Below are 115343 nucleotides of genomic sequence, written 5' to 3'. Positions count from 1 at the left end.
GTGAATATCTCACCGTGACTTGGGGTGGCCGGGTGCGGGAAAGGCTGGCCATCTCATCCGAATCTTCCAGCAAGGGTCTCCTCAACATGGCCGACAAGGTTAGCGCTTCCGACATCCTGAAACGCATCGAGAATGAGGAGATCGAGTGGGTCGATCTTCGATTTACCGACCCCAAGGGCAAGTGGCAGCACCTGACCATGGCCGCCGGCGCGATCGACGAGGACATGCTCGAGGACGGCTTCATGTTCGACGGCTCGTCGATCCATGGCTGGAAGGCGATCAACGAGAGCGACATGATCCTCAAGCCGGACCTCGGGGCGGTCTATGTCGATCCGTTCAGCGCGACCCCGATGATGATCGTCTGCTGCAACGTGGTCGAGCCGGCGACCGGCGAGCTCTACGCCCGCGACCCGCGCTCGTGCGCGACACGCGCCGAAGCCTATCTCAAGGAAAGCGGCGTCGCCGACACCGTCTACGTCGGCCCGGAAGCCGAATTCTTCATGTTCGACGACGTCCGCTTCGGCGACGATTATAACGGCAGCTACTACCACCTCGACGACATCGAGCTGCCGACCAACACCGGCCGCGAATATGAGGGCGGCAACCAGGCCCACCGGCCGCGCGCCAAGGGCGGCTATTTCCCCGTCGCCCCGGTCGACAGCGCCGTCGACATCCGCGCCGAGATGGTCTCGACCATGCTCGAGATGGGCCTGCCCTGCGACAAGCACCACCACGAGGTTGCCGCCGCGCAGCACGAGCTTGGCCTGACCTACGGCACGCTCGTCCAGACCGCTGACCGGATGCAGGTCTATAAGTACGTCGTCCACCAGGTCGCGCACGCCTACGGCAAGACCGCGACATTCATGCCCAAGCCGATCGCTCAAGATAATGGCTCGGGCATGCATACCCACTTCTCGCTGTGGAGCGGCGGCAAGCCGCTGTTCGCGGGCAATGGCTATGCCGGCCTCAGCGAGACCGCGCTCTACTTCATCGGTGGCGTCATCAAGCACGCCCGTGCGCTCAACGCCTTCACCAATCCGACGACCAACAGCTACAAGCGGCTGGTGCCGGGCTTCGAGGCGCCGGTGCTGCTGGCTTATTCGAGCCGCAACCGCTCCGCCTCATGCCGCATCCCCTACGGCACCGGCGAGAAGTCGAAGCGGGTCGAGTTCCGCTTCCCCGACGCCATGGCCAATCCTTATCTCGCTTATGCCGCGATCCTGATGGCCGGCCTCGACGGCGTCCAGAACCGGATCCACCCGGGCGAGGCAATGGACAAGAACCTCTATGACCTGCCTCCAGCCGAGCTGGTCGCGGTGCCGACCGTCTGCGGGAGCTTGCGCGAAGCGCTGACCAGCCTCGCCGCCGACAAGGACTTCCTCCTCAAGGGCGACGTCTTCTCGGCCGACCAGATCGACGCCTACATCGAGCTGAAGTGGGAAGAGGTCATGCGCTGGGAAACGACCCCCAGCCCGGTCGAATTCGACATGTACTACAGCTGGTAAGCACCAGCCGTTCGCACCGTCACCCCGCCTCGGATTCCTCGCCGGGGATCGGGGTGGCGGTGTCGAGCGCCTCGCGGACATAGAGGCGCTTGATCAGCACGTAAGCGACGACGGTCAGCGGCGCCGCGAACACGATTCCCAGGGGCCCGAACAGCCCGCCGAACGCCAGCAGCGAGAACAGCAGCACCGCGCCGGGAAGCTCGACCGCCCAGGACTGGATCATCGGCTGCAGCGCATAGCCCTCGATGTGCTGGATCGCCACGTAGAGCAGCAGCGTCCACAGCGCCATCTGCGGGTCGATCGCCAGCGCGATTAGGATCGCGGGCGCGGCCGCGATGATCGGCCCGGCAAAGGGAATGAACTCGAGCAGGCCGGCGAGGAGGCCAAGCGCGAAGGCCGAGGGGACGCCCAAGAGCCACAGGCCAAGCCCCGTCAGCACGCCGATGATCAGCATCGCGAGCAGCTGCGCCTTGAGCCACAACCGCAGCGCGCGCCCGCTGTCCTCCATCGCCTCGCCCGCAAGCGCGCGGCTCGCGGGGGGCACGAGCTTCAGCAATCCCGTGCCGTAGAAGGAGGGGCTGGCGGCGATGAAGATGCCGCCGACGACAATCAGCAAGGTGTCGGCAAGGCCATTGCCAAGCGACATGGCGAACTTGCCGAGATTGGCGGTGAGGTCGCCGAAGACGCCGCCGCCCCCGCTCGCGCCGGGCTTGGGCAGCGAGACGCCGAGGCCGGCCAGTCGCTCCTGGAGCGAGGTCCAGGCCTTGGGCACCGCATCGCGCAGCGTCTCGGCCTGCGAGACCAGCTGCGCGCCGAACAGGAACCCGCCCGCGACTACGATCCCGATCACGGTCAGCACCGCAAGTGCGAGCGCAATCCCCTGCGGAAGCCCGAGCTTCTGGAACTGCCCGGCAAGCGAACGGAACAATGCCGCGATGACCACCGCGCCGAACACCATCAGCAGCACGTCGCGCAGCATCCACAGCAAGGCGGTGAGCGCGATCAGACCGATGACGATCAGGGTGCGGCGAATGAAAGGACCGTCGTCGCGGGCCTGGTCGGGACTGTTCATGACGGAGGAACAACGGTCGGCAGCCGCTGTTCCCCCGATGCTTCGATCAGGCCGTCCCCGGCTCGTTCATCTTGCGCCCCTGCTCGGCGAGCGTGCTCTCGGGAAGGACCCCGGAGGCGAGCACCTGCGCCTTGTTCATGAGGCCGTGGACGACCGCATGCTCGCCCTTCTTCATCGCCTCCCAGCCGGTCTTGGCGACATCGGCGGGGTCGGCCTTCTTCGACGCGCCGACCTTGGTGTCCTCCATGTCGGCGCGGGCGAAAAATTCGGTCTCGGTCGCGCCGGGCTTGAGGCAGGTGACCGTCACGCCCGTGTCCTTGAGCTCGTTGCCGAGCGCGGCGGCGAAGCTGTCCACGAACGCCTTGGAGGCGTGATATACCGCCTGGAAGGCCGCCGGCACATGCCCCGCGATCGACCCGGTGATGAGGATCCTGCCCTCGCCGCGCGCCGCCATCTTCTTCGCGATGGGCTGCAGCAGCAGCAACGTGCCGGTGATGTTGGTGTCGATCACGTGCCGCCACTCGGTGACGCTCTGTTCGAGGAAGCCGTGGCCGAGGCCGTGCCCGGCGTTCGCCACCAGCACGTCGACCTCGCGGTCACCGATCTGCGCAAGGAGCTGCTTCACCCCCTGCTCGGTCGCCAGGTCGGCCTCGATCGAATCCACTTCGCCGTCGAGCCCCGCGCCCGCGTCCACCATCGGCGTGTCCGAGGCGACGATGAGATCGTAGCCGTCGGCCGACGCCAACCGCGCGATTTCGAGGCCGATCCCCGACGATGCGCCGGTGATCACTGCAAGTTTGTTCGCCATATCAAATACTCCTGGCTCAAACCGGCTCGACGGCACGAGCCGCCGATGCCTTGGACGCGGCCTTTTCGAGACCCGGCTTCAGGATGATCTTGGTGTAGGCATCCTGCTCGTCGTGCCAGTGCCGATACATTTCCGGCCCGCGCTCGAGCGATTCGCGGTGCGAGATCATGAAGGTCGTATCGAGCTCTTCGTTGCCGATCATCTCGAGCAGCTTCTTGGTATATTTCTGGACGTGGGTCTGGCCGGACTTCACCGTCAGCCCCTTCTCCATCAGCTGGCCGAGCGGAAACTTGTCCGCGAAGCCGCCATAGACGCCCGGGATCGAGACACGCCCGCCCTTGCGGCAGGCGATGATTGCCTGGCGCAGCGCATGCGGGCGCTCGGTGCCGAGGAACAGATGCGCCTTGGCGGTGTCGGCGAGGTTGTCGATCGCCAGCCCATGGCTCTCCATTCCGACGCAATCGATCACCGCGTCGGGACCGATCCCGCCGGTCATCTCCTTCAGCGCCTCGAGCACCTCGACCTCGCGATAGTCGAGAATGTCGGCGCCCATATTCTTGGCGAGCGCCAGGCGCGAGGGATAATGGTCGATCGCGATCACGCGGTGCGCGCCGAGCTTGAACGCGCTCTGGATCGCGAACAGCCCGACCGGGCCGCAGCCCCAGACCGCGACCGTGTCACCGTCCTCGATGTCGGCATTCTCAGCCGCCTGCCAGCCGGTCGGCAGGATGTCGGACAGGAACAGCACCTTGTCGTCCTCAAGCCCGTCGGGAATGACGATCGGGCCGACGTCGCTGAACGGCACGCGCAGAAATTCGGCCTGGCCCCCGGCGTAGCCGCCGGTGAGATGCGCATAACCGAAGGCCGCGCCCATGGCGTGACCCATCAAAGTTTCGGACGCGTCGCTGGTCTCGGCCGGATTGCTGTTGTCGCAGGCGCTATACTGCATCTTGCTGCAGAAGAAGCACTGGCCGCAACTGATGGTGAAGGGGACCACCACGCGCTGCCCCTTCTTGAGCGTGCTCTTGGGGCCGACCTCGACGACCTCGCCCATGTTCTCGTGGCCGAGGATGTCGCCCGCGCGCATGCCGGGGATGTAGCCGTCGTAGAGGTGGAGGTCCGAGCCGCAGATGGCGGTCGAGGTGATCTTGATGATGCAATCGCGCGGATTGACGATCTCGGGGTCGGGAACGCTGTCGACGCGGACGTCGTGGCGCCCATGCCAGGTCACTGCACGCATGGGGGTATCTCCTAGATCCGGGCTTCGGTGGGGCTCTCGCCCTTGCGGGCCGAGGGCGAAGCGTTGACCGGCACTTCGCCGGTTTCCATCAGTTGCTTGAAGCGCTTGAGGTCGCGGCGGGCCTGCACGTTGGGCTCGCGCTGCATGACCTTCGCGACGAGGCGCCCGAGGGTACCAGCAGGCGGGGTGTATCGGATCAGCAGCCGGACATAGGTCCCGCGGCCCGGCGGCGCGTCGGCGAATTCGACGCGGCCCTCGGTCTCGATCTGGCTTTCGGGCTCGCTGACCCAGGCGATCGTCTTGCCGGGGACCTCCTCGGTGATCCGGGTGAGAAGCTTGACCGCCGCGCCGCCCGGCGCCTCGATCGTCCATTCGGAGCGCTTGTCGTCGAGCTTCCGCACGGTCCGGACATTGTCCATGAACTCGGGAAAGCGCTCGAACGCGCGCCACACGGCGTAAAGCTCGGCGGCGGGCTTGCCGACGGTCACCGTCTGCCCGACGAGCGCGCGGCCCTGTTCCTGGTTCTGCGCATTCCTGAGCGCGCGCCCGCGAAGCACGTGATCGGGCGCATCGCTGATCTTCGGCCCGGTCCACTCCTCGTCCTCGTTTCGCGCCTTGGCGAAGAGGAAGGCGGCCGCTCCCGCGGTGGCGAGCCCCAGCCCGACCCCGATCAGGGTCGCGTTGCTGGTGCCTTTTCGGTCGGCGTCGCGAACGGCGCGCTTGTTGCGACGCGTGACCTCCTTGGCCACCTCGTCATGCTTGTCGGTGTCGTGGGCCACTATGTCCTCCTGTCCCGCGCGGCCAACGGGCGGGTCGGAGGGGCGTTCCTGTTGTTACGCCTCCAGCGCGGGCCAGCCTTCGAGGATGGCGACGAAGCGGCTCAGCCAGGCGTTGGTCTGATGTCCGTCGATGACGCGATGGTCGATGGTCAGCGTGACGTAGGCCATCGGCCGGATGGCGATGACGTCGCTCCCGTCCGCATCGAGCACGACCACGCGCTTCTGCAGCTTGCCGATGCCGAGGATCGCTGCCTGGCCGGCGTGGAGGATGATCGGCGCGGCGAGGAGCGAACCCGAGACGCCGTGGTTCGAGATGGTGAAGGTCCCACCCGCGACGTCGGCGCGCTCGAGCTTGCCCGCCCGCGCCTTGGCGGTGAGCGCATCGAGGCGCTGCCCGATCTCCTCGAGGCTGAGGCCGCCGCAATCGCGGACCACGGGCACCACCAGCCCCTTGTCGCCCAATGCGGTGCCGACGCCGATATCGACGCTCTGGCCGAGCACGATCCGGTCCTCGGCCCACTTGCCGTTGACCGCCGGCGCGACCGCCATCGCCTCGGCCGCGGCCTTGAGGAAATAAGCGGTGTAGCTGAGCTTGGTGCCGCGCGCGGCGAGCGCCTTCTTGTGCGCGGTGATCGCGGTGAAGTCGGCTTCGAACAGCGCGGTGACATGCGGCGCGTCCGTGACGGCCTTGACCATGTTCTCGGCAATCGCCCGGCGCATCCGGTCGTGCGGGATGTCGGCCCAATTGGCCTCGGCCACGCGCGGCTGGGCGATCGACTTGGCCCCGGCATCGACATGGCTGACCGTCGCACCCGCGACCGCTCGATCGACGTCCTCGCGGGTGATCCGCCCGTTGCGCCCGGTCCCCGTGAGGCGGGCGGGGTCGATGTCGTGCTGCATGAGCGCACGGCGAACCGAGGGGGAAAGCCGGGCCTCGATGTTGCTTCCAGGCTCGTTCTTGCTGGGTGAAGTCGAAGCACGCTCGGTCGACGGCTCTTTGACCACGCCATCCGCGCTCCGTTCAGCACCAACGGGAGCGGAGAAATTCGCCTCCGCATCGATCCGCCCGAGCAATGCCCCCGGCATCGCCTCGGCATCGGTGTCGAGCAGGATTTCCGCCAGCACGCCGGCCGCCGGCGCGGGGACTTCCTGCGTCACCTTGTCGGTCTCGAGTTCGACCAGCGGATCGTTGAGCGCGACCATGTCGCCCGGCTGCTTGAGCCAGGCACGGACGACGGCCTTGGTGCCTTCCTGTTCGTCGGGAACGCGAACGTCGATCATCGCTTGGCCTTGCTCCCGATGCTGTTGATCGCCGCCATCATCGCCCCGAAGGCGAGCAGGCCGACGAGTTCCATCGTGCTCAGGCCAAGCACCGCGCCAACTGCACAGGCGACGAAGGTGAGGGCGAGGGTCGCCGCGGCGGCGTGACGGCGGAACAGGTCGATCACCTCAGAACCCCACCAGCCGGTCGATCTCGGCCCTGATCCGCGCGACGCTCGGCACCGCGGCCTCGAGCAACGCCGGGTGATGCGGCGAGGGAATGTCGGGCATGGTCACGCGCGCGACCGGCGCGTCGAGGTCGAGGAAGGCCTCGTCCGCGACCACCGCGGCAATCTCGGCGCCGAAACCTGCGGTGCGGAGGTCCTCGTGGACGATGAGGCATCGCCGGGTGCGCGACACGCTCTTCAGCACCATTTCGCGGTCCCACGGCTGGAGGGTTCGCAGGTCGATGACGTCGGCGCTGACGCCCTCGGCCGCCGCCTCGCAGCGCGGCACCATCGCGCCCCAGGTGACGATCGTGATCTTGTCGCCTTCGCGGGTCTTCTTCGCCCGGCCGAACGGCAGGACATAGCCCTCACCCGGCCACGGCCGCCGCGCCCAGCTGTCGTCGAGCATGGCGCGATGCTCGAAGAAGAGCACCGGGTCGTGGCTTCGCAGCGCCATGCGAAGCAGCCCGACCGCATCCTCGGCATTGCTCGGCACCGCGACCTTCCAGCCGGGATTGTGGACGAACTGCACCTCGTTGGTCTGGCTGTGCCAGGGATCGCCGCACTTGAAGAAGCCTCCGGGCACCCGCAGCACCATCGGCGGGGCGAAGCGGTTGGCGGTCCGCCAGCGCATCGTGCCCGCGTCGTTGATTTGCTCGGTCGCCGGCTCGGCATATTTACGGAACTGGATTTCGGGAACTGGCAGCAACCCGGCGAGCGCCATGCCGACCGCGCGCCCGACGATGCCTTCCTCGTTCAAGCTCGTGTCGAAGACGCGGCCGTGGCCGTACTTCTCCTGCAGGCCGAGCGTCACCGCATGAACGCCGCCCTTGGGCCCGACGTCCTCGCCGAAGACGGCCATCTTCGGATTGGCCTCGAGCTCCTGGTCGAGCACGCGGCGGATGGCGGTCACCATGTTGATCCGCTGGCCCTCGGGACGCGGCTCCTCGTGCGTGCCCTCGAGGCTCAGCCCGGCGCGGCCACCGACCTCGGCATGCGTGCCCGAGAAGAAGACATCGTTCGCCACATCCTCGACCGGGAGCACCGGGCGCGCCTCGGCCTCGGCACGGGCCTGGCCGACGTCCCAAGCGACCGACTGCGCGAGTTCGCCCCAGCGCTGCTCGCCGATCTGCAGCGCCGCGCAATGCGCCTTCAGCTTGGGCAGCGGATCGCGGGCCCATTCGGCGGCGATCTCGCTTTCGCTCTTGTAGGTCTGCGTGTCCTGGTAGCTGTGGCCTTCGAGCCGCGGCACGGTCAGCCGCAGCAGCGCCGGCCCCTGCCCGCTCCGAACATGCGTCACCGCCGAATCGACCAGGCGAGCGGCCTCGACCGGATCGGTGCCGTCGCCGTTGAAGATCGTCAGGCCCTTGAAGGAGCCGAGGTTGGCGGCGATGTCCTGCCCAGGCGTCTGGTAGGTCGACGGCACCGAAATGCCGTAGCCATTGTCCTCGACGTAGAAGAGCAAGGGTAGCTTCTGCGTCGTCGCGATCGTCAGCGCCGACCAGAAGCCCCCGGTCGCGCAGCTCGCGTCGCCGCCGAGCACCAGCGCGATGTTGCCGCGGGCTTCTTCCTTCAGCACCTCGGCCTTGTACTTGATCGCCTGCGCCCAGCCGGCCGCAGGCGTATATTGCGCCCCGACCCCGCCGCACATCGGCAAGGCATGGGCGCCGCCCGGATTGGGATAATTGAACACGACGCCGATATCGCGTCCGCCCGAATAGCCGCCCGAGCGCCCCATGCCGCTCCCGAGCGCGTCGGCGAGTGGCACACCCAGCGCCAGCAGCAGCGGGCGCGAACGGTAATAGCCGCAGGCCGCGTCGCCGTCCTTGAGGTGCAGTCCGAGCAGCACCTGCGCCATGTCATGCCCGCGCGCGCTAAACTGGTAGAGGACCTGCTTGGCCGGAACGAGTTCCTCTTCCTCCAGCCGGTCGAGCTCGCGGCTGGTCAGGACCAGCCGGGCAACTTCTTCCCAGTCGGTCGCGACCGTAAAGTCAGGGTCCTTTTCAGCCATTCATCGCCTCGACGATCGCCGCGCAGAAGCGATCGAGGCCGTTGTCGGCGATGCCGACGAGGTTCGCGCGAGCATTGTCGGTCATGTAGATGGAATGGTCGCTGCGCAGCTTCTTCACCTGCTCGACCGACAGCGGGAGCATCGAGAACATGCCCTGCTGTTCGGCGATATAGGCGAGGCGCGGATCGGCACCGGCGATCTTCTCGCGCACCATGCGGATCCGGCCGTGCATGGCCTCGAGCTCCGCGTGCCATTCAGCGCGAAGGTCGGGCTCGTCGAGCACGATCCGGACGCAGGCCGCGCCATGGTCGGGCGGCATCGACCAGGCTTCGCGCGCGATCTGGAGGATGTGGGTGAGCGAGAAGCGCGCGAGGTCGGCGCTTGGCGCTTTCACGAACAGGCAGCCGACGCGATCGCGATAGACAGCGAAATTCTTGTCGCAGCTTTGCGTGATCAGCACTTCGTCGCAGGCTTCGAGCATCAGCTCGACCCCGAAGCGGTCGGCCTCGAGCCCGCGCCCGAAGCCTTGGTAGGCGAAGTCGATGAGCGGGATGAGCCCGCGCTCGCTCACGACCCGCACGACCTCGCGCCACTGGTCCTCGCTGAGGTCCGCGCCGGTCGGATTGTGGCAGCAGGCATGGAGCAGCGCGACATCGCCCGGCCGCGCCCCCTCAAGCGCCGCGATCATCGCGCCGAAGTCGATCGCCCTCGCGACCGGATCATAGTGCCGATATTCGGCGATCTCGAGCCGCGCGCCGCGCGTCATCGGCGGGTGGTTGAGCCAGGTCGGCGTCCCCATGAAGACGCGCGCCTCGGGATTGGCGGCGGCGATCAGCCGAAGCGCGAGGAACAGCGCCCCGCAACCGCCCGGCGTCTGCAGGCCAACGATCCGGTCGTCATCCGCATGGGCGCCCAGCACGATCGGGCGAAGCAGGTCGGCGAAGCGCTTGTCGCCGACGCCGCCGAGATAGGACTTGGTCTCCTGGGACGCGTGCAGGCCTTCCTCGGCCTTGCGCACCGCCGCCATGATCGGGGTCCGCCCCTCGCCGTCTCGATACACGCCCACCCCGACGTCGATCTTGTCGGGCCGGGTGTCGGCATTGGCCATGGCGATCAGCGCCAGCAGCGAATCGCTGACGAGTGGGGGCAGATCGGCAAGGCCGCGGCGCTTGGCTTCGGTCAGCATGGGGATGCGACTAGCGCGTTCAGGCGTCGTAATCCACCGCCACGCCTTCGCCCTTGGGCACGGACTGGCAGGTGAGCACGTAGCCGGCCGCAATCTCCTCGTCGGAGAGGCCGTAGCGCGCCGCCATCGACACTTCGCCGGCGGTCACCCGCGCCCGGCAGGTCGCGCAGACGCCCGCCTTGCAGGCGAAGGGCGCGGGCAGCCCCGAGGCGCGGGCGCTGTCGAGGATGTTGGTCCCGTCGAACGCGATCCGACGCGTGCGCCCGTCGATGGTCACGCTCATCTGCTGACCAGACGCGGCCTGCTGGAGTTCGGCCATTTCGGCGGCGAGCGCGGCGCTCGGGCGGCCGGCCGTGAAGCGCTCGATGTGGACTCGCTCGGGCGCGGCGCCCGCGGCCAGCAGCGCGGCTTCGGCCGCGTCCATCATCGGGCCGGGGCCGCAGATGAAGAAAGCGTCGACCGCGGCCACGTCGGGCACGAAGGCGTCGATCACCTCCGCGCAGGTCTCGCGGTCGAGCATGCCGTTCAGCAACTCGACGTCGCCGTCCTCGTCGCTCAGCAGGTGGAACAGCTCGAACCGGCCGAGATAGCGGTCCTTCAGCTCCGCCAGCGCATCGAGGAAGATGACGCTCGACGCGTCGCGATTGCCGTAAAAGAGCGTGAAGCGGCTGTCCGGCTCTTCGAGGAGCGCAGTGCGCGCGAGGCTCATGATCGGCGTGATCCCCGACCCGCCGGCAAAGGCGACGTAACGGCGACTGGCCGCGGCATCGAAGTGCGTGGTGAAGCTGCCGTGCGGCGGCATGACGTCGAGCCGGTCGCCGGCCTTCAGTTCACGCGCCACCCAGTTGGAGAAAGCGCCGCCCGCGATCTGCTTCACCGTCACCTTAAGCGCCTCGTCGGCGGGCGCGGTGCAGAGCGAATAATTGCGCCGCACCTCTTCGCCATTGATCTCGGCCCGAAGCGTCAGGTGCTGGCCGGCGCGATAGCGGAACACGGGCCCGAGTTCGGGCGGCACGTGGAAGCGGATCGAGCGCGCCTCGGCGGTCTCCTCGACGATCTCAGCGACCTCGAGGGCATGGAAATGCTTTTCCGACATTATTGAACCATCTCGTTCGTGCTGAGCGAAGTCGAAGCACCGTGGCGCAAGCGCCCTTCGACTTCGCTCAGGACGAACGAAACCGTAGCCTTCACCACTTCGCGTCCGGGTATGTGCGCGGCAGATATTGCATGATCGCGAGCAGGTGCCCGAGATGCTCGCTGTGGTGCCCGCGCCGCCCGCCAAGGATGGCCCGGCTGTCCGCCGGGACGGGCAAGGTCGCCTCGGTCAGCACGGCGGCGATGGCCGAGCGATAGTCGGCCTCGAAGCCGCGCGGATCGACCGCGATTCCGGCCGCAATTCCCAATTCCAGCTCCTCGTCGACCTCGAACAATTCGGGCACGAAGCGCCAGCACCAATCGAGCGCGTCGATGGTGCGTGCGCGGCTTTCCTCGGTGCCGTCGCCGAGCCGGATCACCCAGTCGGCGGCCAGCTCGCGGTGATAGGCGAGTTCCTTGACGCCCTTGGCCGCGATTCCCGCGATCGCCGCGTCGCGGCTCGCCGTCAGCCGCTCGAACAGCATGTGCTGGAAGGTCGCGAACAGGAGATGCCGGACCATGGTGCGCGCAAAGTCGCCATTGGGCTGCTCGACCAGCAGGCAATTGCGGAAGTCGAGCACGTCGCGCTTGAACGCCAGCGTGTCGGCGTCGCCCGCTTGCGCCAGGAACAGGGTCGCCTGGCCGACGAGGTCGAGCGCCATGTTGGCGAGGCTGAGATCGACCTCGACCGACGGGGCGTGCCCGGTCCACTCGCTGAGGCGCTGGCCGAGGATCAGCGCATCGTCGCCGAGCCGCAGGCAATAGCCCGCACGGATCGGATCGTGCGCATCGGACGGCGCGTCGAAGGCACCGGTGGGAACGAGGCGGGCAGCGACGGCCTCGTCCTCGGGACGGATCGGCGGAAGGCTCGGCATCAGATGTGCTTCACCTCGTCGGGGATCTCGTAGAAGGTCGGGTGGCGATAAACCTTGTCAGCCGCCGGTTCGAACAGTTCGCCGGCCTGCGCGGGATCGCTGGCGACGATGTCGCTCGACTTCACTACCCACAGGCTGACGCCTTCCTGGCGACGGGTGTAGGTGTCGCGGGCGTGGCGCAGCGCCATTTCGGCGTCAGGCGCGTGCACGCTTCCGAAGTGACGGTGCGCGAGCCCGCCCTTGGTGCGAACGAAAACTTCCCAAAGCGGCCAGTCCGACATGCATTCCTCCGTCGCGTGGGGCCTTCGCCGTGACGACGGATTACGTCAAGCCGCGGCCTTGGCGGCCCGCTTTTTCGCCTCGTGCGCCTGCGCCGCCTCGCGGACCCAGGCATTCTTCTCCCACGCCTCGCGGCGCGCGGTGATCCGCTCCCTCGCGACCGGGCCCTCGCCCTTCACGACCGCATAGAATTCGGCCCAGTCGATCGAGCCGAAGTCGTAGCCGCCCTTGTCCTCGTTCCACTTGAGGTCGGCGTCGGGAACGGTGAGACCGATGAACTCGGCCTGCGGCACGGTGATGTCGACGAACTTCTGGCGGAGCTCGTCATTGGTCTCGCGCTTGATCCGCCAGCGCATCGACTGCGCGGTGTTGGGCGAATTGTCGTCGGGCGGACCGAACATCATCAGGCTCGGCCACCACCAGCGGTTGAAGGCGTCCTGCATCATCCGCTTCTGCTCGGGCGTGCCGCGCATCAGCTCCATGCAGATCTCATAGCCCTGGCGCTGGTGGAAACTTTCTTCCTTGCACACCCGGACCATCGCGCGGGCATAGGGGCCGTAGCTGGTGCGCTGGAGCGGCACCTGGTTCATGATCGCCGCGCCGTCGACCAGCCAGCCAATCGCGCCGATGTCGGCCCAGGTCAGCGTCGGATAGTTGAAGATCGTCGAATACTTGGCCTTCCCCGAGTGGAGCGCCTCGATCATCTCCTCGCGGCTCGTGCCCAGCGTCTCGGCGGCGCAATAGAGGTAGAGGCCGTGCCCCGCCTCGTCTTGCACCTTGGCGAGGAGGATCGCCTTCCGCCGAAGCGAGGGTGCACGCGTGATCCAGTTGCCCTCGGGCAGCATGCCGACGATCTCGCTGTGCGCATGCTGGCTGATCTGCCGGGTCAGCGTCTTGCGATAGGCTTCGGGCATCCAGTCCTTGGGCTCGATGAACTCGTCCGCCGCGACCCGCGCCTCGAAGGCGGCGAGAAGCTCGGGGTCTTCGCGGGGGCCGATCGGCTGCACGGTGGCGCCGGGCTTGGAGAGATCGGTCGTGTACATGGACCCCAGATAGCGATTGCAAGGCCTTGGTTCCAGACGGTCCTTTCGCCTAGAGCGCGCCGGTGCCCCTCCCCCGCGCCCGTGTCGTCACCCTCAATGCCGCGCTCGGTCCGCTCGACTATCGCGTGCCCGATGGCATGGCGGTCGAGCCGGGCAGCGTGGTGGTCGCGCCGCTGGGACCCCGCCAGCTGATCGGAGTCGCGTGGGAGGCCGAGCGGCTGCCGAGCGAGGAAGTCGGCGACAATCGCCTGCGCCCGCTCGCCGGCCTCCTCGACGTCCGTCCGATCCCCGCCGCGCTCCGCCGGCTGTGCGAGTGGACGGCGGATTATTATCTCGCGCCGCTCGCATCGGTGCTGCGGATGGTGCTGCCGAGTTCCTCGGCACTCGAGGGCGCGCGCCAACTGACCGAATATCGCCCGACCGGTGCGATCCCCGCCCGCCTCACCCCGCAGCGCTCCCAGGCGCTCGAGCGGATCGAAGGCCGGCAGGGCACGATCCGCGAGCTTGCCGACCATGCTGGGGTCAGCGACACCGTGCTTCGCGGGCTGGTCAACGCCGGCGCGCTCGAGCGGGTGCAGGTCGAAGCAGACCAGCCCCTTCCCCTCCCTGATCCCGACTTCGCCCCGCCGACCTTGAGCCCCGGCCAGGCCGAGGCCGCCGCCAGCCTGACCGCCGCGATCGGCGGCGGGTTCGATCCGGTGCTGCTCGACGGCATCACCGGTTCGGGCAAGACAGAAGTCTATTTCGAGGCGGTGGCGGAAGCGCTGCGGCAGGACCGGCAGGTGCTGGTCCTCCTCCCCGAGATCGCGCTTACCGAACCCTTCCTCAAGCGCTTCGCCGCCCGTTTCGGCTGCGCGCCGGTCGCCTGGCACTCGGACCTCCGCTCCTCGCAGCGCCGACGTGCCTGGCGGGGCATTGCCAGCGGCGAGGCGAAGGTGGTGGTAGGCGCCCGCTCGGCGCTGTTCCTCCCCTATGCCGACCTCGGGCTGATCGTCGTCGACGAGGCGCACGAGCCGAGCTTCAAGCAGGAGGAAGGCGTCCAGTATCACGCCCGCGACGTCGCGGTGATGCGCGCCAAGTTCGAGGAGATCCCGGTGATCCTCTCCTCGGCGACGCCCGCGATCGAGACCCGCCACATGGTCGAGAGCGGCCGTTACCGCGAGCTCCTCCTGCGTGAGCGCCATGCCGGTGCCGAGCTGCCCGCGCTCGCCGCGCTGAACCTCACTGCCGACCCGCCGCCGCGCGGCCGCTGGCTCGCACCGCAGCTCGTCGCCGAGCTCGAAGCCAACCTCGCGGCGGGCGAGCAGAGCCTCCTGTTCCTCAACCGTCGCGGCTTCGCCCCGCTGACCTTGTGCCGGACCTGCGGGCACCGCTTCCAGTGCCCCAATTGCACCGCCTGGATGGTCGAGCACCGCCTGATGCGCCGCCTCGCCTGCCACCATTGCGGCCACGTCATGCCCCCGCCCGAGGCCTGCCCCGACTGCGGCGACAAGGACAGCCTCGTCGCCTGCGGCCCCGGGGTCGAGCGAATCGCCGACGAGGTGCAGGCGCTGTTCCCCGACGCGCGCACCGCGGTGGTCACCTCCGACACCATCTGGTCGCCCGCCCGCGCCGCCGACTTCGTCGCGCAGATGGAAGCGGGCGAGATCGACATCGTGGTCGGGACCCAGCTCGTCACCAAGGGCTATCACTTCCCCAACCTGACCCTCGTCGGTGTGGTCGATGCCGACCTTGGGCTGTCGGGCGGGGACCTTCGCGCCGCCGAGCGGACCTTCCAGCAGATCCAGCAGGTCGCCGGCCGCGCCGGTCGCGGCGACAAGCCCGGCCGCGTCTTCGTCCAGACCCACCAGCCCGATGCGCCGGTCATCGCCGCCCTCACCAGCGGCGACACCGAGGCCTTTGTCGCGGCCGAGACCGAGGCCCGCCAGGAGGCCGGCATGCCCCCTTTCGGCCGGCTCGCCGCGATCGTCGTCAGCGCGGAGGAGCGCGAGGAGGCCGAGAGCGTCGCCAGGCGAATCGGTCGCCACGCGCCGCAGGTCGACGGGATGGAAGTCTATGGCCCCGCCCCCGCCCCGCTCGCCATGCTGCGCGGTCGCCACCGCTACCGCCTGCTCGTCCACGCCCGGCGAAGCCTCGACGTCCAGCAGGTGTTGCGCGAGTGGCTCGGTGCGGTCGAATGGTCGGCCAAGGTGCGCGTGGCAGTTGACGTGGACCCCTATTCTTTCCTTTAACTTGCGGGAGTTGCTTAGGGGGTAATGAAATGAAGAGCCTGCGCCGTGCGTTCCTGGGTCTGCTCATGCTGGGCGGAGCCGCCGCCCCCGCCGTCGCCGGCTGGAGCGAGGCACGGACCAAGCATTTCATCATCTACTCCGAACAGCGCCCCGACGACCTCAAGGCCTATGCCGAGCGGCTCGAGCGCTTCGACGCGATCGTCCGCTTCATGCGCAAGATGGACGATCCCGCGCTGACCGACGGTGGCAAGGTCACCATCTACGTCCTGCCCAACGTCGCCGCGGTCCAGCGCCTCTACGGCCAGGTCGGCAGCGGCGTCCTCGGCTTCTACATCCCGCGCGCGTCGGGCTCGGTCGCCTTCTTCGCGAGCAAGGGCACCGACAGCGAGCGCGATCCCACCCGGATCACCCCCGAGCATGTCTTCCAGCACGAATATATGCACCACCTGATGCTGAGCGACTGGAAGAGCGGAATCTCGCCGTGGCTGGTCGAAGGCATGGCGGAATTCTTCGGCACCACCGAAATCGATCGCACCGGCGCGGCGAAGATCGGCGCCCCGCCGCAGACCCGGGCCTATGGCGTCCGGCAGGACATCGGTTTCAACGTCGAGCAACTGCTGTCGAGCAAGCCCGCCTCCAATGCCGAGGAACGCGAGTCGGTCTACGGCAAGGGCTGGGTGCTCACCCACATGATGGCCTTCGACAAGAGCCGCACGGGCCAGCTCGACAAATATCTGCGCGGGCTCGAGCGCGGCGAGAAGCCGGTCGAGGCGGCAAAGGCGGCGTTCGGCGACCTCAAGGTGCTCGACAAGGACCTCGACAAATATGCGGTCGGCAAGTTCCGCGGCATGACCGTGTCGCCCGGGCCCCAGCCGGCGGTGACGATTCGCCCGCTGAGCCCCGGCGACTCCGCGGTGATGAACCTGCGCATCCGCTCCGAGCGGGGCGTCGACGAGAAGGGCGCGCTCGACATCGCCAATGACGCGCGCCGCGCGGCTGCCAGCGTCGCGCCCTCGCCCTTCGTCTACGGCGTCCTGGCCGAGAGCGAGTATGACGCCAAGAACTACGCCGCCGCGATCGCCGCGACCGACAAGGCGCTCGCGATCGATCCCGCAAATGTCCAGGCGATGACCTACAAGGCGCGGGCGATGATGGCGCAGGCCAAGGCCGACAAGTCGAAGGCCGACTGGGCCGAGATCCGCCGCCTCCTCATCCGCGCCAACCGCGCCGACACCGAAAATGCCGAGCCCCTGTGGCTCTACTACCAGACCTTCGGGAAGGCGGGTGAAACCCCGCCCAAGAGCGCCGTCGACGGCCTGATCTACGCGCTGGCGCTGGCCCCGCAGGACCGGGCCCTGCGCCTCGACACCGTCCGCCAGCTGCTGGTGAGCGACCGGCCCGAGGAGGCCGGGGCGCTGTTCGGCGTGATGGTCAACGATCCCCACCTGCCGATCGCGCAGCAGACCGTGCTCACCAGCGTCCTCGCCAAGATCAAGTCGGGCGACAGCAAGGGCGCGCTGGCGATGATGGACGAGGAACGTGCCAAGGCCGAGAAGAAGGCCGCCGCCAAGGGCTAGGCCCTGGCGGCCGATGCCTCAGGGGATCGGCCGTCCGTCGACGTTCCCCGGGGGCGAGTAGCGGCAGACGAAATAGGTCCAGCTGCGGTTCGAACGCATCGCGCAGCCGACCCGCTGCGAGCGGCTCGAAATGATCTGCGTGTAATGGCCGACATCGGCCCAGTTGCGGGTGGTGGTGACGTTGGGGAAGATCCCCGGCCGGAACCACCGCCGCTCGTCGATCCACGACCCGACCATCGCCGCCAGCGGATAGGCCCCGCGGCTCCCCATCCAGAGGTTCTCGCCCTGCCCCGGCCGCCAGCTGCGCGGCGAATGGCCCCAGCGATTGGTCCGGGCGAGCTCGGCCGCCCAGCGGTCGGCGCTGGCGGCGAGCCCGAGGTCCCACGCCATCGGCGGCACGCGCCAGGCCGCCCGCTCGCGATTTTGCATGGCAAGCGCCTCGCGTTCCCAGGATTGGGCAGCGGCGGGCGAAGCGACGAGGGCGAGTAGCGGGAGAAAACGGCGAAGCATCTGGCCCTATTTTGCCAGTCCGTCCCTCCCCGCTACTCCCGTTTACGGCCGTTAACGCCGAGGCGATGGGCTTTGGCCGGTCTTTCGCGCTCGAGCGGCGTTATTAACTGCGACCCATGACGATCCTCGTTCCCGTCCTCGGTGACCAGCTCACCCACGATCTCGCCTCGCTTCGCGGCTGCGACAAGGCCGACACGGTGGTGCTGATGATGGAGGTCCTCGAGGAAGCCACCTACGTCCGCCACCACAAGGCGAAGATCGTCCTCATCTTCTCGGCGATGCGCCACTTCGCCGACGAGCTTCGCGCCGACGGCTGGACGGTCGATTATGTGGCGCTTGGCGCCCCCGACAACAGCGGCAGCTTCAGCGGTGAGGTCGAAGGCGCGGTCGCGCGCCACCGCGCCAGCGCCATCCGGATCGTCGAGGCCGGAGAATATCGCGTCCAGCAGGCGATTGCCTCTTGGCAGGACAGGCTCGGCCTGCCGGTCGAGATCCTCGGCGACGACCGCTTCATCTGCCCCCTCCCCGACTTCTTCGCCTGGGCCGCCGCCCGCCGCGAACTGGTGATGGAGAATTTCTATCGCCTCCAGCGCAAGCGCACCGGCCTGCTGATGGAAGCCGACGGCAATCCGACGGGCGGGCAGTGGAACTATGACAAGGAAAATCGCGCCGCCCCGCCCAAAGGGCGGCCGATGCGCGAACCGACGCGCTTTCCGCCCGACGCCATCACCAGCGAGGTCATCGCGCTGGTCGAGGACCGTTTCGGCCATCATTTCGGGACGCTCGACCGCTTCGCGCTGCCGGTCACGCGGGCCGAGGCGCAGGCGCTCCTCGCCGATTTCGTCGAGGAACGACTGCCACGCTTCGGCACCTACCAGGACGCGATGCTCGAGGGCGCCGACTTCCTCTATCATTCGCGCCTCTCGACCAGCCTCAACATCGGGCTGCTGACCGCGATCGAGGTATGCGAGGCGGTCGAAGCGGCGTTCCGGCGCGGCACCGTCCCGCTCAATGCCGCCGAGGGCTTCATCCGCCAGATGATCGGCTGGCGCGAATATGTGCGCGGCATGTACTGGCTCGAGATGCCCGAGCTCGACCGGGCGAACTTCTTCGCCAACACAAGGCCGCTGCCCGAATTCTACTGGACCGGCGAGACGAAGATGGCCTGCTGCGCCGATTCCGTCCGCAACACCCGCGACAATGCCTATGCCCACCACATCCAGCGGCTGATGGTGCTGGGCAATTTCGCCATGCTCGCCGGGATCGACCCGGCCCAGGTCGCCGACTGGTACCTCGTGGTCTACGCCGACGCCTACGAATGGGTCGAGCATCCCAACGTGCTCGGCATGAGCCAGTTCGCCGACGGCGGGCGGCTGGGGACCAAGCCCTATGCGGGCTCGGGCGCCTACATCAACCGGATGAGCAACTACTGCAAAGGCTGCGCCTACGACGTGAAGAAACGCGTCGGCGAGGATGCCTGCCCGTTTAACGCGCTCTACTGGGACTTCATCGACCGCAACGACAGGAAGCTGCGCGGCAACCGCCGCATGTGGCAGCCCTATGCGACCTGGGACCGGTTCGGCGAGGACACCAAGGCCGAGGTCCGCGCACAGGCCAAGCGCTTCCTCGATTCGCTCGAGCCCGCGGCCCCCGGCTGGGCGCGCGAGGTCTAGAGCAGCGCGCCCGGCGCGACCGCGCGCTCGGCCTCGAGCAGCGCCTTCTTGCGCTCGAGCCCGCCCGCATAGCCGCCGAGCGTGCCGTTGGCCGCGATGACCCGGTGGCACGGCACGATGATCGCGACCGGATTCTTGCCGTTGGCCCCGCCGACCGCCCGCGTCGCCTTCGGGTCGCCGAGCGCGCGGGCGATGTCGAGATAGGAACGCGTCTCGCCGGGCGGGATCTTGCGCAGCTCGGCCCACACCCGCTGCTGGAAAGCGGTGCCGGGCACATCGACGGGTAACCGCTCGGCCAGCGCCGGATCCTCGATCGCGGCGAGGGCGGCGGTGATCAGCGGCGCGTCTGGATCCTCGACCAGCTCGGCCCGCGGATAGTCCGCCTGGAGTCGCTCGGGGGACGAATCGAAGCCGATGTGGCACAGGCCGCGCTCGGTCGCGGCGACGAGCAAGGCTCCGAAGCGGGTGGCGGCCTTTGCATAACGGATGATCATGCCTTCTCCCTTGCGGCGGATCGCGGCGGGACGCACGCCGAGCGCGCCGGCCTCGGCGTAGAAGCGGCTCGGCGCCGAATAGCCGGCCGCGTAGATTGCTTCGGTCACGCTGGCCCCGGCCCCGAGGCTTACCTTTGCCCGCTCCAGCCGCAGCGCCCGCCCGAAGGCGGCCGGCGACAGGCCGAGTGTCCGGGTGAAGATTCGCTGGAGGTGGCTCGGCGAATAGCCGGTGCGTTTCCCGAGCAGGGCGAGCGGGAGCGGCCCGCCCGCTTCCTCGATCATCACCCGGGCAGCGCCGACCGCCGCCTCGTCGGGCGCGACATGGTCGGGCAGGCAGCGCTTGCAGGCCCGCAGCCCCGCGTCCCGCGCACCCGCGCCATCGGCAAAGAAGCGGACATTCTCGCGCTTCGGGTGCCGCGCCGGGCAGGACGGGCGGCAATAGATGCCGGTGGAAAGCACGCCCACGACGAACCGGCCGTCGTGCCGCCGGTCGCGCGCCTCGAACGCCGCCCACGCCTCCGCCGCATCGACGGGCTGATTGTTCGAAGCGCGTTCCACCGCCGCTGAAGTTAGGGCGTCACATCGGGGTCGGGCAAGGTCGCGGGCGTGGGTCATGCCCTGCTTCTGCCAGCCCCCCGCCGTCCGCGCGTCCCGAAGCTTGCGGTCAAAGCTTCACCTCGCCGCCCCGAACCCACCGCGATAGAAAGCGCGCCGTGAGCATCAGCATCCACACCGGCGAGCTTGGCCGGCCCGACGTCGCGGCCCTTCTCGCGCTCCACGTCGCGGCGATGCAGGCGCAGTCCCCCGCCGACGCCTGCCACGTCCTCCCCGGCGCCGCCCTCGCCCACCCGAGCATCACCTTCTACGCAGCCCGGCGCGACGGCATGTTGCTCGGGGTCGGGGCCTTGAAGGCGCTCGGAAACGACGAGGGCGAGGTCAAGTCGATGCGCACGGCGCCCGAGGCCGTCCGCCAGGGCGCCGCCCGCGTCCTTCTCAAAACCATAGTCGGCGAAGCCCGGTCGCGCGGCTATAAAACCCTCCGGCTCGAGACCGGCCGCTCGCCCGAGTTCGACGCCGCCAACGCCCTCTACGACCGCGCGGGCTTTCGCGAGTGCGGGCCCTTCGGCGACTATCCCGAAAGCCCCTTCACCCGCTTCATGACGCTCGGGCTCTAGCGCGCGGCGAGCCGGATCCTCGTGGCGCTGCCGAGGCTCGCAATCTGCTGGTCGGCGCTCCTGAAGACCTGGTCGCGGCACAGGCTGACCTCGTCGTGCTGCGCCGTCTCGCGCGCCGCATAGGATCCGCACAGCTCCTCGGCGGCCAAGCCGATGCGGCGCATCAATTGCTTGTGCCCGGCACTGCTCAAGTCCTGCGCGGTGACGGTGATCACGATCTCGTTGGCATCCTGTGGTGCCGGGCTGGCGACGGCGACCGAGGCGCTGGCGGTGGTGAGAGCGGCGATGGCGACGAGCTTGAGCATGCGGTGTCTCCCGTTGGCGATCGCAGGCCGGAAGACCCGGCGGCGATGGGAGATTTCTGCGCCTGCGCCGCCAGACCGGCGAGGACGAGGAACCGATCTGCGCCCGATATAAACCTGATGAAAGCCCGATCAGGCCCGATAGTCGGGCCGCTGCCCGGTCGCGCGCCAGTAGGCGTCGAGCCCGGTGGCGGCGGTCAGGCCGGCAAAGCGGGGATGGCTGCGCAACGGCCGGGTGGCCGGCTCGAACAGGAAAGCGGTACGGCGACGGCGATTGTCGAAATGGCCCTGCTCGCTCGTGAAACGCTGGCTGCTGACCGCGAAGCCCTTGCCCGCGAGCAGCGCCTCGGCGAGGTCGAAGGCCTGGTCGACCCGGCCCACGGCGGCAAGGAACAGGGCGCCATTCTCGGCAAAGCCCGTGCCCTTGGGCGCGGCGGCGATCGTCTCGGCGATCGCCCGCTCGCGATGATCGGCGGGGCTCGACAGCCCGAGGATCTGGCTCCGGACGAGCGCGAAATTCCAGTCGGGTACGCCGACCGGGCGCAAGTCCTGGTCGTCGAGCATCGCCAGCGCCCGGTCGAAGCGCCGGGTGAACATCAGGATCTTCAACTGCGTGAAATAGGCCGGGACGTTCTTCGGCCAGCGCTCGCGGACCTCGTCGATCATCGCATCGGCCTCGACCACCCGCCCCGCCTTGAACAGGTCGTAGGCGAGCGCCGCGCCGTTGATCGAATCGAGCCCGGGGTCCGCCGCCTGCAAGCGCTTGAAACTGGCCAGCGCGGCCTGCCCGCGTCCGACCTGGTCGAGGAAGAAGGTCGCGATCCGGAGCAGCGACGGCGACGCCGGATGGCGCCCGAGCGCGGCGGTCAGGCGGCGGTCGATGTCGGCGAGCGGATGGTCGGGCCGGGCGAAATCGAGCGCGATCCCCGCGGCCAGCGCATCGGCGTTGTCGGGATCGATGGAAAGCGCCCGCGCCGTCGCGGCCCGGGCCTGGCGGACCACCTCGGCATATTCTCCCGGCGCGCCGGTTCGGGCGTGCTGCGCATAGGCCACCGCGAGGAGACCCCAGGGCTCGGCATGATCGGGGGCGATCGCCGCCGCCTCGCGAAACGCCACTTCGGCGGCCGCGAAGCTCTCGACATTGCCAAGCCGCCACAATTCATAGCCTTCGCTGAGCTTGGCGGCCGCGGCGGGCGGCAGCGAATCGCCCCGCCATCCGCGCCAAGCGACCCCGCTCGCGGCGACGAGCGCCAGCGCCCCTGCCCCGGCGAACAGCGTGCGCCGGCTAATCGGCGGGGCCACCTGCGCTGGGCGAGCCGAAGCCAGGGCCGATGGCTCGCCATGTGGCACCATCCGGTAGCCGACCCTGGTCACCGTCTCGATCCGGAAGTGCCCGCCCACCTTCTCGGCATCGTGGCGGAGGCGGCTGATGACGCGGTGGATGGCATCCTCGCCGACGATCCGCCCCGACCAGCAGCGCGCGAGGAGATCGTCGCGGCTGACGACATGTCCGTCGGCCTCGTGCAGCGCGACCAGCACCTGCATCACCCGCGGCTCGGTCACCACGACGCCCTCGGCGGCGACCAGTTCGCAGGTCTCGGGCCGCACCTCGAGCGCGCCGATCCCGAAAGCGGGCTGATGGGCCAGCACGATCGGCGGGAGGGCTCGGATGACCGCATCCATGGCTTTGCCTATAGCCTGTTCTTGCATCGCTTCCGACCCCCTGCTAGTGGCGCGCCAACTCGGCAGGGGCGAGCGCTCGAAAGGTCGCTTTTCGCCCCGCTTTGCATATCTTTGACGGAGCTTTGGGCGCGTGGAGACTTCCGGCGGCATTCGGGCCAGCTTAGCGGGACGTTATGCGTCTGCGCTGTTCGATCTTGCCCGCGACGAGCGCAAGATCGACGCAGTGTCGACCAGCCTCGCGGGCCTCAAGCAGGCGATGGGCGAATCGGCCGACCTTCGGGCGCTGGTCAGCTCGCCGATGGTGACCCGCGCCGAGGCCGGCAAGGCGCTGGCCGCGACCGCGGGTTCGATGAACCTCGATCCGGTCACCATCAACTTCCTCGGCGTGCTCGCCAAGAACGGTCGCCTTCGCCAGCTCGGCGAGGTGATTCGCCTGTTCGAGCAGCTGGCGGCCGAGCATCGCGGCGAAACCACTGCCGAGGTGATCAGCGCCCGTCCGCTCGACGACGACCAGATCGCGGCCCTGAAGGCGCAGCTCGGGACCCGCGTCGGCCGCGACATCCGGATCGATGCCCGGGTCGATCCCACCATCCTCGGAGGCCTCGTCGTCCGGCTTGGAAGCCAGATGATCGACGCCTCGATTCGCACCAAACTCAACTCCCTCGCCACGGCGATGAAAGGCTAAAGGCTGAACCATGGACATCCGCGCCGCTGAAATTTCCCGCGTCATCCGCGACCAGATCGCGAACTTCGCCGCCGACGCGGAAGTCTCCGAGGTCGGTCAGGTGCTGTCGGTCGGCGACGGCATCGCCCGCATCCACGGGCTGGACAACGTCCAGGCCGGCGAGATGGTCGAGTTCGACAACGGCACCAAGGGCATGGCCCTCAACCTCGAGGCCGACAACGTTGGTGTCGTGATCTTCGGGTCGGACTCGGAGATCCGCGAAGGTTCGACCGCCAAGCGCACCGGCACCATCGTCGACGTCCCCGTCGGCAAGGGCCTGCTGGGCCGCGTCGTCGACGCGCTCGGCAACCCGATCGACGGCAAGGGCCCGATCGTCGCCGAGAAGCGCAGCCGCGTCGAAGTGAAGGCGCCGGGCATCATCCCGCGCAAGTCGGTCAACGAGCCGGTGCAGACCGGTTTGAAGGCGCTCGACGCGCTCGTCCCCGTCGGTCGCGGCCAGCGCGAGCTGATCATCGGCGACCGCCAGACCGGCAAGACCGCGATCGCGCTCGACACCTTCATCAACCAGAAGGCCGCCAACGCCGGCGACGACGAATCGCAGAAGCTCTACTGCATCTACGTCGCGGTCGGTCAGAAGCGTTCGACCGTCGCGCAGATCGTCCGCGCGCTCGAAGAGAATGGCGCGATGGAATATTCCATCGTCGTCGCCGCGACCGCTTCGGAGCCGGCCCCGCTGCAGTTCCTCGCGCCCTACACCGGCTGCGCGATGGGCGAATATTTCCGCGACAACGGCATGCACGCCGTGATCGTCTATGACGACCTCTCGAAGCAGGCCGTCGCCTACCGCCAGATGTCGCTCCTGCTGCGCCGTCCGCCGGGCCGCGAAGCCTATCCGGGTGACGTCTTCTATCTCCACAGCCGGCTGCTCGAGCGCGCCGCCAAGATGAACGACGCCAATGGCGGCGGATCACTGACCGCGCTTCCGGTCATCGAAACCCAGGCGGGCGACGTGTCGGCCTACATTCCGACCAACGTCATCTCGATCACCGACGGCCAGATCTTCCTCGAGACCGACCTGTTCTACCAGGGCATCCGTCCGGCCATCAACGTCGGCCTCTCGGTCAGCCGCGTCGGCTCGGCCGCGCAGACCAAGGCGATGAAGAAGGTCGCCGGCTCGATCAAGCTTGAGCTCGCCCAGTATCGCGAGATGGCGGCGTTCGCGCAGTTCGGTTCGGACCTCGACGCCTCGACCCAGAAGCTGCTGGCCCGCGGTGCGCGCCTGACCGAGCTGCTGAAGCAGCCGCAGTACCAGCCGATGCCGGTCGAAGAGCAGGTCGTGTCGATCTACGCCGGTACCCAGGGCTTCATCGACAACGTGCCGACCTCGGACGTGACCCGCTACGAGGCCGCACTGCTGAGCTACATGCGGTCGGACAAGCCGGAGATCCTGGCCAAGATCCGCGACACCAAGGCGCTCGACGACCAGACCGCGGCCTCGCTCAAGGACGCGCTGGCCGAGTTCGGCAAGCAGTTCGCCTAAGGGCGTCACCCCGGGCCTGGCCCGGGGTCCACCTGCCCTCGCGGCAAGTGGAACAAAGGAAGATGGATCCCGGATCGGGTCCGGGATGACGGATAGGACGGAATGGCAAGTCTCAAGGCCCTCAAGATCCGCATCGGCTCGGTGAAGTCGACGCAGAAGATCACCAAGGCGATGAAGATGGTCGCCGCGGCCAAGCTGCGCCGCGCGCAGACCAATGCCGAGAACGGGCGCCCCTATTCGCAGCGCCTGTCCGAGGTCGTCGCGAGCCTTGCGAGCCGGATCACCGTCGGCCCGCAGTCGCCGAAGCTGATCGCCGGCACCGGCAGCGACCAGCGCCACCTGATCGTGGTCGCCTCGTCCGACCGCGGCCTTGCCGGCGCGTTCAACACCAACATCGTCCGCGCCGTCCGCCGCGAGGCCGATGCGCTGATCGCCCAGGGCAAGGACGTCCGTTTCTACATCGTCGGCCGCAAGAGCCGTCCGGTCATCACCCGCTTCTTCGGTGCCGAGCGCATCGCGGGCCAGTATGACACGGGCGAGATGAAGGCGCCGACCTACGCCGACGCGCAGGCGATCGCCGCTGAGATCACCCGCCGCTTCGAAGCGGGCGAGTTCGACGTCGCGCACCTCGCTTACTCGAACTTCAAGTCGGTCCTCTCGCAGGAGCCGACGGTCGACCAGATCATCCCGGTCAAGCCGCAGGCCGCCAACGACACCGCCACGACCTCGCTCGCCGCGGTCGAATATGAGCCCGACGAGGAGGACATCCTCGCCGCGCTCCTGCCGCGCAACGTCGCGATCCAGATCTACCGCGCGATGCTCGAGAATCAGGCCGGTTTCTACGGCAGCCAGATGACCGCGATGGACAATGCCACGCGCAACGCCGGCGACATGATCAAGAAGCTCGGCATCATCTACAACCGCCAGCGCCAGGCGGCGATCACGACCGAACTGGTCGAGATCATCTCCGGCGCCGAAGCGCTCTAACGAACACGACAAGGCAAGGAAGACAGCCATGGCCACCGCCGCCGACACCATCAGCGCCCCGCAGGGCACCACGTCCAACCTCACCGGCCGCGTCGCGCAGGTGATCGGCGCCGTCGTCGACGTCGCGTTCGAAGGCGAGCTTCCGGCGATCCTGTCGGCGCTCGAGACCGACAACAACGGCAACCGCCTCGTCCTCGAGGTCGCCCAGCACCTCGGCGAGAACATCGTCCGCACCATCGCGATGGACGCGACCGAGGGCCTGACCCGCGGCCAGGTCGTCAACGCGACCGGCTCGCAGATCCGCGTCCCCGTCGGTCCCAAGACCCTCGGCCGCATCATGAACGTCATCGGCGAGCCGATCGACGAGCGCGGCCCGATCGGCAGCGACCTCACCGCCCCGATCCACGCCGAGGCTCCGCTGTTCGTCGACCAGTCGACCGAAGCGGCGATCCTCGTCACCGGCATCAAGGTCATCGACCTCCTCGCCCCCTACGCCAAGGGCGGCAAGATCGGCCTGTTCGGCGGCGCGGGCGTCGGCAAGACCGTGCTCATCCAGGAGCTGATCAACAACATCGCCAAGGGCCACGGCGGCGTCTCGGTGTTCGCCGGCGTCGGCGAGCGCACCCGCGAGGGTAACGACCTCTATCACGAGTTCCTCGAGGCCGGCGTCATCGCCAGCGACGCCGAGGGCAACCCGGTGAGCGAGGGCTCGAAGGTCGCGCTCGTGTTCGGCCAGATGAACGAGCCGCCGGGAGCCCGCGCCCGCGTCGCCCTCTCGGGTCTCACCCAGGCCGAATATTTCCGCGACGTCGAAGGCCAGGACGTGCTGTTCTTCGTCGACAACATCTTCCGCTTCACCCAGGCGGGTTCGGAAGTGTCGGCGCTGCTCGGCCGTATTCCTTCGGCCGTGGGCTACCAGCCGACCCTGTCGACCGACATGGGCGCGCTGCAGGAGCGCATCACCTCGACCAACAAGGGCTCGATCACCTCGGTGCAGGCGATCTACGTCCCCGCGGACGATCTTACCGATCCGGCCCCGGCCACCTCGTTCGCCCACTTGGACGCCACCACCACGCTGTCGCGCGCCATCTCGGAGCTCGGCATCTACCCGGCGGTCGACCCGCTCGACTCGGTCAGCCGCGTGCTGACCCCGGCCGTCGTCGGCCAGGAGCATTACGAGACCGCCCGCGCCGTCCAGGAAGTGCTGCAGAAGTACAAGAGCCTGCAGGACATCATCGCCATTCTCGGCATGGACGAGCTGTCGGAAGAGGATAAGCTCACCGTCAGCCGCGCCCGCAAGATCCAGCGCTTCCTCAGCCAGCCGTTCCACGTCGCCGAAGTGTTCACCGGCATCCCGGGCAAGTTCGTCCAGGTCGAGGACACCGTCCGCTCGTTCAAGGCGGTGGTGAACGGCGAATATGACCACCTGCCGGAAGCCGCCTTCTACATGGTCGGCGGGATCGAGGAAGCCGTTGCCAAGGCCGAGAAGATGGCGGCGGACGCCTAAATGGCCGGCCTGCACTTCACCCTCGTCACGCCCGAGAAGCAGGTCATGTCGGACGACGTCCACATGGTCGTCGTCCCGGGCGTCGAAGGCGAGTTCGGGGTCATGGAGGGTCACGCGCCCTTCATGACCACGCTCCGCGACGGCGCGCTTAGCGTCTATCGCACCGCGGGCGGCACGCCCGAGCAGATCCGCGTTTCGGGCGGGTTCGCCGAGGTCGGCGATGCCGGCCTGACGGTGCTGGCCGAAAGCGCCGAGGCCTAATCTCGATCAGGCACGGCGCTTCGTTTCGGGTCCAGTTGTGACATGGAAGCGCCACATCGCCCGCCTACCGCATTGACTTGAAACTTCGGGCAGGCGACAGCCTTGGCTTCCCGGGGTGGGGAGCCAGTACGTGTTACAACTCGTGAAAACGCTGCCGGTCGAGGCAGTTAACTATCCGTTGGAACTGAGCATCGTCGTTCCGACCTTCAACGAGGTCGGGAATGTCGGCGAACTCGTCGAGCGGATCGATCGCGTCCTCGACGGCATCGAATGGGAGGTCGTCTTTGTCGACGACCATTCGACCGACGGCACGTGGCAGCGACTAACGGAGATGGCGCAGGGCGATCGCCGGATCCGCCTCATCCACCGCATCGGCCGCCGCGGTCTCGCCTCGGCCGTGGTCGAAGGCGCGCTCTCGACCAGCAGCCCGGTCATCGTCGTTATGGACGCCGACCTCCAGCACGACGAGACCCGCCTCCCCCCGCTCTTCGCCGCCATCGCCCACCATGGCCATGATCTCGCCGTCGGCAGCCGCTATTGCGCGGGCGGCTCGACCGGCCAGTGGGACGAGAAGCGCGTCGGCATCAGCCGTTTCGCCACCCGCGTCGCCGCCCCGATCATGAAGACCCCGCTGAGCGATCCCATGAGCGGCTTCTTCGCCGTCCGCCGCGACGTGCTGCTCGACGCCGCCCCCAACCTCTCGACGATCGGCTATAAGATCCTCCTCGACCTCGTCGCCAGCGCGCCCCGCCGCCTCGACGTCGCCGAAGTCCCCTACGAGTTCCGCGACCGCACCTGCGGCGAGAGCAAGCTCGATGCCGCGGTCGCGCTCGAATATGGCGAACTGCTGCTCGACAAGCTGATCGGCCGCTACGTGCCCGTGAAGCTCCTGATGTTCGGCGCGATCGGGGCGCTCGGTGTCCTCGTCCACCTCGCCGTCCTCGGCGGGTTGCTCCACGGCCTTTCCCTCCCCTTCGCCTGGGCGCAGGGCGGCGCGGTCGTCACCGCCATGACCTTCAATTATGCGCTCAACAACCGCCTCACCTATCGCGACCGCCAGCGGCGCGGGGCGGCGTGGCTCACGGGCCTGTTGAGCTTCTACCTCGTCTGCGCGCTCGGCGCGGTCGGCAACGTCGGCGTCGGGAGCCTCGTCTTCCAGAGCATGCATCATTGGTGGCTCGCGGGAATTGCGGGCGCGGTGGTGGGCTCGGTCTGGAATTACGTCGCCAGCGCCTGGTTCACCTGGAGCCGGCGCTAGCCACGGCCTGAGATAATGACCCTGACCCTTGGCGAGCGGCGCTGGTCGCCCGCGCTCGTCCTGCTCGTCCTCGCCATCGTCGCCCTTGCCAGCCGAAGCGCGGCCTTCGGCGACCCGGTCAACCACGTCGACGACGAATTCTATCTCCTCGTCGGCAAGGTCATGCTCCAGGGCGGCTGGCCTTATGTCGACATCTGGGATCGCAAGCCCGTCGGCCTGTTCGCCATCTATGCCGCCATCGCGGGCGTGTCGGGCGCTTATGCCGTGCAAGGCGTCCAGCTCGTCGCCGGCCTGTGCGCGCTCGCCACCGCCTATGTCGTCCAGCGCATCGGGCGGCGCTTGTCGAGCGACTGGGGCGGCCTCCTCGCAGGCGTCGCCTATCTCGTCTGCCTGCCCATGTTCGGCGGCCAGACCGGCCAGTCGCCGATCTTCTACAACCTCCTGATCGCCGGCGCAGCGCTCCTGTTCGTCCAGTCGCTCGAGACCGGGGAGCAGCGCGCCGTCACCCGCCGCGCCCTGCTCGCGATGCTGTGGTGCGGGCTGGCGATGACGGTGAAGCAGATCAGCTTCATCGAGGGCGGCTTCATCGGCGCCGCGTTCCTCTGGCGCTTCCACCGGCTTGGCCTCGGCCTCCCCGCCATCGCCTGGCGCGCCGCCGCGATGATCCTCCTCGCGCTCGCCCCCACCCTCGCCTGCCTGCTCGTCTACGTCGCCGCGGGCCATGGCGAGGCCTTTGTCTTCGCCAACTTCATTTCGATCTTCCGCAAGCATCCCGTCGGCGGCCTCGCGCTCGAGCGCGGTCTTGTCGTCCTCGTCCGCGCGCTTCTCCCCGTCCTCCTGATCGCGTTGTGGGGGCTGTGGGTCCGCCGCCGCGCACAAGGCTGGACCGACCTCAACCTCTTCATCGCCGGATGGATCGCCGCGGCGGTCGCGGGCTATCTCTTCGTCCCCTATTTCTTCGACCATTACGCGCTGCCGCTGATGGTCCCGCTCAGCATTTCGGCCGCGACCCTCTACGCCCGCCCGCGCGGCTGGTGGATCGCCGCCGCCATCGCGCTCCTCTCGACCGCGACCGGCGGCATGGTCGCCTTCGAGAAGCACGCCAAGCGCATCGAGGCGGCACGCGCGCTCACCGCCGTCATCGACCGCGAGCTGCGCGGCGGCTGCCTCTACCTCGTCTCGGGCCGCCCCTATTTCTACGATGCGACCCCGACCTGCCGGATGAGCCGCTTCGTCTTCCCCGACCATTTGAACGACAACGCCGAACGCGACGGCATCGGGATCGACCAGCTGACCGAGGTCCGCCGCATCTTCGCGAACGAGCCGACCGTGGTCGTCACCGACGTGAACGAAGACTGGCGCCGCACGCCGTCGGTCAAGGCCTTCGTCGACGGCGAACTCGCCCGTCACTATCGCCCGGTCTTCAAATTGCCCGGCCGGACCCCGCGCAACCTCGTCAGCCTGGTCATCTGGTCGCGCGTGGACGAAGCCGGAAAAACCGCCCCCGCCCGTTAAGAAGCGCAGCGGCAATTAGCTTTTTAGAAAAGTTTGCGTGGCATCAACCAACGTCAACATCCTCAACACGATGAAGGTTGGCAGCGGCATGAGTGCATTCGGGAAGCGCGGCGGGGGACGACCCAGCTTCGGTGTCGCCCGCCCGATGAAGGGCGGTCCGTCCGGTGCGGGCGGGGACCAGTTCCCGCCGCTCGAGGACGAAGCGATCGTCGCCGAACCGGCATCCGAGCCTTCGGGTGCCCCGGTCGGCGCGATGGATCGCCTCAACAACCGCATGAACGCGAGCGCCGAATCCGGTTCGTCGCGGGTCGAGGGCTTCGAGGCCAGCGTCCATCGGATCAAGGAACAGGTCCTCCCCCGCCTCCTCGAACGTGTCGATCCCGAGGCGGCCGCGACGCTCGGGAAGGACGAGCTCGCCGAGGAATTCCGTCCGATCATCTCGGAGGTGCTCACCGAGCTCAAGATCAATCTCAACCGGCGCGAACAGTTCGCGCTGGAAAAGGTGCTGGTCGACGAGCTTCTCGGCCTCGGGCCGCTCGAGGAGCTGCTCGCCGACCCCGCAGTCAGCGACATCATGGTCAACGGCCCCGACCAGACCTTCATCGAAAAGAAGGGCAAGCTCCAGCTCGCCCAGATCCAGTTCCGCGACGAGGAGCATCTTTTCCAAATCGCCCAGCGGATCGTGAACAAGGTCGGCCGCCGCGTCGACCAGACCACCCCGCTCGCCGACGCCCGCCTCCAGGACGGCAGCCGCGTCAACGTCATCATCCCGCCCCTGAGCCTCAAGGGCACCGCCATCTCCATCCGTAAGTTCTCGGAGAAGCCGATCACGCTCGACATGATGCGTGGCTTCGGCTCGATGAGCGAGAAGATGGCGACCTGCCTCAAGATCGCGGGCGCGGCGCGGATGAACATCGTCATCTCGGGCGGTACCGGCTCGGGCAAGACGACGATGCTCAACGCCCTGTCGAAGATGATCGACCCGGGCGAGCGCGTCATCACCATCGAGGACGCGGCCGAACTCCGCCTCCAGCAGCCGCACTGGCTCCCGCTCGAAACCCGCCCGCCCAACCTCGAGGGGCAAGGCGCGATCACCATTCGCGACCTCGTCATCAACGCGCTGCGTATGCGTCCCGACCGCATCATCCTCGGCGAAATCCGTGGCCAGGAGTGTTTCGACCTTCTGGCCGCGATGAACACGGGTCACGACGGCTCGATGGCGACGCTCCACTCCAACTCCCCGCGCGAATGCCTCGCGCGTATGGAGAACATGGTGATGATGGGCGACATCAAGATCCCGAAGGAGGCGATCAGTCGCCAGATCGCGGACTCGGTCGACCTCATCGTCCAGGTGAAGCGCCTCCGCGACGGCTCGCGCCGCACTACCAACATCACCGAGGTGATCGGGATGGAGGGCGAGGTCATCGTCACGCAGGAACTGTTCAAGTTCGAATATCTGGACGAGACCGCCGACGGCAAGATCATCGGCGAATATCGCGCCATGGGCCTGCGCCCCTACACGCTCGACAAGGCCAAGCAGTACGGCTTCGACCAGCCGTATCTGGAGGCCTGCCTCTGAAACCTTCGACCTCCCCTTTGCACCGCAATGGGGAGGGGGACCGTTCGCGAAGCGGATGGTGGAGGGTCCGCCAACGCACGCTCACGGGCAGCGCGCCCTTCAAACCCGGCACCCATTGCGGGCGGCATCGCCACCAATCATCCTCCCGCCATGCGGCTTCTCACATTTCTCCTGATCGTCCTCGGCTTCTACGCCGCCGCCACTTTGCTGCTGTTTCTCGAGCAGCGCTCCTTCATCTATCCCGCGCCCCGTGCACGCGAGGATATCGAGCGGCTTCTCCCCGGCCTTCAGCCGGTCGAACTCAGGACCAGCGACGGGCTCACGCTAGTCGCCGGCTACAAGCCAGCCCGCGCTGGCATGCCAACGATCGTCTTCTTCCACGGCAACGGCGACACCCTGCGCGGAGCGGTCGCGGCGACCGACCGCCTGGCCGAGGCCGGCTACGGCCTGCTGCTGCCCGAATATCGCGGCTATGGTGGCAATCCCGGATCTCCGAGCGAGGAGGGGCTTGTCCGCGACGGGCAAGCGGCGCTCGACTGGCTCGCCCGGGCGCAGGTTCCGGCGGCCCGCACCATCCTGGTCGGCAATTCGCTCGGGTCGGGGGTCGCGACCGACCTTGCCAGCACGCACACGGTCGCCGGCCTGATCCTGATCTCGGGCTTCTCCAGCCTGCCCGAGGTCGCTGCCGCGCATGTCCGCTTCTTTCCCGCCCGAATGCTGGTGCGCGACCGCTTCGACAATGCCGGCAAGCTCCCGCGGGTGCGCGCGCCCATCCTCCTCCTGCATGGCACCGAGGATCGCATGATCGACGCCAGCCACGGCCAGCGGCTCGCCGGCGCCAACTCCCGCGCCGCGCTGATGCTCGTTCCCGGCACCGGCCACGAACTCGCTTATCTCCCCCAATCGCAGTCGGCGATTCTCACCTGGCTGGCGAAGCACCACGGCGGCGCCTGAATTCTCGGCCGGGCGAAATTGCCAACCCACTGCGGACTATCGGCAGGCGCCCTACCCTGCCCGTTATGGGAGGCGCCACCGCACGATCAGCCATGCCCGGGCAGGGTCTCGCGACTCTCCTCGTCCTTGCGGTCGCCGTCTTTCTCTTCGGCATCGAGCATGTCGGTCGCTTCTGCCTCTTCCTGACTCCGGTCCTTGTCGCCGACCCATTGCGGTCGTTACCGTCCCGGCATAGCCGTCACGCCATGTTCGATGCGTTCTGGCACCTGCGCGGCTCGCTCCGATTGGCCGGCGCGGCCGCGGATGACGCAACACTCGACCGCATCCAGCATTTCCTTGAACGGCAGTGCAAGGCCGTCAGCGAGCGCAGCGCCCATCACGTGGCGTTCGACGATCCCCTCTGGCGCAATTTTGCAGAACCGAATTGGCTCGCGCTGGTCATCTTCGACCGAGGGACATTTTGGATCGAGCGGGATCGCGACGAACGCCGGCTGCGCTACCAACTTCGCAGCCTCCATGCCCTCATTTTCTGCCTGTTCGCAGCGGTCCTATGCTTTTTCTTCGGCCTTGCTGCGGGAAGCGCGACCGCCGGTCTGAACTACGCCGCTCTGGCCTTCGCATGGCTCTACGGCATGAACATCCTGACCGCCCTCGTCCGCGTTCCATCGGCCATCCGAAAGGCCCTGAAAGAAGGCTAGGCGGCCGCAAGCCTCCTGCCCTCGCCAAACTTTCGCTGCCTCACCTTGCAAAGTAGGATTTCGCCTGCTTGAGGTACCGCAGCGGTTCGCCGTCGGCTCTTTCCAGACTATATCCCATACCGCCGTGGGCATTGGCAGGGTCACGGAACGGGACCTTGTTCAGATTTGCGGAATGGTACAATTCCGCCAACCGTTCGGTCCTTTGTCTTGCCGGCAGACCCCCGCACCCTTGGACCTTCGTGACCCTCGCCTATTCGACCCGGGCCTTGCTGGCCGCCTCCACCGGCTTCACCAGCACGGTCTTCACGTTGACGAATTCGCGGATGCCGTAGCTCGCGCATTCGCGGCCGTAGCCCGAATGCTTGACCCCGCCGAAGGGCATGCGCGGATCCGAGCGGACGTTGTCATTGACGAAGCTCATCCCCGCTTCGAGCTCGTCGCGGGCGATGCGCCGCCCGCGGTCGGGGTCGCCGGTAAGGACGCCCGAGCCGAGCCCGAACTCGCTGGCATTGGCGATCCGGATGGCGTCGGCCTCGTCCTTGGCCTCGATGATCGCGGCGACGGGGCCGAACACCTCCTCGTCATGCGCCGGCTGACCTGCCTTGACGTCGGTCAGCACCGTCGCGGGATACCAGGCGCCGGGCTTGTCGGGCTTGGCGCCGCCGAGGAGGAGCTTCGCCCCGTTGGCGATGCTCTTCTCGACCTGCTCGGCGATCTCGTCGCGCGCCTCGATGCTCTGCATCGGTCCGAGCTTGGTCGCCTTGTCGGTCGGATCGCCCATCTCGAAGGCGCGCATCGCCTCGACCAGCGCGGTCTCGAACTGCGGCTTGATCGAGGCCACCACGATGAAGCGCTTGCCCGCGATGCAGCTCTGCCCGCCGTTCACCATCCGCGCGGCGGCGGCGACCTTGGCAGCGGCGGCGACATCAGCATCCTCGAGCACGAGATAGGCGTCCGAGCCGCCGAGTTCGAGTACACACTTCTTGAGCACCCCGCCCGCCGCGGCCGCGACGCTCTTGCCCGCAGCGACGCTGCCGGTCAGCGTGACGGCGGCGATGTGCTGGTCCTCGATCAGCCCGGCAATGTCCTTGCTCGGCAGGATGAGCGTGCGGAACAGGTCGTGGGGCACGCCGGCGTCATGGAGCAGCTCTTCGATGGCCAGCGCGCAGCCGGGGACGTTGCTTGCATGCTTGAGCAGCGCGCCATTGCCCGCCATCAGCGCCGGCGCGGCGAAGCGGATCACCTGCCAGAAGGGGAAGTTCCACGGCATCACCGCCAGGACGACGCCGACGGGATTGAAGGTGACGAAAGCCTCGGCCTTGCCGTCGAGGTCGACCGGCTCGTCGGCGAGATAACCCTCGGCATGGGCCGCGAACCAGTCGCAATGCGTGGCGCATTTCTCGACCTCGGCGCGGCCCTCGGTCAGGGTCTTGCCCATCTCGGCGGTCATCAGCGCAGCATAATCGTCGGCCCGCGCGCGGAGCAGCTCGCCGGCCTTGCGGATGACGGCGGCGCGCTCCTCGAAGCTCGTGCGGCGCCACTCGCGCTGCGCTTCGTGGGCCTTGCGCGCCGCCTCGCGGGCGACGGCGAGGTCATGGGCCTGATAGGACTTCCCCTTCTCGCCCGTGGCGGGATTGGTCGCCGTCACCATGCCCATGCGCTCGCCGTCTGCCATCGTCATTCCCTTGGTTTGAAGTTCGGAGGCCCTAACGCTCCATCCGGTAAATCAGCCCCAGCGACACGCCGGTCTCGAGCTGGCCCGGGGCGACGATGCCGTCACGTTCGGGAGCGACGGGCGGCGGCGGCGGCGGGGCCATCTGCGACTGGACTCGCGAGGCGGTGACGATGACGTCGGTGCCGCGATAGCTCGTCCCCTCCTCGACCGAGAGCAGCGACACACGGCTAAACCCTTGCGCGCGGGCATATTCGAGCGCTTCGGCAGCGCCACGCACCAGCGCACGCTTGCGGGCTTCGGCGCGCAGCGGGAGCGGGTCGGCGATCGAGAAATTGGGTCCGTAGACGCTGTCCGCGCCGGCGGTGGTCAGCGTGTCGAGGAGCGCAGTGAGCTTCGGGATGTCGCGCGTCTTGATCTGGATCGAGTTGCTCGCGACGTAGCCGTTGAAGACCTGCCGGCCGCGGCCCGTCGCGGGATCGTTGACGTAATTGTACTCGGGGCTGAGCTGGATGCCCTGCGTCTGGATGTCGCGCTCGCGGATGCCGGCGGCGCGGATGGTGGCGAGCAGTTTCTCGGTCTTGGCCTTGTTGGCGGCGGCCGCAGCGGTGGCGGTCTGGGCGCGGGCCTGCGTGCCGACGGTGATGCTCGCCTCGTCGGGCGGGGTGCGCAGGTTCTCGGAGATCTGGAGCTTGACCAGTGGCGTGGTCGCCATCTCGGCGATGGTCGACTGCGGCAGCACCTGCGCGGCGGCGATGGTGGGGAGGCTGAGCAGGGTCAGGGCAAAGAGCAGACGCATGGCGTTCCTTCCGAAGGAGACATTGATGCGCCAACGCCTAATCGCGAGAACCGTTCTCGCGGCTTAACGAATTTTGCGGGCGGCGTTCAGCCTGTGAATGAAAAGGACCCCGGAAGCGTCGCCGCCCCGGGGTCCCGATCATCGTCGCTGATGCCGCAGGCGGCTCAGTTGTCGTCTTCCTCGCCCGGACCGACCATCAGCGCGTCGCCAATCTCGTCCTTGCCGCGACGGATGGCGGCTTCGATCTTGGCCGTGATCTCGGGGTTTTCCTTGAGGTAGGTCTTCGAATTCTCGCGACCCTGGCCGATGCGGATCGAGTCGTAGCTGAACCAGGCGCCCGACTTCTCGACCACCCCGGCCTTGACGCCGAGGTCGAGGATCTCGCCGATCTTGCTGACGCCCTCGCCATACATGATGTCGAACTCGACCTGCTTGAACGGCGGCGCGACCTTGTTCTTGACGACCTTCACGCGGGTCGCGTTGCCAACGATCTCGTCGCGGTCCTTGATCTGCCCGGTGCGACGGATGTCGAGGCGCACGCTCGCGTAGAACTTGAGCGCGTTGCCGCCCGTCGTCGTTTCGGGATTGCCGTACATGACGCCGATCTTCATGCGCAGCTGGTTGATGAAGATCACCATGCAGCGCGAGCGGCTGATCGAGCCGGTGAGCTTGCGCAGCGACTGGCTCATCAGGCGGGCCTGGAGGCCGACGTGGCTGTCGCCCATTTCGCCCTCGATCTCGGCGCGGGGCACGAGCGCGGCGACCGAATCGACCACCAGAACGTCGATCGCGTTCGAGCGAACCAGCGTGTCGACGATCTCGAGCGCCTGCTCACCCGTGTCGGGCTGGCTGACGATCAGTTCGTCGATGTTGACGCCGAGCTTCTTGGCGTAGGCGGGGTCGAGCGCGTGTTCGGCATCGACAAAGGCCGCGGTGCCGCCGGTCTTCTGCGCCTCGGCGATGGTGTGGAGCGCAAGCGTGGTCTTGCCCGAGCTTTCCGGCCCGTAGATCTCGATCACGCGGCCGCGCGGCAGGCCGCCGACGCCCAGCGCAATGTCGAGCCCGAGGCTGCCGGTCGAGATCACCTCGACCTCCATCTTGGGCTTCTCGCCCAGCTTCATCGCCGAGCCCTTGCCGAACGCGCGATCGATCTGCGCCAATGCGGCGTCGAGCGCCTTCTGCCTGTCAACCGTCATTGAATCCCCGCCCATGGAAACGACTTTCAGCTGCATAGCCATGCCCTAGTCCCTCTTCGTCCGCTGGCGGCAAATGCCTCCGATGCGGACATATGTACACATTCTGTTCTCGTGGAACAAGGGGAGAACAGATGCGTCATCGAGGATGGGCACGACACGGGTTAGCCGAGCGCCGCCAGTCTAGCCTCCAGCCGCTGAAAGGCAATGCAAAAGGGCGGTTCAGCGGCCCAGTGCGGAAACAAGTTCGCGGACGAGCGGATGGGGGAAGCGCCGCTCGATCGTCACGGCGTAGAAGCGCGCGGCGATGCCGGGCATCCGCTCGGCCTCGACCAACGTGCCGGCGGCAATCTCATCCTTGACCACGATCGGCGGGAGGACGGCGAGGCCCACGTCCTCGCGCGCCAGGAGGCGGAGCATCGCCATGTCCTCGACTTCGGCGGCGATCTGCGGGCGGACGCCGATGCGATCCATCAGCGCGTCGAAATCACTGCGCACCTCGCTTTCGGCGGTGGGCAAGACGACCGGGCAGTGGGCGAGGAGCGCGGCGAGCCCCGCCCCCTCCCCGGCTCCCGCGAGCCGCGCCGGCGTGCCGAACAGGCTGACGGGCTGCTCGGTCACCCGGTGCGACACGAAGGGGTTGAGCGCGTCGCTCGACGGCGGGCGGTTGACGAGGACCACGTCGAGGCTGAGCGCTTCGAGCCCGCGAAGGAGCTCGGCCTGGCTGCCGGAGCGCAGGATGATCTCGACGTCGTCGCGGCCGAAGAGCGGGCGCAGGAACTCCATCTGGAAATTGCGCGACAGCGTAGCGAGCGCGCCAACCCGAAGCGCCTGTCGCACGGTTCCGCGCTGATCAAGGGTCGCGACAAGCTCGTCGCCGGCCGCGAAGATACTGTCGGCATGGTCGAGCGCGATCCGTCCGGCCTCGGTCAGGTGGAGCTGGCGGCCGCGCCGTTCGAACAAGGGATGGCCGAGCCGCTCCTCGAGCTTTCGGATCTGCACCGACAAGGCGGACTGGGTGACGTTCAATCGCTCGGCGGTACGGGTGAGATTTCCGTCATGCGCCACTGCCCAGAAGTAGCGCAGGTGATTGTAGTTGATCGCGGCCATCGTTCGTTTTTACCTAACGGTATCGCGAGAACAATGCATTTATCAGGATAAGGGTTGCGACGTAGCTGCGGGCAAGGACCAGCCGCCCGGAGACGCTCTTGCCGATCGAACTTCTTCCCCTCGCCGCCCCCACGCTCCTGGGCATCGCGGCGCTGCTGGCTGCCCTTCAGCCCGGCCGGCGCCCGCGACACGTGCCTGCACTTGCGGAAGTGGCAGCCTTCCTGGCGCTGCTCGCCGCCATCGGGACGTGTGCCCTGCTGGTTGCTGGCGGGCCGGTGACGAGCCCGCTTCTCGGCAGCGCGGGGATCGGCCTGTCGGCGCGGATCGATGCGGTGAGCGTGACGATGCTGCTGCTGGTGAGCTTCGTCGGCTGGATCGTGATCCGCTTCACCCGCACCTACCTCGACGGCGAGGCGCGGCAGGGCGCCTTCACCGGCTGGCTGTGCGCGGCGGTGGCGGCGGTGCTGTTGCTGGTCCAGGCCGGCAACCTCGTCCAGCTCGTCGCCGCCTGGATCGCAACCAGCATGTGCCTCCACCGCCTGCTCCTCTTCTACGCCGAGCGACCCGCGGCGCGGCGGGCGGCGCGCAAGAAGGCGTTGTTCTCGTCGATCGGCGGAGCAGCGATGCTGCTGGCGGTGGCGTTGATGATCGCAGGCACCGGAACGACCGACATTGCGACCGTCATTGCGGCGGCGCGCGGCGGAAGCCTGCTCGTCGGCGTCGCGCCGCTGCTCGCCCTGGCTGCCTTGCTCAAGTCGGCGCAATTCCCGACGCACGGATGGCTGACCGAGGTGATGGAGGCGCCGACCCCGGTATCGGCGCTGCTCCACGCCGGGGTCATCAATGCCGGGGGCTTTCTCCTCATCCGCTTCGCCGACGTGATGCTGGGCGCCCCCGGCACGCTGGCGGTGCTGGCGATCGTCGGCGGCTTCACTGCGATCTTCGGCGCGGCGGTCATGCTGACACAGCCAGCGGTCAAGACCTCTCTCGCTTGGTCGACCGTGGCGCAGATGGGCTTCATGATCCTGCAGTGCGGGCTCGCCCTCTTCCCGCTCGCACTGCTGCACATCGTCGCCCACTCGCTCTACAAGGCTCACGCCTTTCTCGCCTCGGGCAATGCGGTCGAGCAGGTCGCCGCGATCCGGCGGCCGGGGCCGGTGGCCGTGCCGAGCGGCGCGGCGGTCGGGCGGGCATTCCTCGCTGCTCTCGCCATCTATGCGGCGATCGGTGCCCTGTTCGGCCTGACGATCGGCATCGAGCACAAGAGCGCGCAGGCCTTCACGCTCGGCGCGATCCTGGTGTTCGGGGTCGCCTATCTCCTCGCGCAGGGGTTCGCGGACAAGGCGCCCGCACTCCTGACCCGGCGAACCGCGCTCTACTCGGCGGCGACCGCCTTCGCCTCTTTCGCGCTGCAGAGCGTGGCCGAATGGCTGACGCGCGGAACGCTTCCACCGCCGCCCCTTCCCGGGCCGCTCGAATGGACGTTGCTGGCGCTCGCCGTGCTGAGCTTCGGACTGGTGGGGGTCGCGCAGGCGCTGTTCCCCTTGTGGGCGATGCATCCCGCCGCCGCGGGTCTTCGCGTCCACCTCTCGAACGGGCTCTACGTCAATGCCGCGCTCGACCGCCTGCTCGGCGGCTGGCGACGGCCCCGCACCGCCGCCTGACGCCTCGAAGGACAAGCTTATGACCCAGCTCAGCCCCGCCACGATCCTCGCTGCCGCCGATGCGGCGATCCGCGCGATCCCGCCCTTGTGGCCCCTCGCTACCTCGGTCGCGGTGAACCCGTTCCTCGGTCAGGCGCACGAGTCGCTGCCGCTGGCCGCCGCGCGCTGGGGCAAGGCAAGCGGGGTCGCGGTGACCATGCCGCGCGCCTGGTTCGCGGAGCGGATCGCGAGCGGCGCGATCGAGGAGGCCGATCTGGTCGCCGCGCTCGAGGCGGCGCCGGTTGCCGGACGACCGACCCTCGCCGCGGTGAAGACTGCCCTCAAGACGCCGCGCGCGGCACCGCAGGCCGTTCCGACGGTCGCCGACCTCGCCGCGGGCGCATCGGGGATCGACTGGCCGGCGCTGGTCGCCGCGCGCTTCAGCCACTGGGCCGCGACCTATTTCGATGCGGGCCAGGCGCTGTGGCCGACCACGCCGGCCAAGGGCGCATTCGCCGCGTGGCGGCTGTATGCAAGCCATGACCTCACCCCCGAGATTGCCGGCCTGCGCGGCTTCGCCGCGCTCGTCGCCGACCTGCCCGAGGAGCGCGCGGAAGCGATGGCGTTCGCCGCGACCCGGCTCGGGCTGAGCGAGACCGCCCTGCCGGCGTACTTCCACCGCCTCCTCGTCGGAACGGCGGGCTGGGGACAAGTCGCGCGCTACCGGCTGTGGCAGGCCGAACTCGGCGGCAAGAGCGACCGCACGGGCACCGACCTCGTCGCCATCCTGCTCGCCTTCGAGCTCGCGCTTGCCGGCCAATATGGCGCGGAAATCGAGTCGCTGTGGGCGGCGACCGTGAAAGCCTGTGCCGAACCGCTGCGGCCGAGCGCGGACGACATCGTCGACTCGATCCTCCAGGAGGCCGCCGAACGGGCCGCGCAGCGTCGCCTTGCCGCCGTCTTCGCCGCCCCGGCCCGCGCCGCATCGGCGGGTAGGCCGACATTGCAGGCGGCCTTCTGCATCGACGTCCGTTCGGAAGTGTTCCGCCGCGCGCTCGAGGGCTGCGACCCCGGAATCCGGACGCTGGGCTTCGCAGGCTTTTTCGGAATCGCGACGGGCCATCGCCCGCTGGGATCGGACGTGACCGAGCACCGCCTTCCGGTGTTGCTCACTCCGGCCGTGCAGAGCGAAGCCGGGCACGGCAGCCCCGCCGACCGGATGCGGCGGATCGCCAGCCGCGCGCGCCGTGCCTGGGGGCGCTTCCGGCTCGCGGCAGTTTCGTCCTTCGCTTTCGTCGAGGCGGCGGGCCCGCTCTATGCCGCCAAACTGGTTCGCGACGGCCTCGGGATTGGCCGGCGGACGACGCCGAACGACCCCGTGCCGCGCTTCACCCCGGACCTTTCGCCCGAGGACCGGACCGGCATGGCCGCAATCATCCTCGGCGCCATGGGTCTGACGCGTGACTTCGCTCCGCTCGTGCTGCTCGCGGGTCACGGCGCCAATGTCGTCAATAATCCGCATGCGAGCGCACTGCATTGCGGGGCGTGCGGCGGCGCGTCGGGTGAGGTCAATGCGCGGCTCCTCGCGGGGCTTCTGAACGACCCCGCGGTGCGAATCGGCCTCGCGGCACGCGGAATCGCGGTTCCCGACGACACCCTGTTCCTCGGCGCGCTTCACGACACGACGACCGACGCGGTGACGCTCTATACCGACGACCATGTCTCGCCCGCTCATGCCGAGGCGATCGCGCAGGCCAGACGCTGGCTGGCGAGCGCGGGGATGGTCGCGGCGACCGAGCGGGCGGCCCGATTGCCTCGCGCCGTCACCGCCCTCGACGTCGCTGCCCGCGCGCGCAACTGGGCCGAGCTTCGGCCCGAATGGGCGCTGGCAGGCTGCCAAGCCTTTGTCGCCGCGCCGCGCGATCGCACGCGGGGCAAGGACCTCGCCGGCCGCGCCTTCCTCCACGATTACGACTGGCGCGCCGACGAGGGCTTCGCGACCCTCGAGCTCATCCTCACCGCGCCCGTCGTCGTCGCCAGCTGGATCAGCCTGCAATATTACGGATCGAGCGTCGCGCCCGACCTCTTCGGCGCGGGCAACAAGCTCCTCCACAATGTCACCGGCGGGATCGGGGTGGTCGAGGGCAATGGCGGGCTGCTCCGCTCGGGCCTGCCGCTGCAGAGCGTGACCGACGGCGAGCGGCTCATCCACGAACCGCTCCGCCTTTCGGTGCTGGTCGAAGCCCCGCGCGAGGCGATCGCGAACATTCTCGCCCGCCACCCGGGGGTCGCCGCGCTGTTCGACAACAAGTGGCTACATCTCATCGCGCTCGACGACCGCGGCCAGCTGGCGTGGCGCTACGTCGGCGAAGGCCAGTGGAAAGCCGTCGAGGGCGCTGTAATTCCCAAGGACGATCTGGTCGCCGCCTGACCCCTGTCGCTTGGCCGCGATCCGTGGCACAGTGCCACGCAATGTCGACGGTCCTCGATCCGCCCTCCGCCGAGCCGGCCGCCGAACCGGCGCCCGTCGCCGACGCCGATCACCCCATCGGCGGTGATCTCGTCAAGCGGCACCGGCTGTCGACCCGCCTGTGGCACTGGACCAATGCGGTGACGCTGCTCGTCATGCTGATGAGCGGGCTGATGATCTTCAACGCGCATCCCCGGCTCTATTGGGGGAGCTATGGCGCCAATCCCGACCGCGCCTGGCTCGAGGTCACCAGCACGACCACCAAGGGCTATCTCAGGGTCGGGCCGGTGCAGCTCGAGACGACCGGCGTCATGGGCTATTGGAAGGCGCCCGACGGATCGATTCAGCGGCGCGCCTTTCCGCACTGGGCGACCATCCCCTCGAGCTACAGCCTCGCCGATGCGCGCATCTGGCACCTCGCCTTCGCCTGGCTGCTGAGCCTCGGGCTGCTCGCCTACAGCATCGTCTCGCTGGTCAATCGGCACTTCCAGAAGGACCTGCGGATCCGTGCGGCCGAGATGGCGCCGCGCAACATCTGGCACGACATCAAGGAGCATGCCCGGCTGCGCTTCCCGACCGGCGAGGCGGCGCTGCGCTACAACATCCTTCAGAAGCTCGCCTACGCCTCGGTGCTGTTCTTCCTGCTGCCGCTCGTCATCCTGACCGGCATGACGATGAGCCCCGCGCTGGTGAGCGGGCTTTCCCCGCTGCTCGACCTGTTCGGCGGCCGGCAGTCGGCGCGCTCGCTGCACTTCCTCGCCGCCTTCGGGCTCGTCGCCTTCTTCCTCGTCCACATCGCGATGGTGGTGCTGGCGGGTCCCTACAATGAGGTGCGCTCGATGATCACCGGCCGTTTCCGGCTTCCCAGGGAAAGGGCCGAGCCGTGAGCGACACGATGTTCGACCGTCGCGGCCTGTTGCGCGGCCTGGCGCTGGGTGGCGGCGGGCTGACGCTCGCGGGCTGCGACAAGCTCAACAGCCAGCCGCAGTTCCGCCGCTTCCTCGAGGGCGCCGAGAAGCTGCATTATGGCGCGCAGCGGGTCGTCGGCGGCGAGAATGCGCTGGTGCGCGAATATAGCCGGCTCGACATGTCGCCGGTGTTCCGGGTGAACGGCAACAGCATGCCCGCCTCGCCCGCCTATCAGGCGCTGGCGGCGAATGCCTTTGCGGACTTCCGATTGGTGATCGACGGGCTGGTCGCCAAGCCGCTGCAACTCTCGCTCCGCCAGCTCGCCCAGGCCCCGCAGCGCTCGCAGATCACCATGCACAATTGCGTCGAGGGGTGGAGCGCGATCGGCGAATGGAAAGGGCCGCAGCTCGGCCCGCTGCTCCGCGCCGCGGGCCTGTCGAGCCGGGCAAAATATATCGTCTTTCACTGCGCCGACGACAGCGGCGGCAACCCTTATTATGAATCGATCGATCTGAACGACGCCTTTCATCCGCAGACGATCCTCGCCACGCACATGAACGGCGGCGTGCTCGGAATCCCGCACGGCGCGCCGGTGCGGCTGCGGGTCGAGCGGCAACTGGGTTACAAGCACGCCAAGTTCGTGATGCGGATCGAGGCGCGCGACCGGCTCGACAATCTCTATCTCGGCAAGGGCGGCTTCTGGGAAGATCGCGCCGATTACGCCTGGTACGCGGGGATCTGAGCTAAGCCCCGCCAGCGACGCAGGCGAGGATCTCGTCCGCTGCGCGTGCCGCCGCACCGGCGGTCGGCGAGAATGTCTCGGCCACCGCCATCTCCTGCGCGACGCGATAGTCGGCGTGGCGCGCCCGCGCCTGTTGGCACGCAGCAGCCGCATCGCCTGGCGAAACGACGTCGCCAAGGCGCCAGAAGGCGTAATCGGGGTCGTCCCGCCAATCGACCTGGTGCGCGTCGACGAACACGCAGGGGCGCAGGCCAAGCAGCAGGAATTCATAGACCTGGCTCGAGACGTCACCGAGATAGATGTCGGCGGCCGCGGTGTAGCTCATGTCGATGAGCTTTTCGGAACCCGTGTCGACGATCACCCGGCCGGGAATGGCGAGCGCTTGCCAGCGGGCACGCGTCGAAGCGTCGGCATCCTCGAACGCCCGGATGTGCGGCGCGAGGACGAGGTTGAACTCGGTCTGCTCGATGATCGCGCGGGCGATCGCCTCGGCCTGCCCGAGCGACGACAACCGGCCGAGAAAATGGGGATTGTAGAGGACGGTCGGGCGGTCGTTGGCGAAGAGCGGCGGCCGGCTCGCCGCCACCCGCAGAACATATTCGGCCTTGGGGTAGCCGGTGATCCGTAAGCGGTCGGGGCGCACGCCCGATTCCTCGAGCCGGCGCGCGGTCTTGTCGCCGGCAACGAGCAGCCGGTCGAAACGCTGGAAACGCGGCTCGAACGACACCGCCCGGTCGCCCGCGCCATGAGGGATACAGATGAACTTCGGGCTCGTGACGCCCATGCTACGGAGGCGCGACGAGGTGACTTCGGGCGTGACGATCGCGTCGAAGGCGCCGAGCTCGCGCCGATTGCGCCACAGCATCGGCTCCTTGCCGAGCGACGACTTGCCGAGCAGGCTCCCGAGCCCGTCGGCGAGCTTCGAGCGGCGCAATTCGCTGAAGCGGACCGTCGAGCCCGGGAGGTTACCGGCAATCTCCTCAGCGACCGCGCGGACGGTGGAATCGCCCGCGAACACCACGACCTCGACGCCGGGCCGTTGCGACAAGGCGCAGGCGACGGGCACGGTGTGATAGGCCTGGTGGCCGCCGCCGATCAGCGGAAAGGCGATGCGGACCGGGCCGCTCATCTTTTGGCGAAAGGAAGGAGGTCGGCCTTCATCAGGGGCAGGATGGCCGAGCGGTGGCGCCAGGCGCGGCCGCCAAAGCGCGCAACCGAGCCGACGTCGGCGCCGATCAGCCGCCGCGCCGCCTTGATGTAGACCCGGTCGATGCAGGCCGCGAAGGCCGCCTCGTCGAACAGGCGGCTCGCGCGATTGGCCTCCTTGAGACGGCGCAGCCACCCTTCCGCCCAGGCCAGCAGCTCGTCGCAGATCGCATTGTTGAACGAGCCGCCGAGGAGGACGTGGCGGCGAAGGTCCTCGGGCGAATGGTCGACGCCCATGGCATCGAGGAAGCGGGCGCTGATCCGCGACTGCATGGCGACGATCGGCTCGACGTTGCTGCGGATGGTCTGGCCGCCATGGACCCGTCGCTCGACCAGGAAACGCGGCAGGTTCGCAACCCGGTAATGCTCGGAAAAACGGGCGAACATGTCGACGTCCTCGCACACCGGGAAGGTGGGATCGTAGGGCACCGCCTTGATCGCGTCGGCGCGGCCGAAGACCGAGGATTGCTGGAAGGGCGAGCGGAACAGGAGCAGCGGCCTGATCTGCTCGTGCCGCTCGGGCTGGATCCGCCCGCCGGGCCGGCGCCGCCCGGTTTCGGTCACGGTCCGCGCCGCGCTTCCGACGAGGTCGATGTCGGGGTGACGCTCGAGGAACGTGCGCTGCACCGCCAGGCGATCGGGAAGGCAGACGTCGTCGCTGTCGAGCCACGCGATATATTCACCCCGAGCCTCGTCGAGCGCGAGGTTGCGACTGACCGGGATCCCGGCGTTGCGCGGCTGGACGACGAGCTTCAGCCGGGGGTCGTTGATTGCACGCACCACCTCGACCGTGCAGTCGGTCGATCCATCGTCCACCACGACGCATTCGAAGTCGCCAAAGCTCTGCCCGAGAACGCTTCGCACCGCCTGACCGACGAAACGCTCGCGGTTGTAGACGATGATCAGGACGGAAACTTGCGGAGACGACATCGACGACCGTTGAGAGAAATTTAGACGAGCGACTGCCCGCCTTTGGTTCCCGGATAGTGACAAACCGGCCCGGACGGGAGTGAAAAAGGGTTCATCTTCTCAATCCGTCGCACACGGCTTTTCGACCAGTGGCGGCAATCGGGGGGGAGCCATGTCGGGCAGCCGTCGTTAGGACGGCTACCGAATGTCAGGTTGCGGAAGAAAACAGATTTGATGACGACCAGGGCGCTTGGGCTGCCGGCCGCCAAATTCATCCTTCTTATCGCCAGTGGCGGGCTCATGCTCGGCACCTTGAGCGCGTGCAGCGACCAATCGAGCGCGCAGGAACGCGGCGGACCGGGTGGCGGTGCCGGCGGGCGACCGACACAGGTGGGCTTCATCACCGCGACGACCACCTCGGTCCCTCTGGTCTCCGAGCTCGGCGGCCGCGCGGTCGCCTACGAGACCAGCGAAGTGCGACCGCAGATCAGCGGCCTCATCCAGCGTCGCCTATTCACCGAAGGCTCCTACGTCCGGCAGGGCCAGCCGCTCTACCAGGTCGATCCGAGCCTCTACCGCGCCGCGGTCAACCAAGCCTCGGCCAATGTCGCCAGCGCCCGCGCCGCCGCGGAAGCCGCCCGCGCCAAGGCCAATCGCTACCGCCCGCTCGCGCAGATCGAGGCGGTCAGCCAGCAGGAATATACCGACGCCGCCGCGCAGGCCCGGCAGGCTACCGCCTCGGTCGCGCAGGGCAATGCCGCGCTCGAGACCGCGCGGATCAACCTGCGCTTCACCACGGTCAAGGCGCCGATCAGCGGGCGGATCGGTCGCTCGCTCTTCACTCAGGGCGCGCTGGTCAGCTCGAACCAGACCGACCCGCTGGCGGTGATCCAGCGCACCGATCCCATCTATGTCGATATCCAGCAGTCGGCCGCCGACCTGACCACGCTCCGCCGATCGCTGGCGAGCGGCGGGGTGACCCCCGGAAGCACGCAGGTCCGGCTCAAGCTCGATGACGGCAGCGACTATGGCTACACCGGCACCGTCCAGTTCTCCGAAGTGGTGGTGAACGAAAGCACCGGCACGGTAACGCTCCGCGCGAGCTTCCCCAATCCGCAGGGCACGCTTCTTCCGGGGTCGTTCGTGAAGGCCTTCTTCACCCAGGCGGTGACTCCCAATGCCATCCTCCTTCCGCAAAGCGCGGTCCAGCGCGACATCGGCGGTGACGCCTTCGTGTTCGTGGTCGGTCCGCAGAACCGGGCCGAACGACGCAAGGTGGTGGCCGAGCGGACCTATGGCACCGACTGGGTCATCACCGGCGGGATCAAGCCCGGCGACAAGGTGATCACGCAAGGTCTGGGAACGCTCAAGGACAAGGCGCCGATCAAGCCGGTGCCGGCCAGCGCGGCGCAGAAGATCGCGCCGCCGCCGCCGGGTCAGGCAGGTGCGGCCGGTGCTGGCGGTGGCGCGCGCAGCGGCGGCGGCGGGCGCTAGCACTTGTCGCAGCTCTTCATCCGGCGCCCCATCTTCGCCTGGGTGCTCGCGATCATCGTCATGCTCGCGGGCATCGGCGCGATCACCCAGCTTCCGGTCGAGCAATATCCCGACGTCGCCCCGCCGCAGGTCAATGTCCGGGCGACCTATCCTGGCGCCTCGGCCGAGACGGTCGAGAACAGCGTCACCCAGATTCTCGAACAGCAGCTGACCGGCATCGACGGATTGCTCTATTTCTCCTCGACATCGTCGTCGCGCGGCAGCGTCAGCATCTCGGCGGTGTTCGCCAAGGGCACCGACCCAGACACCGCGCAGGTCCAGGTGCAGAACCAAGTCCAGCAGGCGCTCACCCGCCTTCCGCAGCAGGTCCAGCAGCAGGGCGTCCGGGTCACCAAGTCGAACCCCGACTTCTTGCTGATCGTCGCGGTCTATGACGAGACCGACCAGCGCTCGAACATCGACGTGTCGGACTATTTGACCTCGAACATCCAGGATCCGCTCAGCCGGGTCGAGGGCGTGGGCGACGTCAACGTCTTCGGTTCCTCGCGCGCGATGCGCATCTGGCTCAATCCCCAGCGCCTCGCCGCGGTCGGCCTGATGCCGAGCGACGTCATCACCGCGATCCAGAACCAGAATACCGAGGTCGCGGCGGGCGAAGTCGGCGCGCTTCCCGCGCCGCAGGGCCAGCTCCTCAACGCCACCGTCACCGCCCAGTCGCGGCTGCGCACGCCCGAGCAGTTTGGCGACATCATCCTCAAGACCGATCCCTCTGGCGCCAGCGTCCGGGTCCGCGACGTCGCCCGGGTTGAGCTCGGCGCAGAAAGCTACAATTCGATTAGCCGGGTGAATGGCCATCCAGGCGCGGGCATGGCGATCAGCCTCGCCCCCGGCGCCGACGCGCTCAAGACCGCCGACCTCATCAAGGCGCGCGTCGCCGAGCTGCAGTCCGGTTTCCCCGAAGGTCTCAAGGTCGCCTACGCCAACGACACCACCGCCTTCATCCGCCTGTCGGTCGAGGAAGTGGTCAAAACGCTGCTCGAGGCGGTGGTCCTCGTCGTCATCGTCATGTTCGTCTTCCTGCAGAGCTGGCGCGCGACGCTGGTCCCCGCGATCGCGGTTCCGGTCGTGCTCCTCGGCACCTTCGCGGTCTTCTATCTCGCCGGCTTCTCGATCAACACGTTGACCCTGTTCGGGCTGGTCCTCGCCATCGGCCTCCTCGTCGACGACGCCATCGTCGTGGTCGAGAATGTCGAGCGGCTGATGGAGGAAAATCCGGGCATGAGCCCGCGCGAGGCGACCGAGATCTCGATGAAGGAAATTCAGGTCGCGCTGGTCGCGATCGCGGTGGTGCTCTCGGCGGTGTTCTTGCCCATGGCCTTCTTCGGCGGCTCGACCGGCGTCATCTACCAGCAGTTCGCGCTGACCATCATCAGCTGCATGGTCCTGTCGGTGCTGGTCGCGCTGATCCTTAGCCCGGCGATCACCGCAACCCTTCTCAAGGCCCGCAAAACGCCTGAAGAGGAAGCAGCCGGCCGACAGGATCGCAACGTCTTCGAACGCACCGCGCACCGCTTCCAGGACTGGTTCAACCGCACCTTCAGCCGTGGGATCGAGCGCTACGAGGGCGGCGTCGTCAAAGTGATCGCGCGCAAATGGCTGTTCCTCGCCATCTATGCGGTGATCTGCGTCATTCTCGTGGTCATGTTCCAGCGCTTGCCGACGAGCTTCCTCCCGACCGAGGATCAGGGCGCGGCGAGCATCCAGTTCCGCCTGCCCGCCGGCGCGACGCAGGAGCGGACGCTCCAGGTCCAGCGGCAGATCGAGCAATATCTCAATCAGTACGAGAAGAAGAACCTCGCCACCGTCTTCACGGTCGCGGGTGGTGGCGGTGGTGGCGGCGCGTCGGGGCAGAACACGGGCCAAGGCTTCATCAACTTCGCGCCATGGGACGAGCGCAAGGGCAGCGAGAACAGCGCCAAGGCGATCGTCGAGCGCGCGTCGGGCGCCTTCCGCGGCTTCCGTGACGCGCAGGTGTTCGCGCTGGTGCCCGGCGCAATCCGCGGCCTTGGCCAGACCAGCGGCTTCAACATGCAGCTCCAGAATTCGAGCGGGATGAGCCGCGAGCAATTCCAGGCCGCGCGTGACCGGCTGATCGCCGCCGCCTCCGAAGACCCCAAGCTCGCCTCGGTGCGCCTCAGCGACCTGCCCGACGTCGCCAACCTCAAGGTCGATGTCGATCCGCAGCGCGTCACCGCCTACGGCCTCAGCACCAATGACGTGAACAACACCCTCGCGACCGCCTGGGGCGGACGCTACGTCAACGACTTTATCGACAATGGCCGGGTGAAGCGCGTCTATGTTCAGGGCGACGCCCCCTACCGCGCCGACCCGGCCGACCTCGGGCAATGGTATGTGCGTGGGTCGGGCGGCGAGATGACCCCTTTCTCGGCCTTCGCCCGCACCGGGTGGAGCACCGGCCCGAGCAGCCTTTCGCGCTTCCAGGGCGTCCCCTCGTTCGAGCTTCAGGGCACCCCCGCGCCGGGCGTCAGCTCGGGCGAGGCGATGATGCGGATGGAGGAGCTCGCCAAGTCCGTCCCCGGGACCAGCGTCGCCTGGTCGGGCGCATCGTTCCAGGAGCGCCTGTCCTCGGGCCAGGCACCCCTCCTCTACGGGCTGTCGCTGCTGGTCGTCTTCCTCTGCCTCGCCGCGCTCTACGAGAGCTGGTCGATCCCCGTCGCGGTGCTGCTAGTGATCCCGCTCGGGCTTGTCGGCGCGGTTTTCGCGGTGACGCTGCGCGGGCTCGAAAACGACGTCTATCTCCAGATCGGCCTGCTTACGACCATGGGCCTCGCCGCCAAGAACGCCATCTTGATGATCGAATTCGCCGAACAGGCCGAACGCGCCGGCAAGCCAGTGATGGAAGCCGCTCTCGAAGCCGCGCGCATCCGCCTCCGCCCGATCCTGATGACGAGCTTCGCCTTCATCTTCGGCGTGCTGCCGCTCGCCATCTCGACCGGTGCCGGCGCCAACAGCCGCATCGCGATCGGCACCGCGGTCATCGGCGGGATGATCACCGCGACCTTGCTCGCGCTCTTCTACATTCCGCTGTTCTTCGTCCTTGTCCGCCGCGGCGCGAAGGAGGGCGTGACCTTCATCCGCGGGCGCTTCCGCCGCCGGCCCGCGGCACCGACCGGGGAGGCGACCGCGTGAAGAAGAGCATTTCCGCGCTGACGATGGTCGCGCTCCTCGCCGGCTGCACCTCGCTCGATCCGCAGCTCAATCGGCCGGCCGCCCCCGTCCCCGCCAGCTTCCCGATCGGCGATCCCTATCGTGCCGAGGCTCCGGCTCTCTCCGACTTCACCCACCGCGACGTGTTCCGCGACGTGCGGCTGCAGACGCTGATCGGGCAGGCGCTGCAGAACAATCGCGACCTGCGGATTGCCGCCGCCAACATCGCCGCCGCGCGGGCGCAAGTCGGCATCACGCGCGGGGCGCAGCTCCCGCAGCTCGACGCAGCCGCAGGGGTGGACGTCACGCCCCGCCGCAACGCGCAGGGCAACATCAACGGGGTGCGCGTCGGCGGATCGGCGAGCCTGCTTCCCTCCTTCGAGCTCGACCTGTTCGGCCGCCTCGCGTCGCTGACCCGCGCCGACCAGAACCGCCTCCTCGCCACCACGGCGGCCGAGCGCGGCGTCCGGATCGCGCTCATCGGCGACATTGCGGACGCCTGGCTGACCTATGCCGCCGACACGAGCCTCCTCCTCATCGCCGAGAACACCGTCCGGTCGGCCGAGCGGACCCGCGCGCTGACCGAAGCGCGGCTGAAGGGCGGCATCGCGCCGCGCACTGATCTCCTCCAGGCGCAGCAGATCCTCGAGACCGCGCGCGCCGACCTCGCGCAACAGAAGGCGCTCCGGGCGCAGGACGTCAATCTCCTGCAATTGCTGGTCGGCGCACCGATCGACCCCTCGCTGCTCCCCGCCAATCTCGAACAGGCTGCCGCAAGCGTCGCGGCGCTCCCGGTCGGGCTCGACAGCCGGGTCCTGCTGCGCCGCCCCGACATCATCCAGTCCGAATTCGAGCTTCGCGCCGCCAATGCCGAGATCGGCGCGGCCCGCGCCGCACTGTTCCCGAGCATTTCGCTGACCGGGCTCCTTGGCCTTGCCAGCAGCACGCTGACCGGCCTGTTCAGCGGCGGCGCCTTCACCTTCTCCGCCGCCGCCGACGCGCGCCAGTCGATCTTCTCGGGTGGCATCCGGCGCGCGACCGTGCGGCTGCGCGAAGCCCAGCGCGACGCGGCGGTGGCGAGCTACGAGCAGTCGATCCAGACCGCCTTCCGCGAGGTCGCCGACGCACTCGCCGACAAGGGCACCGTGGGCGAGCGGGTCGCGGCCAACCAGCGCAACGTCGCGGCGACGCTCCAGAACCTGACGCTTGTCCAGGCCCGCTACCGCGAGGGGATCGATCCTTTCCTCTCGACCCTCGACGCGCAGCGCTCGGCCTATGCCGCCGAGCGCAATCTCACCGCCGTCCGGCTTGCGCAGGCGCGTAACGCGGTCACGCTTTACCGGGTGCTCGGCGGAGACGGCCGCTAGGGTCCGACCGCTCCGTCTGGCGCGGGCTCGGGCCGGATGAATATCCGGAACAGCTCGGGATGCTCGGCCTTGATCCGCGCTTCGAGGCGGCCAATCAGCCCCTCGACCTCGGGAACGCGAAGCGAGTCCTCGATGTCGATGGCGACGCTGGCGATCACCTGGTCGGGCGACAATTGCGAAGTGGTGACGTCGATCACCTTGGCGACGCATTCCTCCTCGGCGGCGATGCGGCGGATCGACGCGCCGATCTCGGGCGAAGCGCGCTCGCCGATGAGCAGCGCCTTGCTCTCACGCGCGAGCAGCACCGCGACCACCGCCAGCAATATCCCGATGAGGATCGACCCGGCGCCATCGAGCCATGGTGTCTCGAGCCACAGCGACAGGCCCGTCGCGAGCGCCGCGACAACGATCCCGACCAGGGCCGCGCTATCCTCGAACAGCACCATGAAGGTGGTCGGGTCCTTGCTCGCCTTGAAGGTGCTCCAGATGCCGCGGCCCTTGCGGTCGACGTTGAACGCCTTCCAGCCGAACCACCACGAAATGCTTTCGAAGACGAAGGCGAGGCCGAGCACGGTGAAGTTGATCCACGCCCGTTCGATCGGCTCGGGACTGGCGATGTGGAGCATGCCTTCGTAAATCGACACGCCTGCGCCGAGTGCGAAGATCAGCAGCGCGACCACGAACGACCAGAAATATAGCTCGCGCCCATGGCCGAAGGGATGAAGGTCGTCGGGCGGCTTGGCCGCGCGATGTTGGCCGTAAAGCAGGAGCACCTCGTTGCCGGTGTCGACCAGCGAATGGACCGCCTCGCTCAGCATCGAGCTACTGCCGGTCATTGCCGCGGCGATGCCTTTCACGACCGCGATGGCGAGGTTCCCGATCAGGGCCGCGATGATCGCTGTTCTGGAACTATGCTCGGCCACCCCGCCACAACCCCGCTTCGATCGGATCGTTGCGTAGGCGGCACGCTTGCAGTCGCGCGGCTTCACCGCCAGCATCCGCGCATGACGCGCCTCCTCGCCGCCCCGCTCCTTCTCCTCCTCAGTAGCGCCGCCGCACCGGAGGAAGCGAACTGGCGATCGCAGGCATCGCGCGTGTCGATCGTCCGCGACGACTGGGGCATTGCCCATGTCCGGGGGCGGACCGACGCCGACGCGGTGTTCGGCATGATCTATGCGCAGGCCGAGGATGACTTTCCGCGGATCGAGGCCAATTATCTGACCGCGCTCGGCCGCACCGCCGAGGCCGAGGGCGAGAAGGCGATCTGGCGCGACCTCCGCGCCCGACTCTACGTCAGCGAGGACAGCCTCAAGGCGCGTTATGCCGAAAGCCCGCCATGGCTACGGCGCCTGATGGTAGCCTGGGCGGACGGTCTCAACTTCTACCTCGCCCGGCATCCCGAGGTCAGGCCGCGCGTCTTGACGCGCTTCGAGCCGTGGATGGCCTTGAGCTTCACCGAAGGCAGCATCGGCGGCGACATCGAGCGGATCGATCCGAGCAAGCTCGAGCAGTTCTATGGCAGCGCGGGCGATACCCCCGCGATGGCTGAGGCGCATGACGGCGAACCGCGCGGATCGAACGGCATCGCCATCGCACCCAGACTCACCGCCGACGGCAAGGCGCTGCTCCTCATCAACCCGCACACCAGCTTCTTCTTTCGCTCCGAGCAGCAGGTGACGAGCGACGAAGGGCTCAACGCCTATGGCGCCGCGACCTGGGGCCAGTTCTTCATCTACCAGGGTTTCAACCCGAAATTCGGCTGGATGCACACCACGAGCGGGGTCGACAGCGTCGACGAGTTTGCCTTCGACGTCCGGCAGGGGCCGCGTCCCAGTTACCGCTTCGGCAAGGAATGGCGACCGCTCGAGCAGCGCAATGTGACGCTTCGCTACCGAAGTGCCGACGGCACGCTGGCCAGCCGCACCTTCCGAATTTGGCACACGCACCGCGGTCCGGTCGTGCGCGCCGACAACGGCCGCTGGATCACCTTCGCGATGATGGACCGGCCCGTCGCCGCGCTCGAACAGAGCTTCCTGCGCACCAAGGCCAGTGACTTGCCCTCCTTCCTCGCGGTCGCGGAGCGCAAGGCCAACAGCTCGAACAACACGCTGCTGGCCACAGCCAAGGGCGAGATCGCGTTCCTCCTTCCGCAATTCGTCCCCCGCCGCGACGACCGCTTCAATTATTCAGGCGTGGTCGATGGCAGCGATCCGCGCACCGACTGGCGCGGAACGCATGCGCTCGCCGAGCTCCCGAGCACGCCCAATCCGGCGACTGGCTGGGTCCAGAACACCAATGCCTGGCCCTATCGTGCGGCCGGCAGCGCCAGCCCCGATGCGCGGCGCTTTCCGCGTTACATGGATCTCTACGGCGAAAATTATCGCGGGATCCACGCGCAGCAGCTGCTGACCGGCTCCAGAGGCTGGACACTCGAGGGCCTGCGCGCCGCCGCCTTTGACCGCAACCAGCCGGGCTTTGCCGAGCTGATGCCCCAACTCGTCCGAGCCTATGACGCGCTTCCCCGCGACGCCGCTCGCCGACGCGATCTCGCGGCGCAGATCGCGCTGCTTCGCGGCTGGGACCATCGCTGGAGCGCGGACAGCGTCGCGCAGTCGCTGGCGATGTTCTGGGGCGAGGCGATTCAGAAGAAAATGACGCCGCTCGCGAACGAATCGCGTAATCGCTTCTTCGCACGGTTAGGCTCCGGCACCACCGACGCGCAGAAGCTCGACGCGCTGGCCGAAGCGACCGCGCGCCTGACCCGCGACTTCGGACGCTGGCAGGTGCCGTGGGGCGAGATCAACCGCTTCCAGCGCATCTCGCCCGCGATCGACCATCCGTTCAGCGATGCATCGCCCAGCATCCCCCTGCCCTTCGCTTCGGGAATCTGGGGGTCGCTCGCTTCCGTCGGTTCGGGCCCCAAGCCCGGCACCAAACGCTGGTACGGGACGAGCGGCAACAGCTTCGTCGCGGCGGTCGAGTTCGGGCCACGCGTCCGCGCCGTCGCGGTCACCGCGGGCGGAGAAAGCGGCAATCCCGCCTCGCCGCACTTCACCGACCAGGCGCAGCGCTATGCGTCGGGGAACCTGCGGCCAGTCTACTTCTACCCCGACGACCTCGCCCGTCACACCGAGCGGCGCTACCGCCCGGGGGATTGAGCTATTCGCGGACGATCCGGCCGTCCTTGATCACCATCCGGACACGCCGTATCGCCCCGATGTCGGTGCTCGGATCGCCCTCGACCGCGACGAGGTCGGCGCGGAGGCCGGGCCTGATCGAGCCGCGATCGGCAAGCCCGAACGCCTTGGCATTGCCCGAGGTCGCGGCGGCGAGCACGTCGAGCGGGCGCATGCCATTCGCCACCATCAGCGCCATCTCGCGGGCATTGTCGCCATGGGCGTAGACGCCGACGTCGCCGCCCATGCAGATCGACACGCCTGACTTGAGCGCCAGCGCGAAAGCCTTCCGGCTGAGCGCGACCGAGGCCGGCGCCGGCTCAGTCCCGGTCCAGCCCCCGTAGCGCGCGACCGCGTCGGACGCCGCCAGCGTCGGGCAAAGCGTCATGCCGCGCGCCTTCATCGCGGCGAAGATTTCGGTGGTCCCGCCATAGCCATGCTCGATCGTGTCCGCTCCCGCCGCGATCGCCCGGCGCATGCCCTCGGGGGTCGAGGTGTGGATCGCGACCTGCCGCCCCGCGTCATGCGCGGCGTCCACCGCCGCCTTGAGCTCGGCCAGCGAGAAGGTCGGGCGGCTGTCCTCGCCCGCGCGCCAGCGATAGTCGCCGTAGAGTTTCACCACGTCCGCGCCGGCCGCAATCTGCGAGCGCACGGCCGTGACCACTTCGTCGACCCCGCTTGCTTCCTCCGCGCCCTGCGGCACCTCGACGCCCGGCTCGAAACCCTTGGGGCCATAAGCGCCGCGCGCGACGATCGCCTTGGTCGCGACGACGAGATGCGGGCCGGGCACGATCCCCGCGTCGATCGCCTGGCGGAGCCCGACGTCGGCATAGCCCGCGCCTTCGGTGCCAAGGTCGCGCTCGGTGGTGAAGCCCGCCTCGAGCGTCTGCCGGGCATGGACCACCGCGCGGGCGGTGCGCAGCGCCAGAGGCTCGTTCAGCACCTGCGAGTCCCATTTGGCTTCGTTGTAGGGGTGCAGGAACAGATGCCCGTGCCCCTCGATCATGCCGGGCATCAGGGTCGTTCCGGGAAGCTCGATCACGCGGCTTCCGGCAGGTGCGGACAGGGCCGGCCCGACCGCCTCGATCCGGCCGCCGCGTATCAGCACCTGCCAGCCGGCGTGCGGGGCGCCGGCGCCATCGAACACGCGGGCGGGCTTCAGCAGCAGGGCATCGGCAGTGGCGGCCTGCGGCTGCGCGGCCGCAATGGCGGCAAGGGCGATAAAGCTGATCGGCACGGCGAGGCTCTCCTTTGCGGGCAGCCAAGCCCAGAGCGCGCCACGACGCAAGACGAGCGAGCGGCCCGCCGGGAGGAATCGGCGGACCGCTGCTGTTTGCCTGCCCCCGGGGGAAGGGCCGGCAAGCTCACGGGGGGAGTGCGAGCTTAGTGGTTCCTCGAAGCGCGAGCGCTTCCTTCGGCCGAGCCGCTGGCGTTGCCCGAGGCCGACAGGCTGCCGGCGTTGCGGGCCGCGCCAAGCGCTCCGCCGAGCGCGCCCGAGGCCTGGCCTTGCGCCTGCCCTCGCGCTTCGGCGACTTGGCCGCGCATCGCGTCGACCTGGCCGCGCGCCGTCCCGGCCGCGCTCCCCGCGACCGAGCGGACCGCATCGGTGCCAAGCGCCTGGACGCCGAAGCCGGCGCTCTTCTCGCCCGAGGCGCTACCGGCGAGCGAGCCGGCGAGACCGCCCGACTGGCCACCGCCCGCGGCATTAAGCGCGCCTTCGGCGGCACCCGCGAGCGAGCCCGCGAGACCGACGTCACCGCTGGCCGAGCCGCTGCGCGTGTCGATCGAGCGGCTCGAGGTCACCGAGCCCGCGCCGCTAACGCTGCTGGTGACGCTGTTGGTGATCGACCCGGTGACGCCGCTCAGCGTCCCGTTCAGCGAGCCGGTACCGCCAAGCGCGCCGCCCAGGCTGCCGCCGAGCGAATTGCTGCCGTTGAGCGTGCCGTTGACGACGCCGCCGACCGAGCCGCCGAGATTGCCGAGCAGCTGGGCCGAAGCGGGCGCCGCCGCGGTACCGGCGAGGAGGGCGAGTGCGAGCGTGAAGCGAACCATGTGACAAACCTTTCGTGTCGTTTGCGAATTTCGTGCAGCCACGGGGAGCTTGCATCAGGAGAACGACACCGCTTCCAAGCTTCATCCCGGCGCGGCGATTTTATTTCGCTCCGACAACTTTCGGGTCGGTGCGGCAGGTCCGGCAGACGATCCCGCGCCCGACCTTGCCGCGCCCCTGCGCGACCTCGCGCTCCAACGCCTGCGCCGAGCCGGTCGCGGCCAGCCGCGCGGCGACCAGCGGTGTCGCGAAGCTCGTGCCCCGCACCTTGGCATAGCCCCGGCCGGGGAGCGCCGCCGCCATGTCCGCACCCGGCGCCGCAAAATCCAGCCGCGCCGCCCGGCCGGCTTCGGGCAAGGCCCGGTCGCGCGCGTCGACGGCCGTGACCGCCGTCACGGCGGGATAGGCCGCCGGATACTGGATCGGAGCGGCGGGGCCGTCGTTGCCGACCGCCGCAACCATCCGGATGCCGCGGGCGGCCAGGATCGCGACCGCGCGCTGGAGGAGGATGCTGCTCGGCCCGACCAGGCTGATGCTTATCGCATCGGGGTTCTTGGACGCCGCCCATGCAAGCGCCCGGACGATCGCGCTCGCGCTGCCCGCCGCAGGGCTGCCGCCATAGACGTCGGCGACATAGAGCGTCGCGCCGCCCGCCGCGCCGCGGAACTGCCCGTCCTGCCCGACGAGCAGCGAGGCCACCGCCGTGCCGTGCCCGGTCGGCTTGGCCGCGCCGGCAAAGCCCTGCTGCACGAGGCGGGCGCGGGCGAGACTGGGGTGCGCCGCCACCCCGCCATCGATCATCACGATGACCTTGCCTGCGGGCACCGGTGGCGGCGAGGCACCGGCCAAGACCGCGCCCGCGATCGGCAGCAGCGCGCCGCCGGCAGGCTCGTAGATCGGGTCGGCGTCGAGGGTCATTCCCGGTGCGGCCTTGGCCAATTGCTTGACGCCTTCCTTCACCGAAATCCCGCGCGGCAGGCGCAGGGTGACGCTCGTCAGCCCACCGAGATCCTCGCGCGCCTCGACCCGGTATCCGAGCCGCGCCGCACGGGCGAGGTCCTCGGCGTCGGGATCGATCGCAATCAGCACCCCGCGGCGGACGGGCGCCCCGCCCTGCCCCATCTCGAGGGTCTCGCGGTTGGTGCGGACCAGCTCGCCCAGTCGAAGCCGCCGCAATTCGGCGAGCGAGCTTTCGGCCAGCCCGCCGATCGCCGGGGCGACACCAAGCCGGTCGAGGCTGGGCGCGATCGCCGCCTGCTGCTCGCTTTGGCTGATCCCCGACAGGAGGTCGCCCACCACCGGCAGCCCGCGCGTCGCGCCCGGCAGCGGCAGCGACGGTACACCCACCGGAAGCGAGGGCAGCAATTGCGCCCGCGCGGCGGTGCCCGCGGCAAGCGCGGCGCCGGCCATGAGCAGGGCGGCAAGGGCGGATGAGCGTCTGGACATTCGAGGCTACCTTAATCAGTTCGGCGTCGCGGATGAAACGGCAGGCCAGCGTCGTTTCATCCCCCGATGGAGCAGAATGACAAAACGGGACGAATTTGCCGACGCGCTGGGTTCGATGCTGCCGCGGCTGCGGCGCTTCGCCTTTTCCCTCTCGCGCAATCCGGCGGACGCGGACGACCTTGCCGCGCAGGCGGTCGAGCGTGCGCTCAGAAGCCGCGACCAGTTCACGCCGGGGACGCGGCTCGATTCCTGGCTGTTCCGGATCACCCGCAACCTGTGGATCGACGAGGGCCGCAGTCGTCAGCGCAAGGCCGCCTGGGAAGCGCCGCCCGAAGCTGGCGAACAGGTCGGCTTCGACGGAGCGGCGGCGATCGAGCGTTCGGCCGAACTCGCCACCGTCATGAGCGCCATGAGCGCGCTTCCCGACGAACAGCGCGAAGTGGTCTCGCTGATCATGATCGAGGGTCTCGGCTATCGCGAGACGGCCGAATTGCTCGGCCTGCCGATCGGAACCGTTTCGAGCCGCCTCGTACGCGGCCGCACTGCCTTGCTCGCCTCGCTTGGCGGAGGAGCTGACCAATGACCGACGACCCCGATTTCTATGCCTGGCTCGATGGTGAGCTGGCCGAACCGCAGGCAAGCGCGATGGCCGCCAAGGTCGCCGCCGATCCCGACCTGTCGGCCTTCGCCGCCGAGCATCGCGCGCTCGGGCAGCGCCTTAGCGCCGCCTTCGCGCCCATCGTTGACGCGCCCGTTCCCGACGCGCTTCGCGCAGCCGCGACACCCTCGGCCGACGTCATCGACTTCGCCGCCGCCCGTGCGCGCAAGACGCGGCGCTGGACCGTCACCGGCCTCGCCATGGCGGCCAGCCTCGCGCTCGGCCTCACGCTGGGTGTCGCCATGCCGCGCGGCGGGAGCGGGAGCTTCGAGACCCGGGACGGCCGCCTCGCCGCCGCCGGGACGCTCGACCACGCGCTCGACACCCAGCTCGCCAGCGCGGGCGAGCAATCCGGCGTCCGCATCGGGCTCACCTTCAAGGACGAAAGCGGCCGCTATTGCCGATCCTTCTCCAGCGGGGCGCAGAGCGGCCTTGCCTGCCGCAAGGGCGGCGACTGGGCGATCGAAGGGCTGGTCGCGGGGCAGAGTGGCCGCGGCGATTATCGCATGGCGGCGGGCCCCGACCCCGCGCTCGGCGCGCTGATCGATGCTCGCATCGCCGGCGATCCGCTCGACCCCGCCGGTGAAGCCAGGCTCGTCGAGGGCGGTTGGAAGAACTGACGCCTTTGCCTTTTGACCGGGGCCCGACCACAACAAGGTTTGTATCCGGCAGAAGGGCGAAAACAGGGCATCATGGCAGGGCATATCGTTCATCCCCATCACGAAGCCGTGCCGCCGCGCGCGCTGCCCTGGTACCGGCATCTCTACCTGCAGGTTCTCGTTGCGATCGTTGCGGGCGTGCTGGTCGGCTATTTCTTCCCCGACACCGGCAAGGCGCTGAAGCCGCTCGGCGACGGCTTCATCAAGCTGGTGAAGATGATCATCGCTCCGGTTATCTTTCTGACCATCGTCACGGGGATCGCGGGGATGCGTGACCTCGGGCGGGTCGGGCGCGTGGTCGGCAAGGCCTTCGCCTATTTCCTGTTCTTCTCGACGCTGGCGCTGATCCTCGGCCTCATCGTCGGCAACGTGATCCAGCCCGGCGCCGGGCTCAACATCGATCCCGCCACCCTCGATAGCGCGCAGATCGGCACCTATGCCAAACAGGCGCACGAGAGCACGGTCACCGGCTTCCTGCTCGGCATCATTCCCGACACCGTCGTCTCGGCACTGACCTCGGGGAACATCCTCCAGACCTTGTTCGTCGCGGTGCTGTTCGGCATCGCGCTGGCGCTGGTCGGCCCGCGCGGCGATCGCCTGCTGAGCGCGCTCGAGGACCTGTCGCTCGCCTTCTTCAAGCTCGTCGCGATCCTGATGAAGGCGGCCCCGGTCGGTGCGTTCGGCGCCATGGCGTTCACCATCGGCGCCTACGGGATTGGCACCCTCGCCAACCTCGTCGGCCTCGTCGCGACATTCTACCTCACCTCCCTGCTCTTCGTTCTGCTGGTGCTCGGCGCCGTCGCGCGGCTGGCCGGTTTCTCGATTCTCAAGCTTATCGGTTACCTGAAGGGCGAGCTGCTGCTGGTGCTCGGCACCTCCTCGTCCGAAAGCGCGCTTCCTGCCCTCATGGAGAAGCTCGAACGCGCGGGCTGTCCCAAGTCGGTGGTCGGGCTGGTCGTCCCGACCGGCTATTCGTTCAATCTCGACGGCACCAACATCTACATGACGCTGGCCGCCCTGTTCATCGCGCAAGCGACCGGGGTCGACCTCAGCCTCGGCGACCAGTTGCTGCTGCTCGGCGTCGCGATGCTATCGTCGAAGGGCGCCGCCGGGGTGACTGGCGCGGGCTTCATCACGCTAGCCGCGACCCTTTCGATCGTGCCGTCGGTCCCGATCGCGGGCATGGCGCTGATCCTCGGCGTCGACCGCTTCATGTCCGAGTGCCGGAGCCTCACCAACTTCATCGGCAATGCGGTGGCGACGATCGTCATCGCGCGCTGGGAGGGCGGCTTCGACCGCGCCCACTTCGACGCCGCGATCGCGGGCGAGCTCCCAAGCGTCGAGGAACTTCCCGAGGGCGCGATCGCACCGTAAGCGGCCCTTCGCTCTCATGCCCAGCATCATCCCCATCGACGATCCCGACGACCCGCGTATCGACGCCTATCGCGACATTCGCGAGCGTGACCTCGTCGGTCGCGCGGGCTTGTTCATCGCCGAGGGCCGCGTGGTCCTCGAAAAGCTGGTCGGCTCGACCCGCTTCCGGCCCGTGTCCCTGCTGATCGCCGCCAAGCGGCTTGCGTCGCTCGACGGCCTCCTCGCCGAGCTTCCCGACGACGTGCCGGTCTTTGCCTGCGAGCAAGCGGTGTTCGACCGGATCGCGGGCTTTCCGGTCCACCGCGGCATCCTCGCCATCGCCCGACAAGTCGACAAGCCCACGCCCGACGCCTTGCTCGAAAGCGCCGAAGACGTGCTGTTCCTGTCGGCGATCGCCAATCACGACAACATGGGCGGCATCTTCCGCAACGCCGCCGCCTTCGGCATCGGGGCAGTGCTGCTCGATCCCGACTGCTGTGACCCGCTCTACCGCAAGGCGATCCGCGTTTCGGTCGGGGCGACCCTCCTGGTGCCTTTCGCGCGCCTCGACCGCGGCGAGGACGCGCTGGCGCTTTTCGAACGCCACGAGGTCGCGAGCGTGGCGCTGAGCCCCGCCGGCGACACCCTGCTCCATGGCTGGCGCCCGGCGGCGCGCAATGCCCTGCTGCTGGGTGCCGAAGGCCCCGGCCTGTCCCCGGCCCTCCTTGCACGCACCCGAAGCCTGCGGATCGCCATGGCCAACGGCTTCGATTCCCTGAACGTCGCGACCACGTCGGGGATCGTGCTTCATCATCTCTCCGCCTATCGGGTGTGACATCGCACTACCGAAACGGAGACGAGGATGACCGAGCCTGCCAAGGCATGGGACGCGGCGCAGGTGCGCAAGTGGCTCGAGAAGCGGCGCGAGTCTGCCAAGCTCGACCAGGCCGCCGCGGACCGGCGCGGTTACGAGGCCCGCGACGATTATGACAAGGCCGCCGCCGAGGACTGGGTTTGCCGCACCCTGCTGGTCGGTGACGACACGAACGAACAGGCAAGCCTCGCCAAGCGCCTCAAAGAACTGATCGCGCGCGACGACTATCCCGCGACCGGCATCAACGACGATGAGCGCTTCGAGCGGCACGTCCGTACCTATCTGCGAAAGGTCGCCAAGATGACCAAGGCAAATGAAGGCTTCGAGAAGATGCTGCGCTACCAGTGATGGCGCGGCACTGATCGACCGGCCATCCTGTTCCGCGCCCGGACTTCACCCTAAGGAAGGCGCCATGTCGCATCCCTCCACCGCCAAACCTTCCGCCATCGCTTCCCCGGGCAATGCGAGTGCGGTCTCCACGCGAATGCGCCTCAAGGCAATCGTCGGCGGCGCCACCGGCAATCTCGTCGAATGGTATGACTGGTACGCCTATGCGGCTTTCACGCTCTATTTCGCGCCGCACTTCTTCCCCTCGGCCGATCCGACCGCGCAATTGCTCGGCGCCGCGGCGGTGTTCGCGGTCGGCTTCTTCATGCGGCCGCTCGGCGCATGGATCATGGGAATCTATGCCGATCGCCGCGGGCGAAAGAGCGGGCTCGCGCTGTCGGTGACCTTGATGTGCGCGGGCTCGCTGATGATCGCGGTCTCACCCACCTACCAGCAGGCCGGGCTGGTCGCGCCCGCCGTACTGCTGGTCGCCCGGCTGCTGCAGGGCCTGTCGGTCGGCGGCGAATATGGCGCGAGCGCGACCTATCTGTCGGAGATGGCGGGCCGCAAGCGGCGCGGCTTCTTCTCTTCCTTCCAATATGTCACGCTGATCGGCGGCCAGCTCACCGCGATCGGCGTGCTTCTCGTGCTTCAGGCGACCATGTCGGAAGCCGCACTCGAAGACTGGGGCTGGCGCATCCCGTTCGCGATCGGCGCAGTGCTGGCGATCGTGGTGTTCTGGATCCGCCGCGGCCTCGCCGAGACCCAGAGCTTCACCAAAGCCCGCGCGACCGATGCCCCCGCCTCGAGCGCCCTCGCCCTCTTCCGGCACCACCCGCGCGAGGCGGTCACGGTGATGCTGCTCACCGCCGGGGGCACGCTCGCCTTCTACGCTTACTCGATTTACATGCAGAAATTCCTCGTCAACACCTCGGGGTTCGACCGCGAGACCGCCTCGCGCATCAACGGCGCAAGCCTGTTCCTCTTCATGCTGTTGCAACCACTGGCCGGCGCGCTGTCCGACCGGGTCGGCCGCAAGCCCCTGCTCATCGGTTTTGGCGTGGCGGGGGTCGTCGGCACCTATCCCCTGTTCGCGACGCTCGAGACGACGCGCGACCCGTGGATGGCCTTCGCGCTGGTCATGGTCGGGCTCGTGATCGTCACCGGCTACACAGCAATCAACGCCGTCGTGAAGGCCGAGCTCTTCCCCGCGCATATCCGCGCACTCGGCGTGGCACTGCCCTATGCGCTCGCCAACACGCTGTTCGGCGGCACCGCCGAATATGTTGCGCTGCGCTTTAAGGATGCGGGCTGGGAGCGCGGCTTCTACTGGTACGTGACCGCGGTGATCGCCGCCTCGCTCGTCGTCTATCTGCGGATGAAAGACACGCGCGACAGCAGTGCGATCGCCGAGGACTGAGCGCGCGCCGGAACGCGCGCGCCTGTCCAAGCGCTTCGCGCTTATCCCTGCCTTGCCGAGTGAAAGAGACCTGCCTTGTCTGACCGCCTGAAGGTAATGCTCCAGCACCTGCTGCCCAAGCAACGGCTCACCACCTTCGCGGGGCACGTCGCCGGCGGGCAGCACGGCGCTGCCACCACCCGCCTGATCCGATGGTTCGTCGGCAAATATCAGGTCGACATGAGCGAGGCCGAAAATCCCGACATCGCCAGCTATCGCAGCTTCAACGACTTCTTCACCCGGCCGCTGAAAGCCGGCGCACGCCCGCTCGCTGTGGCCGACTTCACCTGCCCGGTCGACGGCGCCATCAGCCAGTTCGGAGCGATCGACGACCACCACATCGTCCAGGCCAAGGGGCATCGCTTTACGACCACCGCGCTGGTCGGCGGCGACGCAGGGCTGGCGGCCGACTTCCGCCACGGCCACTTCGCCAACCTCTATCTGTCGCCGAAGGACTATCATCGCCTGCACATGCCGTGCGACGGCCGCCTCGTGCGGATGATCTACGTCCCCGGCACCCTCTTCTCGGTCAATCCCGTGACCGCTCGCGGCGTGCCCGGCCTGTTCGCGCGCAACGAACGCGTCGTCTGCGTCTTCGATTCCCCCGAGCACGGCCGCTTCGTCATGGTCCTCGTCGGCGCGACGATCGTCGGCAGCATGGCCACCGTCTGGCACGGCGTCGTCAATCCCAGGCGCACCGGCAAGGTCGCCGAATGGGACTATGCCGACCGCGACATTGTCCTTCGCCAGGGCGAGGAAATGGGCCGCTTCCTCCTCGGGTCGACGATCGTCATGCTGTTCCGAAAAGGGGCCATCGCCTTCAATCCCGACTGGGCACCCGAGCGCTCCGTCCGCCTTGGCGAGATGATGGGCAACCGCCCGGCCTGACCGTCGACGGCAGGCTCGAATCGGGCAAACCGGTCAATGCCACGGGCCTGCGCCAACTGCGCGCCGGATCGCCGGAGATTATCGCGACCCGTCGAAATCCTTGAGGAGCAAACGCCGGACCCAGCGCACATCGCTGACGCCAGAGCGTGGCATGCCGATGTCGTTGCGGCGGGCGCCGGGACCGTAGGAGCCGCGCTCGAAAAAGCGGGAATCCTGGGGGCGGAAGACGTCGGTCATCGTGCCGTCGCGCGCCGTGCCGTTCATCGTGGCCCAGCCATCGCGCGCGATGTGCGCGTCCATGTAGCAGTCGAGGAACGAGACCTGGCCCACGGCGCGCGGGTTGGCGTAGCGACCGTCGGCAAAGCGGGTCGTCGGGTGCCAAGGCCGGGCGAGGCCGACGACACCGTCGGGGACGCCGGCTTCGCGAGTCAGGCGTGAACGGCTGATGATGATCCCGACCGGATCGTCGAGCAGCGTCGAGGGCGCCGCGATGAAGGACTGGAAGGTCGAGCCGTCCGAGGGCGCCGAACGGACCCGCGAACGGATCTCCGAACGCTCGATCAGCAACTGGCCGTTGCCGAAGATGAAGTCGACGTTGCCCGCGATGAGGCTGTCGGTGATGTGCGCGCGCTTGCCGTTGGCGAACAGCGTGTCCTGGTAGCCCAAGAGGGCGCTACGCCGGATCGACACCCGATCGCTGTGGATGTCGAGCAGCAGCGCGACCGCCTGCGGATTGCCGACCTTGGCCGGGTCGCCGTTCGCAAGGCGATCGTTGGCGAGATAATTCCAGTCATTCTCGACCGTCAGTTCCGAAACGATCACATCCGGCGCGTCGATCGTGAGGGTCGCCGAACCAGGCGTTCCCCAGCCATCCCGGTGAAAGGCCTTGGATGTTTGCGCGACCGCGTCGAAGCGGATCCGGGTCCGCGCCTGTCCGCTGCCGACGAGGCGAAGCCGTGCCCGGCGGATCGTCACCTTTTCGCGATAGTCGCCCGGAGCCACCCTGACCGTCAGCCAGCTTCCGCTCGTGTCGCGAGCGGCGGCGTCGAGCGCGGCGCCGACGGTGCGGAAGCAGCGTCCGCCATCGCGGCAGTCGGGGCGCACCGTCAGCGACTGCGCAGCGGCGGGCGCCTCGCTCACGAGCCCAACGGCACAGGCCAGCAGCAACCAGAGCGAACGCGGCATCACTTCCTGCCTTTCCGGGCTTCGTCGGCGGCGACGGCGCGCAGGAAGCGGTCGATCCGCTCCACCGCGACGCCGAGATAGGGTTCGAACAGCCACAGGTCGTGCGGCGAGCGGGCGAAAGTGTAGCTGTCGGTTCGGATGCCCTTGGCCTTGAGCGCCGCGAGCACAGCCTCGCGGCCGGCGGTGAAGCGCGGGGCGCTGCTGGCGATGACGAGGGTCGGCGGGGAGGCAGCCCCGACATAGGTGGCGGCGCTCGCCTCGCGCCAGCGCTGCGGGACCTGCTCAAACGAACCGCCGAGCCACTGGGCGAAGGGTGACGCGGGACCGGCGGCATTCTCGAAGCCGAGCGCGAACGGCGTGGTCATGTCGAGCACGCCGTCGAGGTCAACCAGCGCGTTCGGCACCGCCTTGCCGGCACCGTACGCATCGGTTCCGCGATAGGCGAGGAGCGCCGCCATCTGCCCCCCCGACGAGGCACCGCCGATCGCGATGCGCGATGGCTTGAGGCCATAATGCTTCGCATTGCCCTGCGCCCAGGCCAGGGCATCGGCGACGTCGCGCATGCCGGCAGGATAAGGTGCCTCTGGCGCGAGCCGGTATTCGGGGAGAAATACGGTGTAGCCGCGCCGCGCGAGCCGGTTCGCCAGCGCATAGAAATGCGCCTTCGACCCCGACCGCCACGCTCCGCCATGGACCAGCAACAGTCCCTGCCCCCGGTTCAGCGCCGGAGCGGGCCGGAAGATGTCGAGGTGGAGATCGCGTTCGCCGGCGGTCTTGTAGGCGAGGTCGAAGTCGATCCGCTGCCCACTATTTGGCGCGAACACCGGCAGGGCAATGCCCGGATACTCGTCCCGATATTGCGCGAAGCGGCGGGCGATCGTGTAGCTGTCGTCGACAGGGTGCGTGTCCGCCAGTGCGCCACTGGCGCCACCAACCAGCAGCGCCAGCGTTGCGAATGACGCCAGGCGTCTCCGAAGAGAAACCTGGCGTCCTCGCGTCGCGGGCGATCGATCAGAACTGATACCGCACCCCTGCAAGGAAAGTGCGGCCGGTTCCGGTATATTCGCGGACGAGGAACTGCGATCCATCACCCGTATCGTAATAGCGCTCGTGCTGATTGTTGACGTTAATTCCCTGCAGGTTGAGCGTCAGCCGCTTCGACAGGTTCCAGTAGGCCGACATGTCGATCTGCGACGAGCCGGACTTGCGGGCCTGCGCATTGCCATTCCCGCCCGGCGCGCTGATCAGATAGCTATCACGATGATTGAGCGAGGCCCGGATGCCGCGCGTCCCCGTGTCGTAATAGACAGTGAAGTTATAGCTGTTCTTCGACAGCCCGGCCGAGTCCCGTGCGTCGACATAGGTGTAGTTGGACGCGACTCCGAGCGGCGAGAGCCATTCCGGACCGACGAACGAGAAGGGCACGTTGGCGGTCAGCTCTAGGCCTTTCACCCGGTTGCCGTTGGGCGTGTTGACGGGGATCGAGAAGGTGTAGTTCGTGGTTGCCGGATCGGCGTTGTAGGCCGGGCTGTAGCGCGGGTCGGCGTAGATCGCGGCCCAATATTGCTGCGGGATCCGCTGGGTGACGATCGCGGTCGTCAGCGACGAGATGATGTCCTTGTAGAAGACGCCCGCGCTAAGCAGCCCGCCCTTGGTGAAGTACCATTCGAGCGCGAAGTCATAGTCGTTCGAAAGGTAGGGCTTGAGCCTCGGGTTGCCGAAGTTGCTGACCGTGCGCGTGTCATAGCCGAACACCGGTCCCGCGATGTTGAGCGAGCTCAGCCCCGGCCGGGTCATCGACCGCGCATAGGACAGGCGGGCGATGACGTCGGGCGTCACCTCGAGGCCGAGGTTCGCCGAGGGCAGGAAGTTGTTGTAGCTGTGCTTCACCTCGACCGGCGAACCGGCGAGCACCGCGTCCGATTCCACCGTCGTGCGGACGTAGCGGGCACCGGCGTTCAACCGCAGCACCATTTCGCCGAGGTCGATCCGGTCGTTGATCTCGAGATAGCCGCCCTTGGTCTTCTCGGTGACCTTCCAGCCCGCACCGACATTGTCGACATAGTTGGTGTCGATGAGCCCCGAGCTTCCGATCTTGTCGAAGTCGATGACCGCGAAGGTCGGCAGGCCGCCGCTGATGACGCCCGAGCCGAAGTGCGGGATCGGGAAGGCTTTCAGATATTGCGAGACCGGAGTGATGTACGGCCCATTGCCCGACGCCTCGCCATAGCGGACATAGCGCCGGTTGAAGGCGAGCCCGCCCTTCAGCACCAGCCCGCCGTTGCGATAGGTAAGGTCGCCCTTGGCGGTGACATTGTCCTTGGTCACCTTGTTCAGGCGATTGGCCGCAGTCAGCGCATTGTCGTAATTCGCGGGATTGTTCGGGTCGTAATTGCCGAAGCTCACCGTCGGCGCATCCGCGCTCTTGCTGTAGTCGTAGGAATAGGGGTGCGGGATCGAGCGCGCATAGAAGCGAAGCTCGGTCCGATCCGCCGAATCGCGCGCCTTGCCGAGCAGCCCTTCGAAGGTCAGGCGGTCGTTGATGCTGTAATCGACATTGGCGAGATATTGTTGGAACGACGACTTCGATTCCTGGTGGCGGCTTTCGTACCACGAGGTCACGTCGTCGAAAGTCGCGGCGATGAGGTCCTTGCCATTCGGCCCCACGACGAACTTGCGCGGGGTCTGGCCGACGAAACCGCCTGCCGGGCCGTGAGTCAGCAGCCATTCCATCGAATTGTAGCTGTAGCGGTCGTTCTTGAGCCGCGAATAAAGCGCGCTGAGGCTCACCGTCAGGCGATCGACCGGGCGGAGCTGGAGCGCGCCCGACAGGCCCAGGCGCTTCTGGTCGTTGCCGAAGAAGTCGGCACGCGGCAGGCGCGGCGCCCACAGGCAGTCGAGCGGATCGGCGGCGCCGCACGGCTTGGGTGTTCCGGTCACGGTCGGATTGGTGTCGGCCCAGCTGTCGCCGTTGATGTAGGGGCTGGTCCACAGCACGCTTGAGCGGCCTTCCTGCCAGACCGTGCGCTTCGAATAGGCCGCCGAGAGGAGGATGCCGATCCGGTTGTCGGCGAAGGTGTCGCTGAACACCGCCGCAACCCGCGGATCGACCTTGCGCGTAACCGTATTGTAGCTGCCTTCGGCCGAGGTCACGAAGTGCATTCCCATGCGATCGAACGGGCGGCCCGAATAGAGGTCCACTGTGCCTGCGATGCCGCCTTCCTCGATCGAGGCGCGCTGCGTCTTCTGGACGTCGATCCGGTTGAAGAGTTCGGAGGCGAAGACGTTGAAGTCGAAGCCGCGGCTCGAATTGACCGTGAACCCGCCCGAATCGAGGCCGTCGGTGCTCGCCGGCACTTCCATGCCGTTGAGCGTCGTGCGGGTGAAGTCGGGCGCGAAGCCGCGCAGCGTGATGTTGCGGCCCTCCCCGCCCTCACGGCTGATGGCGACGCCCGGCACGCGCTGGATCGATTCCGACAGGTTGAGGTCGGGCATCTTCGCCATGTCCTCGGCGAGGACCGACTCGATGAGGTTGGGCGCGGCGCGCTTGAGATCGAGCGCCTTGCGCAGGCTGTTGCGGAAGCCGGTGACGACGATCTCGCCGGTGTCGGCGGGCGACTGCGGAGACGCGGCCGCGGCGGCCGTCGCCTGCTCGGCCTCGGTGGTGGCCGGCGTGGTCGGCTGCGTCGCCTCGGCGGCGGCAAGCGTGGTCACGGCCGGCGTTGGGGCCGCAGTCTGGGCCAACGCGGCGGCGGGTGAGAGAAGGATCGTGCTGCCGGCAAGCAGGAGCCGACAACGTGCATTCCAGTTTGACTGAAGTTCCATCTCCACACCCCTCCGATTGTGGTCATTGCAACCGGTGTCATTCGGGGATGTCAACTAGGGCGGCTTGGATTCTGAGCGGGCCGGTGCAGCCGCGTTCAGCCCCTCAACGCACCCGACGACCCAAAACGGTAACCGGTGTCAATTTAATTGCAGCTTCGCCTCGTGGCTGTCAAGAAGGGGCCAAATCGGTGGAGGTCCGACGTTGAAAAAGCTCGTCTGTCTGCTTCTCGTGATGCTGGCATTGGCCCTCCCCTCCCTCGCCGCGGCGCGCGGCGTGGAGCCGACTGTCGGCGGCCAGGGCGGGCGAATCATCCGGGTCACAACCCTCGCCAAGGATGGCCCCGGATCGCTCGCCGCCGCCATCGCCGAGAAGGGTCCGCGAATCGTGGTGTTCGAGGTCGGCGGCGTCATCGACCTTGGCCGCAGTGTCCTGACGATCACCGAACCCAATCTCACGATCGCCGGCCAGACCGCACCATCGCCGGGCATCACGATCATCCGCGGCGGGATCGACGTCCAAGGCCATGACGTGATTCTCAGCCACTTGCGGGTGATGACCGGCGCCGACGGGCAGCCGCATTTTTCGGGCTGGGAGGCCGATGCCTTCTCAACCGTCGGCGCGCACCATGTGCTGGTCGACCATTGCACCTTCATGTGGGCGCTCGACGAGAACATGTCGGCCTCGGGCCCGCGCTTCGGCGGCAAGGACCTCGCCGAGTGGCGCGCCAACACCAGCCACGACATCCTGTTTCGCGAGAACCTTGCCGCCGAGGGCCTCGCCTTCGCCAGCCATCCCAAGGGCGAGCATTCGAAGGGTTCGCTGATCCACGACAATGCGACCGGCATCACTTTCTACCGCAATCTCTTCGCGCATAACGAAGAGCGCTCGCCCCTGCTCAAGGGCGGGGCGCAGGCGCTGATGATCAACAACCTGATCTACGATCCCGGCAAGCGCGCGGTGCACTACAATCTGATGGACCTCGAATGGACCGGTCATCCCTTCGTCACCGGTCAGCTGACCGCCATCGGCAACGTCATGCGCGGCGGCAACAGCACTGCGCCGGGCCTGCCGTTCCTGACCATCGGCGGGGCGGGAGATCTTGCCTATTACGGGCGCGACAATCGCGCGGTCGACCGCTTCGGCAAGCCGTTGCCGCAGACCGGCCGCTATGGTGAGACCGCGGCCCGGATCCTGCCTTCCGACGCTCCGCTCGCCAGCACCGCCGGCTTCGCCATCCTGCCGTCGGGCGAACTCGAGACGAGCCTGCTGCGTTCTGTCGGCGCCCGCCCCTGGGACCGCGCCGCCGACGACATCCGGGTGCTGTTCTTCGTCGCCGAAGGGCGCGGTGAGATCATCGACGACGAGCATGAAGTCGGTACCGGCTATCCGAGGCTCGCGCCGAGCCGCGCACCGTTCGATCCCGCCAAATGGGACCTCGTCACCATGACGCCGCGCAATGGCATCTATCCCGGGCAGAAGGCCGAAGCGCAGGAAAGCCTGTCGGCGCGCGATCGGGCGATGCGGAAATAGTAACGGCCTAGCGGCGGACGTCGCCGCCGTCGGGCCGGAACGCCTCGAGCATCTCGCGGCGGATGAGGCAGAGGTCGCCGGGCAGCGAATGCTTCAGCGCGGCGAGCGCGAGGCCGCTGTTCGCCATCGCCGCCTCGTCGCCGCCCGCCAGCCACTGGTCGAGCACGCCGGCGGCAAAGGCATCGCCCGTCCCGATCCGGTCGACGATCGCCGAAAGCCGGATCGCCTCGGTCTGGCTCGCGCCCGTTCGGCTGTCGACCCGGGCCGAGAGGTGGTGGTGGTCGCTGCTCACCGAGCGGTGGGTCGAGGCGATGAGTTGCAGGCGCGGGAAGGCCGCGAACGCCGCTTCGGCTGCCGCACGCCGCTCGTCCGGCTGGGCGTTGAAGAAGGGGCGCTCCAGGAGCATCGCGATGTCGCGCGGGCCTCCGATAAGGATCGTCGCATCGCCGACCAACTCGGTCAGGACGGCACGCGGGTCGCTCTCCCAGCTGCCCCACAAATGCTCGCGATAATTGACGTCGAAGCAGATCGGCGCGTCATGGGCTTTCGCCGCCGCATGGGACGCCCGCGCGATCGCGGCGCCGCCGGGACCGAGCGCGGGGATGATGCCGCCCGAATGCAGCAGCCGCGCACCCGCCAGCGCACCGGCGAAATCGATGTCCCCTGCTGTGCCATCGGCATGGCCGCTGCCGGTCCGATCATAGACGATCGACGACGGCCGCGCCCCCGCACCCTGTTCGAGGAAATAGAGCCCCATCCGGTCGGTCGAGCGCTGCAGGAAGCGCGTGTCGACGCCCGCCGCGCGCAATGCCGCTACCGCGCGGTCGCCGAGCGGATTGCCACTGACCTTGCCGACGAAGCGCACCTCGTGCCCGAGCGAGGCGAGCCCCGCGGCGACATTGGCCTCCGCCCCACCGACCGACACGTCGAGCGTGTCGGCCTGGACCAGCATCTTCCTGTCCGGGGGCGACAGCCGGATCAGCAATTCGCCGAAGCAGGCGATCATCGCGGCGTCGACCTAGCGGGCAAGCCAGCCACCATCGACGGCGAGGATCTGCCCGGTGACGTAGTCGGACGCGCTCGATGCGAGGAACACGACCGCCCCGCCAATGTCCTCGGCCCGCCCCCAGCGCCCTGCCGGAATGCGCTCGAGGATCTGCCGGTTGCGCGTCTCGTCGGCCTGGAGCGCGGCAGTGTTGTTGGTCTCGATATAGCCCGGCGCCACCGCATTCACCTGAATGCCGCGCGGCGCGAGCTCGTTCGCCATCGCGCGCGTGACCCCGGCGACGCCCGACTTGGCGGCGGCGTAGCTCGGCACGCGGATCCCGCCCTGGAAGCTCAGCAGCGAGGCGATGTTGATGATCTTGCCGCCGCCCTGCGCGACCATCGGCCGGGCCGCAGCCTGGCTGAGGAAGAACAGGCTTTTGAGGTTGGTGTCGATCACCGCGTCCCAGTCTTCCTCGCTGAACCGGTCGAAGTCGGCGCGGCGGATGATCCCGGCATTGTTGACGAGGATGTCGAGCCGCCCGAATGCCGCCACTGTCTCCTCGACCACCCGCCCGACCGGCTCGATCGTAGAGAGGTCGGCATCGACGATCCGCGCCTCCGAACCAAGCGCGTCGATCGCCGCCGCGGTCTCGGTCGCCGGTGTCCGCCCGGCAAGCGCGACGCGCGCCCCTACCCCGGCCAGCGCCACCGCGATCGCCTGGCCGATCCCGGTATTGGCCCCGGTCACCAGCGCGACGCGGCCAGCGAGGTCGAACGGCCCGCCCATCAGGCGAGCTGGCAGATGTCGAGGACGTTCATGTCGGTATAGTCGAGATTCTCGCCGCCCATCGCCCAGATGAAGGCGTAGCGCTTCGTCCCCGACCCCATGTGGACCGACCACGGCGGGCTGATCACCGCTTCCTCGTTGGCGATTACCAGGTGCCGCAGCCCATCGGGCTCGCCCATGTAGTGGAACACGCGGTCCGACGGCTCGGCGAGATCGAAGTAGAGGTAGATCTCGCTGCGGCGGTCATGGAGATGCGGCGGCATGGTGTTCCACACCGAGCCCTCCTCGAGCACCGTCAGCCCGAGCAGCAGCTGCGCGCTTTCGCAGACCCCCGGAATCACCAGCTGATAGATGGTCCGCTGGTTCGAATTGGCGAGATCACCGCGCTGGAGCGGGTTCGCCTCGGCGAGCGTGATATGCTTGATTGGGCACGCCTTGTGCGCCGGCACCGACGCCAGATAGAAGCGCGCGCCCTGCCCTTCGAACAGCACCTCGCGAGATCCCATGGGGACGTAGAGGCATTCGCGGTTCTCGAGGGTGAAGGCCTGGCCGTCGACCGTCACCGTGCCGGTCGTACCGATATTGACGATGCCCGCCTCGCGCCGCTCGAGGAACGGATGCCCCGCCGCGCTCTTGGGTTCGGTCTGGTCGGGCAGGCGAAGCGCCGAGGCGCCGGGCACCGCGCCGCCGATCACGAAGCGCTCGTTATGCGAATAGGACAAGGTCACCTCGCCATCACGAAACAGGCCGGGGACGAGATAGCGGTCGCGGAGTTCGGTGTTGCTGGCCCCCTCCATCATGTCCGGGTGGGTGGCGTGATAGGTTTTGCAGAACACGATCGAATTCCCTTCTGATGACCTTGGTAACCGGTGTCAGAAAAGCTTTCAAGCGTGCGAGGATATACTCTGGAACGTTCCTCAGCGTTCGGTTTCGGGAGGCTCGGTCGACGCGCGCAGGATGAGTTCGGCCGGGAACAGCGCCTGTTCCTTGCCGGCGGTCTCGGGATGGATGAGCTTGCGCGCGGCCGATTGCGCCATGGTCCGGATCGGCCATCGGACAGTGGTCAGCGGCGGCCAGATGGTCGCGGCGATCACCGTATCGTCGAAGCCGACGATGGAAATGTCCTTGGGCACGTCGAGCCCGCGATGATGCGCCGCATGGATTGCGCCCGCAGCCATCACGTCGTTGCTGGCGAAGATGGCCGTGAAGGGTTCGCCGCGGCCGAGCAACGCCTCGCCTGCGCTCTGGCCAGTCTCGAACGTATAATTGCCCTCGGCCACCATCGTCTCGTCATGCGGCAACCCGTGCGCCACGAGCGAATCGATCCAGCCCTGGCGCCGCTCATGCGCCGAACGGAAGCCGCTCGGCCCGGCGATCAGCCCGATCCTCCGGTGTCCCTGCGCCACCAGATAATCGATCGCCTCGCGCACCGCCTGGCGGTCGTTCGACTGGACGAGGTGCGCCGGCTCATCGAGCTCGGCCGAGCCCATCCGGACATAATTGCAGCCGAGCTCCCGGAAAAGATCGGCGAACTGGTCGTCCTCGGAGAGCGGCGGAAGGATCATCACGCCATAATGCCGCTGCTGCTCGACGAACCGGCGAATGTCCTCGAACAGCGTCGGGCTACGGCGATCGACCGGGTGGATGACGAGCGCGAACTCGGTGTCCTTGATCGTGTCGAGCACGCCCTGCTGGAAGTTCAGCACCATCTGCGCATTGGGATTGTCGTAGATCAGCCCGAGCACGAAGTTGCGCCGCAGCGCGAGGCTGCGTGCCTGCCGGTTGGGAACATAGCCAAGCTCGGCGATCACTGCCTCGATCCGCTCTCGCGTCGCATCGTTTAAAAGCGGCGAGCGATTGATTACCCGGCTCACCGTCTTCTTGGATACGCCAGCAAGGCGCGCGACGTCGTTGATCGTCGGACTGGCGCCGCGCGCTCCCCTGTCGTTCATCCGCCCCTCGCTCCGCCGACCATCTGCAGCACCATCGCGTAACGCGCTCCGCCTCCGACGCAAGACTGGCCGAGCGCAGAATCAGCCGCAATTGGCTCCCTTCCCGGACCGGCTTTCCGCCCCGCACGATCCTCAAATCGCAAAGGCCAATTGCTTATGACACCGGTTTCCCTTATCCGATTCGTGTTTGTCGAGGCAAACCTGTGAGGGGGATGGATGGGCACTAACGAGCAAGTGGCGCAGGCGTTCGTCGTCGCCCGGCGAAACGCAACAGCGCTCGACCGCTACCCCGGGTCGCCCCCGGTCGACCTCCCGTCCGCCTATGACATTCAGGACCATGCGATCGCGATCGACGGCCGTCCGGTCGCCGGATGGAAGGTCGGCCGGATTTTCCCGCCCGATTCCGAGCGGCTCGGCGCCGAGCGGCTGGTGGGCCCCATTTTCGCCGACCAGATCTTCCGCGTCGCGCCGGGCGAAGAACCTGCCATGCCGGTCTTCGCGGGCGGCTTCGCGGCAGCCGAGGCCGAAATCCTCGTGCGGGTCGGGCCGAGCCGCGACGGCCATGTGCCGCACGACGATGCGGGCGTGCGCACCATCGTCGAGGAAGTCTGTCTCGGGATCGAGATCGCCAGCTCGCCCTACCCCCGGATCAATGCCGACGGCCCGCCCGTCACCGCTTCGGACTTCGGCAACAATGCCGGCCTCGTCATCGGCCAGCCTCTGGCCGGCTGGAGCGAGCGCGATCTCAACGCCATCACCGCGGTCTCGCTCGTCAACGACCGGGAAGTCGGCCGCGGCTCGGTCGCGACCATGCTCGACGGCCCCTATGGCGCGGTCCGCTTCCTTCTCGCCCATCTTCGCGATCGCGGCATCGCGGCGCCGGCAAGCCTGTGGGTCTCGACCGGCGCGGTGACCGGGGTCCATCCCGTCGAGCCCGGGGACCACTTCCGCGCCTCCTTCGAAGGCCTCGGGGACACCTGCTGCCGGATCGTCGCGGCGAGCGCATCGTGAGTACAGTCATGCCAGACAGCGTCCCCGCCGACCGCTTCGCCACCCCCGCCCGCCCCGCGCTTGCCAAGCCGAGCGGGCGCCGCCGCTGGGTGATCATCGCGCTGCTCTTCGCGGCCTGCACGATCAACTACATCGACCGCCAGATGATCGGGGTCCTCAAGCCGACCCTGACCAAGGAGCTCGGCTGGTCCGAGCGCGACTATGGCGACATCGTCTTCTACTTTCAGCTCGCCTATGCGGTCGCCTATCTCGCCTTCGGCAAGGTGGTCGACGCGCTCGGCGCACGGGTCGGCTATGCGATCGCGGTGGTCATCTGGACCGTCGGCCACATGGCCCATGGCTTCGCCTCGACCGTGGTCCAGTTCTCGCTTGCCCGCGCCGGCCTCGGCATCGGCGAAGCGGGCAACTTCCCCGGCGGCATCAAGGCCGTCACCGAGTGGTTTCCGCAACGCGAGCGATCGTTCGCGACCGGCCTCTTCAACGCCGGAGCCAACCTCGGCGCCATCCTGACGCCGCTCCTGCTGTTCCTCATCATCGACACCCTGGGCTTCAGCTGGAGAAGCGCCTTCCTTATGACTGGCGTGTTCGGGATCGTGTGGGTGATCGCCTGGTGGATGATCTACCGCCGCCCCGCCGAAGCCGAGCATCTCACCCCCGAAGAGCGCGCCTGGATCGAGCAGGACGGCGAAGTCCCGACCGCCAAGGTCCCGCTCCGCACCCTGCTCGGCCGCCGCGAAACCTGGGCCTACGCGCTCGCCAAGTTCTGCATCGACCCGATCTGGTGGTTCTTCCTCTTCTGGCTGCCTGGCTACCTCCACGACCGCTACAACCTCGACCTCAAGAGCTTCGCTCTTCCGGTCGCGGCGATCTACCTCATCTCCGACGCAGGCAGCATCGGCGGCGGCTGGCTGTCCTCGCGCCTCATCGCGGCCGGACGCTCGGTGAATTTCGCGCGAAAGGCGACCATGCTGCTCTGCGCGCTCTGCATCCTGCCGATCTGGTTTGCACAGGACGTCTCGACCGTGTGGGGCGCGGTACTCCTGATCGGGGTCGCGACCGCCGGCCACCAGGCCTTCTCCGCCAATCTCTACACGCTTCCCTCGGACATTTTCCCGTCGAGCGCGGTCGGGACGGTGATCGGCTTCGGCGGCACGGTCGGGGCAATCGGCGGCATGGCGATGGCCAAGTTCACCGGCTATCTCCTCGACGTCACGCACAGCTACGCCCCGCTCTTCGCGATCGCGGCGAGCGCCTATGTCGTGGCACTGGCGATCATCCACCTTCTCAGTCCGAAGCTGGCGCGCGTTCAGATTTCGTGATGGCAGGCAGGGTTGCCGGTTCGGCCCTGGCGTCACGCGACAGCCGCGCGATTGTACCCGCATACGCGGTGACTTTCGCGACATGAATTGCACGTAGGGAAGAACAAGCTACGCCGAAAAGGCGGGCTCTGACTCGGAACTCCAGACCCGGCTCTCGGCCGATCAAAGCTGGGAAGTCAGCATTTCCAGTCGGTAGCCGAAGCTCTGGATCGAGCTCAGCTTGAACCCGGCCGCGGCGAGATCGAGCCGCGACCGAATCCGCGAGATGTGCACGTCGAGCGTCCGCGTCGCGAGGTCGGGATTACGCCCCCAGACCGCCTCGAGGAGATACGTCCGGCTGAGCGGCCGGTGCATGTTCTGGAACAGGAGCAGCGCCAGCCCGAATTCCTTGTGCGTCAGCGACACGACCCGGTCCGCCACGGTCACCGTGCACTGGCCATGGTCGAAGTCGACTCCGAAATGCGTCTCGATGCCCCCGACGGTTTCGGGTGCCGGATAAGCGCGGCGGAGCAGCGCCTGGAGACGGGCAAGGAGGACGGCTGGAACGATCGGCTTGACCACATAGTCGTCGGCGCCCGCGCCGAGCGCCGCGACGATCGCCTCGTCTTCGGCGCGGCTCGTCACCATGATGACCGGCGGGCACGGCTCAAGATTTTCGTGGGCCCAGCGAAGGACGTCGACCCCCTCGCCGTCGGGCAGGTGCCAGTCCATCAGCAGGCAGTCGAAACTGTCCCGGCGGAGGGCGACCTTTGCCGAGCGACAGTCGGCAAAGTGGTGGCAGTTGTGTCCGTCACCCTCGATCGTGGCCGCCATCAGCTCGGCCAACGAGAAGTCGTCCTCAATCAACGCGATACGCAACCGAGCGTCCTCCCTGTTTGCTCCATAACGGCGGCGGAAGGACTTTTCATGTCGGTCGACGCGCCAAGGCGCGTGACATAGCGAGGTGTGGCCTGGCGAACACATCGAATAATCCATTTCGACGATAACTTTTACGAAGGATTCACCACGCTAGAGCGCGGTGATGGATGCGAGCCCCACCCTCCAGTTCCGCTTGGCGAAAGCGAAGCACGACTGCATCGCGCGGATGCAGGAGACCGCCGACTGGCTGATGTGCGCGCCGGCCAGCGATCATGACGCGCTTCGGCTCTGCGGCCATCGCCTTGCCGGAACGCTCGGCAGCTTCGGCTTCCACGAAGCGGCCGCGCTGGCACGGGAGCTCGAGCAGGCGTGCGAAACGCCCGCCGGCCGTATCGGGCAGGCGACCCACAAACTCGCGAACGCGCTCCGAATTCTAGAGGTATGAGCGATGCCGAGGAAGCACTCCGCCAGCGAGTGATCGCACGCTACCGGCTGGGTGAGAGTGACGAAGAAGCCTTCAACCAGCTCAGCCAGACGGTTGCCACCATCTTCGGCGTGCCGATCGCATTGCTGACCATCCTCCGTCGTGACCGGCAGATCTTCCAGGGTGCCTGCGGGCTCGACAGCGATGGCTCGAGCCGCGAAAGCGCCTTTTGCGGCCATACGGTCCGGCAGCCAGATGTCATGGTCGTCGAGGACACACGCCTCGATCCGCGGTTCGTCGACAACGAGCTGGTTACCGGCCCGCCCTTCATTCGCTTCTATGCCGGCGCGCCGATCACCATTGGTGGAGTGGCCGTGGGATCGCTCTGCGTCATCGACCACGAACCTCGCTCGTTCACCGAGACCGATCGGCGCCTCCTCGAGCAGCTCTCGACCACCGCGGCCAACCTCATCGAAACGCGCCTGGCGACCTTTGTCGCCGAGCAACGCGAGCTCGAGCTTGAGCGCCAGACACGGCTATTCGGGGTCATGCTCGACAGTGTCGACCAGGGGATCGCCTATTTCGACCGCGACCTGAAGCTGACCAAGTGGAACGATCGCTTCTTCGAGCTGCATGGCTTCGGTGACGAGCTGAAGCGCAAGGGGCTCGACGCCGGCGACATGCTCCGGACGGCCGCCCGTTGGGGAATGTTCGGGCCCGACGTCACCGAACGCGCGGTGCCGAAGATGCTCGAGATCATCCGCACCACGCCGCGCACCGAACAGATCGTGGAAACGCGCGAGGGCCGGACGCTGCACTCGATCCGCCTGAAGCTCGACGAAGAGCAGGGCTTCATCGTCGCGGTTCGCGACCTCACCGCCGAGCGGGCCGCCAGCCGCGCGAAGGACGAGTTCATCTCCACGGTTAGCCACGAATTGCGCACGCCGCTGACTGCGATCCGAGGGTCGATTGCGCTGCTCGGCGCGACGTTGCCGAGCGACCTCGACAATCGCAGCAAGCAGATGCTTGCCATGGCACAGAAGAATTCGGCCCGGCTCAACAGCCTTATCGATGACATCCTCGACGTCGAACGGCTGACCCGCGGCCAGACTGGCTACCTGCTCGTGCCGCTGCGGCTCGACGAGGTCATTGCCGATGCGGTGCAGCAGAACGAACCCTTCGCCGAAGGTCTCGACGTCACGCTTGTAGGCCGGGTCGAAGGGACGCCTTCACTCCGCGGTGATCCTGGCCGCCTGCTCCAGGTGCTGACCAACCTCATCTCCAACGCCGCCCGCCACAGCCCGGCCGGATCGGAAGTCGAGGTCGTCGGGCTGCGCAAGGGGCAGTTCGTGAGGGTCGAGGTGCGCGATCGGGGGTCGGGCGTTCCGTCGGGGTTCGTCAACCGGCTCTTCGAGCGCTTCTCGCAAGCCGTCGATGCCGATCGGCGCGGCCATGGGGGTACCGGGCTCGGGCTTGCGATCAGCCGCGCGATCGTCGAGCAGCATGGGGGACGGATTGGCTACGAGCCGCGCGATGGCGGCGGCTCGTGTTTCTGGATCGAACTGCCTGAATCATGACGACGCCTGTTTCCATCGCACTCGTCGAAGACGATCCCGACATCGCGACCCTTGCCCAGATCGCCCTCGTGGAGATGGGCGGCTTCGCGGTGCGCCACTTTGGCTCAGGCCCGGAGCTCCTGACCGACCGGGACGGCCCGCTGCCCGACCTTTACCTCCTCGATTATCGACTGCCGGACATGACCGGCGAGGAATTGCTCGGAAAGCTTCGCGCCGACCCGCGAACGGCCGCCATTCCCGCGATCTTCATGACCGCCAGCCTGATGCCCGACCGCATCAAGGCGCTGAAGGACGTGGGCGCGCTCGACGTCATCGCCAAACCCTTCGATCCGTTGACGCTCGCCGACCAGGTCCGAAAGCTGCTGGACCGCGCCTAGCGCGCCGGATGACGGATCTCGGCCCGGTCGCTGTCGCGCACCTCGACCAGCGACCGCATCGCCTCATCCAGTTCGACATACCCTTCGGCTGCCACGGCGATCACTTGGCCCTTGCGATTGCGCAGGTGCCAGCGATAGCGCTCGTCGGTGTCCAGATAGATTTCGAAAACCATGATGGGCGGCGCGGTAGCACGCCCACGCGCCGTCCCCGCGTAAACAGATGTAAAGCGGGCGCGGGATGTAAACTCTTGTAACGCAACGGCGCCGCGCCGGTCATTTTACAACTGTTGATGCCCGTTAACGGCAACGCCCAGTTAATGGGGAGGTCGCGCAGGGCCGACTGTTTCCGCAAGGGGACAACCGGTCCACGAGCGCCGCGGCACCTGGCGAGTTCCCCTTTTTCGCACGCTGTCCGCGGCCTCGAGCCGGCGGCCCTACAGCCAGTCCTGCGCACCTCTTTCGACGGAGCGTGTGGGCATGATCGGGCAGGTGACGGGACGGACCGGAAGGCAGGCGGCGGCAGCGCTGTCGCTCGCCCTCTGCGCGCCGCTCTCGTCCGCCCATGCCCACGGAACGCCCGCCGGCACCGACATCGTCAACGTCGCGCAACTGCGCTGGCTCGACGGAAGCCAAGAGCGCACCATCCAGTCGAATGCGGCCTCGCTCAAGGTCGACGAGCGGATCGACGTCGCCATCTCGTGGCTCGACAGCGGCAGCGTTCCGGTCGCGCCCGGCGATAGCAATCGCGTGCTGACCTTCCGTGTCGTCAATGCCGGCAATGCACCCGAAGCCTTCGCCCTCACCGCGCTCGGCACGATCGGCGGCGACCAGTGGGACCCGGCCATCGCCGGAATCGCGATCGACAGTAACGGCAATGGCCTGTTCGACCCCGACCTCGACCGCACCTACCGGGCCGGCACCGACGACCCCCTCCTCCAGGCTGACGGAAGCGTCACGGTCTTTGTGCTAGGCAACGCGCCTGCGGGCCTGCCGGATGCTGCCATCGGCCTCGCCTCCCTGCGCGCGAGCGCGGTCACCGGAAACGGCGCGCCCGGCACTGTCTTCGTCGGGCGCGGCGAACAAGGCACCGATGCGGTCGTCGGCGCGACCACCGCGACCGCGGTCAGCCAGGGCAGTTTCGTCGCCAGCCTCGCCGTTCCGCAGCTCGCCAAGACGCAGAAGATCGTCGACGCCAACGGCGGCGCTTCGGCGCTTCCCGGCGCCGTCATCACCTACACGCTGACCGCCTCCTACGAAGGCGCGGTCGCGACCAGCGGCGGGCTGATCGAGGATCCGATCCCCGCCGGGACGAGCTACGTCCCCGGCTCCCTCAAACTCAACGGCACCACCATGACCGACGCCGCCGATGGCGATGCCGGACAGGCGGGGGCCGCGGGCGTTCGCGTCGCGATCGGCGCCCTCTCGCGCGGCGCAAACGCCGTCGTGTCCTTCCAAGTGCGTGTGAACAACTAAGCTCAGGAGAGTTGTACCATGTTGAATAAGCTACTTTTTTCCATCGCCGCCAGTAGCCTTCTCGCAGGCTCGGCCCTCGCCCAGGGCGTCACGCTCACGGCCGCCGTCATGCAGGAGAAGGTCGTCGAGGAAGCCGGCGTGAAGCACGTCGCGCTGGTCCCGGCCGGTACGATCGTTCCCGGCCAGGAAGTCGTTTACGACCTCGCCTTCGCCAACAAGGGCGCCAAGCCCGCCGAGCAGGTGGTCCTCACCAATCCCGTGCCGGCGACGCTCGAATATGTCTCGGGCGAGAACGCGCTCGTCTCGGTCGACGGCGGCAAGACCTTCGCCGCGCTCGGTGCCCTCAAGGTCACCGCGGCCGACGGCACGCAGCGCGCGGCCGAGCCGAAGGACGTCACCCACCTGCGCTGGAACCTCGCCGCGATCGCTCCGGGATCGGGCGGGCACGTCCGCTTCAAGGCGCGCCTCAAATAGCCGGTTCGCCGGACCGGCTCCCCCATCCCCTTCCGGCCAAATCCTCAACCTCACCAACTACTAGCAGGGTAAGATCATCATGAAGAAGGCATTGTACTTCGCGCTCGGCACGGCTTCGGCCCTGTCGATCGCGACCTCGGCCGTGGCGGCGCCGACGCCGGCCGGCACCGACGTCAACAACACCGCCACCATCGGCTACGCCACCGGCGGCGTCACCCAGGCGAACGTCCTCTCGAACACCGCGACCTTCAAGGTCGACCAGAAGGTCAACCTGACCGTCGCCGAAGTCGGCGGCCTCGTCACGCCGACCTCGCCGGGCGGAAGCAATTTCGTGACGACCTTCACCGTCACTAACACCTCGAACGCGACGCTCGACTTCGCGCTGAGCGCGGCGCAGCTGACCAGCGGCCAGACGGTCGCCTTCGGCGGGACTGACAGCTTCGACCAGACCAATGTCCGCATCTTCGTCGACAGCAACAACAACGGTATCTACGACGCCGGCGTCGACGTCGCGACCTACATCGACGAGCTCGCCGCCGACGCGACCCGCACCGTGTTCATTGTCTCCGACACGCCTGCCGGCCAGGCCGACGCAAGCCTCGCCGGCGTCGTCCTCACCGCCACGGCGGCCGCGGGCGGCACCACCGGAACCCAGGGCAGCGCGCTGGTCCAGACCGTCGGCGCCGACAATCCGGCGGCGATCGACATCGTCTTCGCCGACACCGCCGGCAAGACCGATGCGCTGCGCGACGGCAAGTTCTCGGCCGACGACACCTACAAGGTGATCGCGCCGACACTCGCACTGGTGAAGAGCAGCAAGATCATCTCGGATCCGTTCAACGGCACCACCAACCCGAAGCGGATCCCGGGTGCGACCGTCGAATATTGCATTGTCGCCACCAACACCGGTGCCGGCGCGGCCAACAACGCGATCATCAGCGACAGCCTCGCAAGCGTGACCGGCGTCACCTACCAGCCCAACTCGATCTACACCGGCGTTACGGTGTCGAGCGGGACCTGCAATGCCGACGGCACGCTCCAGACCGACGCGGTCGACGGCGACCAGAGCAACTTCGGCTCCAACACCGTCACCTCGAACCTCGGCACGATCAGCGGCGGCGCCTCGTCGGCGATCCGCTTCCGCGTGACCATCAACTAAGCCGTTTCGCCCCGCCGCCCGCAGGCGGGGCGAAAGCCGCCGGATGCCGCTCCTGACCGGCATCCGGCGGTCCTTCCCTTCCTCCCCCGACCGGAACCCGATGACCCGCTTCGCCCGCCTTTTCCTCGCTACCCTGATCGCCCTTGTGGCGGTTCAGTTCGGCGTGGCCGGGCGCGCCGAGGCCGGCCCGATCGAGAACCGCGCCAGCCTGTCGCTGCAGCTCGGCGGGACCCGTCAGACCTATTATTCGAACATCGTCGTCGCCGACCGCCTGCTTCCGCCGTCGCCCTCGACGGTCACCTTCATGCGCTCGACCACCACCGGCGGAATCCCGATCGCGACCGACGGCGGGCAGTGCCGCGGCGCCAACGGCTCCTTTGCCGCCAGCGCGCCGGCGCGCGCCGCAGGCGCTGGCGAGCAACGCGCCAACGCGATCGAAACCAGCGCTGTCCACGCCGGCGAGGCGATCATCGTCACCGTCAGCGATGCCAATCGCAACACCGACCCGGCCGTCCGGGAGCTGGTCGAAGTCGCCGTCACCAGCAGCAGCGGCGACGAGGAACTCCTCCGCCTGATCGAGACCGGACCGAACACCGGCCTCTTCGCCGCCGAGATCGAGACCGCCGGCGTCCCGCCTTCGGCCGTCGCATATAATTGCATCCTCTCGGTCGGGATCGGCGCCGCGCTGCAGGCCTCCTACACCGACACAGCCTATCCGTCCGACCGGTCGACGACCTCGATCATCGCCGACCCGATCCAGTTCGTGTTCGACAGCCAGACGGGCGCGCTGATCGACGGGGCCGAGATCACGCTGATCGACCTTGCGACCGGCCAGCCTGCCCTCGTTTTCGGCGATGACGGCAAGAGCCGTTTCCCGGCCACCGTCGTGAGCGGCGCAACCGTCACCGATTCGGCCGGCCGCAGCTATGCCCTGCCGAGCGGTGGCTTCCGCTTTCCGGTCGTCGCGCCCGGCAATTACCGGCTGAACGTCGTGCCCCCGGCCGGCTACTCGGGCGCGAGCCAGGTGCCGGCCGACCAATTGCGCCAGCTCAGCGGGCCCGCGGGCGCGTTCCAGATCGACCCGCAGGGCAGCTTCCTCCTCCCCTTCCTCGTCAATGGCGCCGCGCTGCTCCGCATCGACGTGCCGCTCGACCCGCGCCAGCTCCCCCTGCTGGTCCGCAAGAGCGCGTCGGTAAGCGAGGCGAGCGCCGGTGACTTCATCGAATATCGTGTGACGGTCGAGAACAACAACGCGCTGGCGGCGATGAACGCCACCGTGCTCCTCGACAGCATGAGCGAGGGGCTACGCTACAAGGCAGGCTCGATGCGTATCGATGGGCGTACGGTGTCCGATCCCGTCGTCGATCCCTCGGGCAGCGGCTTCCGCCTCGGGATCGGCAAGGTCACGGCGCGCTCCAGCCTGACGGTGACCTACGTCGTCCAGGTGACCAGCGCGGCCCGCACCGGCGACGCGGTCAACAAGGTCGTCGCCAACGCCAACGGTGTCGCCGCGAGCAACGAAGCACGCGCGCTTGTCGCCATCCGTCCCTTCCTGATGAGCGACGCCGCGACGCTGATCGGGCGTGTGTTCGACGGCGGCTGCGATGCGCCGGAGACCAGGATGGCCGGCGTGCCCGGCGTTCGCATCCTCATGGAGGACGGCTCCTACGTCCTGTCCGACCGCGAAGGCCTGTTCCATTTCGAAGGTGTCCGTCCGGGCACCCACGTCGTCCAGCTCGACGTCGCCAGCCTGCCCGAGGGCTTCGAAGCCGTGCAGTGCCTCCGCGACACCCGTCACGGCGGGAGCGCGATCTCGCAATTCGTCGAGGTTCGCGGCGGGACGCTCTGGCGCACCAACTTCCACCTGCGCCGCACCGGCACGGCCAAGCCACTCGCCGCCAAGGCCGCGCCCGTGCTCGCCGCGGACAAGCCGGCCGCCCCTGCCACCGACTGGTTCGCAGGCCAGCAGGCGGGCAATGCCCTCCTCTTCCCGGGTGACGGCTTCAATCCCTCCTCGCCGGCCGTGCGCGTCGTCGTGAAGCATCTCGCCGACACCAGCCTCCGTCTCCGCCTCAACGGCGCCGCGGTGCCGGACATCAACCTCGACACCAGCCAGGCGAGCGCGGATAAGAGCTTCCTCGTCACGCAATATCAGGGCCTCCCCTTGGGCGAGGGCGACAACCGCCTCGAGGTCGAGGTCCGCGGCGCAGGCGGGGCGCTGCTCGAGAAGTTCGTGCGCACGCTTCATTATGCCAATGCCGTGGCGCATGCCGAACTGGTTCCCGCCCGCTCGCGGCTGGTGGCGGATGGCCGAACCCGCCCGGTCGTCGCGATCCGCCTTACCGACCGCGCCGGCAAGCCCGTCCGCCAGGGCGTCACCGGCACCTTCCAGCTGACCGCGCCCTACCGCGTGGCGAGCGACCTCGACCTCCAGCAGGCCCGTCAGCTGTCGGGCGCCGATCGCGCACCGCCCACCTGGCAGGTCTCCACCGAGGACGGCATCGCGCTCGTGGAACTCGCGCCGACGACCCAGGCCGGGTCGATCGAACTTGCCTTCACCCACCAGGTCGAGCGGCGCCAGGTGCGCGAGATCGTCCGCGGCTGGATGGCGCCCGGCGATCAGCCGTGGGTGGTGGTCGGGTTCGCGGCCGGCACTGCCGGCTTCAACGTCCTCGACGATCACCAGGAGCGGCTCGGCGGCAAGGATTCGGCCAAGCGCTTCACCGACGGCCAGATCGCCTTCTTCGCCAAGGGCCGAATCCTCGGCAAGTGGCTGCTGACCATGGCCTATGACAGTGACAAGAAGACCGGCCGCGACGCTCGCCGTCCTCTTGGCGGCGTGATCGATCCGCAGCGCTACTACGACCTTTATGCCGACGGCACCGAGCAGGCCTATGACGCCGCCAGCGCCCGCAAGGTCTATCTCCGTCTCGAGCGCCCGCAATTCTACGCGCTGTTCGGTGACCTAGAGACGGGCTTCAACGACACCCAGCTCGGCCGCTACAGCCGCAGCCTGACCGGCCTCAAGAGCGAGTATCGCTCGGACAAGGTCGCGGTGCAGGCCTTCGCCGCCGACACCGGCTTCCGCTTCGCCCGCGACGAAATCCAGGGGTCGGGTCTCGCCTCGCTGTACCGGCTGAGCCGGACCGACATCGTGATCAATTCGGACAAGGTGCGGATCGAGGTGCGCGACCGCCTGCGCTCGAACATCATCTTGTCGGCCCGTGAGCTCACGCGTCACGCCGACTACGACATCAGCTACGAAGCCGGCAGCATCGACTTCCGCCAGCCGGTCACCAGCCGCGATCCCCAGGGCAATCCCGTCTTCATCGTGGCGGAATATGAAACCCGCGGCGACGGCACGCGGCGCTGGAACGGCGGCCTTCGCGCCGTGACCCGCCTCGCCGGCGGCCGCGCCCAGATCGGCGCGACCCTCATCCGCGATGCCGATCCAGCGCAGAAGAGCGACCTTGCGGCCCTCGATGCGCGGGTGCGGATCGGCGAGGCCACCGAAGTGCGCGGCGAAATCGCCGCAAGCCGCACCGACACTGGTGGCGAGAAGAGCCAGGGCCAGGCCTATCTCCTCGAGGTCGAGCATCGCGGCGAGACCGTCGATGCGCTCGCCTACTTCCGCCAGCAGGACTTGGGTTTCGGCGTCGGCCAGCTCAACCGTGCCGAAAGCGGCACCCGTAAATATGGTGCCGACGTTCGCCTCGGTCGCTCGCAAGGCCTCTCGTTGACGGTCGGCGGCTGGCACGAGGACATGCTCGCGACCGGCGCGAGCCGCGATGCGCTCCGCACGCAGGTCGACTATCGCGGACCGCGCACTTCGCTCCGCGCCGGCTATCAGTTTGCCCGCGACCACGTGCCCTCGGGCGAAACGCTGATCAGCCAGCAGGCCACCGTCGGCGGCTCGCAGCAACTGTTCGACAACCGACTCCAGCTCGATGCCGACGCGGCGATCGGCATTGGCGGCAAGGGTGAAAGCCTCGATTTTCCCAATCGCTACCGGGTCGGCCTGTCCTGGGCCCTGCGCCCCGACGTCCGGCTGCTCGCGAGCCATGAGATCACCGATGGCGCAAAGGTGGACACCGCAACCACCAGCCTCGGTATCGAGGCCGCCCCCTGGCGCGGCCTGCGCCTCGCGACCACGGTCAACCAGCAGGCGATGGCCGAGTTCGGGGGCCGCACCTACGCACTTTATGGGATCAGCCAGTCGCTGACGCTCAGCCCCCGCTGGAGCGTGGACCTCTCGGTCGACGGCAGCCGCACGCTCAAGGGCCAGATCGACCCGGCGCAGATCGTCAACATCAACCATCCGGTGGCGGCCGGCGGCTACCTCGATTCGAGCAAGACGATCAGCGACGACTTCTGGGCGGTCAGCACGGGCGCGACCTATCGCTCGTCCGTTCTGAGCTGGACCGGCCGCGCTGAATATCGCCGCGGCGACCTCGACGATCGCATCGCCGTGTCGACCGCGCTCCTCCGCCAGACCCGCGACGGGATCAGCATGGCCGCCGCCGCCCGCTTCAGCCGCATCGGCAACGCCGATGGCAGCGTCGCCACGCTCGGCATCGCCAATGGCGCCTTCGCCTGGCGTCCGCTGTGGTCGCGCTGGGCCGTCCTCGACAAGCTCGAGCTGCGCTGGGACGAGGTCGCCAACGGTCGCGGCACGACCGACGGTTTGCTCGGCTTCGACGGGATCGCGGTGGTCGGCAACGCCCGCACCCGCCGGATCGTCAACAATCTCGCGGTCAATCTCGTCGGCGCCGCCGGGATCGACGACCGCGACACTGCCGAAAAGGCTTATGAGCGCGATCAACTTTCCTTCTACTGGGGCGCGAAATACGTCTTCGATACCTTCGGGGCGGACGATTACGCCGGCTTCAGCAACATGCTCGGCCTCGAGGCGCGCCATGACCTCAGCGACCGCCTCGACCTCAGCCTCAACGCCGCGGTCCGCCACGTCTCTTCGACCGGCACGATCGATTATCTGCTCGGGCCGTCGGTGGGGATCTCCCCGATCCGCAACAGCTGGATCAGCCTCGGCTACAACATCAAGGGTTTCCGTGACCGCGACTTCTCGGACGCCCGCTACACCCGCGCCGGTCCTTACGTGACGCTGCGCTTCAAGTTCGACCAGGATACGCCCGCCGCCTTGTTCGGCCGGGCGAGGAGCCAGTGACGTGATCCGCCTTCATCCCCTGCATTGGCTCGTGGCAATCCTCGGGCTGTTCCTGGCGCAGGCGGCGACCGCCAACAATTGCGCGACGCCGTCGCGGGCGGGTTCGGTGACGGGCCTGTCGGGGATCGTGAACACTTATTATCCCGGCACCGCCTCGGCCGCTGCCGGCGCCACCAGCCTGTCGCTCGGCGCCGCGACCGGAGCGGCGACGCCGATCGCGGTCGGTGACCTCTTGCTCGTGATCCAGATGCAGGACGCGGCCATCGATACCACCAATACGACGACCTACGGCACGACCACACTCAACAATAGCGGCCGCTTCGAATTCGTCCGCGCCGCCTCGGCCGTCCCGCTCACCGGTGGGACGCTGACGATCGCGGGCGGAACGGGCGCAGGCCTAGCTTATGCCTATACCAACGCCGCCTTCGCGACCGCCGGGCAGCGTCGCTTCCAGGTCGTCAGGGTGCCGCAATATGCCGACCTGACATTAGGCGGGACGGTGACCGCGACCGAGTGGAACGGAACCAGCGGCGGAGTCGTCGCGCTCGATGTCGCGGGCACGCTCAACCTCAACGGCGGGACGATCTCGGTCAGCGGCCTCGGCTTTCGCGGCGGCGCCGGGCGCGCGCTTGCCGGCGGCACCGGGACCAACACCGACTATCGCACCCTCGCCTCGGCCACGCTCAACGCAAGCAAGGGCGAGGGCATCGCCGGGACCCCGCGCTTCCTGAACGACAATGGCGCGCTGCTCGACACCGGGGTCGAAGGCTACGCCAATGGCAGCTACGGGCGCGGCGCGCCGGCGACGGGTGGCGGCGGCGGCACCGACGGCAATCCCGCCGCCAACGACCAGAACACCGGCGGCGGCGGCGGCGCGGGCTATGGCGGTGGCGGCCTCGGTGGCTACGCCTGGTGCAGCACCCAGCCGGTCGGCTGCCCCCAGACCGGCGGGCTCGGCGGCCGTGGCGTGACCAGCCTCGCGGTCAATCGCCTCATCATGGGTGGCGGCGGCGGCGCGGGCACCACCAACAACGCCACCGGGACGCCCGCCAATGGCTTCGCCTCGAGCGGGGCCGACGGCGGCGGCATCGTCATCGTCCGCGCCGACAAGCTGCGCGGCGCGGGTACGATCAACGCGTCGGGCGCGAGCGCCAATAATAGCGTCCTCAACGATTCGAGCGGCGGCGGCGGCGCGGGCGGAAGCGTCCTCTTCAGTGCGCTCGATGCAACGGGTGCGAGCGTCACGATCGACGCCAGCGGCGGCAACGGCGGCTCCAACACCGGCGGCGGCGCGGCGCACGGTCCCGGTGGCGGCGGTGGCGGCGGCTTCGTCGCGAGCAGCTTCGCGCTGAGTGCCAATGTTGCGGGCGGAAGCGCCGGCACGACGGTCAATGGCGGCTCGTTCGGCAGTTCCTATGGCGCGCTCGGCGGCAACGGCGGCGCGGGCGCGACCATCGTCACCTCCGCCATTCCCGGCATGTCCTCGGGCGCCGAATGCACGCCGGTGATCAGCAAAGCCTTTTCGGTCTCGCCAGTCGGGATCGGCCAGGTCTCGCGGCTGACCGTCACGTTCCAGAACCGCAATCCCACGCTCGCCATGACCGCGGTTGCCTTCACTGACACCTATCCCGCCAGCATCGCCAATGCCGCAGTCCCCAATCCCGCAACCGCATGCGGCGGAAGCGTGACTGCGGCAGCGAACGGACCGTCCTTGGCGCTGAGCGGCGGTAGCCTGGCCGCGGCCTCGACCTGCACTGTCGCCGCCGATGTCGTCGGCAAGGTCGCGGGCGATGCAATCAACACCATCCCCGCAGGCGGGCTCACCGTCGCCTACGGCACCCAGACCGTTTCCTCGATCGGCGCCGCGTCGGCCACACTCAAAGTCCTTGCGCCGCTCACCGCCAGCAAGGCAGGCGAAGTCTATTGGGATCCGGTCAATCTCTTCACCAATCCCAAGAACATCCCGGGCGCGATCGTCACCTATACGATCACCGTCGCCAACCCGAGCGGCCAGGCGACCGACAAGGACAGCATCGTCCTGAGCGACGCCATTCCCGCCAACACCAGGATGATCGTCGGCGACTTCGGCACCGCCGGCAGTGGCCCCGTGGCCTTCGTCGACGGCGCCACGGCGAGCGGACTCACCTACAGCTACCTGGCGCTCTCGAGCACGGCCGACGACCTCGAGTTCACCACCGCGGCCGCCCCGGGCGCCGCCGACTGGAATTATGTCCCGACCGCCAATACGGACGGCATCGATCCGGCCGTCACCTTCTTCCGCGTCAAGCTCAAGAACCGGCTCAACACCAACGGCACCTTCAGCATCCGCTTCCGGGCAAAGGTGCAATGACAGGATTCAAGGTCGCTCCCGCGCCCAGGCGCGAGAAACGAATGTCGTCATCCTGCATTTCTCGCCCGAAAGTAGCTGGTTAGCTGCCCAGCATGCCGAGACGTGGCGTGCGAGGTCCGCACAACTTCATGCGGCTCACGAGAGGATCCCCGACACTCCACGTGCAAGAGGCGCCTCGCACAGGACGAGGCGCCTCTTGAACCTCACATCAGCCAGCCCGCCGGCTGGGTCGGACTGGAAGCCCAGACGATGTTCTGCAGGCTGACCTCGAACTCGCCCGTCGCCGGATTGCCGTCGGTGTCGCCGTAGATGACCGTCTTGCCGTTCACGGTATAGGCCCAGAGCGAATAGGCAGTCGGCGTGTTGCCGGCCCAGCCGAATGCCTGATCACCGGCCTGATTTCTATTCGCGTCGATTGCCACGAAGTCGAGGATGTCCTCGCCTTCCTGGTAGTCGAGGATCACGTCCCCGGTGTCTCGCACATCGAGGAAACGGAACGTGTCGCGCCCTGCCCCGCCGATCAGGTTGTCGATGCCATATCCGCCGACGAGGACGTCATCGCCTTCAAAGCCATTGAGCGAATCCGTCGCGTATCCGCTGCTGCCTCCGAAGAGAAAGTCGTTCCCGCCGCCGCCGCGTACCTCGTCTGCACCGCTGCCGCCATAGACGCGGTTCACGCCCCATCCGTCAGCGAATACCCAGTCGTCGCCGGCCTGACCGTACATGACGTCATTGCCGCCCATGCCGTACAGCTTGTCGTTGCCGGCGCCGCCCCAGACGATGTCGTCTCCCTTGAAACTGTAGATCGACTGACTCGAGGCGTCCCCGATCAGCGTCTCCGAGCCATCGGTCCCGTATATTGTGGCTGCGCTGCTGCCGCCGGGGACGGGAGCGTCGAAATCGTTGGGATCGCCGCCGAGGACGTACCAGTCGGGCCCACGGAAGCTGTCTACAGCGCCCTTGATCGTGATGCTGATGAGCTGGCTCGTTCCGTCGATGCTCCTGACCGTGAAATAGTCCGTCAGCGTCTGTCCGTAGTTGAGGCCGTTCACAGCCGGATTGGCGTCGTCGAGCGAATACTCCCAGCTGCCCGCCGACGTGATGGAGAAACGGCCGTATCCATATTGGCTTATTGCCGCGTTCTGGAAGGCGAATCCGCCGGCGTTGTCGATGTCATTGGCCTGGAGCTGGCCGCTCGCGAGCGGAGTGCCGCCGCCATGAACGCTCCGTTCGACCACGGTGCCGCTCGTGGTGCCGGTGATGATCGCCGCGTCATTGCTGCCGACGATCGTGAGCGAGACGATCCCGTTGGTGCTCGCTCCGCCAAGGTCGCGCACGGCATATCCGATGTCGAGCCTGACCGTCTCGCCGGCTCCGAGCGCCTGCCAGTAGGGGTCCGCTCCGTTGAAGCTCAACTGGCCGCTCGAGGTCAGCGCAATGCCTTGCGGGGCGGTGCCTGCGAGGCTGTAGGTGAGACTGTCGCCAGCATCGGCATCGGTCGCGGTAATCTGGCCGGTCCTGACCTCGTCTTCCGACACGATCGCCGACAGTGGTGCCGTCACCGGCGCGTCATTGGCGCCCTGGACGAGGAAGTCGATGGTCGCGGTCCCGCTCGCGCCAAGGCTGTCGGTCACCTTGTAGGTGACCTGCACCGACTGGCTCTGCCCATTGTGCAGCGACTGGAAGCTGGCGCCGGGCGCAAAACTCCATTCCCCGCCCGTCGACAGGGCGAAGCCGTCGGGCACCGCACCCACCACCGAGAAGACCACGCCGACCCGCTCGTCGGGGTCGAAGCTCGGAAGCTGTCCCGAGACCCGCCCGTCCTCGCTCACCGACTGGGTGAAGGGATAGGATTGGGGCGCCGGCGCGTCATTGATGCCGGTCACCGCAAGGACGAAGTGGGAGTCGCTCGACGCGCCATGTTCGTCGGTCACGCGGGTGGTGACGGTGATGCTCTCGCGCTGCCCCTCGGTGAGGAACTGGAAATCCTGCCCCCGCGTGTCGAAGGTCCACGTCCCGTCTTGGGCTAGAGTGAAGCCAGTGATCGGCGGCCCCACCACCGAATAGGTAAGCACCGCGCCCGTGTCGGGATCGCTGCCCGCGAGCTTGCCGGTCGCGACCTGGTCCTCGAGCAGGCTCGATGATCCCACGCGAAGCGTCGGCGCGTCGTTGCTCCCGACCACGGTGAGATCGAACGTCGCCTCACTGCTCGCACCGACGTCGTCGCGCACCAGCGTGCGGACGGAGAAAGCCACGCTCTCGCCATCGCCCAGCCCTTGGAGGGTGGCCGTGGGTGTGAAATACCAGCTCCCGTCGCCGTACAGGGTAAGCCCCTCCGGCGCTTCGCCGACGACCGAATAGAAGAGCTGCGCGTTTGTGTCGGAATCGGTCGCGATCAGCTGGCCCGAACTGAACTGATCTTCGCCGACCGTGACCGTGACCGCGCCGAGCACCGGCGCATCATTTGCCCCGAAAAGGGTGATGGTGAGCACGGAATCGCTCGACGCACCACGCTCATCGGTGACCCGCGTCGGAACCGTCAGGGTCATGCTCTCGAAATAGCCGAGGCCCTGGTAAGCAGCGTTGCCGCCATCGAAAGTCCAGCTCCCGTCCGCCGCCAGCGCAAAGCCTGCGGGCGCCTCGCCTGTCAGCGCAAAGGAAAGCAATGCGCCCCCATCCGGGTCGCTTGCGATCAGCCGCCCGCTTGCCTGGCTGTCCTCGAACAGGCTCGCCGCCTGCGCGTCGAGCACGGGTGCGTCATTTGTCCCCGTGACCGTGAGGGCAAGGGTCGAATCGCTCGACGCCCCCTGCTCGTCGGTCACCCGTGTCGCGGCGAGCAGGGTTCGCGTCTCGCCCTCGGCCAGTCCCTGATAAGCGGGATGCGACGCGTCGAAGGTCCAGCTCCCGTCTGCCGCCAGCGCGAACCCCGCCGGGGCCTCACCGACCAGCGCATAGGTCAGCACCGCGCCTTGGTCGGCATCGCGCGCGACCAGCCGGCCGCTCGCCTGGCTGTCCTCGGCGAAGCTCGCCGAGCCCGCCTCGAGCACAGGCGCGTCGTTCGTACCGCGGACCGTGAAGAGCATGCTTCCGAACGCCGTCGCCCCGCTTGGATCGCGCACCAGATAAGCGATGGTCACGCTCTGTGTGTCGCCAGCAGCGAGATGGTCGTAGGCGGGATCGCCCGCGTCGAACCGGCAATTGCCGTCGGCGCCGAGGGTGAAGCCCGCAGGCAGCTCGCCCGCAGCGCTGAAGGTGAGGGTGTCACTGCGGTCGGGATCGACGCCGTAGAGGTTGCCGGTGATGACCTGCCCCTCATCGACGGGCCACGGGCTGGTCGCGATGCCCGCCTTCGGCGCGTCGTTGGTCCCTGTCACCACGATCTGCAGGGTCGAGACCGCGCTCGCGCCATATTGGTCGGTCACCCGGTAATCGACCGTGACGAGCTTGGTCTCGCCGGCCGCCAGGCTGTCATAGGCAGCGTTGCTCGCGTCGAAGGTCCAGGCCCCGTTGCTGCCCATCTGGAAACCGGGGACGAGCTGGCCGGTCGGCACGAAGCTCAGCACCGCGCCATTGTCGACGTCGCGGTCGTTCAGTCCGACGTTGCCGCTGACCAGGCTGCCTTCGTTCACCGCCGCCCGATCCGCGACCGCCACCGGCGCATCGTTGGTTCCGATGATGCGCACCTTCACCGTCTGCCAGGTGAGCTGGTTCGATGCGCTGAGCACCGCGTAGACGAAGCTGTCCTCGAGCGTCTCACCAGGCGCGAGCGCATCGATCCGCGCCTGCAGCGCGCCGGCCGAGTAGCTGACGGTGCCGTTCGAATTGATCCCGATGGCAGCGCCGAGCGCGCTTCTGTCGGGAATGGCGCCGCCGACCGGGTCCCCCGTCGCAAGGTCGGCTGGTTGGCCGTCGTCGAGCGAATAGAGCGGCCGGGAAGCATTCTTCCCGTCATTTGCCCTGACATCGAAGACGAGAGTCGAACCGGCAGCGTCCTCGCTGATCCGAAAAACGTCGTCCGCGCTGGCCGCACCGGCCACGATCTTCAAAGGCATGTCTAGTCCCCCTTGACGCAACCCGAGCTCGTTACCCGTTCATCTTCGCAAGAACTGGTGCGCAATCAATAGGAGAAGATGGTTACTCGACCTTTCGAAGGCGGACAGCGCTGCCTTCAGTTTGCAGTGAGCTGGTCTACAGCGACTTCGCAGCGAACCTTACGATTTAGCCTCGTTGACGAAAGTCTCAGCATTGAAGGTACGTAAATGTTCATCAACCGGAGAAGGATCGCAGGTCGGGGAAAAGAACCCGTGATTTCACCAGCGGACGGAATGAGGTGCCGACCGGAAACCGTTCGCTCAGCGAAGACATGAAGGAAGCACACGCGGGATCATGTCCCGGCTGGGAATCCGTCTCGTCGCCGGGGCCGCAGACGACGACCCGCGCGGAATTGCGACCCACAGCCACCTCGGCGCGCGGTCCGGTTTCGGTTCTTCAGTAACGCGAAAATTGAGGCTCGAGGTGGAGCCGCACCGGACTGATCGGAGCAAGCAGCGCGACGACCCTGGCGACCCGCGCGCACTTACTTGCTGACATCATGGGGAGGAAATGGTGGGCGTGGCAAGGATTGAACTTGCGACCCCTGCGATGTCAACACAGTGCTCTACCACTGAGCTACACGCCCACGCTGGAACGGGCCTCTAGCGGGGGTCTTTCACCCGCGCAAGGCGAAAGGCTCAGCTGATGGCGAGAAACTTTTCGCGGCGCATCTGGCGGAGCTCTTCGGGGCCCTTTTCCGCCAATTCGTCGAGCTCCTCGACGATCGCCGCCTTGAGGCTGGCGATCGCACCGGCGCTGTCGCGGTGGGCGCCGCCGAGCGGTTCGGGCACGATCCGGTCGATGACGTGGAGCCCGAGGAGGTCCGCGGCAGTCACCTTCATCGCTTCGGCGGCGTCGGCGGCCTTGTCGGCGGTGCGCCACAGGATCGAGGCGCAGCCCTCGGGGCTGATCACCGAATAGACCGCATGCTCGAACATCAGGACCCGGTTGGCGGCGGCAATCGCCACCGCGCCGCCCGAGCCGCCCTCGCCGACGATCGCGGCGACGCTCGGGACCTTGAGCGCAAGCCCGCGCTCGGTCGAGCGGGCGATCGCCTCGGCCTGCCCGCGCTCCTCGGCCTGGACGCCCGGAAAGGCGCCGGGCGTATCGACCAGGCTGACCAGCGGAAGCCCGAAGCGGTCGGCGAGATCCATCAGGCGGATCGCCTTGCGATAGCCCTCGGGCTTGGCCATGCCGAAATTGTGCTTGAGGCGGGTCTGCGTGTCCGCGCCTTTCTCGTGGCCGAGGATCACGACCTTGCGGCCGTCGATCATGGCCAGCCCGCCGATGATCGCCTGGTCGTCGGCAAAGGCGCGGTCGCCGGCGAGCGGAATGAATTCGTCGGTGAGGCCCGCGACATAATCGCGGAAGTGCGGCCGCTCGGGATGGCGCGCGACCTGCGTCTTCTGCCACGGGGTCAGCCGCGAATAGGTCTCCTTGAGGAGCCTGCTGCTCTTCGCCTCCAGCTTCTCGATCTCGGGCGCGAGATCGAGGTCGCCCCCACGGGCGGTGTCCTTGAGCTCGGCGACACGCGTTTCGAGCTCGGCGATGGGCTTTTCGAAATCGAGGAAGGTCAACATCGGCGGGCGGGCTAGGCCGATGATCGGCCCTTGGCAAGCGGGCCGCGCGCGAGCGGGTGGACCCGGTTGACGAGCTCGACCAGCCGGCCGGCATCGACATGGGTGTAGATTTGCGTGGTGGCGATGTCGGCGTGGCCGAGCAGCGCCTGAAGCACGCGCAGGTCCGCGCCATTACCGAGCAGGTGCGTCGCAAAGGCGTGGCGCAGGACGTGCGGGCTGACCCGCTCGGGCGCGATTCCCGCCTCGGCGGCCATGGCCCGGACGAGCTGGAACAGGCGCACGCGGCTGATGTGCTTGGTGCCACCGGGAAAGAGCCAGGCCGCGCCCTTGGGCAGCGCCTCGCGCCACTTCGCCACTGCCGCCCGCGCCCGGTCGGAAATAGGGACGAGCCGCTCCTTGCCGCCCTTGCCCGCGAGGATGAGGAACGGCTCGGGCCGCGCCAAGGCCCGCGCGGGCAGGCTGACGAGCTCGGTCGCGCGCAGGCCCGAGCCGTAGAGCAGCTCGAGCAGAGCGAGGTTGCGCAGCCGCAGCGGCTCGCCGCTCGCCGCCCGATCCTCGGCCTCGCGGAACATCGCATCGACCTCGCCCGCGTCGAGCACGCGCGGCAGCGGCCGGACGGTGCGCGGTCGCGGCAGGGCGGCGGAAGGGTCATCCGCCCGCAACCCCTCGTCGACAAGGAAGCCGTAGAAGCGCCGGAGCGCGGCCGAGCGCCGGGCGAGCGTCGCCGGGCTCAGTTCCTCCCACGCCCCTGCGAGCCTGCCGAGCTCGGCGGTGCCCGCCCTACCCAACTCCCCCACCACGTCGGCGGCGGCGGCGAGGTCGCTGCGATAGGCGAGCAAGGTATTGCGCGCCGCGCCCCGTTCGGCCGCCAGCGCATCGGCGAAGCGGTCGATCAGCGCGCGGGTGTCGGGGCTCACGTCCGGGCGAGCAGCTCGGCAGCGATCATCCGCGCCTGGAATTCGAGCCCGGCACTGCGCATCGCGGTCAGCGAGCGGAACAGGTGGGCCGCGGGGATTTGCGCCGAATCGCTCGCCTGCATCCCGATCGCCGCCAGCAGCACCGCGCTTCCCGCCTGCCGCCGCCGGCCCGCGTCATTGACGATCCGGACCCAGGCATTGTCGCGCCCGAGCCCGAGCTTGTAACGGTCGTTCAGCTTGGTCGCGAGTTCGCTGTCGATCCGGCCGACACCCGCAAGGCCCGCGACGAGGAGTTTGGTGCGCGCCTGTTCGGGGCTGGTGTCGCGGTCGATGAAATCCTCGATCCGGCTTTCGCTGACATCGAGCGGCGCATTGGTGCCGAGCGCGAGCAGCGCCCACGCCTTGTCGGCGTCCGCGTCCTCGAGGTCGCCGAGCGTACCCGCCCAGCGCGCCGCGGCGGTGTCGTAGCCGCCCGCCAGCATCGAGGCGACGAGCTTGGGCACGTCCTTGCCGAGCGCCGCATCGGGCCGGACGCGCGAGGCAGCGAGCGAAACCAGTGCCTCGTTCGCCAGCCGCTGGACGGGGTCGGTGGTGTCGCCCCACAGTTTGCGCATCGCGTCGATCTTCTCGGCCGGATCACGCGCCGCGAAGGCGAGCCGGAGCTGCCAGGCGTCGGTGCCGCTGAGGTCGGAAGGGTCGGTCGCGTCGTAAATCTGGGAATAAAGATCGACCAGCGAGGAGGAGGAGAAGACCCCCAGCCCCGCCGCGATCCGGGCCGAGGGCAGCCGCTGCTCGGCGCTGAGCAGGGGCGCCCGCGCCTGCCATGCCCGGATCCGCGCCGGCGCGCGGTCGATGATGTTATTAGGCGGTGCGACCCCGGTCGCGCTGGCGAGCCCGAAGCGCCACGCGGTCAGCCCCTGCACGCCCTCCCACTCGACCGTCGCGGCGCGACCGGTGTCGGCCCCTGCCCCGACGACCTTGTCGGCGAGCACATGGTCGATGCCGGTGATCGGCCCGCGCCGCCGCGCTTGCTCGATGCGGGTCGCGGCATTGGCCGCCTGACCAGACAAGGCGGCGCACATCGCCTCGGTCAGCGGGAGCACGCGGCTCTCGACCTTGGCCATCTTTTCGCGCAGCGGGCACAGCGCGCCCGGATCGGCGCTCGCCAGCGCGCTCTGCACCGCGACCTGCGTCATCTTGGGCGTGAAGTCGGCGACGTCGACACCGGCGACGATCATCGACGCGGCATCGGCCTCGCCCATGCGCAGAAGCAGCCAGGCGCGCTCGGCCGCCCAGTCGACCGGATTGACCGCCGGCGGCGCGTCGCTCCGGGCGAGCAGCGCATTCCTCAGCGCGATGTGCAGCCAGCGGCTCGGCAGCGGCGTGTCGAGCCGGCGCATCAGTCCCGACAGGAAGCTCCCGTTCGCCTGCCCCCAGGGCGCGGCGCCATAGCCCCAGGCGACCGGATCGATCGCCCCGACCAGCCGCGGATCGCGCCGCGAGGATTCGGGGATCTCGACCGGCGGGACATAGACCGGGACCTGCGCGAGGTCGGCGACGCTGAGGCTGTCGGTCTCCTGCACCGCGCCGCCTTCGCTGCCGCGCGATGTCTGCGCCCGGCGCACCTCGGCGGCGCCGGTGTCGGGCGCCTGCCCGTTCTGGGGCGACTGCTCGGGCGGCGGGGCGGCCTGGTTGAAGCTCGGCGGAAGCAGGCTCTCCTGGGCCAGCGCGAGGGCCGGCAGCGAAAGCGCCGCGACGCCCGCTCCGAGCCACCAGCGCCAGCGGCGGTCAGGCCGGCTTGGCAACGTCCACCTCGATCGGCCGGGTCGGCACTTCCTTGACCCCGTTCGCGAGCCAGAAGGCGCCGGCGACCAGGATCGCCAGGATGATGAGCCAGATGATGAGCCCGCGCGCGGGGTGCGGAGGCTTGCGTCGTATCGCCATGAGGCGGGCTTTTGCCGACTGACGGCCACGCTGTATAGCCCCGGCGGACATGGCGCGGCGTGCACTTCCCTTTGATGGTCGATTGGATCGCTCGGTGGTGCTCGTGGGCCTCATGGGGGCGGGCAAGTCGACCGTCGGCCGCCGCCTCGCGCGCCGCCTCGGCCTCCCCTTCGTCGACAGCGACGCCGAGATCGAGGACGCCGCGGGCCTGTCCGCCGGCGAAGTTTTCCAGCGCTTCGGCGAGCGCGACTTTCGCGATGGCGAGCGGCGGGTGGTCGCGCGCCTTGTCACCGGCCCCGTCCGGGTGATCGCGACCGGAGGCGGCGCCTTCGTCAACGAGACCACCCGCGCACTCCTCAACGACAAATGCATCACGGTCTGGCTCGACGCGCCGGTCGGGCTCCTGGCCGAACGCACCGCGCGCCGTCCCGCGACCCGGCCAATGCTCAACAACGGGGATCGCGCCGAGACCCTCTCGCGGCTGATCGACGAACGCCGCCCGGCCTATGCCGAGGCCCACATCCGGATTGCGAGCGAAGGCGGCGCCCACCATGAGGTGGTCGAGAGGATCGTCGCCGCGCTCGACCGCCATCTCAAGGAGCCAAAGTGAAGAGCCTGACCGTCGATGCGGGGGACGAGCGCTATGACGTGCTCGTCGGCCGCCTGGAGGATTGCCGAAGCCGTCTCGTCGCGCTGGCCCGCGGCCGGCCCCTCGTCGTGGTGTCCGAGCCGAAGGTCTGGGGCCTGCACGGCGCGAAGCTCGAGGCGCTCCTCCCCTGCGATCCCATCCTCGTTCCCGAGGGCGAGCCGGCCAAGGACTGGCCGCACCTGCGCGACCTCATCGAGGCCTTCGCGGAGCGCAATCTCGACCGCCAGACCACCGTCGCGGCCTTCGGCGGCGGTTCGGTCGGGGACCTGACGGGCCTTGCCGCAGGCCTGTTCAAGCGCGGCCTCCCGCTCATCCACCTGCCGACCACCCTCCTCGCCCAGGCCGACAGCGCGGTCGGTGGCAAGACCGCGATCGACGCGCTCGGCCAGAAGAACCTCGTCGGCATGTTCCACCAGCCGAACCTCGTGGTTGCCGACGTCTCGCTCCTCGACACGCTGGACCCGCGCCAACTGCGCGCCGGCTATGCCGAGGTCGTGAAATATGGCCTGATCCGCCACGAGGCCCTGTTTGAATGGCTCGAGGACCATGGCGAGAAGCTACTCGCCGGCCACCGCGAATATCGCGAGGAAGCCGTGTGGCAGAGCGTCGCCGCCAAGGCCCGCACGGTCGAAGCCGACATCACCGACCGCAACGGCGCCCGCGCGCTGCTCAACTTCGGGCACACCTTCGCCCATGCCCTCGAAAGCGCCGCGGGACTCGGTACTCTTCTCCACGGCGAAGCGGTCGCGGTAGGCATGGTGCTCGCCTTCGCGCTCTCGGCCGAACTTGGCCTGTGCCCGCACGGCGACAGCGCCCGCGTGCGCGATCATCTCGCCGGCCTTGGGCTGCCCACGACCATCGCCGAGACCGGGGTCGACCGCGCCGCGCTGCTGCCGCTGATGCGCGGGGACAAGAAGAACGATGCCGGCGCGATCCGCTTCGTCCTCACCCGCGGGATCGGTGATGCGTTCCTGAGCGAAGGAGTCGAGGAAGCGAAGGTCGCCGCCTTCCTCGATCGCGCCGCCTAACGGTCCTTCGCCGCCGCCACGCCCTCGTCGTCGAGCGGCTGGTGCGCGAAGCTCTTCTCCATCCCCTCGTGCAGATTGCCGGTGGCGGACTGCGCCCGCAGCCGCTCGTCGTCGAGCCGGCGATAGGCCTGTTCGACCCGCACGATCTCGCGGTCTGCGATGCCGAGCGAATCGAGTGCCGCCCGCCCCATCGCCACCGCGCTCTCGAACACCTCGCGCTGGAGCAGCCGAACGTCGAGGCCGTCGAGCGCCATCGCCTGCCGGCGGTCGAACACCCGGACCATCACCGAGGCCTGCGGGAAGGCCTCGAGCAAAGGCGCCAGCTGCTCGGGCCCGAAATCGGGATCGTCATGGCAGAAGAGGATCGCCTCGGCCTCTCCGGCGCCGGCGGTGCGCAGCAGATCGATCCGCGTCCCGTCGCCATAATAGACCTTGACCCCGAACTCCCCCGCCAGCTCGATCTGGCTTGCCTTGAGATCGATCAACGTCACCGGAACACGCTTGCCCATCAGCATCTGCGCGACGGTCTGGCCGAAGCGGCCGTAGCCGACGATGATCGCATTGGTTTCGGGACTGAACTCGGGCCCGTCGAGATCGACATGCTTGTCTGGCTGGCGCCGCTGCAGCGCCCCGATCGCGCGCATGAGGAACGGCGTCGTCGCCATCGAGCAGGTGACGACCGCGCCGAGCAGGCTCGCCTGGTCCTGGCTGATCATCCGCCCCGCCGCCGCGCTGGCGAAGAGGACGAAGCCGAACTCGCCCGCCTGGGAGAGCAGCATGGCAAGCGTGATCGCGCGCCCGGGCTTGCTCCCGAAGCCGCGTGCGATCGGATAAAGCACGGCGGTCTTGAGCGCGATCACCGCCGCCGCCAGCCCGATCACCGTCAGCGGCTCGCTCGCGATCACGCTCAGGTCGAGGAGCATCCCGACCGACATGAAGAACAGCCCGAGAAGGATCGAGCGGAATGGCTCGACGTCGCTTTCGAGCTCGTGCCGGTAGGGGCTCTCGGCGAGCATCACGCCCGCGACGAACGCGCCCAGCGCGACCGACAGGTGGAGCGCGTGCATCAACGCGGCAGCGCCGATCACCGTGGTCAGCCCCGCGACGATGAACAGCTCACGCTCGCCCAGCCGCCCGATCAGCCGGTAGAGCGGCGCCACCACGAACCGCCCGGCGAGCACCAGCCCGACGATCGCCGCCAGCGTCAGCCCGGTCATCTCGAGCCCCGACGGGGCATCCGGATCTCCGCCGACGCTCAGGGCGGCGGTCAGCGTGATCAGCGGAATGAGGGCGAGATCCTGCAGCAACAGGATCGAGAAGGCGCGCTCGCCATAGGGGCTGTTCAACTCGCCGGTCGAGCGCAACATCGGCAGAACCTGCGCGGTGGACGACAGGCCAAGTGCCAGCCCGATCGCCGCCGCCGGCCCCCAGCCGATGCCGAGCACGAGGTGCACCAGCACCGCCAGCGCCGCACCGGCCGCGAGCAATTGGCCGAGCCCGAGCCCGAAGATCTCGCGCTTCAGCCGCCACAGCCGCGAAGGCTGGAGCTCGAGGCCGACCAGGAACAGCAGCAGCGCGATCCCGATCTCGCTGACCCGGTTGATCGCCTCGGCATCACCCGAGACGTTGAGGACGTAAGGCCCCGCGACGATCCCGCCGACGATGTAGCCGAGCGTCGCACCGAGCCCGAGCCGCCGGAACAGCATGACGAAGAACAGCGCGAGGCCGAGCAGTATCGTCATCCAGGTCAGGAAATTGGTCACGCCGCCCCTTCCATCGCTTTCAGCAATGCATCGAATGGCAGCAGCACCGCGCCATGCCGCCCGGTCCGCGCCTGCACCGGCGAAAGCACGGCATATTCTTCCGGCACCGCGCCGCGCCCGTCGAGCCACGCCTTGACCGCGGCCCGCATCACGATCGCCTCGGCCTTCAATCGTCCCGGCGCCCAGCCTTGCAACAGGGCCGCGCTCGCCTGGCCGTAGGCGCAGGCCGTGACCTTTTGCGCCACCGCCCCGATCCGCCCGTCAGCCATGCGAACCTCGGTGCGGATCGTCGAGCCGCAGGTCGGCGAGCGCGCTTCGGCCACCCCGTCCGCCGCTTCGAGCCGGCTGTCCACCGGCAAGGATGCCGCGAGCCGCAGGATGTCGAGCGTGTAGGGCGGCTCGCGGTTCATGCCCGCCGCCAGCTGGTCCCTTGCGGCCCGTCCTCCAGGAGGATGCCCTCGGCCGCCAGCTCGTCGCGGATCCGGTCGGCGGTCGCGAAATCGCGCGCCTTCTTTGCCGCGGTCCGCGCCTCGACCAGTGCGTCGATCCGGCCGTCGCCTACCTCGCCGCCACCGCCGCGGAACCAGCGATCGGCGCTGTCGCCAAGCAGGCCGAGCAGCCCGGCGCTCGCCTTCAGCGTCGATGGATCCTCGATCTTGCCGAGCCGCGCGATCGCGAGCGCGGTGTTGAGATCGTCGCCCAGCGCCTCGACCACGCCGGCGTCGACCGCGCCCGCGTCGGCCTCGCCCACCCGGCGGTAAAGGCCATCGAGGACCGCCTTGCTCTGCGCCAGCAGCGCCTCGGTCCACGGCAGTGGCGAGCGATAGTGGGCCGACAGCAGCGCCAGCCGAAGCACCTCGCCCTTGTGCCCCGCGCTGAGTAATTCGCCCGGCGTCACGACGTTGCCGAGGCTCTTGCTCATCTTCTCGGCGCCGAAGTCGACGAAGCCGTTGTGCATCCAGTAGCGGGCGAGCGGCTTGCCGCCATGCGCGCAGCGGCTCTGCGCCGCCTCATTCTCGTGGTGCGGGAAGACGAGGTCGATGCCCCCGCCATGGATGTCGATGGTCTCGCCCAGGTGCGCGCGGATCATTGCCGAGCATTCGATATGCCAGCCCGGCCGCCCTCGGCCCCAGGGCGAATCCCAGCCGATCATGCCCTCGGGGCTCGGCTTCCACAGCACGAAGTCGCCTGGGCTGCGCTTGTAGGGCGCGACCTCGACCCGGGCACCCGCGAGCATCGCCTCGCGGTCCCGCCGCGACAGCGCACCGTATTCGGGATCGGAAGCCACATCGAACAGGACATGCCCCTCGGCCGCATAGGCATGGCCCTTGGCGACGAGGTCCGCGATCATCGCCACCATCGGCCCGATCTCGGCGGTCGCGTGGGGCGCGATATCGGGGTCGCGCACACCCAGCGCCCGCATGTCGTCGAGATAGAAGTTCTCGAACCGCTCGGTGATGACCGACGGCTCGACGCCTTCCTCCCCCGCCGCCGCGATGATCTTGTCGTCGACGTCGGTAATGTTGCGCGCGAACGTCACGCCATGCTCGGGATAGCGATGCTCGAGCAGCCGTCGCAGCACGTCGAACACCACCGGCGGCCGCGCATTGCCGATGTGCGCGCGGCCATAGACCGTGGGACCGCACACGTAGATGGCGATCGGCTCCCCCTCGCGGGGCCTGAACTCGCGCTTTTCGCGCGTCGCGGTGTCGTACAGTCTGATCACAGTTGGTTTCGCTTCAATCGTGTCTCGTTCCAAGTCGCGAGCATCGCCCGTCCGCTGGCATCGAGCAAAGGATAGGTGCGGCTGTCGCGCATCCAGTCGGGTCGTTCTGCCTTCGCCCCATAGACCATGTCGGTGCCAAGGTTCGCCAGCAGGAAGAACAATGTCGCGCCGATCAGCCCCTTGAGCATCCCGAACCCGCCGCCGAGCAGCCGGTCGAGCGGCCCCAGCGCCGACGAGCGCGCCCGCGCCCCCAGCCGGTAGGCGAGGAAGCGCATGAGGAGATAGGCCGGGAGAAACAGGATCACGAAGGCCAGCGCCGCCGCGCCCGTCGGTCCCTTGGCATAGTCCTGCACCGCCACCGCGACCGGGGCGTGGAACAGCACCAGCGCCACCACGCCCGCGGCCCAGGCGGTCAGCACGAGGGCCTCCTGCACGAACCCGCGCACGAACCCCACCAGCGCGCCGCCGCCGAGGAGTAGCAGAACGAAGATGTCGAGCGTGGTCATGGGTAGCGGCAGCGTTAGTGGAGTGCTCGCGGAGTGACTAGGGGCAGCGAAACGTGCTTCGACGTCGCTCGGGACGACCGCTCTTCACACTCGATTGTCCTGAGCGCAGTCGAAGGACGCCGGGGCGTTACCGCCCCATCACCTTCTCGACCAATCCCCGCAATTGCCCGAAGCGCGCGATCCCGATGCCCTTGGCCTCGACCCCGCCCGGCACCCAGGCCTGTTCAAACCCCAGCTTGGCCGCTTCCTTCAATCGCAATTGCGTATGCGCCGCCGGCCGGACCTCGCCGGACAAGGCGACCTCGCCCATGACCACCGCCTCGGCAGGCACCGGCCGCTCGCACAGCGCCGAGACCAGGGCCGCCGCCACCGCCAGGTCCGCCGCCGGATCGCTCAACTTGTAGCCGCCCGCGACGTTGAGATAGACCTCGGCCGTCGCGAAGCTCACCCCGCAGCGCGCCTCGAGCACCGCGAGCAGCATCGCGAGGCGCGAGCTGTCCCAGCCCACCGCCGAGCGCCGCGGAGTCGCCCCGCTCGCCAGCCGCACCGTCAGCGCCTGGATCTCGACCAGCACCGGCCGCGTGCCTTCGAGCGCAGGAAAGATCGCCGTTCCGCTGACCGGATCGTCGCGCCGGGTCAGGAACAGCGCGCTCGGGTTCGGCACCTCGGCCAGCCCCGCCCCTTCCATGGCGAAGACGCCGATCTCGTCGGTCCCGCCGAAGCGGTTTTTGACTGCGCGCAGGATGCGATACTGGTGGCTTCGCTCGCCCTCGAAGCCGAGCACCGCGTCGACCATGTGCTCGAGCACGCGCGGACCCGCGATGCTGCCGTCCTTGGTGACGTGCCCGACGAGGATCAGCGCCGTCCCCCGCTCCTTGGCGAAGCGGATCAGCTCCTGCGCGCTGGCGCGGACCTGGCTGACCGTTCCCGGCGCGCCCTCGATGAGATCGGAGTGCATCGTCTGGACGCTGTCGATCACCAGCAGCGCGGGCGGGGCCTCGCTCCCCAGCGTCGTCAGGATGTCGCGCACGGATGTGACGCTCGCCAGCCGCACCGGCGCGGTGCCGAGCCCGAGCCGAAGCGCGCGCAGCCGGACCTGGTCGACCGCTTCCTCGCCCGAGACATAGACCGCGCCCTTGCCGGTCCGCGCGATGGCGGCGGCCACCTGCAGCAGCAGCGTCGACTTGCCGATCCCCGGATCGCCCGCCAGCAGCATCGCCGAACCCGGCACCAGCCCGCCGCCCACCGCCAGGTCGAATTCGGCCACCCCGGTCTCGATCCTGGTCGGAAGCGCGACTTCGGCATCGAGCCCGACCAGCTCGAACGCGCGCCCGCCGGCCGACAGGTCGTGCTTCTGGCTGAACACGGTCGGCGCCGCGCTTTCCTGCACCAGCGTGTTCCACTCGGCGCAGTCGGCGCACTGCCCCTGCCAGCGCGGGGATACCGATCCGCAGGCCTGGCAAACGTAACGGGCTTTGGTCTTGGCCATGGTGAAAACCTAGAACAGAAGCGGAACACAAAGCAACGTTCCTGCTGCTTGGGTGTTGATCAGCAACTTACCCCCAAGGAGAAACACATGCCCTATGCGAAGGCCAAGGATGGCACCATGCTCTATTACAAGGACTGGGGCCGCGGCGAGCCGGTTGTCCTCATGCATGGCTGGCCGCTGACGGGCGACACGTTTGACGACCTCGCGATCAAGCTGGTCGAGGGCGGCAAGCGCTGCATCATTCCCGATCGCCGCGGGTTCGGCCGGTCGGACCAGCCGTGGAACGGCCACGACTATGACACCTATGCCGACGACGTCGCGGCGATCCTCGAGGATGCCAAGATCAGCGAGCCGATCGCGCTTGTCGGCTTCTCGATGGGTGGCGGCGAAGTCGCCCGCTTCCTGTCCAAGCAGGGCAAGGGCCGGGTCAGCGCCGCGGTGCTCGCCAGCTCGGTCGTCCCCAAGGTCGCGCAGAGCGACGACTACCCGGACGGCGTTCCGCAGTCGACGCTCGACGACATCACCAAGCAGATGAAGGAAGACCGCGCGGGCTTCCTTCAGACGTTCATCAAGCAGTTCTACGGTGTCGGCTTCCTTGAACGTCCGGTCAGCCAGGGCGTGCTCGATTCGGGCTTCCAGCAGGGCATGATGAGCGGCGCGCGTCCTTTCTATGCCGCCGCCGCGGCCTGGGCCGGCACCGACTTCCGCCCCGACCTCCCCGCCTTCGAGGGCGTGCCCACGCTGATCCTGCACGGAACCAGCGACAAGAATGTCCCCATCGAGGGCACCGGCCGCAAGGTCGCCGAGGCGCTGCCGCACGCAACCTTCATCGAATATGACGGCAGCCCGCACGGCATCTTCGAGACCGACAAGGAGCGCTTCTGCAAGGACGTGGTCGGCTTCCTGACGCAGGACAGCCGAGGCACCACCGCCGACCGGAGCGCCAGCGCGATCCCGCTGACGAACTAGACCAGAACCTCCCGCGCAGCCCCCTGGCTCAGGAAAGCCTGGGGGCTCGCGGTGAGGCCGTAGGCACCGGCGCAGAAGATGGCGATCACGTCGCCGACTTCTGCGCGCGGCAGCATCACCTCGTCCGCCAGCAGGTCGAGCGGCGTGCACAGGCAACCGACCACCGTCACCTCTTCCTCGGGCTCGGCCCCGAACCGGTTCGCGACCGCCACCGGATAGTTGCGCCGGAGGAGCTGTCCGAAATTCCCGCTCGCCGCGAGCATGTGGTGAAGCCCGCCATCGACCACCAGGAAGGTCTTCCCCCGGCTCACCTTCCGGTCGATGACGCGCGTCAGATAGACCCCGCATTCGCCGACCAGCCAGCGGCCGAGTTCGATCACGAACCGCGTGTCGCCCAGCAGCGGCGGCAAGCTGCGCAAGGTCATCGCCAGCGTCGCGCCAACCGCATCGACGTCGACCGGCGCATCACCCGCAAAATAGGGAATCCCGAAGCCGCCGCCCAGATTGACCTCGGGTGGGCTCGCTCCGACCTCGGCCGCGATCTGGCCTGCAAGCGCCACCGTCTCGCGCTGGCTCTCGATCAGCGCGTCAGCCGACAGCGACTGCGAGCCGGCATAGACATGAAGCCCCCGCCACTCGGCCCCCGCCGCGATGATCCGCCTCACCGCCGCGGCCACGCGCTCGTGGTCGATCCCGAACTGGCTCGCCAGCCCGCCCATCTTCATGCCGCTGCCCTTGAGCCCGAACGGCGGATTGACCCGCACCCCGATCCGCGCCCGCCGTTCCATCACCGATGCGATGCCGAGGAGGCGGTCGAGCTCGCCCTCGCTCTCGACATGGACGCAGACGCCGCGAAGCACCGCTTCGGCGAGATCGCTGTCGTTCTTCCCCGGCCCCGCGAAGCTCAGCGGCAAGTCGTCGCCGACCAGTCCGGCTTCGTCGAGAATCCCCAGCTCGCCCGCCGAAGCGAGGTCGAAACCATCGACCAGCCCGGCCATGTGCTGGAGCAGCGGCGGATAGGGATTAGCCTTGACCGCATAATGGAGGCCGACCTCGCCGAATGCGCGGCGGAAGCGCGCGACCTGCCGCTCGACGCCAGCCCGGTCGTAAACGAACAGCGGCGTTCCCTCGGACTCGAGCAGTTCGAACGCGCTGCGCCCGCCGATCGCGAGCACGCCGTCGGCGTTCGCCGCGAACCCCGCGGGAATGGGTCCCATCGCCTTCATGAGTTGAATCCCGCCGCCAGCGCCGCCCGGTCGATCTTCCCGTTGGGCGAGAGCGGCAGCGCCTCGACCCAGCGCACCTCGCTCGGCCGCAAATGCGCGGGAAGCTCGGCCGCAAACCACGCCGCCAGCCGTGCCTCGGCATCCGACCCTTTCGCCACCGCGACGAGCACGATCCGCTGCCCCAGCCGCGCGTCCTTCACGCCGAAGGCCGCAACATCCTCGACCGCCCCGCTCGCCGCCGCCGCTTCCTCGATCTCGCTCGGGCTCACCCGGTGTCCGCTCACCTTGATCATCGCATCGTCGCGCCCGCGGATCCGGAGCAGCCCATCGGCCCCGACCACCGCCCGGTCCCCCGACCATACTGCGCCGTCCTTGAAGCGCTGCGCCGTCCGCTCGGGATCGTTCCAATAGCCCTGCGCCACCAGCGGCCCCGCATGCACCAGCTCGCCCTCCTCTTGTCGTTCCGCCTCGGTCCCGTCCGCCCGCCGCACCGATAGCTCGGCAAAGGGGATCGCGGTCCCCACCGCATCGGGATGATCGTCAACCAGCGCGGGATCGAGGCTCGCCGAGCGAAACGCCTCGGTCAGCCCGTACATGAGGTGCAGCTTCGCCGTTGGGAACAGCGCCCGCAGCCGCCGCACCAGCGCTTCGGGCATGTGCCCGCCGCTGTTCGTCAGCGTCCTGAGATTCGCGCCCGCCCCGCCCCATTCCTGCTCGGCCAGTTGCACCCACAAGGGCGGCACGCCGGCGAGCACGGTCGCGCCGGTTCGCTCGACCGCCCGCACGACGTCGCGCGGCAGGAGATAGTCGAAGGCGATCGCCTCGCCTCCCGCCTTCCAGGTCGAGAGCAATTGGTTCTGCCCGTAATCGAACGCCAGCGGCAGCACGCACAACGTCCGGTCGTCGGCCGAAAGCTGCAGATAATGCGCCACGCTCACCGCGCCGAGCCAAAGGTTGGCATGGCTCAGCATCACCCCCTTGGGCCGCCCGGTCGAACCGCTGGTGTAGAGCAGCGCCGCGAGATCGTCGGGCGCGGCCGCCGACGGCGGCAGCGCCTCCTCCCCCTCGTCCCACTCCTCGAGCGCGACAGCCAAATCCGGCCGAACCTCCAGCGTCTCCAACCGCGCGCGATTGGCGACCAGCAGCCGCGCCCCACTGTCGGCGAGGATGTGCTCGGCCTGCGCGCGGCGAAGCACGGGGTTGATCGGCACGTGCACCAGCCCGGCGCGCGCCGCGGCAAGCGGCACCATGCAGGCGAACCAGGTCTTGCCCATCCAGCTCGCCACGCGGTCGCCCGGCTCGAGGCCCAGCGCCCGCAGCCGGTGCGCGGTGCGCCCGACCGCCGCATCGAGCTCGGCATAGGTCCACCGCCGCTCCCCCACCCGCAACGCAGGCGCATCCGCCGCGCCGCAAAGCGCGAGGTGATCGAGTGGACGGGGCGCGGGATCGGGCGGCGTCATGGGCACGCCCGCCCGAATGCCGCCTAACTTGCGCCTTGGCCAGCTTTTCGCCTAGGGCGCGCCCACCATGGCCGCCCAGCCCCTGACCGACGACGCGGCCGCGACGGACGCGACTCTCCGCGCCCTCCTCGCCGAGACCCTCGGCCTGTCCGAGGCGCGCGTCGCCGCCTTCGATGCCGACACCGAATTGTTCGGTGCGCTGCCCGAGTTCGATTCGATGGCGGTCGCCAACCTCCTCACCGGCCTTGAGGAGCGCTTCGACCTGCTGATCGAGGACGGCGACGTCGAAGCCGAGGACTTCGCGACCTTCGGCAGCCTCACGGCCTTCGTCGAGCGGCTGACCGCCTAGCCTTCACGCTTTCTCAAGCCTGCGCCAATAGTCTCTCCCGCGCCCACGGAAGAGGACTGATGGCGTGAAGTTTCCGAACGACCTGCAGGCGGCCCTGCTGCTCGATCACCCGGCCCGCGACTTCGACGGCCTCGTCGACGCGCTCGCCAAGCTCCTCGCGACCATCGCCGGCGCGCCCTTCAACCGACCCGAGTTCAAGCCCGGCGCCTACGCCCGCCTGTTCGGCCCGGGCGAACTGATGGTGACGATCGAGCGCGTCGGCCGCCCTCCGAACCCGGCCGTCTTCGACAAGGCGCTCGGCTCGTTCGTCACCGGCATCCTGTGCCCGGACGCCCGTCAGCGCGTCGCCCGTGCACAGGACATGGTGCTGATCAATCTCAGCCACGGGGTCTTCGGCGACTCGATCCACCAGCAATTCGGAGCGCTGTTCGAACAGATCGGCATGCCCCGCGAGGGCGGCAATCTCCCGCAATTTCTCCAGCGGCTGAAGGTGCTCGCCATCCTCGCGCATTTCGCGACCGACCAGCTCGGGCCGAGCCTCGTCCACTGGGTGCAGAGCAACCTGCTCCTTCCCGGCGAGAAATTCGAGGGCTTCGCGTCGCTCGACGCCCCCTCGCTCCTTCACGTCCACCCCTGGCTCTACGGCCCCGCCGGACAGACCGGCGACGAAGTGGCGCTCGGCATCCGCACCTTCGGCGCGCGCCACTTCATCGGCTACGAATTCCAGCTCGATCCCACCACCCTGCCCTGGGCCGACAACCTCGAGGTGATCCTTGGCCTCATCCGCCTCGCCATCTCTGACAAGGGCTATATCGTGCCCCACGGCGACAGCTTCGGTCCCGACGACGGCCGCTTCTCCTACCGCATCCTGCACGAGCCAGCCGACGAGGGTGGTGTGCCGGTGCTGAAACTGGTGCCGCTCATGTTCCGCGAGCACGGTTTCGTCAGCCCCGACTATGTGCCGCGCGACCGCGTGATCGACGACCGCTCGCCGCCCCCTGGGCTGATGCCCGACGACGACGAGGTGAAGGAAGAACTCGCCAATGAATGGCGTGAGAAGCGCCGGCTGGCGGAAAGCGCCGGCGCCGGTTTCGAGGTCCGCGCCCGCGGCACCGCCCCGATCCCCCCGGCCCCCGCCCCGCGCCCGGGCTTCGGCCGCGCGATTTTCGGCCGCAAGAAGGGCTGAGCCCTACTCCGCCGCCTGAAGCTCAGCGAACTCTTCGGCCTGGAGGAACCGCTCGGCGTCGAGCGCGGCCATGCAGCCCGTGCCGGCCGCGGTCACCGCCTGGCGGTAGACCTTGTCCATGACGTCGCCGCAGGCGAATACGCCCGGAATGTTGGTCCGGGTCGAGCCGGTCTCGACCGCGAGATAACCGTCCGAATCCAGCTCGAGCTGTCCGGCGAACAATTCGGTTGCCGGCTTGTGCCCGATCGCGACGAACGCGCCGTCGACCGCGATCTCGCTGAGTTCGCCGGTGACCCGGTTCTTGAGCCGCAGCCCGACCAGCGCCTCGGGCTCCCCGCCCGACAGGAACTCGTCGACTTCCGAATTCCAGATCACCTTGATCGACTTGTGCGCGAACAACCGGTCCTGAAGGATTTTCTCGGCGCGGAAGCTGTCGCGGCGGTGGATCAGCGTCACGTCGTCCGAGTGGTTGGTGAGGTAAAGCGCTTCCTCGACCGCGGTGTTGCCGCCGCCGATCACCGCCACCTTCTTGCCGCGATAGAAGAAGCCGTCGCAGGTCGCGCAGGCGCTCGCCCCCTTGCCCTTCATCCGCTCCTCGCTCGGCAGCCCAAGCCACTTGGCCTGCGCGCCGGTCGCGATGACGAGCGTGTCGGCGAGATAGGTGGTGCCGCTGTCGCCGATCAGCCGGAACGGGCGGCCGTTGAGTTCGACCCGCTCGATATGGTCCCACACCATCTGCGTGCCGACATGCTCGGCCTGCGCCTGCATCTCCTCGACCAGCCACGGGCCCTGGATGACCTCGCGGAAGCCCGGATAGTTCTCGACGTCGGTGGTGGTCGTCAGCTGGCCGCCGGGCTGGATGCCCTGAATGACGATCGGCTTCAGGCCTGCGCGCGCGGCATAGATGGCGGCGGTCAGGCCGGCCGGGCCGGAGCCCAGCACGATCATGCGGCTGTGGATGGTCTCGCTCATGGCTTTTCTACTCAGTGATCGTGGTGGTGCTCGCCAGCCTGGTCGGCGGCGGGCGCGTCCTTCTTCATGCCATCGCAGCAGGGCATCGTCTTTTCGCCCTTGCAGCAGCAGCAGTCCATCTTGCCGTCCTTGTCGGCCATGCCTTCCATGGCGGCATGATCGTGGGTCTGGCCGGCGACCGGCACCTTCATCGGAGCGGGCCCGGAGGCGAGCGCCAGCGCGCCCAAAGCCGAGAGAATCATCATCGTTGGTCCTTCTGGAATTGCGGCCTTTGTACCCCGGCCGGGGCCGGGGTCCAGTTCCTCGTCATCAGCCTACCTTCAGCCGCACGAACGCCATCGCGCCGAGCGGATTGCGCCCGCCATATTCGGGCGCCAGCCCCGCCGGCACGAAGTTCACGGACAGCAGGCCGCCGACCCCGAGCTTCACCCGATCCGCGATCCGGAAGTCACGCACCGCGCCCGCCGACACCTTGCCGACCCGGAACGCCTCACCATGATGGTCGGCGACCTCGAGCAGTTCGTTGTTCTCGGTCAGCTCGCCGCGGCCGAAGACGGTCCACAGCCCCTTCTTCCACGATCCTTCGGCGGCAAACGCGTCATAGCTGTGCCCCTCCGCGGTGCGGCGGCCCCAGGCGAGCGTCCCCGCCACCCGCGACCCGTCGCCGAGCGTATGGCCGTAAAGCGCACTCGCCGACCAGCGCTTCTGGTTCACCCCCGGCTCGAGCTGTTCGGGTTCCTTCAAGTCCGCCCAGCTGACCTGCAGCGCGAGGTCGGCGGTCGGGTTCCAGCTCGCCCGAAGCGCGGTCGAATCGAGCGGGCCGGTCTCGATGTTCCAGCGATACTGGTCGGGCTCGCGCCCGTTGAAGCGCGACACTTCGAACTTCACGCGGTCCAGCACGACCCCGCCCGTCAGCACGCCGAAGCTGATATGCTGGCTGTCGAGCCAATGGTGGGTGATCGGCGCCTCGGGGCTGTCCATCGCCGCCTCGCGGTGCATGTAGGCGCCAGGCCCGAAGGCGGGCTCGCCCGGCAGCCCGCCATAGAGGAAGACGCTGCTCTTCGCCCCAATCGGCTGCGACAGGCTCGCGGACAATTCCATGAAGAAGTCGTGCGGATGCTGCCGGTCGATCAGCCGGTTGACCCCGTCCGCGGTCTCGCCGCTCGCGAGCAACAGCGGATAGCCGCTTTTCCCCATCAGCGGATCGGGACTGACCGCGCCGCGCAGCTGGAGCGTGCCCGCCCCCACCGGCCGGCGCGCCATCCCCATCAGCATGCCGCCGACGAAGACCTTGTCGGCCCCGCGCCGACCACCCTGGAAACTGCCGACGAGA

96 protein-coding genes and 1 tRNA gene (1 of these 97 only partly in view) are annotated in these 115343 nt (G+C 68.2%); 46 read left to right on the top strand and 51 right to left on the bottom strand.

The features are described from left to right. The first annotated feature begins 86 nt into the window (after positions 1-86). Entirely contained in the window at positions 87-1505 is a 1419-nt protein-coding gene (gene glnA / locus ABD693_RS09660) for a type I glutamate--ammonia ligase (protein WP_344696853.1), read from the top strand. 19 nt (positions 1506-1524) lie between these two features. Here glnA and ABD693_RS09655 read toward each other — a convergent pair whose 3' ends face one another. The 12 genes from ABD693_RS09655 to paaA form a co-directional block, all read right to left on the bottom strand. Further along, positions 1525-2577, bottom strand: coding sequence for an AI-2E family transporter (locus ABD693_RS09655; RefSeq protein ID WP_344696852.1), 1053 nt, complete (start codon positions 2575-2577; stop codon positions 1525-1527). Positions 2578-2623: 46 nt separating this feature from the next. Then, entirely contained in the window at positions 2624-3385 is a 762-nt protein-coding gene (locus ABD693_RS09650) for an SDR family NAD(P)-dependent oxidoreductase (RefSeq protein ID WP_344696851.1), read from the bottom strand. A 16-nt stretch (positions 3386-3401) separates the two neighbouring features. Further along, a complete protein-coding gene (locus tag ABD693_RS09645; RefSeq protein ID WP_344696850.1) occupies positions 3402-4625 on the bottom strand; it encodes a zinc-dependent alcohol dehydrogenase in 1224 nt (407 codons plus the stop codon). Positions 4626-4636: 11 nt separating this feature from the next. Beyond that, the gene (locus ABD693_RS09640; protein WP_344696849.1) at positions 4637-5404 is read right to left on the bottom strand and encodes an SRPBCC family protein; all 768 of its coding nucleotides are present in this window, start codon (positions 5402-5404) and stop codon (positions 4637-4639) included. Between the two features lie 54 nt (positions 5405-5458). Beyond that, the gene (locus tag ABD693_RS09635) at positions 5459-6685 is read right to left on the bottom strand and encodes a dihydrolipoamide acetyltransferase family protein (protein ID WP_344696848.1); all 1227 of its coding nucleotides are present in this window, start codon (positions 6683-6685) and stop codon (positions 5459-5461) included. After that, positions 6682-6852, bottom strand: coding sequence for a hypothetical protein (locus ABD693_RS09630; RefSeq protein WP_344696847.1), 171 nt, complete (start codon positions 6850-6852; stop codon positions 6682-6684). Before ABD693_RS09630 ends, ABD693_RS09635 begins: the two co-directional genes overlap by 4 nt. 1 nt (position 6853) lies before the next feature. Further along, positions 6854-8902 carry an alpha-ketoacid dehydrogenase subunit alpha/beta gene (locus ABD693_RS09625; RefSeq protein ID WP_344696846.1) on the bottom strand — a complete coding sequence of 683 codons (2049 nt, stop codon included), beginning with the start codon at positions 8900-8902 and terminating at the stop codon, positions 6854-6856. Beyond that, positions 8895-10088: an amino acid aminotransferase gene (locus tag ABD693_RS09620; protein ID WP_344696845.1), complete on the bottom strand. Its 1194-nt coding sequence runs from the start codon at positions 10086-10088 to the stop codon at positions 8895-8897. The genes ABD693_RS09625 and ABD693_RS09620 overlap by 8 nt, the downstream gene beginning before the upstream one ends. Positions 10089-10107: 19 nt before the next feature. Beyond that, positions 10108-11184, bottom strand: coding sequence for a 2Fe-2S iron-sulfur cluster-binding protein (locus ABD693_RS09615; protein ID WP_344696844.1), 1077 nt, complete (start codon positions 11182-11184; stop codon positions 10108-10110). Between the two features lie 91 nt (positions 11185-11275). Then, complete coding sequence (paaC, locus tag ABD693_RS09610) at positions 11276-12097, bottom strand: 1,2-phenylacetyl-CoA epoxidase subunit PaaC (protein WP_344696843.1); 822 nt, start codon at positions 12095-12097, stop codon at positions 11276-11278. Next, positions 12097-12378 carry a 1,2-phenylacetyl-CoA epoxidase subunit PaaB gene (gene paaB / locus ABD693_RS09605; protein WP_314444253.1) on the bottom strand — a complete coding sequence of 94 codons (282 nt, stop codon included), beginning with the start codon at positions 12376-12378 and terminating at the stop codon, positions 12097-12099. Before paaB ends, paaC begins: the two co-directional genes overlap by 1 nt. 45 nt (positions 12379-12423) lie before the next feature. After that, on the bottom strand, positions 12424-13419 hold the full coding sequence (gene paaA, locus ABD693_RS09600) for a 1,2-phenylacetyl-CoA epoxidase subunit PaaA (protein WP_344696842.1): 996 nt from the start codon (positions 13417-13419) through the stop codon (positions 12424-12426). 62 nt (positions 13420-13481) lie between these two features. Between paaA and ABD693_RS09595 the strand changes: the two genes are divergently transcribed. Next, a complete protein-coding gene (locus ABD693_RS09595) occupies positions 13482-15650 on the top strand; it encodes a primosomal protein N' (protein WP_344696841.1) in 2169 nt (722 codons plus the stop codon). Positions 15651-15679: 29 nt separating this feature from the next. After that, positions 15680-17227, top strand: a complete 1548-nt coding sequence (locus ABD693_RS09590; protein ID WP_344696840.1) for a tetratricopeptide repeat protein — start codon at positions 15680-15682, stop codon at positions 17225-17227. A gap of 18 nt (positions 17228-17245) precedes the next feature. On the opposite strand, the gene ABD693_RS09585 is transcribed toward ABD693_RS09590, so the two are convergent. Further along, positions 17246-17656 (bottom strand): CAP domain-containing protein, encoded by a 411-nt coding sequence (locus ABD693_RS09585; RefSeq protein WP_344696839.1) that lies wholly within the window; start codon positions 17654-17656, stop codon positions 17246-17248. Between the two features lie 197 nt (positions 17657-17853). Here ABD693_RS09585 and ABD693_RS09580 point away from each other — a divergent pair, with 197 nt between their 5' ends. Next, positions 17854-19410, top strand: coding sequence for a cryptochrome/photolyase family protein (locus ABD693_RS09580; RefSeq protein WP_344696838.1), 1557 nt, complete (start codon positions 17854-17856; stop codon positions 19408-19410). On the opposite strand, the gene ABD693_RS09575 is transcribed toward ABD693_RS09580, so the two are convergent. After that, positions 19407-20462, bottom strand: a complete 1056-nt coding sequence (locus ABD693_RS09575) for a bifunctional transcriptional activator/DNA repair enzyme AdaA (protein WP_344696837.1) — start codon at positions 20460-20462, stop codon at positions 19407-19409. The genes ABD693_RS09580 and ABD693_RS09575 overlap by 4 nt on opposite strands. Before the next feature lie 155 nt (positions 20463-20617). Between ABD693_RS09575 and ABD693_RS09570 the strand changes: the two genes are divergently transcribed. Next, positions 20618-21079 (top strand): GNAT family N-acetyltransferase, encoded by a 462-nt coding sequence (locus tag ABD693_RS09570; RefSeq protein WP_344696836.1) that lies wholly within the window; start codon positions 20618-20620, stop codon positions 21077-21079. Here the strand turns inward: ABD693_RS09570 and ABD693_RS09565 are convergent. After that, the gene (locus ABD693_RS09565) at positions 21076-21384 is read right to left on the bottom strand and encodes a UrcA family protein (RefSeq protein ID WP_344696835.1); all 309 of its coding nucleotides are present in this window, start codon (positions 21382-21384) and stop codon (positions 21076-21078) included. The genes ABD693_RS09570 and ABD693_RS09565 overlap by 4 nt on opposite strands. Before the next feature lie 129 nt (positions 21385-21513). After that, a complete protein-coding gene (locus tag ABD693_RS09560) occupies positions 21514-23064 on the bottom strand; it encodes a winged helix-turn-helix domain-containing protein (RefSeq protein WP_344696834.1) in 1551 nt (516 codons plus the stop codon). A gap of 130 nt (positions 23065-23194) precedes the next feature. Here ABD693_RS09560 and ABD693_RS09555 point away from each other — a divergent pair, with 130 nt between their 5' ends. The 10 genes from ABD693_RS09555 (at position 23195) to ABD693_RS09510 (ending at position 34048) form a co-directional block, all read left to right on the top strand. Then, positions 23195-23749 carry a F0F1 ATP synthase subunit delta gene (locus tag ABD693_RS09555; protein ID WP_344696833.1) on the top strand — a complete coding sequence of 185 codons (555 nt, stop codon included), beginning with the start codon at positions 23195-23197 and terminating at the stop codon, positions 23747-23749. 10 nt (positions 23750-23759) lie between these two features. After that, positions 23760-25289: a F0F1 ATP synthase subunit alpha gene (gene atpA / locus ABD693_RS09550; RefSeq protein ID WP_344696832.1), complete on the top strand. Its 1530-nt coding sequence runs from the start codon at positions 23760-23762 to the stop codon at positions 25287-25289. A gap of 102 nt (positions 25290-25391) precedes the next feature. After that, the gene (locus ABD693_RS09545; protein WP_344696831.1) at positions 25392-26276 is read left to right on the top strand and encodes a F0F1 ATP synthase subunit gamma; all 885 of its coding nucleotides are present in this window, start codon (positions 25392-25394) and stop codon (positions 26274-26276) included. Between the two features lie 28 nt (positions 26277-26304). Continuing rightward, positions 26305-27783: a F0F1 ATP synthase subunit beta gene (gene atpD, locus ABD693_RS09540; RefSeq protein ID WP_344696830.1), complete on the top strand. Its 1479-nt coding sequence runs from the start codon at positions 26305-26307 to the stop codon at positions 27781-27783. After that, a complete protein-coding gene (locus ABD693_RS09535) occupies positions 27784-28044 on the top strand; it encodes an ATP synthase F1 subunit epsilon (RefSeq protein ID WP_344696829.1) in 261 nt (86 codons plus the stop codon). A gap of 142 nt (positions 28045-28186) precedes the next feature. Then, the gene (locus ABD693_RS09530; RefSeq protein ID WP_344696828.1) at positions 28187-29302 is read left to right on the top strand and encodes a glycosyltransferase; all 1116 of its coding nucleotides are present in this window, start codon (positions 28187-28189) and stop codon (positions 29300-29302) included. A gap of 15 nt (positions 29303-29317) precedes the next feature. Then, positions 29318-30817, top strand: coding sequence for an ArnT family glycosyltransferase (locus ABD693_RS09525; protein ID WP_344696827.1), 1500 nt, complete (start codon positions 29318-29320; stop codon positions 30815-30817). A gap of 88 nt (positions 30818-30905) precedes the next feature. Further along, positions 30906-32396: a TadA family conjugal transfer-associated ATPase gene (locus ABD693_RS09520; RefSeq protein ID WP_344697611.1), complete on the top strand. Its 1491-nt coding sequence runs from the start codon at positions 30906-30908 to the stop codon at positions 32394-32396. Positions 32397-32546: 150 nt separating this feature from the next. Next, positions 32547-33350: an alpha/beta hydrolase gene (locus ABD693_RS09515; protein ID WP_344696826.1), complete on the top strand. Its 804-nt coding sequence runs from the start codon at positions 32547-32549 to the stop codon at positions 33348-33350. A 245-nt stretch (positions 33351-33595) separates the two neighbouring features. Further along, entirely contained in the window at positions 33596-34048 is a 453-nt protein-coding gene (locus tag ABD693_RS09510; RefSeq protein WP_344696825.1) for a hypothetical protein, read from the top strand. A 250-nt stretch (positions 34049-34298) separates the two neighbouring features. Here ABD693_RS09510 and ABD693_RS09505 read toward each other — a convergent pair whose 3' ends face one another. The 4 genes from ABD693_RS09505 to ABD693_RS09490 form a co-directional block, all read right to left on the bottom strand. Further along, positions 34299-35723 carry an NAD-dependent succinate-semialdehyde dehydrogenase gene (locus ABD693_RS09505; protein ID WP_344696824.1) on the bottom strand — a complete coding sequence of 475 codons (1425 nt, stop codon included), beginning with the start codon at positions 35721-35723 and terminating at the stop codon, positions 34299-34301. Positions 35724-35754: 31 nt separating this feature from the next. Continuing rightward, positions 35755-36519, bottom strand: a complete 765-nt coding sequence (locus ABD693_RS09500; RefSeq protein ID WP_344696823.1) for an SIMPL domain-containing protein — start codon at positions 36517-36519, stop codon at positions 35755-35757. 164 nt (positions 36520-36683) lie between these two features. Beyond that, entirely contained in the window at positions 36684-37757 is a 1074-nt protein-coding gene (gene recA, locus ABD693_RS09495) for a recombinase RecA (RefSeq protein WP_344696822.1), read from the bottom strand. A gap of 177 nt (positions 37758-37934) precedes the next feature. Then, positions 37935-38822, bottom strand: a complete 888-nt coding sequence (locus ABD693_RS09490; RefSeq protein ID WP_344696821.1) for a LysR family transcriptional regulator — start codon at positions 38820-38822, stop codon at positions 37935-37937. A 98-nt stretch (positions 38823-38920) separates the two neighbouring features. Here ABD693_RS09490 and ABD693_RS09485 point away from each other — a divergent pair, with 98 nt between their 5' ends. Genes ABD693_RS09485 through ABD693_RS09470 form a run of 4 tightly spaced genes read left to right on the top strand, consistent with a single transcriptional unit; the run spans position 38921 to position 44586 of the window. Continuing rightward, the gene (locus ABD693_RS09485) at positions 38921-40486 is read left to right on the top strand and encodes a proton-conducting transporter transmembrane domain-containing protein (RefSeq protein ID WP_344696820.1); all 1566 of its coding nucleotides are present in this window, start codon (positions 38921-38923) and stop codon (positions 40484-40486) included. A 19-nt stretch (positions 40487-40505) separates the two neighbouring features. After that, complete coding sequence (locus ABD693_RS09480; protein ID WP_344696819.1) at positions 40506-42896, top strand: YbcC family protein; 2391 nt, start codon at positions 40506-40508, stop codon at positions 42894-42896. A gap of 41 nt (positions 42897-42937) precedes the next feature. Beyond that, the gene (locus tag ABD693_RS09475; RefSeq protein WP_344696818.1) at positions 42938-43822 is read left to right on the top strand and encodes a cytochrome b/b6 domain-containing protein; all 885 of its coding nucleotides are present in this window, start codon (positions 42938-42940) and stop codon (positions 43820-43822) included. 8 nt (positions 43823-43830) lie between these two features. Beyond that, positions 43831-44586 (top strand): molybdopterin-dependent oxidoreductase, encoded by a 756-nt coding sequence (locus ABD693_RS09470; protein ID WP_344697610.1) that lies wholly within the window; start codon positions 43831-43833, stop codon positions 44584-44586. Between the two features lies 1 nt (position 44587). Here the strand turns inward: ABD693_RS09470 and ABD693_RS09465 are convergent, their stop codons facing one another. Together ABD693_RS09465 and ABD693_RS09460 are read right to left on the bottom strand one after the other, a co-directional pair. After that, on the bottom strand, positions 44588-45715 hold the full coding sequence (locus ABD693_RS09465) for a hypothetical protein (RefSeq protein ID WP_344696817.1): 1128 nt from the start codon (positions 45713-45715) through the stop codon (positions 44588-44590). Beyond that, entirely contained in the window at positions 45712-46722 is a 1011-nt protein-coding gene (locus tag ABD693_RS09460; protein WP_344696816.1) for a glycosyltransferase family 2 protein, read from the bottom strand. Before ABD693_RS09460 ends, ABD693_RS09465 begins: the two co-directional genes overlap by 4 nt. Positions 46723-46935: 213 nt before the next feature. On the opposite strand from ABD693_RS09460, the gene ABD693_RS09455 reads away from it, so the two are divergent. Genes ABD693_RS09455 through ABD693_RS09445 form a run of 3 tightly spaced genes read left to right on the top strand, consistent with a single transcriptional unit; the run spans position 46936 to position 52790 of the window. After that, positions 46936-48195 carry an efflux RND transporter periplasmic adaptor subunit gene (locus ABD693_RS09455; RefSeq protein ID WP_344696815.1) on the top strand — a complete coding sequence of 420 codons (1260 nt, stop codon included), beginning with the start codon at positions 46936-46938 and terminating at the stop codon, positions 48193-48195. Positions 48196-48198: 3 nt separating this feature from the next. Next, complete coding sequence (locus ABD693_RS09450) at positions 48199-51405, top strand: efflux RND transporter permease subunit (protein WP_344696814.1); 3207 nt, start codon at positions 48199-48201, stop codon at positions 51403-51405. Beyond that, the gene (locus tag ABD693_RS09445) at positions 51402-52790 is read left to right on the top strand and encodes an efflux transporter outer membrane subunit (protein ID WP_344696813.1); all 1389 of its coding nucleotides are present in this window, start codon (positions 51402-51404) and stop codon (positions 52788-52790) included. The genes ABD693_RS09450 and ABD693_RS09445 overlap by 4 nt, the downstream gene beginning before the upstream one ends. On the opposite strand, the gene ABD693_RS09440 is transcribed toward ABD693_RS09445, so the two are convergent. Beyond that, entirely contained in the window at positions 52787-53713 is a 927-nt protein-coding gene (locus ABD693_RS09440) for a cation diffusion facilitator family transporter (RefSeq protein ID WP_344696812.1), read from the bottom strand. The two genes, ABD693_RS09445 and ABD693_RS09440, sit on opposite strands and share 4 nt — an antisense overlap. An 81-nt stretch (positions 53714-53794) precedes the next feature. On the opposite strand from ABD693_RS09440, the gene ABD693_RS09435 reads away from it, so the two are divergent. Then, entirely contained in the window at positions 53795-55948 is a 2154-nt protein-coding gene (locus ABD693_RS09435; RefSeq protein ID WP_344696811.1) for a penicillin acylase family protein, read from the top strand. A 1-nt stretch (position 55949) separates the two neighbouring features. Here the strand turns inward: ABD693_RS09435 and ABD693_RS09430 are convergent, their stop codons facing one another. From ABD693_RS09430 to ABD693_RS09420, 3 genes are all read right to left on the bottom strand, one after another. Continuing rightward, positions 55950-57197, bottom strand: a complete 1248-nt coding sequence (locus tag ABD693_RS09430) for a metal-dependent hydrolase family protein (protein WP_344697609.1) — start codon at positions 57195-57197, stop codon at positions 55950-55952. Positions 57198-57349: 152 nt separating this feature from the next. After that, entirely contained in the window at positions 57350-58018 is a 669-nt protein-coding gene (locus ABD693_RS09425; RefSeq protein WP_344696810.1) for a hypothetical protein, read from the bottom strand. A gap of 100 nt (positions 58019-58118) precedes the next feature. Next, positions 58119-59426 (bottom strand): S8 family serine peptidase, encoded by a 1308-nt coding sequence (locus tag ABD693_RS09420; RefSeq protein ID WP_344696809.1) that lies wholly within the window; start codon positions 59424-59426, stop codon positions 58119-58121. Positions 59427-59538: 112 nt separating this feature from the next. Between ABD693_RS09420 and ABD693_RS09415 the strand changes: the two genes are divergently transcribed. The 7 genes from ABD693_RS09415 to asd all read left to right on the top strand — a co-directional run bounded on the left by ABD693_RS09415 (position 59539) and on the right by asd (position 65680). Next, positions 59539-60045, top strand: a complete 507-nt coding sequence (locus ABD693_RS09415) for an RNA polymerase sigma factor (protein WP_344697608.1) — start codon at positions 59539-59541, stop codon at positions 60043-60045. Continuing rightward, complete coding sequence (locus ABD693_RS09410; RefSeq protein ID WP_344696808.1) at positions 60042-60740, top strand: anti-sigma factor; 699 nt, start codon at positions 60042-60044, stop codon at positions 60738-60740. The genes ABD693_RS09415 and ABD693_RS09410 overlap by 4 nt, the downstream gene beginning before the upstream one ends. 72 nt (positions 60741-60812) lie before the next feature. Then, positions 60813-62153, top strand: coding sequence for a dicarboxylate/amino acid:cation symporter (locus tag ABD693_RS09405; protein WP_344696807.1), 1341 nt, complete (start codon positions 60813-60815; stop codon positions 62151-62153). 16 nt (positions 62154-62169) lie between these two features. Further along, positions 62170-62967 (top strand): TrmH family RNA methyltransferase, encoded by a 798-nt coding sequence (locus ABD693_RS09400; protein ID WP_344696806.1) that lies wholly within the window; start codon positions 62170-62172, stop codon positions 62965-62967. Positions 62968-62994: 27 nt separating this feature from the next. Beyond that, positions 62995-63354, top strand: coding sequence for a hypothetical protein (locus ABD693_RS09395; protein WP_344696805.1), 360 nt, complete (start codon positions 62995-62997; stop codon positions 63352-63354). Positions 63355-63418: 64 nt separating this feature from the next. Then, a complete protein-coding gene (locus tag ABD693_RS09390) occupies positions 63419-64753 on the top strand; it encodes an MFS transporter (RefSeq protein WP_425567273.1) in 1335 nt (444 codons plus the stop codon). A gap of 75 nt (positions 64754-64828) precedes the next feature. Beyond that, the gene (gene asd / locus ABD693_RS09385; RefSeq protein ID WP_344696804.1) at positions 64829-65680 is read left to right on the top strand and encodes an archaetidylserine decarboxylase; all 852 of its coding nucleotides are present in this window, start codon (positions 64829-64831) and stop codon (positions 65678-65680) included. Positions 65681-65758: 78 nt separating this feature from the next. Here the strand turns inward: asd and ABD693_RS09380 are convergent, their stop codons facing one another. The 3 genes from ABD693_RS09380 to ABD693_RS09370 all read right to left on the bottom strand — a co-directional run bounded on the left by ABD693_RS09380 (position 65759) and on the right by ABD693_RS09370 (position 70579). Then, positions 65759-66865, bottom strand: coding sequence for a pectinesterase family protein (locus tag ABD693_RS09380; protein ID WP_344696803.1), 1107 nt, complete (start codon positions 66863-66865; stop codon positions 65759-65761). Continuing rightward, positions 66865-67689, bottom strand: coding sequence for an alpha/beta hydrolase (locus ABD693_RS09375; protein ID WP_344696802.1), 825 nt, complete (start codon positions 67687-67689; stop codon positions 66865-66867). Before ABD693_RS09375 ends, ABD693_RS09380 begins: the two co-directional genes overlap by 1 nt. 187 nt (positions 67690-67876) lie before the next feature. Then, positions 67877-70579: a TonB-dependent receptor gene (locus tag ABD693_RS09370; protein ID WP_344696801.1), complete on the bottom strand. Its 2703-nt coding sequence runs from the start codon at positions 70577-70579 to the stop codon at positions 67877-67879. A gap of 343 nt (positions 70580-70922) precedes the next feature. On the opposite strand from ABD693_RS09370, the gene ABD693_RS09365 reads away from it, so the two are divergent. Beyond that, the gene (locus tag ABD693_RS09365) at positions 70923-72221 is read left to right on the top strand and encodes a pectate lyase family protein (protein WP_344696800.1); all 1299 of its coding nucleotides are present in this window, start codon (positions 70923-70925) and stop codon (positions 72219-72221) included. 7 nt (positions 72222-72228) lie between these two features. Here the strand turns inward: ABD693_RS09365 and ABD693_RS09360 are convergent, their stop codons facing one another. The 4 genes from ABD693_RS09360 to ABD693_RS09345 all read right to left on the bottom strand — a co-directional run bounded on the left by ABD693_RS09360 (position 72229) and on the right by ABD693_RS09345 (position 75947). After that, on the bottom strand, positions 72229-73227 hold the full coding sequence (locus ABD693_RS09360) for a sugar kinase (protein WP_344696799.1): 999 nt from the start codon (positions 73225-73227) through the stop codon (positions 72229-72231). Between the two features lie 12 nt (positions 73228-73239). After that, the gene (kduD, locus tag ABD693_RS09355) at positions 73240-73995 is read right to left on the bottom strand and encodes a 2-dehydro-3-deoxy-D-gluconate 5-dehydrogenase KduD (protein ID WP_344696798.1); all 756 of its coding nucleotides are present in this window, start codon (positions 73993-73995) and stop codon (positions 73240-73242) included. Beyond that, positions 73995-74831: a 5-dehydro-4-deoxy-D-glucuronate isomerase gene (gene kduI, locus ABD693_RS09350; RefSeq protein ID WP_344696797.1), complete on the bottom strand. Its 837-nt coding sequence runs from the start codon at positions 74829-74831 to the stop codon at positions 73995-73997. The genes kduD and kduI overlap by 1 nt, the downstream gene beginning before the upstream one ends. A gap of 81 nt (positions 74832-74912) precedes the next feature. Then, positions 74913-75947: a LacI family DNA-binding transcriptional regulator gene (locus ABD693_RS09345; protein ID WP_344696796.1), complete on the bottom strand. Its 1035-nt coding sequence runs from the start codon at positions 75945-75947 to the stop codon at positions 74913-74915. Positions 75948-76163: 216 nt separating this feature from the next. Between ABD693_RS09345 and ABD693_RS09340 the strand changes: the two genes are divergently transcribed. Together ABD693_RS09340 and ABD693_RS09335 are read left to right on the top strand one after the other, a co-directional pair. Further along, positions 76164-76958, top strand: coding sequence for a 2-keto-4-pentenoate hydratase (locus ABD693_RS09340; protein ID WP_344696795.1), 795 nt, complete (start codon positions 76164-76166; stop codon positions 76956-76958). After that, positions 76955-78277: an MFS transporter gene (locus ABD693_RS09335; protein WP_344696794.1), complete on the top strand. Its 1323-nt coding sequence runs from the start codon at positions 76955-76957 to the stop codon at positions 78275-78277. The genes ABD693_RS09340 and ABD693_RS09335 overlap by 4 nt, the downstream gene beginning before the upstream one ends. Positions 78278-78439: 162 nt before the next feature. Here ABD693_RS09335 and ABD693_RS09330 read toward each other — a convergent pair whose 3' ends face one another. After that, the gene (locus tag ABD693_RS09330; RefSeq protein WP_344696793.1) at positions 78440-79135 is read right to left on the bottom strand and encodes a response regulator transcription factor; all 696 of its coding nucleotides are present in this window, start codon (positions 79133-79135) and stop codon (positions 78440-78442) included. 163 nt (positions 79136-79298) lie between these two features. Between ABD693_RS09330 and ABD693_RS09325 the strand changes: the two genes are divergently transcribed. From ABD693_RS09325 to ABD693_RS09315, 3 genes are read left to right on the top strand one after another with little or no spacing between them, the layout of a single operon-like run. Continuing rightward, the gene (locus ABD693_RS09325; protein ID WP_344696792.1) at positions 79299-79580 is read left to right on the top strand and encodes an Hpt domain-containing protein; all 282 of its coding nucleotides are present in this window, start codon (positions 79299-79301) and stop codon (positions 79578-79580) included. Next, positions 79577-81136: a GAF domain-containing sensor histidine kinase gene (locus tag ABD693_RS09320; protein ID WP_344696791.1), complete on the top strand. Its 1560-nt coding sequence runs from the start codon at positions 79577-79579 to the stop codon at positions 81134-81136. Before ABD693_RS09325 ends, ABD693_RS09320 begins: the two co-directional genes overlap by 4 nt. Beyond that, positions 81133-81513 (top strand): response regulator, encoded by a 381-nt coding sequence (locus ABD693_RS09315; RefSeq protein WP_344696790.1) that lies wholly within the window; start codon positions 81133-81135, stop codon positions 81511-81513. The genes ABD693_RS09320 and ABD693_RS09315 overlap by 4 nt, the downstream gene beginning before the upstream one ends. On the opposite strand, the gene ABD693_RS09310 is transcribed toward ABD693_RS09315, so the two are convergent. Then, positions 81510-81686, bottom strand: coding sequence for a YegP family protein (locus tag ABD693_RS09310; RefSeq protein ID WP_344696789.1), 177 nt, complete (start codon positions 81684-81686; stop codon positions 81510-81512). The two genes, ABD693_RS09315 and ABD693_RS09310, sit on opposite strands and share 4 nt — an antisense overlap. 304 nt (positions 81687-81990) lie before the next feature. On the opposite strand from ABD693_RS09310, the gene ABD693_RS09305 reads away from it, so the two are divergent. From ABD693_RS09305 to ABD693_RS09285, 5 genes are all read left to right on the top strand, one after another. Further along, a complete protein-coding gene (locus ABD693_RS09305; protein WP_344696787.1) occupies positions 81991-82986 on the top strand; it encodes a hypothetical protein in 996 nt (331 codons plus the stop codon). A gap of 18 nt (positions 82987-83004) precedes the next feature. Beyond that, a complete protein-coding gene (locus ABD693_RS09300; protein ID WP_344696786.1) occupies positions 83005-83460 on the top strand; it encodes a hypothetical protein in 456 nt (151 codons plus the stop codon). Between the two features lie 79 nt (positions 83461-83539). Beyond that, positions 83540-84619, top strand: coding sequence for a hypothetical protein (locus ABD693_RS09295; RefSeq protein WP_344696785.1), 1080 nt, complete (start codon positions 83540-83542; stop codon positions 84617-84619). 43 nt (positions 84620-84662) lie between these two features. Continuing rightward, complete coding sequence (locus ABD693_RS09290) at positions 84663-89804, top strand: hypothetical protein (RefSeq protein ID WP_344696784.1); 5142 nt, start codon at positions 84663-84665, stop codon at positions 89802-89804. Between the two features lies 1 nt (position 89805). Beyond that, positions 89806-92154: a DUF7933 domain-containing protein gene (locus ABD693_RS09285; RefSeq protein WP_344696783.1), complete on the top strand. Its 2349-nt coding sequence runs from the start codon at positions 89806-89808 to the stop codon at positions 92152-92154. Positions 92155-92357: 203 nt separating this feature from the next. Here the strand turns inward: ABD693_RS09285 and ABD693_RS09280 are convergent, their stop codons facing one another. From ABD693_RS09280 to ABD693_RS09255, 6 genes are all read right to left on the bottom strand, one after another. After that, positions 92358-96206 carry a VCBS domain-containing protein gene (locus tag ABD693_RS09280; protein WP_344696782.1) on the bottom strand — a complete coding sequence of 1283 codons (3849 nt, stop codon included), beginning with the start codon at positions 96204-96206 and terminating at the stop codon, positions 92358-92360. 551 nt (positions 96207-96757) lie between these two features. Then, positions 96758-96832, bottom strand: a tRNA-Val gene (locus tag ABD693_RS09275). 52 nt (positions 96833-96884) lie between these two features. After that, positions 96885-97826, bottom strand: coding sequence for an acetyl-CoA carboxylase carboxyltransferase subunit alpha (locus tag ABD693_RS09270; RefSeq protein ID WP_344696781.1), 942 nt, complete (start codon positions 97824-97826; stop codon positions 96885-96887). Positions 97827-97837: 11 nt separating this feature from the next. Continuing rightward, positions 97838-98743 (bottom strand): tyrosine recombinase, encoded by a 906-nt coding sequence (locus ABD693_RS09265; RefSeq protein WP_344696779.1) that lies wholly within the window; start codon positions 98741-98743, stop codon positions 97838-97840. Further along, positions 98740-100548, bottom strand: a complete 1809-nt coding sequence (locus ABD693_RS09260) for a hypothetical protein (RefSeq protein ID WP_344696778.1) — start codon at positions 100546-100548, stop codon at positions 98740-98742. Before ABD693_RS09260 ends, ABD693_RS09265 begins: the two co-directional genes overlap by 4 nt. Further along, positions 100532-100687, bottom strand: coding sequence for a hypothetical protein (locus ABD693_RS09255; protein WP_344696777.1), 156 nt, complete (start codon positions 100685-100687; stop codon positions 100532-100534). Before ABD693_RS09255 ends, ABD693_RS09260 begins: the two co-directional genes overlap by 17 nt. A 49-nt stretch (positions 100688-100736) precedes the next feature. Here ABD693_RS09255 and ABD693_RS09250 point away from each other — a divergent pair, with 49 nt between their 5' ends. Together ABD693_RS09250 and aroB are read left to right on the top strand one after the other, a co-directional pair. Further along, the gene (locus ABD693_RS09250; RefSeq protein ID WP_344696776.1) at positions 100737-101297 is read left to right on the top strand and encodes a shikimate kinase; all 561 of its coding nucleotides are present in this window, start codon (positions 100737-100739) and stop codon (positions 101295-101297) included. After that, a complete protein-coding gene (aroB, locus tag ABD693_RS09245) occupies positions 101294-102364 on the top strand; it encodes a 3-dehydroquinate synthase (RefSeq protein WP_344696775.1) in 1071 nt (356 codons plus the stop codon). The genes ABD693_RS09250 and aroB overlap by 4 nt, the downstream gene beginning before the upstream one ends. Here the strand turns inward: aroB and ABD693_RS09240 are convergent. From ABD693_RS09240 to radA, 5 genes are all read right to left on the bottom strand, one after another. After that, on the bottom strand, positions 102361-104127 hold the full coding sequence (locus ABD693_RS09240) for a cation:proton antiporter domain-containing protein (protein WP_344696774.1): 1767 nt from the start codon (positions 104125-104127) through the stop codon (positions 102361-102363). The two genes, aroB and ABD693_RS09240, sit on opposite strands and share 4 nt — an antisense overlap. Next, positions 104124-104537, bottom strand: coding sequence for an iron-sulfur cluster assembly scaffold protein (locus ABD693_RS09235; protein ID WP_344696773.1), 414 nt, complete (start codon positions 104535-104537; stop codon positions 104124-104126). The genes ABD693_RS09240 and ABD693_RS09235 overlap by 4 nt, the downstream gene beginning before the upstream one ends. Further along, positions 104534-105853, bottom strand: a complete 1320-nt coding sequence (gene cysS / locus ABD693_RS09230) for a cysteine--tRNA ligase (protein WP_344696772.1) — start codon at positions 105851-105853, stop codon at positions 104534-104536. The genes ABD693_RS09235 and cysS overlap by 4 nt, the downstream gene beginning before the upstream one ends. After that, entirely contained in the window at positions 105850-106359 is a 510-nt protein-coding gene (locus ABD693_RS09225) for a CvpA family protein (protein WP_344696771.1), read from the bottom strand. Before ABD693_RS09225 ends, cysS begins: the two co-directional genes overlap by 4 nt. A gap of 127 nt (positions 106360-106486) precedes the next feature. After that, positions 106487-107848 (bottom strand): DNA repair protein RadA, encoded by a 1362-nt coding sequence (radA, locus tag ABD693_RS09220; protein ID WP_344696770.1) that lies wholly within the window; start codon positions 107846-107848, stop codon positions 106487-106489. Between the two features lie 87 nt (positions 107849-107935). Here radA and ABD693_RS09215 point away from each other — a divergent pair, with 87 nt between their 5' ends. Beyond that, complete coding sequence (locus tag ABD693_RS09215) at positions 107936-108817, top strand: alpha/beta fold hydrolase (RefSeq protein ID WP_344696769.1); 882 nt, start codon at positions 107936-107938, stop codon at positions 108815-108817. Here ABD693_RS09215 and ABD693_RS09210 read toward each other — a convergent pair. Further along, entirely contained in the window at positions 108814-110043 is a 1230-nt protein-coding gene (locus ABD693_RS09210) for a pyridoxal-dependent decarboxylase, exosortase A system-associated (protein ID WP_344696767.1), read from the bottom strand. The genes ABD693_RS09215 and ABD693_RS09210 overlap by 4 nt on opposite strands. Beyond that, on the bottom strand, positions 110040-111503 hold the full coding sequence (locus tag ABD693_RS09205; protein ID WP_344697606.1) for an AMP-binding protein: 1464 nt from the start codon (positions 111501-111503) through the stop codon (positions 110040-110042). The genes ABD693_RS09210 and ABD693_RS09205 overlap by 4 nt, the downstream gene beginning before the upstream one ends. Positions 111504-111570: 67 nt before the next feature. Here ABD693_RS09205 and ABD693_RS09200 point away from each other — a divergent pair, with 67 nt between their 5' ends. Both ABD693_RS09200 and ABD693_RS09195 read left to right on the top strand, forming a co-directional pair. Next, the gene (locus tag ABD693_RS09200; protein WP_344696766.1) at positions 111571-111852 is read left to right on the top strand and encodes an acyl carrier protein; all 282 of its coding nucleotides are present in this window, start codon (positions 111571-111573) and stop codon (positions 111850-111852) included. Positions 111853-111916: 64 nt separating this feature from the next. Then, positions 111917-113038, top strand: a complete 1122-nt coding sequence (locus tag ABD693_RS09195) for a hypothetical protein (protein ID WP_344696765.1) — start codon at positions 111917-111919, stop codon at positions 113036-113038. Positions 113039-113041: 3 nt separating this feature from the next. On the opposite strand, the gene trxB is transcribed toward ABD693_RS09195, so the two are convergent. The 3 genes from trxB to ABD693_RS09180 form a co-directional block, all read right to left on the bottom strand. Next, a complete protein-coding gene (gene trxB / locus ABD693_RS09190; RefSeq protein WP_344696764.1) occupies positions 113042-114010 on the bottom strand; it encodes a thioredoxin-disulfide reductase in 969 nt (322 codons plus the stop codon). Between the two features lie 11 nt (positions 114011-114021). Beyond that, positions 114022-114255: a hypothetical protein gene (locus ABD693_RS09185; RefSeq protein WP_344696763.1), complete on the bottom strand. Its 234-nt coding sequence runs from the start codon at positions 114253-114255 to the stop codon at positions 114022-114024. A gap of 64 nt (positions 114256-114319) precedes the next feature. Next, positions 114320-115343, bottom strand: the 3' portion of a protein-coding gene (locus ABD693_RS09180; protein ID WP_344696762.1) for a hypothetical protein. It continues 527 nt past the right edge of the window; the window shows 1024 of its 1551 coding nt (coding positions 528-1551); its start codon lies beyond the right edge, outside the window; the stop codon is at positions 114320-114322.

This window comes from Sphingomonas rosea, assembly GCF_039538065.1.
GTDB lineage: Bacteria > Pseudomonadota > Alphaproteobacteria > Sphingomonadales > Sphingomonadaceae > Sphingomicrobium > Sphingomicrobium rosea.
Note: the sequence above shows the minus strand (reverse complement) of the source record. Positions and strands in the feature narration are given on the sequence as shown.

Coding starts and splice junctions, on each gene's coding strand:
- ABD693_RS09465 (WP_344696817.1), bottom strand. CDS start 45,715: ATGAGCGGCCCGGTCCGCATCGCCTTTCCGCTGATCGGCGGCGGCCAC.
- ABD693_RS09625 (WP_344696846.1), bottom strand. CDS start 8,902: ATGGCTGAAAAGGACCCTGACTTTACGGTCGCGACCGACTGGGAAGAA.
- ABD693_RS09395 (WP_344696805.1), top strand. CDS start 62,995: ATGACCGAGCCTGCCAAGGCATGGGACGCGGCGCAGGTGCGCAAGTGG.
- ABD693_RS09585 (WP_344696839.1), bottom strand. CDS start 17,656: ATGCAAAATCGCGAGCGGGCGGCCTGGCGCGTGCCGCCGATGGCGTGG.
- ABD693_RS09340 (WP_344696795.1), top strand. CDS start 76,164: ATGGGCACTAACGAGCAAGTGGCGCAGGCGTTCGTCGTCGCCCGGCGA.
- ABD693_RS09490 (WP_344696821.1), bottom strand. CDS start 38,822: ATGGCCGCGATCAACTACAATCACCTGCGCTACTTCTGGGCAGTGGCG.
- ABD693_RS09545 (WP_344696831.1), top strand. CDS start 25,392: ATGGCAAGTCTCAAGGCCCTCAAGATCCGCATCGGCTCGGTGAAGTCG.
- glnA (WP_344696853.1), top strand. CDS start 87: ATGGCCGACAAGGTTAGCGCTTCCGACATCCTGAAACGCATCGAGAAT.
- ABD693_RS09525 (WP_344696827.1), top strand. CDS start 29,318: ATGACCCTGACCCTTGGCGAGCGGCGCTGGTCGCCCGCGCTCGTCCTG.
- ABD693_RS09645 (WP_344696850.1), bottom strand. CDS start 4,625: ATGCGTGCAGTGACCTGGCATGGGCGCCACGACGTCCGCGTCGACAGC.
- paaC (WP_344696843.1), bottom strand. CDS start 12,097: ATGCCGAGCCTTCCGCCGATCCGTCCCGAGGACGAGGCCGTCGCTGCC.
- ABD693_RS09345 (WP_344696796.1), bottom strand. CDS start 75,947: ATGAACGACAGGGGAGCGCGCGGCGCCAGTCCGACGATCAACGACGTC.
- ABD693_RS09415 (WP_344697608.1), top strand. CDS start 59,539: ATGACAAAACGGGACGAATTTGCCGACGCGCTGGGTTCGATGCTGCCG.
- ABD693_RS09405 (WP_344696807.1), top strand. CDS start 60,813: ATGGCAGGGCATATCGTTCATCCCCATCACGAAGCCGTGCCGCCGCGC.
- ABD693_RS09565 (WP_344696835.1), bottom strand. CDS start 21,384: ATGCTCAAGCTCGTCGCCATCGCCGCTCTCACCACCGCCAGCGCCTCG.
- ABD693_RS09295 (WP_344696785.1), top strand. CDS start 83,540: ATGAAGAAGGCATTGTACTTCGCGCTCGGCACGGCTTCGGCCCTGTCG.
- ABD693_RS09480 (WP_344696819.1), top strand. CDS start 40,506: ATGACCCAGCTCAGCCCCGCCACGATCCTCGCTGCCGCCGATGCGGCG.
- ABD693_RS09270 (WP_344696781.1), bottom strand. CDS start 97,826: ATGTTGACCTTCCTCGATTTCGAAAAGCCCATCGCCGAGCTCGAAACG.
- ABD693_RS09215 (WP_344696769.1), top strand. CDS start 107,936: ATGCCCTATGCGAAGGCCAAGGATGGCACCATGCTCTATTACAAGGAC.
- trxB (WP_344696764.1), bottom strand. CDS start 114,010: ATGAGCGAGACCATCCACAGCCGCATGATCGTGCTGGGCTCCGGCCCG.
- ABD693_RS09620 (WP_344696845.1), bottom strand. CDS start 10,088: ATGCTGACCGAAGCCAAGCGCCGCGGCCTTGCCGATCTGCCCCCACTC.
- ABD693_RS09535 (WP_344696829.1), top strand. CDS start 27,784: ATGGCCGGCCTGCACTTCACCCTCGTCACGCCCGAGAAGCAGGTCATG.
- ABD693_RS09460 (WP_344696816.1), bottom strand. CDS start 46,722: ATGTCGTCTCCGCAAGTTTCCGTCCTGATCATCGTCTACAACCGCGAG.
- ABD693_RS09360 (WP_344696799.1), bottom strand. CDS start 73,227: ATGATCGCCTGCTTCGGCGAATTGCTGATCCGGCTGTCGCCCCCGGAC.
- ABD693_RS09590 (WP_344696840.1), top strand. CDS start 15,680: ATGAAGAGCCTGCGCCGTGCGTTCCTGGGTCTGCTCATGCTGGGCGGA.
- recA (WP_344696822.1), bottom strand. CDS start 37,757: ATGGCTATGCAGCTGAAAGTCGTTTCCATGGGCGGGGATTCAATGACG.
- ABD693_RS09500 (WP_344696823.1), bottom strand. CDS start 36,519: ATGCGTCTGCTCTTTGCCCTGACCCTGCTCAGCCTCCCCACCATCGCC.
- ABD693_RS09655 (WP_344696852.1), bottom strand. CDS start 2,577: ATGAACAGTCCCGACCAGGCCCGCGACGACGGTCCTTTCATTCGCCGC.
- ABD693_RS09435 (WP_344696811.1), top strand. CDS start 53,795: ATGACGCGCCTCCTCGCCGCCCCGCTCCTTCTCCTCCTCAGTAGCGCC.
- ABD693_RS09515 (WP_344696826.1), top strand. CDS start 32,547: ATGCGGCTTCTCACATTTCTCCTGATCGTCCTCGGCTTCTACGCCGCC.
- ABD693_RS09305 (WP_344696787.1), top strand. CDS start 81,991: ATGATCGGGCAGGTGACGGGACGGACCGGAAGGCAGGCGGCGGCAGCG.
- ABD693_RS09455 (WP_344696815.1), top strand. CDS start 46,936: ATGACGACCAGGGCGCTTGGGCTGCCGGCCGCCAAATTCATCCTTCTT.
- ABD693_RS09390 (WP_425567273.1), top strand. CDS start 63,419: ATGTCGCATCCCTCCACCGCCAAACCTTCCGCCATCGCTTCCCCGGGC.
- ABD693_RS09290 (WP_344696784.1), top strand. CDS start 84,663: ATGCCGCTCCTGACCGGCATCCGGCGGTCCTTCCCTTCCTCCCCCGAC.
- ABD693_RS09510 (WP_344696825.1), top strand. CDS start 33,596: ATGTTCGATGCGTTCTGGCACCTGCGCGGCTCGCTCCGATTGGCCGGC.
- ABD693_RS09420 (WP_344696809.1), bottom strand. CDS start 59,426: ATGGCCGGCGCCGCGCTTGCCGCGGGCACCGCCGCGCGGGCGCAATTG.
- ABD693_RS09650 (WP_344696851.1), bottom strand. CDS start 3,385: ATGGCGAACAAACTTGCAGTGATCACCGGCGCATCGTCGGGGATCGGC.
- ABD693_RS09250 (WP_344696776.1), top strand. CDS start 100,737: ATGGCGCGGCGTGCACTTCCCTTTGATGGTCGATTGGATCGCTCGGTG.
- ABD693_RS09470 (WP_344697610.1), top strand. CDS start 43,831: ATGTTCGACCGTCGCGGCCTGTTGCGCGGCCTGGCGCTGGGTGGCGGC.
- kduD (WP_344696798.1), bottom strand. CDS start 73,995: ATGGGCGGGCCGTTCGACCTCGCTGGCCGCGTCGCGCTGGTGACCGGG.
- ABD693_RS09315 (WP_344696790.1), top strand. CDS start 81,133: ATGACGACGCCTGTTTCCATCGCACTCGTCGAAGACGATCCCGACATC.
- paaB (WP_314444253.1), bottom strand. CDS start 12,378: ATGTCGGACTGGCCGCTTTGGGAAGTTTTCGTTCGCACCAAGGGCGGG.
- ABD693_RS09200 (WP_344696766.1), top strand. CDS start 111,571: ATGGCCGCCCAGCCCCTGACCGACGACGCGGCCGCGACGGACGCGACT.
- ABD693_RS09310 (WP_344696789.1), bottom strand. CDS start 81,686: ATGGTTTTCGAAATCTATCTGGACACCGACGAGCGCTATCGCTGGCAC.
- ABD693_RS09280 (WP_344696782.1), bottom strand. CDS start 96,206: ATGCCTTTGAAGATCGTGGCCGGTGCGGCCAGCGCGGACGACGTTTTT.
- ABD693_RS09580 (WP_344696838.1), top strand. CDS start 17,854: ATGACGATCCTCGTTCCCGTCCTCGGTGACCAGCTCACCCACGATCTC.
- ABD693_RS09425 (WP_344696810.1), bottom strand. CDS start 58,018: ATGGTTCGCTTCACGCTCGCACTCGCCCTCCTCGCCGGTACCGCGGCG.
- ABD693_RS09475 (WP_344696818.1), top strand. CDS start 42,938: ATGTCGACGGTCCTCGATCCGCCCTCCGCCGAGCCGGCCGCCGAACCG.
- ABD693_RS09235 (WP_344696773.1), bottom strand. CDS start 104,537: ATGAACCGCGAGCCGCCCTACACGCTCGACATCCTGCGGCTCGCGGCA.
- ABD693_RS09505 (WP_344696824.1), bottom strand. CDS start 35,723: ATGGCAGACGGCGAGCGCATGGGCATGGTGACGGCGACCAATCCCGCC.
- ABD693_RS09520 (WP_344697611.1), top strand. CDS start 30,906: ATGAGTGCATTCGGGAAGCGCGGCGGGGGACGACCCAGCTTCGGTGTC.
- ABD693_RS09320 (WP_344696791.1), top strand. CDS start 79,577: ATGAGCGATGCCGAGGAAGCACTCCGCCAGCGAGTGATCGCACGCTAC.
- ABD693_RS09300 (WP_344696786.1), top strand. CDS start 83,005: ATGTTGAATAAGCTACTTTTTTCCATCGCCGCCAGTAGCCTTCTCGCA.
- ABD693_RS09615 (WP_344696844.1), bottom strand. CDS start 11,184: ATGTCGGAAAAGCATTTCCATGCCCTCGAGGTCGCTGAGATCGTCGAG.
- ABD693_RS09635 (WP_344696848.1), bottom strand. CDS start 6,685: ATGATCGACGTTCGCGTTCCCGACGAACAGGAAGGCACCAAGGCCGTC.
- ABD693_RS09400 (WP_344696806.1), top strand. CDS start 62,170: ATGCCCAGCATCATCCCCATCGACGATCCCGACGACCCGCGTATCGAC.
- ABD693_RS09185 (WP_344696763.1), bottom strand. CDS start 114,255: ATGATGATTCTCTCGGCTTTGGGCGCGCTGGCGCTCGCCTCCGGGCCC.
- atpD (WP_344696830.1), top strand. CDS start 26,305: ATGGCCACCGCCGCCGACACCATCAGCGCCCCGCAGGGCACCACGTCC.
- ABD693_RS09225 (WP_344696771.1), bottom strand. CDS start 106,359: ATGACCACGCTCGACATCTTCGTTCTGCTACTCCTCGGCGGCGGCGCG.
- ABD693_RS09560 (WP_344696834.1), bottom strand. CDS start 23,064: ATGGATGCGGTCATCCGAGCCCTCCCGCCGATCGTGCTGGCCCATCAG.
- ABD693_RS09365 (WP_344696800.1), top strand. CDS start 70,923: ATGCTGGCATTGGCCCTCCCCTCCCTCGCCGCGGCGCGCGGCGTGGAG.
- ABD693_RS09210 (WP_344696767.1), bottom strand. CDS start 110,043: ATGAAGGCGATGGGACCCATTCCCGCGGGGTTCGCGGCGAACGCCGAC.
- paaA (WP_344696842.1), bottom strand. CDS start 13,419: ATGTACACGACCGATCTCTCCAAGCCCGGCGCCACCGTGCAGCCGATC.
- radA (WP_344696770.1), bottom strand. CDS start 107,848: ATGGCCAAGACCAAAGCCCGTTACGTTTGCCAGGCCTGCGGATCGGTA.
- ABD693_RS09255 (WP_344696777.1), bottom strand. CDS start 100,687: ATGGCGATACGACGCAAGCCTCCGCACCCCGCGCGCGGGCTCATCATC.
- ABD693_RS09205 (WP_344697606.1), bottom strand. CDS start 111,503: ATGACGCCGCCCGATCCCGCGCCCCGTCCACTCGATCACCTCGCGCTT.
- ABD693_RS09325 (WP_344696792.1), top strand. CDS start 79,299: ATGGATGCGAGCCCCACCCTCCAGTTCCGCTTGGCGAAAGCGAAGCAC.
- ABD693_RS09380 (WP_344696803.1), bottom strand. CDS start 66,865: ATGCCGCGTTCGCTCTGGTTGCTGCTGGCCTGTGCCGTTGGGCTCGTG.
- ABD693_RS09410 (WP_344696808.1), top strand. CDS start 60,042: ATGACCGACGACCCCGATTTCTATGCCTGGCTCGATGGTGAGCTGGCC.
- atpA (WP_344696832.1), top strand. CDS start 23,760: ATGGACATCCGCGCCGCTGAAATTTCCCGCGTCATCCGCGACCAGATC.